At 42.0% G+C, this 111,110-nt stretch carries 117 protein-coding genes, 1 tRNA gene, 2 pseudogenes and 1 CRISPR repeat array (2 of these 121 cut by a window edge); of the genes and pseudogenes, 56 read left to right on the top strand and 64 right to left on the bottom strand.

Annotated elements, in window-relative coordinates:
* From ACMFNG_RS08930 to ACMFNG_RS08915, 4 genes are all read right to left on the bottom strand, one after another.
* Window positions 1-202, bottom strand: the beginning of a protein-coding gene (locus tag ACMFNG_RS08930) for an ABC transporter ATP-binding protein (RefSeq protein ID WP_011012353.1). The gene continues 767 nt to the left of window position 1, outside the view; 202 of the gene's 969 nt are visible here — the first part of the coding sequence; its start codon is at window positions 200-202; the stop codon falls past the left edge of the window.
* Between the two features lies 1 nt (window position 203).
* Window positions 204-1,136 carry an ABC transporter permease gene (locus ACMFNG_RS08925; RefSeq protein ID WP_011012352.1) on the bottom strand — a complete coding sequence of 311 codons (933 nt, stop codon included), beginning with the start codon at window positions 1,134-1,136 and terminating at the stop codon, window positions 204-206.
* A gap of 4 nt (window positions 1,137-1,140) precedes the next feature.
* Window positions 1,141-2,127: an ABC transporter permease gene (locus tag ACMFNG_RS08920; RefSeq protein WP_011012351.1), complete on the bottom strand. Its 987-nt coding sequence runs from the start codon at window positions 2,125-2,127 to the stop codon at window positions 1,141-1,143.
* A 70-nt stretch (window positions 2,128-2,197) separates the two neighbouring features.
* The gene (locus ACMFNG_RS08915; RefSeq protein WP_011012350.1) at window positions 2,198-4,066 is read right to left on the bottom strand and encodes an ABC transporter substrate-binding protein; all 1,869 of its coding nucleotides are present in this window, start codon (window positions 4,064-4,066) and stop codon (window positions 2,198-2,200) included.
* A 171-nt stretch (window positions 4,067-4,237) separates the two neighbouring features.
* On the opposite strand from ACMFNG_RS08915, the gene bgaS (ACMFNG_RS08910) reads away from it, so the two are divergent.
* From bgaS (ACMFNG_RS08910) to ACMFNG_RS08900, 3 genes are read left to right on the top strand one after another with little or no spacing between them, the layout of a single operon-like run.
* Window positions 4,238-5,770 carry a beta-galactosidase BgaS gene (gene bgaS / locus ACMFNG_RS08910; protein ID WP_011012349.1) on the top strand — a complete coding sequence of 511 codons (1,533 nt, stop codon included), beginning with the start codon at window positions 4,238-4,240 and terminating at the stop codon, window positions 5,768-5,770.
* Window positions 5,771-5,773: 3 nt separating this feature from the next.
* Window positions 5,774-6,004, top strand: a complete 231-nt coding sequence (locus ACMFNG_RS08905; RefSeq protein WP_011012348.1) for a DUF7557 family protein — start codon at window positions 5,774-5,776, stop codon at window positions 6,002-6,004.
* A complete protein-coding gene (locus ACMFNG_RS08900) occupies window positions 6,001-6,471 on the top strand; it encodes a type II toxin-antitoxin system VapC family toxin (RefSeq protein ID WP_011012347.1) in 471 nt (156 codons plus the stop codon). The genes ACMFNG_RS08905 and ACMFNG_RS08900 overlap by 4 nt, the downstream gene beginning before the upstream one ends.
* Here ACMFNG_RS08900 and ACMFNG_RS08895 read toward each other — a convergent pair.
* The 3 genes from ACMFNG_RS08895 to for all read right to left on the bottom strand — a co-directional run bounded on the left by ACMFNG_RS08895 (window position 6,468) and on the right by for (window position 10,231).
* A complete protein-coding gene (locus ACMFNG_RS08895; RefSeq protein ID WP_011012346.1) occupies window positions 6,468-6,935 on the bottom strand; it encodes a type II toxin-antitoxin system VapC family toxin in 468 nt (155 codons plus the stop codon). The genes ACMFNG_RS08900 and ACMFNG_RS08895 overlap by 4 nt on opposite strands.
* Window positions 6,932-8,299, bottom strand: coding sequence for a serine--tRNA ligase (gene serS / locus ACMFNG_RS08890; protein WP_011012345.1), 1,368 nt, complete (start codon window positions 8,297-8,299; stop codon window positions 6,932-6,934). Before serS ends, ACMFNG_RS08895 begins: the two co-directional genes overlap by 4 nt.
* 72 nt (window positions 8,300-8,371) lie before the next feature.
* On the bottom strand, window positions 8,372-10,231 hold the full coding sequence (for, locus tag ACMFNG_RS08885) for a tungsten-containing formaldehyde ferredoxin oxidoreductase (protein WP_014835355.1): 1,860 nt from the start codon (window positions 10,229-10,231) through the stop codon (window positions 8,372-8,374).
* Between the two features lie 175 nt (window positions 10,232-10,406).
* On the opposite strand from for, the gene ACMFNG_RS08880 reads away from it, so the two are divergent.
* The 3 genes from ACMFNG_RS08880 to ACMFNG_RS08870 all read left to right on the top strand — a co-directional run bounded on the left by ACMFNG_RS08880 (window position 10,407) and on the right by ACMFNG_RS08870 (window position 13,244).
* A complete protein-coding gene (locus ACMFNG_RS08880) occupies window positions 10,407-10,901 on the top strand; it encodes a DUF2118 family protein (protein ID WP_011012342.1) in 495 nt (164 codons plus the stop codon).
* Window positions 10,902-10,994: 93 nt separating this feature from the next.
* A complete protein-coding gene (locus ACMFNG_RS08875) occupies window positions 10,995-11,978 on the top strand; it encodes a sugar phosphate nucleotidyltransferase (RefSeq protein ID WP_430515170.1) in 984 nt (327 codons plus the stop codon).
* A gap of 33 nt (window positions 11,979-12,011) precedes the next feature.
* Window positions 12,012-13,244 carry a flippase gene (locus ACMFNG_RS08870; protein ID WP_430515169.1) on the top strand — a complete coding sequence of 411 codons (1,233 nt, stop codon included), beginning with the start codon at window positions 12,012-12,014 and terminating at the stop codon, window positions 13,242-13,244.
* A gap of 95 nt (window positions 13,245-13,339) precedes the next feature.
* Here the strand turns inward: ACMFNG_RS08870 and ACMFNG_RS08865 are convergent, their stop codons facing one another.
* From ACMFNG_RS08865 to ACMFNG_RS08850, 4 genes and pseudogenes are all read right to left on the bottom strand, one after another.
* The gene (locus ACMFNG_RS08865) at window positions 13,340-13,483 is read right to left on the bottom strand and encodes an FkbM family methyltransferase (RefSeq protein ID WP_430515267.1); all 144 of its coding nucleotides are present in this window, start codon (window positions 13,481-13,483) and stop codon (window positions 13,340-13,342) included.
* 1,201 nt (window positions 13,484-14,684) lie between these two features.
* Window positions 14,685-14,822: pseudogene (locus tag ACMFNG_RS08860) on the bottom strand (glycosyltransferase); the annotation flags it as partial.
* Window positions 14,823-14,968: 146 nt separating this feature from the next.
* A complete protein-coding gene (locus ACMFNG_RS08855; RefSeq protein ID WP_430515168.1) occupies window positions 14,969-15,631 on the bottom strand; it encodes a glycosyltransferase family 4 protein in 663 nt (220 codons plus the stop codon).
* A gap of 126 nt (window positions 15,632-15,757) precedes the next feature.
* Window positions 15,758-16,459, bottom strand: coding sequence for an IS6-like element ISPfu1 family transposase (locus ACMFNG_RS08850; protein ID WP_430515106.1), 702 nt, complete (start codon window positions 16,457-16,459; stop codon window positions 15,758-15,760).
* Between the two features lie 152 nt (window positions 16,460-16,611).
* On the opposite strand from ACMFNG_RS08850, the gene ACMFNG_RS08845 reads away from it, so the two are divergent.
* Window positions 16,612-16,812: a hypothetical protein gene (locus ACMFNG_RS08845; protein WP_430515167.1), complete on the top strand. Its 201-nt coding sequence runs from the start codon at window positions 16,612-16,614 to the stop codon at window positions 16,810-16,812.
* Here the strand turns inward: ACMFNG_RS08845 and bgaS (ACMFNG_RS08840) are convergent.
* The 6 genes from bgaS (ACMFNG_RS08840) to ACMFNG_RS08815 are packed head-to-tail and all read right to left on the bottom strand — an operon-like array spanning window position 16,796 to window position 24,049.
* A complete protein-coding gene (bgaS, locus tag ACMFNG_RS08840) occupies window positions 16,796-18,262 on the bottom strand; it encodes a beta-galactosidase BgaS (protein WP_430515166.1) in 1,467 nt (488 codons plus the stop codon). The two genes, ACMFNG_RS08845 and bgaS (ACMFNG_RS08840), sit on opposite strands and share 17 nt — an antisense overlap.
* Before the next feature lie 3 nt (window positions 18,263-18,265).
* On the bottom strand, window positions 18,266-19,084 hold the full coding sequence (locus tag ACMFNG_RS08835) for an ABC transporter ATP-binding protein (protein ID WP_430515165.1): 819 nt from the start codon (window positions 19,082-19,084) through the stop codon (window positions 18,266-18,268).
* Entirely contained in the window at window positions 19,077-20,093 is a 1,017-nt protein-coding gene (locus ACMFNG_RS08830) for an ABC transporter ATP-binding protein (protein WP_430515164.1), read from the bottom strand. Before ACMFNG_RS08830 ends, ACMFNG_RS08835 begins: the two co-directional genes overlap by 8 nt.
* A 10-nt stretch (window positions 20,094-20,103) precedes the next feature.
* Window positions 20,104-20,952: an ABC transporter permease gene (locus ACMFNG_RS08825; RefSeq protein WP_430515163.1), complete on the bottom strand. Its 849-nt coding sequence runs from the start codon at window positions 20,950-20,952 to the stop codon at window positions 20,104-20,106.
* A gap of 11 nt (window positions 20,953-20,963) precedes the next feature.
* Entirely contained in the window at window positions 20,964-21,971 is a 1,008-nt protein-coding gene (locus ACMFNG_RS08820; RefSeq protein WP_430515162.1) for an ABC transporter permease, read from the bottom strand.
* Window positions 21,972-21,994: 23 nt separating this feature from the next.
* Window positions 21,995-24,049 (bottom strand): ABC transporter substrate-binding protein, encoded by a 2,055-nt coding sequence (locus ACMFNG_RS08815; protein WP_430515161.1) that lies wholly within the window; start codon window positions 24,047-24,049, stop codon window positions 21,995-21,997.
* Window positions 24,050-24,180: 131 nt separating this feature from the next.
* Here ACMFNG_RS08815 and ACMFNG_RS08810 point away from each other — a divergent pair, with 131 nt between their 5' ends.
* The 9 genes from ACMFNG_RS08810 (at window position 24,181) to ACMFNG_RS08770 (ending at window position 37,442) form a co-directional block, all read left to right on the top strand.
* Window positions 24,181-27,486, top strand: coding sequence for a hypothetical protein (locus ACMFNG_RS08810; protein ID WP_430515160.1), 3,306 nt, complete (start codon window positions 24,181-24,183; stop codon window positions 27,484-27,486).
* Between the two features lie 110 nt (window positions 27,487-27,596).
* Entirely contained in the window at window positions 27,597-28,751 is a 1,155-nt protein-coding gene (locus tag ACMFNG_RS08805; protein WP_430515159.1) for a CGP-CTERM sorting domain-containing protein, read from the top strand.
* Between the two features lie 68 nt (window positions 28,752-28,819).
* Complete coding sequence (locus ACMFNG_RS08800; RefSeq protein WP_430515158.1) at window positions 28,820-30,283, top strand: beta-agarase; 1,464 nt, start codon at window positions 28,820-28,822, stop codon at window positions 30,281-30,283.
* Between the two features lie 13 nt (window positions 30,284-30,296).
* Window positions 30,297-31,835, top strand: coding sequence for a beta-galactosidase BgaS (gene bgaS, locus ACMFNG_RS08795; RefSeq protein ID WP_430515266.1), 1,539 nt, complete (start codon window positions 30,297-30,299; stop codon window positions 31,833-31,835).
* Window positions 31,832-32,047 carry a hypothetical protein gene (locus tag ACMFNG_RS08790; RefSeq protein WP_430515157.1) on the top strand — a complete coding sequence of 72 codons (216 nt, stop codon included), beginning with the start codon at window positions 31,832-31,834 and terminating at the stop codon, window positions 32,045-32,047. The genes bgaS (ACMFNG_RS08795) and ACMFNG_RS08790 overlap by 4 nt, the downstream gene beginning before the upstream one ends.
* Window positions 32,048-32,051: 4 nt before the next feature.
* Window positions 32,052-32,561, top strand: coding sequence for a VapC toxin family PIN domain ribonuclease (locus ACMFNG_RS08785; RefSeq protein ID WP_430515156.1), 510 nt, complete (start codon window positions 32,052-32,054; stop codon window positions 32,559-32,561).
* Window positions 32,554-33,516, top strand: coding sequence for a glycoside hydrolase family 16 protein (locus ACMFNG_RS08780; RefSeq protein ID WP_430515155.1), 963 nt, complete (start codon window positions 32,554-32,556; stop codon window positions 33,514-33,516). The genes ACMFNG_RS08785 and ACMFNG_RS08780 overlap by 8 nt, the downstream gene beginning before the upstream one ends.
* Before the next feature lie 21 nt (window positions 33,517-33,537).
* Complete coding sequence (locus ACMFNG_RS08775; RefSeq protein ID WP_430515154.1) at window positions 33,538-36,720, top strand: cellobiose phosphorylase; 3,183 nt, start codon at window positions 33,538-33,540, stop codon at window positions 36,718-36,720.
* A gap of 50 nt (window positions 36,721-36,770) precedes the next feature.
* Window positions 36,771-37,442: an SDR family oxidoreductase gene (locus ACMFNG_RS08770; RefSeq protein ID WP_430515153.1), complete on the top strand. Its 672-nt coding sequence runs from the start codon at window positions 36,771-36,773 to the stop codon at window positions 37,440-37,442.
* Between the two features lie 628 nt (window positions 37,443-38,070).
* Here the strand turns inward: ACMFNG_RS08770 and ACMFNG_RS08765 are convergent.
* The 11 genes and pseudogenes from ACMFNG_RS08765 to ACMFNG_RS08715 form a co-directional block, all read right to left on the bottom strand.
* On the bottom strand, window positions 38,071-40,527 hold the full coding sequence (locus ACMFNG_RS08765) for a 6-pyruvoyl-tetrahydropterin synthase-related protein (protein WP_430515152.1): 2,457 nt from the start codon (window positions 40,525-40,527) through the stop codon (window positions 38,071-38,073).
* Between the two features lie 4 nt (window positions 40,528-40,531).
* Window positions 40,532-40,912 carry a hypothetical protein gene (locus ACMFNG_RS08760; RefSeq protein WP_430515151.1) on the bottom strand — a complete coding sequence of 127 codons (381 nt, stop codon included), beginning with the start codon at window positions 40,910-40,912 and terminating at the stop codon, window positions 40,532-40,534.
* Complete coding sequence (locus ACMFNG_RS08755; RefSeq protein ID WP_430515150.1) at window positions 40,893-41,291, bottom strand: glycosyltransferase; 399 nt, start codon at window positions 41,289-41,291, stop codon at window positions 40,893-40,895. Before ACMFNG_RS08755 ends, ACMFNG_RS08760 begins: the two co-directional genes overlap by 20 nt.
* Complete coding sequence (locus tag ACMFNG_RS08750) at window positions 41,288-42,340, bottom strand: beta-galactosidase trimerization domain-containing protein (RefSeq protein WP_430515149.1); 1,053 nt, start codon at window positions 42,338-42,340, stop codon at window positions 41,288-41,290. The genes ACMFNG_RS08755 and ACMFNG_RS08750 overlap by 4 nt, the downstream gene beginning before the upstream one ends.
* A complete protein-coding gene (locus ACMFNG_RS08745; RefSeq protein ID WP_430515148.1) occupies window positions 42,319-42,606 on the bottom strand; it encodes a hypothetical protein in 288 nt (95 codons plus the stop codon). The genes ACMFNG_RS08750 and ACMFNG_RS08745 overlap by 22 nt, the downstream gene beginning before the upstream one ends.
* Window positions 42,607-42,787: 181 nt before the next feature.
* Window positions 42,788-43,141, bottom strand: coding sequence for a DUF302 domain-containing protein (locus tag ACMFNG_RS08740; protein ID WP_430515147.1), 354 nt, complete (start codon window positions 43,139-43,141; stop codon window positions 42,788-42,790).
* A 12-nt stretch (window positions 43,142-43,153) separates the two neighbouring features.
* Window positions 43,154-44,416, bottom strand: a complete 1,263-nt coding sequence (locus ACMFNG_RS08735) for a cytochrome c biogenesis protein CcdA (RefSeq protein WP_430515265.1) — start codon at window positions 44,414-44,416, stop codon at window positions 43,154-43,156.
* A 290-nt stretch (window positions 44,417-44,706) separates the two neighbouring features.
* Window positions 44,707-44,922, bottom strand: a complete 216-nt coding sequence (locus ACMFNG_RS08730; RefSeq protein WP_430515146.1) for a hypothetical protein — start codon at window positions 44,920-44,922, stop codon at window positions 44,707-44,709.
* A gap of 96 nt (window positions 44,923-45,018) precedes the next feature.
* On the bottom strand, window positions 45,019-45,987 hold the full coding sequence (locus ACMFNG_RS08725) for an MATE family efflux transporter (RefSeq protein WP_430515145.1): 969 nt from the start codon (window positions 45,985-45,987) through the stop codon (window positions 45,019-45,021).
* An 82-nt stretch (window positions 45,988-46,069) separates the two neighbouring features.
* Window positions 46,070-46,276 (bottom strand): annotated as a pseudogene (locus tag ACMFNG_RS08720) (MATE family efflux transporter); the annotation flags it as partial.
* A gap of 513 nt (window positions 46,277-46,789) precedes the next feature.
* Window positions 46,790-47,254, bottom strand: a complete 465-nt coding sequence (locus ACMFNG_RS08715) for a peroxiredoxin (RefSeq protein WP_430515264.1) — start codon at window positions 47,252-47,254, stop codon at window positions 46,790-46,792.
* Between the two features lie 100 nt (window positions 47,255-47,354).
* Here ACMFNG_RS08715 and ACMFNG_RS08710 point away from each other — a divergent pair, with 100 nt between their 5' ends.
* From ACMFNG_RS08710 to ACMFNG_RS08700, 3 genes are all read left to right on the top strand, one after another.
* Window positions 47,355-47,882, top strand: a complete 528-nt coding sequence (locus ACMFNG_RS08710; protein WP_430515144.1) for a GNAT family N-acetyltransferase — start codon at window positions 47,355-47,357, stop codon at window positions 47,880-47,882.
* Window positions 47,883-48,056: 174 nt separating this feature from the next.
* Window positions 48,057-48,254 (top strand): 4-oxalocrotonate tautomerase DmpI, encoded by a 198-nt coding sequence (gene dmpI, locus ACMFNG_RS08705; protein WP_430515263.1) that lies wholly within the window; start codon window positions 48,057-48,059, stop codon window positions 48,252-48,254.
* 15 nt (window positions 48,255-48,269) lie between these two features.
* On the top strand, window positions 48,270-48,737 hold the full coding sequence (locus tag ACMFNG_RS08700; protein ID WP_430515143.1) for a flavodoxin family protein: 468 nt from the start codon (window positions 48,270-48,272) through the stop codon (window positions 48,735-48,737).
* Here the strand turns inward: ACMFNG_RS08700 and ACMFNG_RS08695 are convergent.
* Entirely contained in the window at window positions 48,727-49,266 is a 540-nt protein-coding gene (locus ACMFNG_RS08695; RefSeq protein WP_430515262.1) for a nitroreductase family protein, read from the bottom strand. The genes ACMFNG_RS08700 and ACMFNG_RS08695 overlap by 11 nt on opposite strands.
* Window positions 49,267-49,338: 72 nt before the next feature.
* Here ACMFNG_RS08695 and ACMFNG_RS08690 point away from each other — a divergent pair, with 72 nt between their 5' ends.
* The gene (locus tag ACMFNG_RS08690; RefSeq protein WP_430515142.1) at window positions 49,339-50,175 is read left to right on the top strand and encodes an NAD(P)-dependent oxidoreductase; all 837 of its coding nucleotides are present in this window, start codon (window positions 49,339-49,341) and stop codon (window positions 50,173-50,175) included.
* Window positions 50,176-50,300: 125 nt separating this feature from the next.
* Window positions 50,301-50,825, top strand: a complete 525-nt coding sequence (locus tag ACMFNG_RS08685) for a ferritin (protein WP_430515141.1) — start codon at window positions 50,301-50,303, stop codon at window positions 50,823-50,825.
* 124 nt (window positions 50,826-50,949) lie between these two features.
* On the opposite strand, the gene snatA is transcribed toward ACMFNG_RS08685, so the two are convergent.
* Window positions 50,950-51,582 carry a neutral amino acid NAAT transporter SnatA gene (gene snatA, locus ACMFNG_RS08680; RefSeq protein WP_430515140.1) on the bottom strand — a complete coding sequence of 211 codons (633 nt, stop codon included), beginning with the start codon at window positions 51,580-51,582 and terminating at the stop codon, window positions 50,950-50,952.
* A 62-nt stretch (window positions 51,583-51,644) separates the two neighbouring features.
* Here snatA and ACMFNG_RS08675 point away from each other — a divergent pair, with 62 nt between their 5' ends.
* Window positions 51,645-52,454: a ZIP family metal transporter gene (locus tag ACMFNG_RS08675; protein WP_011011875.1), complete on the top strand. Its 810-nt coding sequence runs from the start codon at window positions 51,645-51,647 to the stop codon at window positions 52,452-52,454.
* Here the strand turns inward: ACMFNG_RS08675 and ACMFNG_RS08670 are convergent.
* Complete coding sequence (locus ACMFNG_RS08670; RefSeq protein WP_430515139.1) at window positions 52,446-53,522, bottom strand: M24 family metallopeptidase; 1,077 nt, start codon at window positions 53,520-53,522, stop codon at window positions 52,446-52,448. The two genes, ACMFNG_RS08675 and ACMFNG_RS08670, sit on opposite strands and share 9 nt — an antisense overlap.
* A gap of 770 nt (window positions 53,523-54,292) precedes the next feature.
* Here ACMFNG_RS08670 and ACMFNG_RS08665 point away from each other — a divergent pair.
* Window positions 54,293-54,880: a SagB/ThcOx family dehydrogenase gene (locus tag ACMFNG_RS08665; protein ID WP_011011879.1), complete on the top strand. Its 588-nt coding sequence runs from the start codon at window positions 54,293-54,295 to the stop codon at window positions 54,878-54,880.
* Here ACMFNG_RS08665 and ACMFNG_RS08660 read toward each other — a convergent pair.
* The 5 genes from ACMFNG_RS08660 to gapN are packed head-to-tail and all read right to left on the bottom strand — an operon-like array spanning window position 54,850 to window position 60,743.
* On the bottom strand, window positions 54,850-56,094 hold the full coding sequence (locus tag ACMFNG_RS08660) for an FprA family A-type flavoprotein (RefSeq protein ID WP_011011880.1): 1,245 nt from the start codon (window positions 56,092-56,094) through the stop codon (window positions 54,850-54,852). The genes ACMFNG_RS08665 and ACMFNG_RS08660 overlap by 31 nt on opposite strands.
* Window positions 56,095-56,142: 48 nt before the next feature.
* A complete protein-coding gene (locus ACMFNG_RS08655) occupies window positions 56,143-56,592 on the bottom strand; it encodes a peroxiredoxin (protein WP_011011881.1) in 450 nt (149 codons plus the stop codon).
* Between the two features lie 4 nt (window positions 56,593-56,596).
* Window positions 56,597-57,463, bottom strand: coding sequence for a thiamine pyrophosphate-dependent enzyme (locus ACMFNG_RS08650; protein ID WP_011011882.1), 867 nt, complete (start codon window positions 57,461-57,463; stop codon window positions 56,597-56,599).
* Window positions 57,460-59,172: a 2-oxoacid:acceptor oxidoreductase subunit alpha gene (locus tag ACMFNG_RS08645; protein WP_011011883.1), complete on the bottom strand. Its 1,713-nt coding sequence runs from the start codon at window positions 59,170-59,172 to the stop codon at window positions 57,460-57,462. Before ACMFNG_RS08645 ends, ACMFNG_RS08650 begins: the two co-directional genes overlap by 4 nt.
* A gap of 50 nt (window positions 59,173-59,222) precedes the next feature.
* Complete coding sequence (gene gapN, locus ACMFNG_RS08640; RefSeq protein WP_430515138.1) at window positions 59,223-60,743, bottom strand: NADP-dependent glyceraldehyde-3-phosphate dehydrogenase; 1,521 nt, start codon at window positions 60,741-60,743, stop codon at window positions 59,223-59,225.
* A gap of 130 nt (window positions 60,744-60,873) precedes the next feature.
* Between gapN and ACMFNG_RS08635 the strand changes: the two genes are divergently transcribed.
* Both ACMFNG_RS08635 and sfsA read left to right on the top strand, forming a co-directional pair.
* On the top strand, window positions 60,874-61,398 hold the full coding sequence (locus tag ACMFNG_RS08635; protein WP_011012340.1) for a ferritin-like domain-containing protein: 525 nt from the start codon (window positions 60,874-60,876) through the stop codon (window positions 61,396-61,398).
* Window positions 61,399-61,400: 2 nt separating this feature from the next.
* On the top strand, window positions 61,401-62,093 hold the full coding sequence (gene sfsA, locus ACMFNG_RS08630; protein WP_011012339.1) for a DNA/RNA nuclease SfsA: 693 nt from the start codon (window positions 61,401-61,403) through the stop codon (window positions 62,091-62,093).
* Here sfsA and ACMFNG_RS08625 read toward each other — a convergent pair.
* Both ACMFNG_RS08625 and ACMFNG_RS08620 read right to left on the bottom strand, forming a co-directional pair.
* Window positions 62,076-63,155 (bottom strand): NAD(P)/FAD-dependent oxidoreductase, encoded by a 1,080-nt coding sequence (locus ACMFNG_RS08625; RefSeq protein WP_011012338.1) that lies wholly within the window; start codon window positions 63,153-63,155, stop codon window positions 62,076-62,078. The two genes, sfsA and ACMFNG_RS08625, sit on opposite strands and share 18 nt — an antisense overlap.
* 4 nt (window positions 63,156-63,159) lie before the next feature.
* Window positions 63,160-63,714 (bottom strand): ferritin family protein, encoded by a 555-nt coding sequence (locus ACMFNG_RS08620; protein ID WP_011012337.1) that lies wholly within the window; start codon window positions 63,712-63,714, stop codon window positions 63,160-63,162.
* 95 nt (window positions 63,715-63,809) lie between these two features.
* Here ACMFNG_RS08620 and ACMFNG_RS08615 point away from each other — a divergent pair, with 95 nt between their 5' ends.
* A complete protein-coding gene (locus tag ACMFNG_RS08615) occupies window positions 63,810-64,289 on the top strand; it encodes a ferritin-like domain-containing protein (RefSeq protein ID WP_014835353.1) in 480 nt (159 codons plus the stop codon).
* Window positions 64,290-64,296: 7 nt separating this feature from the next.
* On the opposite strand, the gene ACMFNG_RS08610 is transcribed toward ACMFNG_RS08615, so the two are convergent.
* On the bottom strand, window positions 64,297-64,680 hold the full coding sequence (locus tag ACMFNG_RS08610; RefSeq protein WP_011012335.1) for a Fur family transcriptional regulator: 384 nt from the start codon (window positions 64,678-64,680) through the stop codon (window positions 64,297-64,299).
* A 105-nt stretch (window positions 64,681-64,785) separates the two neighbouring features.
* Between ACMFNG_RS08610 and dps the strand changes: the two genes are divergently transcribed.
* A complete protein-coding gene (gene dps / locus ACMFNG_RS08605; protein ID WP_011012334.1) occupies window positions 64,786-65,343 on the top strand; it encodes a DNA protection during starvation protein in 558 nt (185 codons plus the stop codon).
* Window positions 65,344-65,410: 67 nt separating this feature from the next.
* Window positions 65,411-66,460 carry an encapsulin gene (locus ACMFNG_RS08600; RefSeq protein ID WP_237718489.1) on the top strand — a complete coding sequence of 350 codons (1,050 nt, stop codon included), beginning with the start codon at window positions 65,411-65,413 and terminating at the stop codon, window positions 66,458-66,460.
* Window positions 66,461-66,463: 3 nt separating this feature from the next.
* Here the strand turns inward: ACMFNG_RS08600 and ACMFNG_RS08595 are convergent, their stop codons facing one another.
* Genes ACMFNG_RS08595 through pyk form a run of 3 tightly spaced genes read right to left on the bottom strand, consistent with a single transcriptional unit; the run spans window position 66,464 to window position 68,784 of the window.
* Complete coding sequence (locus ACMFNG_RS08595; RefSeq protein WP_011012331.1) at window positions 66,464-66,988, bottom strand: ferritin family protein; 525 nt, start codon at window positions 66,986-66,988, stop codon at window positions 66,464-66,466.
* A gap of 37 nt (window positions 66,989-67,025) precedes the next feature.
* Window positions 67,026-67,349: an iron-sulfur cluster assembly protein gene (locus tag ACMFNG_RS08590; RefSeq protein ID WP_011012330.1), complete on the bottom strand. Its 324-nt coding sequence runs from the start codon at window positions 67,347-67,349 to the stop codon at window positions 67,026-67,028.
* 10 nt (window positions 67,350-67,359) lie between these two features.
* Window positions 67,360-68,784, bottom strand: a complete 1,425-nt coding sequence (gene pyk / locus ACMFNG_RS08585) for a pyruvate kinase (RefSeq protein WP_014835351.1) — start codon at window positions 68,782-68,784, stop codon at window positions 67,360-67,362.
* Window positions 68,785-68,848: 64 nt separating this feature from the next.
* On the opposite strand from pyk, the gene ACMFNG_RS08580 reads away from it, so the two are divergent.
* Both ACMFNG_RS08580 and cdr read left to right on the top strand, forming a co-directional pair.
* Window positions 68,849-69,916, top strand: a complete 1,068-nt coding sequence (locus ACMFNG_RS08580) for a DUF1464 family protein (RefSeq protein WP_011012328.1) — start codon at window positions 68,849-68,851, stop codon at window positions 69,914-69,916.
* 58 nt (window positions 69,917-69,974) lie between these two features.
* Entirely contained in the window at window positions 69,975-71,303 is a 1,329-nt protein-coding gene (gene cdr, locus ACMFNG_RS08575; RefSeq protein ID WP_011012327.1) for a CoA-disulfide reductase, read from the top strand.
* On the opposite strand, the gene ACMFNG_RS08570 is transcribed toward cdr, so the two are convergent.
* Window positions 71,300-72,352, bottom strand: coding sequence for a M20/M25/M40 family metallo-hydrolase (locus ACMFNG_RS08570; RefSeq protein ID WP_011012326.1), 1,053 nt, complete (start codon window positions 72,350-72,352; stop codon window positions 71,300-71,302). The genes cdr and ACMFNG_RS08570 overlap by 4 nt on opposite strands.
* 159 nt (window positions 72,353-72,511) lie before the next feature.
* Here ACMFNG_RS08570 and ACMFNG_RS08565 point away from each other — a divergent pair, with 159 nt between their 5' ends.
* The 4 genes from ACMFNG_RS08565 (at window position 72,512) to ACMFNG_RS08550 (ending at window position 75,705) form a co-directional block, all read left to right on the top strand.
* Window positions 72,512-73,234, top strand: a complete 723-nt coding sequence (locus ACMFNG_RS08565) for a DUF72 domain-containing protein (protein ID WP_011012325.1) — start codon at window positions 72,512-72,514, stop codon at window positions 73,232-73,234.
* 30 nt (window positions 73,235-73,264) lie between these two features.
* Window positions 73,265-73,651, top strand: a complete 387-nt coding sequence (locus ACMFNG_RS08560) for a hypothetical protein (RefSeq protein WP_014835350.1) — start codon at window positions 73,265-73,267, stop codon at window positions 73,649-73,651.
* 42 nt (window positions 73,652-73,693) lie between these two features.
* On the top strand, window positions 73,694-74,203 hold the full coding sequence (locus ACMFNG_RS08555) for a thioredoxin family protein (protein ID WP_014835349.1): 510 nt from the start codon (window positions 73,694-73,696) through the stop codon (window positions 74,201-74,203).
* A gap of 167 nt (window positions 74,204-74,370) precedes the next feature.
* The gene (locus ACMFNG_RS08550) at window positions 74,371-75,705 is read left to right on the top strand and encodes a hypothetical protein (RefSeq protein WP_011012321.1); all 1,335 of its coding nucleotides are present in this window, start codon (window positions 74,371-74,373) and stop codon (window positions 75,703-75,705) included.
* A 2-nt stretch (window positions 75,706-75,707) separates the two neighbouring features.
* On the opposite strand, the gene thrC is transcribed toward ACMFNG_RS08550, so the two are convergent.
* The gene (thrC, locus tag ACMFNG_RS08545; RefSeq protein ID WP_011012320.1) at window positions 75,708-76,859 is read right to left on the bottom strand and encodes a threonine synthase; all 1,152 of its coding nucleotides are present in this window, start codon (window positions 76,857-76,859) and stop codon (window positions 75,708-75,710) included.
* 73 nt (window positions 76,860-76,932) lie between these two features.
* Between thrC and ACMFNG_RS08540 the strand changes: the two genes are divergently transcribed.
* Window positions 76,933-77,136: a helix-turn-helix transcriptional regulator gene (locus ACMFNG_RS08540; RefSeq protein WP_011012319.1), complete on the top strand. Its 204-nt coding sequence runs from the start codon at window positions 76,933-76,935 to the stop codon at window positions 77,134-77,136.
* A 62-nt stretch (window positions 77,137-77,198) separates the two neighbouring features.
* Window positions 77,199-78,140 (top strand): inorganic phosphate transporter, encoded by a 942-nt coding sequence (locus tag ACMFNG_RS08535; RefSeq protein WP_011012318.1) that lies wholly within the window; start codon window positions 77,199-77,201, stop codon window positions 78,138-78,140.
* On the opposite strand, the gene hflX is transcribed toward ACMFNG_RS08535, so the two are convergent.
* The 4 genes from hflX to ACMFNG_RS08515 are packed head-to-tail and all read right to left on the bottom strand — an operon-like array spanning window position 78,124 to window position 80,779.
* On the bottom strand, window positions 78,124-79,416 hold the full coding sequence (gene hflX, locus ACMFNG_RS08530) for a GTPase HflX (protein WP_014835348.1): 1,293 nt from the start codon (window positions 79,414-79,416) through the stop codon (window positions 78,124-78,126). The two genes, ACMFNG_RS08535 and hflX, sit on opposite strands and share 17 nt — an antisense overlap.
* A 23-nt stretch (window positions 79,417-79,439) precedes the next feature.
* A complete protein-coding gene (locus ACMFNG_RS08525; RefSeq protein ID WP_011012316.1) occupies window positions 79,440-79,733 on the bottom strand; it encodes a DUF3216 domain-containing protein in 294 nt (97 codons plus the stop codon).
* Window positions 79,734-80,369 (bottom strand): class I SAM-dependent methyltransferase, encoded by a 636-nt coding sequence (locus tag ACMFNG_RS08520; protein ID WP_223208970.1) that lies wholly within the window; start codon window positions 80,367-80,369, stop codon window positions 79,734-79,736. It abuts the gene before it with no gap.
* Window positions 80,366-80,779 carry a UPF0175 family protein gene (locus tag ACMFNG_RS08515; protein WP_011012314.1) on the bottom strand — a complete coding sequence of 138 codons (414 nt, stop codon included), beginning with the start codon at window positions 80,777-80,779 and terminating at the stop codon, window positions 80,366-80,368. The genes ACMFNG_RS08520 and ACMFNG_RS08515 overlap by 4 nt, the downstream gene beginning before the upstream one ends.
* 53 nt (window positions 80,780-80,832) lie before the next feature.
* Between ACMFNG_RS08515 and ACMFNG_RS08510 the strand changes: the two genes are divergently transcribed.
* On the top strand, window positions 80,833-81,225 hold the full coding sequence (locus tag ACMFNG_RS08510; protein ID WP_011012313.1) for a PaaI family thioesterase: 393 nt from the start codon (window positions 80,833-80,835) through the stop codon (window positions 81,223-81,225).
* Here the strand turns inward: ACMFNG_RS08510 and rlmD are convergent.
* The gene (gene rlmD / locus ACMFNG_RS08505) at window positions 81,208-82,443 is read right to left on the bottom strand and encodes a 23S rRNA (uracil(1939)-C(5))-methyltransferase RlmD (RefSeq protein ID WP_011012312.1); all 1,236 of its coding nucleotides are present in this window, start codon (window positions 82,441-82,443) and stop codon (window positions 81,208-81,210) included. The two genes, ACMFNG_RS08510 and rlmD, sit on opposite strands and share 18 nt — an antisense overlap.
* Window positions 82,444-82,464: 21 nt before the next feature.
* Window positions 82,465-82,542, bottom strand: a tRNA-Gly gene (locus ACMFNG_RS08500).
* Window positions 82,543-82,890: 348 nt separating this feature from the next.
* Between ACMFNG_RS08500 and ACMFNG_RS08495 the strand changes: the two genes are divergently transcribed.
* Together ACMFNG_RS08495 and ACMFNG_RS08490 are read left to right on the top strand one after the other, a co-directional pair.
* Entirely contained in the window at window positions 82,891-83,427 is a 537-nt protein-coding gene (locus tag ACMFNG_RS08495; RefSeq protein WP_430515137.1) for a nucleotidyltransferase, read from the top strand.
* Window positions 83,421-83,690: a hypothetical protein gene (locus ACMFNG_RS08490; protein WP_011012310.1), complete on the top strand. Its 270-nt coding sequence runs from the start codon at window positions 83,421-83,423 to the stop codon at window positions 83,688-83,690. The genes ACMFNG_RS08495 and ACMFNG_RS08490 overlap by 7 nt, the downstream gene beginning before the upstream one ends.
* A gap of 24 nt (window positions 83,691-83,714) precedes the next feature.
* Here the strand turns inward: ACMFNG_RS08490 and ACMFNG_RS08485 are convergent, their stop codons facing one another.
* The 7 genes from ACMFNG_RS08485 to ACMFNG_RS08455 are packed head-to-tail and all read right to left on the bottom strand — an operon-like array spanning window position 83,715 to window position 92,442.
* A complete protein-coding gene (locus ACMFNG_RS08485) occupies window positions 83,715-84,014 on the bottom strand; it encodes a DUF2103 domain-containing protein (protein WP_011012309.1) in 300 nt (99 codons plus the stop codon).
* Window positions 84,015-84,032: 18 nt separating this feature from the next.
* The gene (nurA, locus tag ACMFNG_RS08480) at window positions 84,033-85,388 is read right to left on the bottom strand and encodes a DNA double-strand break repair nuclease NurA (protein ID WP_014835346.1); all 1,356 of its coding nucleotides are present in this window, start codon (window positions 85,386-85,388) and stop codon (window positions 84,033-84,035) included.
* Entirely contained in the window at window positions 85,385-88,033 is a 2,649-nt protein-coding gene (gene rad50, locus ACMFNG_RS08475) for a DNA double-strand break repair ATPase Rad50 (protein ID WP_011012307.1), read from the bottom strand. Before rad50 ends, nurA begins: the two co-directional genes overlap by 4 nt.
* Entirely contained in the window at window positions 88,030-89,316 is a 1,287-nt protein-coding gene (gene mre11, locus ACMFNG_RS08470; protein WP_011012306.1) for a DNA double-strand break repair protein Mre11, read from the bottom strand. The genes rad50 and mre11 overlap by 4 nt, the downstream gene beginning before the upstream one ends.
* A gap of 15 nt (window positions 89,317-89,331) precedes the next feature.
* Complete coding sequence (herA, locus tag ACMFNG_RS08465; RefSeq protein ID WP_011012305.1) at window positions 89,332-90,987, bottom strand: DNA double-strand break repair helicase HerA; 1,656 nt, start codon at window positions 90,985-90,987, stop codon at window positions 89,332-89,334.
* Window positions 90,988-91,007: 20 nt separating this feature from the next.
* A complete protein-coding gene (locus ACMFNG_RS08460) occupies window positions 91,008-92,189 on the bottom strand; it encodes a cation:proton antiporter (protein ID WP_011012304.1) in 1,182 nt (393 codons plus the stop codon).
* 1 nt (window position 92,190) lies between these two features.
* Window positions 92,191-92,442 (bottom strand): TIGR00304 family membrane protein, encoded by a 252-nt coding sequence (locus ACMFNG_RS08455; protein ID WP_014835345.1) that lies wholly within the window; start codon window positions 92,440-92,442, stop codon window positions 92,191-92,193.
* A gap of 53 nt (window positions 92,443-92,495) precedes the next feature.
* Here ACMFNG_RS08455 and ACMFNG_RS08450 point away from each other — a divergent pair, with 53 nt between their 5' ends.
* Genes ACMFNG_RS08450 through ACMFNG_RS08435 form a run of 4 tightly spaced genes read left to right on the top strand, consistent with a single transcriptional unit; the run spans window position 92,496 to window position 95,743 of the window.
* Window positions 92,496-93,182: an HAD family hydrolase gene (locus ACMFNG_RS08450; protein WP_288072477.1), complete on the top strand. Its 687-nt coding sequence runs from the start codon at window positions 92,496-92,498 to the stop codon at window positions 93,180-93,182.
* Complete coding sequence (locus ACMFNG_RS08445) at window positions 93,166-93,774, top strand: diacylglycerol/polyprenol kinase family protein (RefSeq protein WP_011012300.1); 609 nt, start codon at window positions 93,166-93,168, stop codon at window positions 93,772-93,774. The genes ACMFNG_RS08450 and ACMFNG_RS08445 overlap by 17 nt, the downstream gene beginning before the upstream one ends.
* Window positions 93,774-94,922: a tyrosine decarboxylase MfnA gene (gene mfnA, locus ACMFNG_RS08440; RefSeq protein ID WP_014835343.1), complete on the top strand. Its 1,149-nt coding sequence runs from the start codon at window positions 93,774-93,776 to the stop codon at window positions 94,920-94,922. Before ACMFNG_RS08445 ends, mfnA begins: the two co-directional genes overlap by 1 nt.
* Window positions 94,919-95,743 carry a radical SAM protein gene (locus ACMFNG_RS08435; protein WP_011012298.1) on the top strand — a complete coding sequence of 275 codons (825 nt, stop codon included), beginning with the start codon at window positions 94,919-94,921 and terminating at the stop codon, window positions 95,741-95,743. Before mfnA ends, ACMFNG_RS08435 begins: the two co-directional genes overlap by 4 nt.
* Here the strand turns inward: ACMFNG_RS08435 and ACMFNG_RS08430 are convergent.
* A complete protein-coding gene (locus tag ACMFNG_RS08430) occupies window positions 95,736-96,902 on the bottom strand; it encodes a magnesium transporter (protein ID WP_011012297.1) in 1,167 nt (388 codons plus the stop codon). The genes ACMFNG_RS08435 and ACMFNG_RS08430 overlap by 8 nt on opposite strands.
* Window positions 96,903-97,005: 103 nt before the next feature.
* Between ACMFNG_RS08430 and rbcL the strand changes: the two genes are divergently transcribed.
* On the top strand, window positions 97,006-98,268 hold the full coding sequence (rbcL, locus tag ACMFNG_RS08425; RefSeq protein WP_011012296.1) for a type III ribulose-bisphosphate carboxylase: 1,263 nt from the start codon (window positions 97,006-97,008) through the stop codon (window positions 98,266-98,268).
* A gap of 1 nt (window position 98,269) precedes the next feature.
* Here the strand turns inward: rbcL and ACMFNG_RS08420 are convergent, their stop codons facing one another.
* Window positions 98,270-98,797, bottom strand: a complete 528-nt coding sequence (locus ACMFNG_RS08420; RefSeq protein ID WP_430515136.1) for a hypothetical protein — start codon at window positions 98,795-98,797, stop codon at window positions 98,270-98,272.
* Window positions 98,798-98,872: 75 nt separating this feature from the next.
* On the opposite strand from ACMFNG_RS08420, the gene cobB reads away from it, so the two are divergent.
* The 8 genes from cobB to ACMFNG_RS08380 are packed head-to-tail and all read left to right on the top strand — an operon-like array spanning window position 98,873 to window position 103,349.
* A complete protein-coding gene (gene cobB / locus ACMFNG_RS08415) occupies window positions 98,873-99,625 on the top strand; it encodes an NAD-dependent protein deacetylase (protein WP_011012294.1) in 753 nt (250 codons plus the stop codon).
* On the top strand, window positions 99,622-100,227 hold the full coding sequence (locus tag ACMFNG_RS08410) for a monovalent cation/H+ antiporter subunit E (protein WP_011012293.1): 606 nt from the start codon (window positions 99,622-99,624) through the stop codon (window positions 100,225-100,227). Before cobB ends, ACMFNG_RS08410 begins: the two co-directional genes overlap by 4 nt.
* Window positions 100,203-100,472, top strand: a complete 270-nt coding sequence (locus ACMFNG_RS08405; RefSeq protein ID WP_011012292.1) for a monovalent cation/H+ antiporter complex subunit F — start codon at window positions 100,203-100,205, stop codon at window positions 100,470-100,472. The genes ACMFNG_RS08410 and ACMFNG_RS08405 overlap by 25 nt, the downstream gene beginning before the upstream one ends.
* A complete protein-coding gene (mnhG, locus tag ACMFNG_RS08400) occupies window positions 100,469-100,783 on the top strand; it encodes a monovalent cation/H(+) antiporter subunit G (RefSeq protein WP_011012291.1) in 315 nt (104 codons plus the stop codon). Before ACMFNG_RS08405 ends, mnhG begins: the two co-directional genes overlap by 4 nt.
* The gene (locus ACMFNG_RS08395) at window positions 100,764-101,231 is read left to right on the top strand and encodes a hydrogenase subunit MbhD domain-containing protein (protein WP_011012290.1); all 468 of its coding nucleotides are present in this window, start codon (window positions 100,764-100,766) and stop codon (window positions 101,229-101,231) included. Before mnhG ends, ACMFNG_RS08395 begins: the two co-directional genes overlap by 20 nt.
* Window positions 101,231-101,614: a Na(+)/H(+) antiporter subunit B gene (locus ACMFNG_RS08390; protein ID WP_014835342.1), complete on the top strand. Its 384-nt coding sequence runs from the start codon at window positions 101,231-101,233 to the stop codon at window positions 101,612-101,614. The genes ACMFNG_RS08395 and ACMFNG_RS08390 overlap by 1 nt, the downstream gene beginning before the upstream one ends.
* Window positions 101,615-101,616: 2 nt before the next feature.
* A complete protein-coding gene (locus tag ACMFNG_RS08385; protein ID WP_014835341.1) occupies window positions 101,617-101,889 on the top strand; it encodes a cation:proton antiporter subunit C in 273 nt (90 codons plus the stop codon).
* A complete protein-coding gene (locus ACMFNG_RS08380; RefSeq protein ID WP_011012287.1) occupies window positions 101,886-103,349 on the top strand; it encodes a monovalent cation/H+ antiporter subunit D family protein in 1,464 nt (487 codons plus the stop codon). Before ACMFNG_RS08385 ends, ACMFNG_RS08380 begins: the two co-directional genes overlap by 4 nt.
* 8 nt (window positions 103,350-103,357) lie before the next feature.
* On the opposite strand, the gene ACMFNG_RS08375 is transcribed toward ACMFNG_RS08380, so the two are convergent.
* On the bottom strand, window positions 103,358-103,555 hold the full coding sequence (locus ACMFNG_RS08375; protein ID WP_011012286.1) for a PCNA-inhibitor: 198 nt from the start codon (window positions 103,553-103,555) through the stop codon (window positions 103,358-103,360).
* 127 nt (window positions 103,556-103,682) lie between these two features.
* Here ACMFNG_RS08375 and ACMFNG_RS08370 point away from each other — a divergent pair, with 127 nt between their 5' ends.
* Complete coding sequence (locus ACMFNG_RS08370; protein ID WP_011012285.1) at window positions 103,683-104,570, top strand: Mrp/NBP35 family ATP-binding protein; 888 nt, start codon at window positions 103,683-103,685, stop codon at window positions 104,568-104,570.
* The gene (locus ACMFNG_RS08365) at window positions 104,554-105,357 is read left to right on the top strand and encodes a DMT family transporter (protein ID WP_011012284.1); all 804 of its coding nucleotides are present in this window, start codon (window positions 104,554-104,556) and stop codon (window positions 105,355-105,357) included. Before ACMFNG_RS08370 ends, ACMFNG_RS08365 begins: the two co-directional genes overlap by 17 nt.
* On the opposite strand, the gene panB is transcribed toward ACMFNG_RS08365, so the two are convergent.
* The 4 genes from panB to ACMFNG_RS08345 are packed head-to-tail and all read right to left on the bottom strand — an operon-like array spanning window position 105,347 to window position 108,042.
* A complete protein-coding gene (gene panB / locus ACMFNG_RS08360) occupies window positions 105,347-106,198 on the bottom strand; it encodes a 3-methyl-2-oxobutanoate hydroxymethyltransferase (RefSeq protein ID WP_011012283.1) in 852 nt (283 codons plus the stop codon). The two genes, ACMFNG_RS08365 and panB, sit on opposite strands and share 11 nt — an antisense overlap.
* 28 nt (window positions 106,199-106,226) lie before the next feature.
* Window positions 106,227-107,030, bottom strand: coding sequence for a proteasome assembly chaperone family protein (locus ACMFNG_RS08355; protein WP_014835340.1), 804 nt, complete (start codon window positions 107,028-107,030; stop codon window positions 106,227-106,229).
* A complete protein-coding gene (locus ACMFNG_RS08350) occupies window positions 107,027-107,209 on the bottom strand; it encodes an RNA-protein complex protein Nop10 (protein WP_011012281.1) in 183 nt (60 codons plus the stop codon). Before ACMFNG_RS08350 ends, ACMFNG_RS08355 begins: the two co-directional genes overlap by 4 nt.
* A 5-nt stretch (window positions 107,210-107,214) precedes the next feature.
* Window positions 107,215-108,042, bottom strand: a complete 828-nt coding sequence (locus tag ACMFNG_RS08345; RefSeq protein WP_011012280.1) for a translation initiation factor IF-2 subunit alpha — start codon at window positions 108,040-108,042, stop codon at window positions 107,215-107,217.
* 65 nt (window positions 108,043-108,107) lie between these two features.
* On the opposite strand from ACMFNG_RS08345, the gene ACMFNG_RS08340 reads away from it, so the two are divergent.
* Both ACMFNG_RS08340 and ACMFNG_RS08335 read left to right on the top strand, forming a co-directional pair.
* Window positions 108,108-109,274, top strand: coding sequence for a tRNA pseudouridine(54/55) synthase Pus10 (locus ACMFNG_RS08340; RefSeq protein WP_011012279.1), 1,167 nt, complete (start codon window positions 108,108-108,110; stop codon window positions 109,272-109,274).
* Window positions 109,255-110,517 (top strand): UbiD family decarboxylase, encoded by a 1,263-nt coding sequence (locus tag ACMFNG_RS08335; protein WP_011012278.1) that lies wholly within the window; start codon window positions 109,255-109,257, stop codon window positions 110,515-110,517. The genes ACMFNG_RS08340 and ACMFNG_RS08335 overlap by 20 nt, the downstream gene beginning before the upstream one ends.
* Window positions 110,518-110,995: 478 nt before the next feature.
* Window positions 110,996-111,110: a CRISPR direct-repeat array (repeat unit 30 nt; unit sequence GTTCCAATAAGACTACAAAAGAATTGAAGA) (it continues 991 nt past the right edge of the window).

Here is a 111,110-nt window from a genome sequence, read left to right as displayed (position 1 = left end):
TGAAGATTGCTTTTCCGCCTTTGTGTGTCATTGGTGGTTTTCTGAGGATTAGGGAGTGGACGAGGGTTGATTTCCCACAACCGCTCTCTCCAGCAATTCCAAACACTTCCCCCTTCTTGACTTCGAAACTTACTCCATCAACTGCTTTTACAAATCCGATTGGGGTTGAATAGTAAATCTTGAGGTTCTCAACCTTAAGCATCTCACTCCCTCCTCAACCTCGGATTAAACACCTCCTCAAGACCAAGATTGATCATATATAGCCCGGTAATTAGGATGGCTATGACCAATCCTGGGGGAATTGCCCACCACCAGTAGCCGAGGTTTATTGCATTCCACAACACCGCCATCTGGAGCATTATTCCTAAGGACATTCCCTTAGTTGGTCCAAGGCCAAGGAAGTCAAGACCTACAGCAGCTAATATTGCTCCACTGAACTGAAGTATGAAGACCATGAAGACGTAAGACACCATGTTCGGAAGTATCTCTCCGAAGATTATCTGTAGATCACTTTGACCGCTTAGCTTTGATAGATCAACGAACTCTCTCCTTTTCAGCGACAAAGTTTGAGCTCTAACAGCTCTGGCAGTCCAAGGCCAGGCTGTTAGACCGATAATAACGCTCTCAATTCCTATACCTCTGTAGGGGAGGTAGGCTGCGATTATGATCAGTAGAGCCATTGTTGGGATTACAAGCATTATGTTCGTGATCATCATTAGTATCTCATCCACCAGCCCTCCCTTGTATCCCGCTATGAAACCTATTAGGAGACCGATTGCCGTAGCTATACTGCCCGCGAGCAGTCCTACTATTAGTGAAGACCTCAAACCATATGTCAGTTGAGCGTAGACGTCCCTTCCGAAGCTGTCAGTTCCCAGGTAGTGCTTAACCTCAACTGTTCCGTTTGGGGTGAAGACTTTGGATAAGCTCCCAGGGGGTAGGGCTGGTTCTGTTGGCTTTGGTATCACTCTATCCCCAACCTTTATTGGGTAATAGCCCATGTTGTCAAAGGGGACTAATAATGGGCCGATGATCGCGAATAGGGCAAAGAATATGACGATTCCAAGCCCAACTTTAAACTTTATGTTTTTTAGCGCGATTTTGAGGACTTCAAACTTTGATTTTCCAACTGGCATTTCTTCATCCCTCCACGTAGGCGGCCTTTATTCTTGGATCGATTAGGGCGTACATTATGTCTATTATGAAGTTGGCAGCTAGGACCGTTAGGATTATAACAAGGAAGCAGCCCTGGATTAGGAAGTAGTCCTGGTTGAGTATTCCTTGCATGAGGATATACCCTATTCCTGGGTATGAGAAAACAACTTGAACGGTGACGTTACCGGCAACTATCAGTCCGAGCTGGAGTGCTAATCCTGTTATCTGGGGTAGCATTGCGTTTTTGAATGCATGCCTCATGACTGTTCTTTCGCTCGATCCTAGAGCTTCTAGGTACCTCACATAGTCTGCCTCGAGCTCATAGATTATCATGTTTCTCATACCTATGGCCCATCCACCAAGTTGGACTAGGAATAGGCTGAGGAATGGCAGCACCCAGTGGTGTAGGTAGTCCTTTATGAATGCCCAGCTGAGTGAGGGGATTATTCCATAACTGTAGGCACCTGAGAGCGGGAACAATTCTAACTTAACTGAGAATATATAGGCTAAGAGGATTGCAAACCAGAAGTAAGGTGATGCTTGGAGGAAGAAGAATACGGGCATTAAATAAGAGTCGAGCTTCCTATTTTTACCAGCGTAAGCTCCCAACCAATTACCAACAATCCAGCTCGCAACTATTGAGGGGACAAGTAAGGCTAAATCATAAGGTAAAGCTTCCTTTATAATTTGAGCAACGGGTTTTGGGTAGAAATATATACTAATTCCTAAATCACCGTGAAGGACGGCCTTCCAAAATGTTATGTATTGTTCCCATAAAGGCTTATTTAATCCAAATGCCTCAATAAAATACCCATGAAGGTATTGAGTTGCTTGGGGCATTGTAGCGAATCTAGATAATAACACAGCTATTGGATCCCCAGGCATCAGCCTGGGAATTATAAAGTCTATTGTGACGGCAAATATGAATGTTAAAATGTATATCACTATCTTCCTCTTGAGGTAGTTCATCATTCCGCTGGCCAATTTTCTCCCTCCTTGACTTTTTCTTAAAATTCTGCAAAAAAATAAATAAATTAGAAGGTTAAGATCTTCTCCTCCTTAGGAGGAGTGGGACTACGGCTAAACCAACTAATATTGCTGGTCCACAGATTCCTCCTGTTTCTGTTGATGAAGTTGCCGTCTCTGTTGGAGTAACGGTAACAGTCTGAACTATCGTTTCAGTCTTCTCCTCTGTAGTTGTTGTTTCTGTAGCTGCCTTTACTGGCTTGATATTGAGTAGCACCTTCACTCCACCCATCTGCCAGTATCCGTTCCAGCTTATTGGGAATGCGTATGGGTTCTTTGCTGTAGGCCAGTTGGTCCAGTGCTCTGGGCTTGCCTCAAACCATGCACCGTTGTAGATTATTGGTATGTATGGCAAGTCTTTGAGGAATATCTCCTGTAGCTCGTAGTAGTATTGAAGCTTCTTGTTCTCATCCTTCTCAACGTTTATGAGCTCTAGGAGCTCTGCAACTCTCTCATTCTTGTATCTACCGAAGTTACCGTTGTAGAAGTTCTCTCCTATTGGAGTGACATCTTGGTTGAGGACCCAGTTGAACCATTGCCATGGTGTTGCAACTACGTTGCTTCCGAAGTTGTTTATGGCCATGTCGAAGTTACCCTTGGTTAGGTCATCCCAGTACTTTGAATAGTCTGGGAACTTGGGCTCGACGTTGATTCCAACAATTGCCAACTGCTCGCTTATTACTCTGATCATCTCCATCCAGTCGGTCCATCCGAATGGGACTATTATTGTTAACTTGAGTGGTTTTCCATCTGGGAACTCTCTGTAGCCATCACCATTTACATCCTTAAATCCTAGCTTGTCGAGTATCTCCATGGCCTTTTGTGGATCATACTTGAATCCGTACTTATCAACGGCCTCCTTGTTGTATATCTTCTTGAATGCTGGATACTGGATTAGTAATCCTGTGGGATCGGCTGGAGTTACCTGGTTTTGGGATGCTCTGGCAGCTATCTCCTCTGGGTTTATTGCATAGGCTATGGCCCTTCTGAACTCTGGGTTGTCAAGTGGTGGCTTTTGGGTGTTGAGGAATAGGAATGCCGTGTTTGCTGGTAGGTGGTATGGTGGTTCATCGTACCAGGTAACTATTCCATACTGAGCCTTGACATCTGGGACACCCGGGATGAAGAAGTTGCTCCAGTCGAGCTCACCCTTGACGAGCATTGATAATGCCAAGTTGTTGCTGTAGACTATAACGTAGACTATGTACTTTGGAGCGGGCTTGCCGAAGTACTTGATTCCCCACCAGTTGTCGTTCCTAACGAGAATGAACCTCATCTGGTCTGTCTTGTAGAGCTTGTAGGGACCAGAACCAACTGGGTTGTCAACGTTGGCGAATTCAACTGGGTTATCAATGTTCTGCCAGATGTGCTTCGGAACAATTGCTATTTGATAAAGTAGATACTTCCACTCTTCATAGTGGGGAGTGCTAAATACAAACTGGATTGTTCTGTCATCTATAACCTTAACCTCTTGGAGCCACTCCCACATCTGGTGATATGCTAGACCAGGATACTTCTTGTGGAGCTCGAAGGTGAACTTAACGTCCTCAGCTGTTAGTGGCTTTCCATCCTGCCAGGTTAATCCTTCCCTAAGTTTAACCTCATATACGTTGTCGCTAACCCATCTTCCACTCTCGGCAAGCCAGGGCTCTAGCTTATCGTTTAATGGGTCGTAGTTGAACAAGGTTTCGTAAATCAAGCCAATGGTTCCTGTAACGGCACTCCAGGGGATAAGGGGATTGAAGTTGTTTGGTTGGCTCCAGAGACCACCACCAACGTATAGTGTTTCTTCCCTTGGAAGTTCTTGTTCCTGGGCGGCCACTACTTGGCCGAAAACTCCAAATATTACAAACGCTCCAATTAGTACACCAACGAGTCTCTTCATACTATCACCCCGTAAGGATGCAACAAAGCACATTGTCAATTATAATGAAATCCTCAATGCTTATAAATCTTGCTGTATATTTATAATCATTGGGCCAAATTATAGAAATTTAGAAAGCCTTATAAGATATGATAACGATACTCACTATTGACAATATAAGGGGGGAGGATCATGTTCCCTGAAAAGTTCCTTTGGGGTGTGGCACAATCGGGTTTTCAGTTTGAAATGGGGGATAAACTCAGGAGGAATATTGACACTAACACTGATTGGTGGCACTGGGTAAGGGATAAGACAAATATAGAGAAAGGCCTCGTTAGTGGAGATCTTCCCGAGGAGGGGATTAACAATTACGAGCTTTATGAGAAGGACCATGAGATTGCAAGAAAGCTGGGTCTTAATGCTTACAGAATAGGCATAGAGTGGAGCAGAATATTCCCATGGCCAACGACATTTATTGATGTTGATTATAGCTATAATGAATCATATAACCTTATAGAAGATGTAAAGATCACCAAGGACACTTTGGAGGAGTTAGATGAGATCGCCAACAAGAGGGAGGTGGCCTACTATAGGTCAGTCATAAACAGCCTGAGGAGCAAGGGGTTTAAGGTTATAGTTAATCTAAATCACTTCACCCTTCCATATTGGTTGCATGATCCCATTGAGGCTAGGGAGAGGGCGTTAACTAATAAGAGGAACGGCTGGGTTAACCCAAGAACAGTTATAGAGTTTGCAAAGTATGCCGCTTACATAGCCTATAAGTTTGGAGATATAGTGGATATGTGGAGCACGTTTAATGAGCCTATGGTGGTTGTTGAGCTTGGCTACCTAGCCCCCTACTCTGGCTTCCCTCCAGGGGTTCTAAATCCAGAGGCCGCAAAGCTGGCGATACTTCACATGATAAATGCACATGCTTTAGCTTATAGGCAGATAAAGAAGTTTGACACTGAGAAAGCTGATAAGGATTCTAAAGAGCCTGCAGAAGTTGGTATAATTTACAACAACATTGGAGTTGCTTATCCCAAGGATCCGAACGATTCCAAGGATGTTAAGGCAGCAGAAAACGACAACTTCTTCCACTCAGGGCTGTTCTTCGAGGCCATACACAAAGGAAAACTTAATATAGAGTTTGACGGTGAAACGTTTATAGATGCCCCCTATCTAAAGGGCAATGACTGGATAGGGGTTAATTACTACACAAGGGAAGTAGTTACGTATCAGGAACCAATGTTTCCTTCAATCCCGCTGATCACCTTTAAGGGAGTTCAAGGATATGGCTATGCCTGCAGACCTGGAACTCTGTCAAAGGATGACAGACCCGTCAGCGACATAGGATGGGAACTCTATCCAGAGGGGATGTACGATTCAATAGTTGAAGCTCACAAGTACGGCGTTCCAGTTTACGTGACGGAGAACGGAATAGCGGATTCAAAGGACATCCTAAGACCTTACTACATAGCGAGCCACATAAAGATGATAGAGAAGGCCTTTGAGGATGGGTATGAAGTTAAGGGCTACTTCCACTGGGCATTAACTGACAACTTCGAGTGGGCTCTCGGGTTTAGAATGCGCTTTGGCCTCTACGAAGTCAACCTAATTACAAAGGAGAGAATTCCCAGGGAGAAGAGCGTGTCGATATTCAGAGAGATAGTAGCCAATAATGGTGTTACGAAAAAGATTGAAGAGGAATTGCTGAGGGGATGAAATATGAAGACAATAGCAGTTGATGAGGAAACATGGGAGGCAATTAAAAAGCTCAAGGCTAGGTTGGATGCAAAATCATACGATGAAGTCTTGAAAAAGCTAATACAAGCGTGGCATACCTTAGAATTGGAGACCAAGGCCGAAAGCATTTCACTGGAAGACGATGAGGCTGAACTAGTGCTTTCAGTTATTAGGGATAGAAGTAAGCTTGTTGAGGAGGGAAGCAGGAAATGAACCCAATGCCTCGAAAAATCAGCTTTGACCCCCCTTCTTTTATTCAACTTACGAGAAAGCAAAATAAAGAGCTTTTAGAGTTTGTTCTTGCAGAGTTCGAAATTTACCTTCCAATTACAACCGTTCACGCTTATCTCTTGGCAAAGGCCTTCAAGGGGAAGAATCCAAAAGAGGAAGTCCAAAAGCTGAGGGACATCGTTAAAATTGTGGACTTGACGGATGAACTGCTTGGAGAGATTGCCGAGATAGATGCATCTCTAATTAAAGATGGATACTTCTTTACCTTGGAGGATTTAATCACGGCCGTTTCAGCAATAACATCTAAGTCCCTTCTTGTTGTTAATGGCAATGCTGAAAAGTACTCCCCCTTAAGGAAGTATGGGCTAGATTGTGTCAATTACGAGAAATTTCTAGAGGAAGTTGAAGTTTTAGCTAGAGAGGAGGCAAAGAGGGAGAAAATAATCTAGCGCCTCCTGGGAATAAGCTTCACTCTACTCCCACAGTCTGGACATATTCCCCCAGGGGGAAGGGTCGAGAATTTTCTTCCACAACCTATACATACATACCTCCACTTCATTACCCTCGTGATTCCCTTCTTAAGGGTTCTAAACTTGAGTCCCAGGAGGGAGGCTATGTTCTGGACGTTGTAGTCATCTGTAAAGATGGTTGCCTTTAACTCATACGCCAAGGCTAAAACCTCTATATCGGCCTTACTTAGCTCCTCCAACTCTCCAGTCTCTCTAGCCGCTTGGATTATCTTCTCTATAGCCTCCTTTGAAGGTTCAATCACCCTTACCTTTCCTGCAGATATTAAAGATTCTAGGAATAACTTGGATTCTCTATCTTTAATCTCCTCAACAACACTTGGCGTTGTGTAACCTTCCACCTCAACACCCTGAATAAAAACAGAAGAGTCAAGGACAAGCTTCATGCCTTGCAGCACCCTTCCTTCTTCTCAACCGGGACTATCTCCTTGAATCCAGTGTACTTCCAGAGCGCCCTGGGTATCTTTACAGTTCCATCCTCCTGCTGGTGGTTCTCTAGAATTGCCACTATTGCTCTAGAAGTTGCTATTGCAGTGGAGTTTAAAGTGTGCACGTACCTGGGCTTTTCGTCAGTTCTATCTCTAAACCTAATGTTCAACCTCCTAGCCTGCCAGTCTGTACAGTTGCTTGCCGAAACAACTTCTCTAAACCTCCCCTGCCCAGGCATCCAAGCCTCTATGTCGTACTTCTTTGCGGCTACGTAACCCAGATCTCCAGTACAGATGTTAACTACTCTGTAGGGAATCTCAAGCTCTTGGAAGAGCTCTTCAGCGTTCCTAACTAGCCTTTCATGCCACTCCCAGCTCTCTTCAGGTCTAGAATAGACGAACTGCTCAACCTTGTGGAACTGGTGAACCCTAAAGATTCCCTTGGTATCCTTTCCGGCGGTCCCTGCCTCTTTTCTAAAGCACGGGCTGAAAGCTACATATAGTAAAGGTAAATCCTTTCCATCGAGAATCTCGTTTGCGTGCATGCCAGCCAATGGGTGCTCGGCCGTGGGGATTAAGTAGAGGTCTTCCCCTTCAACCTTGTATATAACATCTTCAAAGTCCTCGAATGTAGTCGACCCTTCTTCGACAAATCTTCTAACCATGTAGGGAGGGATAACTGGGGTGAAGCCCTTCTCTATTAGCCTATCCAAAGCAAACCTTATCAATGCCAAGTCAAGTATGACTATTTCGTTTAGGAGGTAATAGAATCTAGAACCGCTAACCTTTGCTGCTCTAGCAAAGTCAGCCCCACCGAGGATCTCCAAAAGGTCGACGTGAAGTTTTGGTCTCCACTCTAGAACTTCATACTCCATCTTTCCTTGGCTCTGCTCAAGGAAGCTCTCTAAGTGTCCTTTCCAAACCTTAGCCTTCCCCCAGAACCTTATGGGGACGTTGTCATTCTCATCCTTCCCAACGGGAACGCTTGGATGGGTTATGTTTGGAAGCCTCCATAGGTAGTAGTCTATTCTCTTTCTTAACTCCTCAACTTCCTTCTCTAATTCTTCTATCCTCTTAACTATCTCTTTGCTTTTTGCCAGAAGATCCTCTACTGGCTCTCCAGCCTTCTTCCTCTTCCCTATCTCTATTGCGATTTTATTTCTCTCGTGCCTAAGCCTGTTTATCTCTTTTAGCTTCTTCCTCCACTCTTCATCTAACCTAAGTATCTCGTCAATCCATGCAATTTTGTCTAGCTCTCCCCTCTTCTTAAGATCGTTCTTGACGAGCTCTGGATTATTTCTGATTAAATTTATGTCGAGCATTTTTACCCCTTACCCTAATGAAGCAAAACCATTAAAATATTTATTGTTCGAGGAAAAGAAGAGAAAAAGGAATCACTCAAGGTTTGTAACCTTCTCCAGCTCAGGAATTACGAAGTCGAGGTCAAGCTCTTTCAAAGTTTCCTTCTTTGGAATTCCTCTCTCGTCCCATCCCCTTATTCTGTAGTACTCTGAGAGCAACTCATCGTACTTCTTCTCATCGAGGTGCTCTCCCTTGTGCGGGCCACTCTTCAGTCCCTCTGTGAACCATCTCTTTGGTGGGTAATCCATCTTTCTATCCCACTTGCCGTTGAATTCTCTCACCCAATAAGCTCTTATGAGGGAATAAACCCTGTCAGCTGCCTTGTAAAGGTCATCCCAGGTGTAGGTGACTCCAGTTATTGCCTTGAGGAGCTTTGGATAGTAGTCTAGGCTTAGGCCAACCTCAACCCATGGTAGCCTACATGCCGTAAGCATCTCGAAGAGCCCACCTCTCAACCTCTGCAACTCAACAACTTTCTGGGCCTTTATTGGATCGTAACTTATCTTGTACTCCACCTTCTCGGCCTTCTCTCCTTCAATTGGGGCAGTACCGATTTCCCATGCAATAACCCATGCCTCCTTGTGGTGTGCACCGATTGCGCTCGTTCCATAAGCTAATGCCATTGCTGGGTAGATGTAACAGTTGTAACCACTAACCTCTAATCCCTTAACGTGCATTGCGAAATCATGAGTTCCAAGCTTCTCGGCCATAGCCTTAACTCCCTCTGCAGCTAAGTTGCCGAGCTCTCCTTTTCTGTAAGCTATATCCAAGGCCAATTGCTTAGCTCCCTTGAAGTCTCCAAATGTTGGCCCTTCCTTGAGGATTCCTCTCTCCACAGCCTCCATTACGTGGGCTATTGAAACACCGAGGCTTATCGTGTCCATACCCATCTCGTCAGCTATCCTGTTGAGAACTGAAACCTCGTTAAGCTTCCCTATTCCAAGGTTTGAACCCAGCAAGGCTACATTTTCATAGTCAAGCTCACTCTCTTGGCCCTCTGCATCAAGCACTACATTTCCACACGGCATGTTACAGTAGGGACAGCCCCTCTGCTGTACCTTCATCCCCTCCATTGTGTAACCATCTATTGAACGAGCGAATTCGAAGTAGCCATCGCTGAAGTTCCTTGTTGGGAGGGCATAGTTAGTATTACACCACTCTACAGCTGCCATGGTCCCCTGTCTCTTCCAGAATGGATACCCTGGAGAGTTTAGAATTTCATTATATGCCTCCTGGCTGAGCTTCTTTAACTCTTCCTTGTCTGCAACTGGTATCTCCTTGGTTCCCCTTATTACTACGGCCTTTAACTTCTTGCTTCCCATTACAGCACCCATTCCAGGTCTTCCAGCAGCTCTTCCCTCCTGGGAGATAACAACAGCATATTTAACTAAATTTTCTCCGGCTGGTCCGATGGTTAAAACGCCGACGTTCTTGCCATGGATTTCCTTTAATTCTCTCTCGGTCTCGAATGTTGTCTTACCCCATAGACCTTCAGCACTAAGGATGCTAACGTTGTCATCTTCGATATAAATGTAGACGGGCTTCTTTGCCTTACCTTCAACAACGAGAGCATCATAACCTGCCCTTCTCAAGTGAACAGAAGCCATTGTTCCTAGGTTGCCGTCACCATAACCTCCAGTTAGAGGACTCTTAGCCGCAACTACAAGCTTTCCACCGCTCGGGGTTGGAAGGCCATTGAAGGGACCAGCAGCAAAGATTAACTTGTTTTCTGGACTAAGGGGCTCAACACCTCTAGCTTCATTCCAAAGAATCCAGGCGGCTAATCCTCTACCTCCAATAAATTTCTTGGCAACTTCTTCGGGGTATTCCTGAACCTTAACTTCTCCAGTTGTTAGGTTTACCCTTAGAATCCTACCCCACCATCCATACATAGAATCCACCATCTTTACATTCATCAACAATTCTCATAAATATTTTTTGGTTGCACTCTTTTTCAATAACCTCAGAGAGTAAAAGAATAAGCATTTAACCCTAGCTTCAAAACCTGGGGGCGAAGATATTTATGTAATCAAACGTAGTGATGTTCAGAAAGAAGGGGGGATTGCAATGAGCAGAACACCTCAACTCTATGTTGAAGTTCCAAAAGAAGAATGCCTGGAAGGAAGGAGAGTAAAGCACGATTGTATAGTAATACAAGATAACATTGAGGTGAGACTCAGAGAGGGGGAAGAAGTCCCTGAGTTCATTCAAGTGGACAAGGCGAAATTCCTAGCTAAGGAAATCTATGACAGATTTCATTTCTACGTTGATCACTATGAGCACAGGATGAAGGTAGATGCAATAATAGTCTACCCAGATAGAAGAACAAAGATCTATCTAAAGAAGGGAGACGAGTTACTGCTATTACCAGTGGAAGGTTACGTAGTGACTCTGATAGCTGATGTTGGAAATAGGGTCAGGAAAGGGGATGCCTTTGCTGCTGTAACAACTAGAAAGGGAGAAGTACACTACCTGAAGCCTCCAAAGCCAGGAACTGTGGTTTATATAGATGAATTCACCAATAGGCCTCATTACATCTACTACATACTCCCCGAGTTTTGAAATTGATTCAAGGTTGTGAAGAGTCCTTCTAATTGCGCTCTATAATTTTATCCACCAAATAAATATTTAAACCTTAAAAGGTTAGGTGCTCTCATGAAGGCTTTAATAATGGCCGGTGGTTACGCGACGAGGCTCTGGCCGATAACCAAGGACAACCCAAAGGCCTTGTTACCCCTTGGGAACAAGACGATACTCGAGTACATACTTGAGAAGGTTAAAGATCTCGACATTGATGTGCACATCTCAACGAACAGGTACTTCGCAGATAAATTCAAGGGGTTTGACGTTGATCTCATAGTTGAAGATACAATCCACGAGGAGGAGAAACTCGGGACTATAGCAGCTTTAAAGAACGCTTATGAAGTTCTTGGAGAGGATGATTATCTGGTAATAGCTAGAGACAACGTGTTCTCCTTCTCACTTAGAGATTTCGTCGAGAGGTACAATGGGAAAACGCTAATAGCGGTTTACGACATTGGAGATTTTGAGCTGGCAAAGAGGTACGGAGTAGTTGTCTTGGAGGATAATAAAGTTTTGGACTTCGAGGAGAAACCAGCCAAGCCGAAGACGACGTTGATAAGCACTGGAGTTTACCTCTTCCCTAAGAGGGTTATGGATCTCCTCGATGATTACCTGAAGGAGGGGCACAAGGATTCACCCGGCTACTTCCTTCAGTGGCTACTTAAGAGGGGGGAGGAGATAGTAGCCTACAGGTTCGATGACTACTGGTACGACATAGGATCTGCCGATAGTTACCTCGAGGCGATGAAGACGCTCCTGAAGGAGAGCCACATAGAGGAGATACAGATAAGCCCCTACGCAAAGATAATTCCTCCAGTTGTTATCAAGAGGGGGACTAAGATACTGGGAAGGTCGATAATAGGGCCCTATGCTTACATCGGCGAGGAGTGCGTGATAGAGAACTCTGACATAAGCGATTCCATAATATTTCCGAGGACAGTTATAAGGAACTCGACGATATGGAGGTCGATAATAGATGAGAAGTGCGAGATAAGGAACCTCGAGCTCAGGAAGAGCCTAGTTGGAGGGCACGCTAAAATACAGAGGGGAGAGTAAGTTTTTAACTTCTCCCCTATATCGGGAATTGTTATGACAGAGAGCCTCAAGTGGAAGTTGATCAAAAACGCTGGCTGGCTCTTTGGGGCTGAAATAATTTCAAAGCTTTTGGCTTACGGTGTGATAGTTATACTTAGCCGAACTCTGGGGCCAGAGAGTCTTGGGCAGTATTCCTTTATATTCTACTATGTCGAGCTCCTGGGGGTGTTTTCTGATCTTGGGGTTAGTTATTATTTAATGCGAGAGGTTGCCAAGGATAAGGGTAAATTGAGAGAGCTTCTACCAGATGTCCTGGGATTCAAGATTTTTCTAGCTTTCTTGAACTTCCTGATAATCGTCGGAATAACGTTCTTTTTGCCAAAGCCCCGCTGGATGAAAGTCCTGATAGTGTTAGCTGGAGCTGAAGCCATGCTAACGTGGCTCTCTTATCTGTTTGTTAGAATAATGTACGCTCATGAAGTTACGAAGTATGAAGCGATGGCAAAAACTATAGAGAGACTCTGGGCTTTCATCGTTGGTGGGGCTGTGCTATTCTATACGAGAAGGCTTGCCTCCTTCATTTATACTCTCTTAATTGGCTACTCCATAAGGGAGTTTCTTAGGATAAAGTTTGGATTTAAGTTTATCAGTTTTGAAGTAGAGGTTAACTTCGATTATCGTTCGTGGATAAGCCTCCTAAGAAGATCTTATCCATTTTGGCTTATTGGTCTATTCACATTAATTTATTATCGAACTGACATGGTAATGCTGAGCCTGATGAAGGGTGATTATGAAACTGGAATATATAGAGCCGCTTACACCTTAATCGAGGCCTCACTTTTCATTCCTAACATCGTTGTTTCAACCACAATGCCCTCAATGACAAGACTATGGAAGAATGATAGAAAAACATTAAGTATTCTTTTTAAAAAGAGCGTTCAAATACTTCTAGGAATTGGCATCCTTGGAACATCAGGATATTATATTTTTGCCCGTCTTGGAATATACATGATCTTTGGAAGTAAATTCCTTCCAAGTGTTTCTGTTCTTAAAATTCTTGCTTTTGCACTACCTTTTATATTCCTAAACTCCCTTCTTGGAAGCTTTATGAACGCTATAGGGAAAGAATTAATGTTTACTAAGATAACTGGATTTACAGCTTTGCTAAATGTTGTGTTGAACTATTTTTTAATACCTCAATATGGAGCAATAGGAGCAACGTTAGCAACAGTAATTAGTCAAGGGATAATGACATTTTTATTGTTTGTTATGAAATTCTACTGTTAAAGCTGTACTGTACTCTCTTTTTATTGTTATCGAACCTTGTTGCTTTAGTGCCCTAAGTAGTTCCTTAAGAGAATGTCCCTCTACCTTATGTATTTCTAGCACCCTTTGATGTTTTGTATGTATTCAGATTCAATTAGGCGAGGAATAATGGAATATTCACACCCTTCGCAGTCTATTTTGATTATATCAGCAGGATGATTCTCTAAGAATTTAATTATATCAACAACAGGAACTTTAATTATTTTTTATGTTATTTTTCCCTGTAAATCCCAGAACGAGCATATGAAAACTCGTCAATAAAAAACTTTGCGTTTCCACTTATATTAGAAACTGCAAAATTATAGGATGATATAGTATTATCCAACTTGTTGATATGTATATTATTAATAATTTAAAATATATATGGGTTTGGCTCTATGGCATATACTCTCTTAGCCCTTTGCAAAGCAAAGTAAACGCTGCTATCTCCAATAAATGCCCCAATGTCTAAAACATATTTCCCCTTGATGTCAATTCCACAATACTTACAGTCTCTAAATATTTTCCACAACGTTCTAAATAAACTAAAAGATGGATCACACTAAAAATTAATTCTTTCCCATTATATGGGAAGGCTATGAATTTTTGTATAATTTAGTATAGGGCATTTCTGTGATTAATCATGTTAGGTTTAGTAATACATTCCGTTTTGATGGTAATTCAAATTCTATGTTATTAATTAGCACTTTTCCAAGGTTCAAGCCACTTCTACAGGCAACCTACATGTTTGATTTAGACCAAAATAATTTAAAAAGACATCCTTCGCCGTTCTTACGTGTCTTATTGTTTTCATGAGTATTTGCAGGTATTGAAGAGGTTTTCGTAAACATTTTCAGCTATACCCTTTTAATACTTTCAAAAAATTACTTAAAAGTTTTTGCGTCCCTACGAAAATGTATCAATGAGAAAAATAACCGCGTTTAGAGAATAATGATCAAAACTTACATTAAACTTACTCAGGTATTTCCAGTATCTAAGTACGAGACTAATTCTCTTTAATCTATTTTTGACCATTGCTATGTTTGGAATTAGCTTATCTCTCGGAAACTTCCGCTTGTAAAATGCTTCGAGTATCTTATCCCCATCTTTAAGATTTCTCGATCTGACATACGATTCAAAAAATCTTCGCAGCTAATATTGCCTGCTCTATTCGATGAACAGATAGTTGGGGAGATGTAGTTACAGAACCTTCTCGTATTGTTTTATAAAACATCGGCTCCTGAACAGAAACTACCTTTTGAGCATTAATAAGGTACATTAAGAAAACAACATATCTTCTCCGTAAAATAATGATTCCCTAGACGTTATACCAGCTTTTTACTATTTTAGATGATAAAAGTACATTTCCAGTTCAAATCCATGCCTTCTCATTAAGAAAGTCAAAAATAGCAGGAAATTTTACTAATTTCCATATTTCATTAATTTATAATAATCTGTAATACATGTATCTGCTAAGTATTCTTTCACAGCCCTAATACACGTCTCCAAAAATTTGGGATCCCAATAATCATCGGCGTCTATAAAAGAAATGTATTCCCCCTTTGATTTCGAATTCCAATGTTTCTTGTAGGTGAGGGACCTTTGGCTTTTCCCTGTTCTATTATTTTGACGAACTCATAGTTCTGGGCTATGTTCTCAATAAATTTAAGTGTTTTCTCATCTCCTGGGCTATATATGGGTAATCCCTATAGACGGGAATGATACTCAAAACTAGCCCTTTCCTCATCTTCCTTCCTAACAATTTCTAAATAAAATCTTATTAATTTTTCACCAACAATCTTTGGATGCCATCTACTAATTGCTTTTCTTCTTGCACGTCTCTTAAATTTTTTTTGAAGTGAGTAAGAAACAATAATTCTACTAATCTTTTCAGAGATATCATCTGGATCTTTGGGATTTATAAGAAAACCATCACGCTTATCATCAATTTTTTCTCTGAATGCAGGTATGTTCGACGCCACTACAGGTTTCCCTGCTGCCATTGCTTCGGGAACTACCATTCCAAAGCTTTCTTGTAAAGACGGGACAACAATAATATCGGCCTTAGTATAGTATTCTATCATGCTATCATATGGAACCCCAGGTATAATTTTAACACTATTTTCAAGTTTCTCTTGTTTAATAAATTTACGAAGCTCGAAATAATACTTCACATCCCTAATACTTCCAACAAGTTCCACATTTACATGAAATCCCTCTTTTCTTAATAATTTAACTGCCTGTAGAAGGGTCAGCTGGTTCTTTAATGGCCTTATAAGGGCTGGATATAAGATTGTAGGAGCATATGAAACCCCCTCTTTCTCAGGAATTTCGAAAAGGTTTATATTTACTGGATTTTCAAGGATCATTGTAGGAATATCCTCCTCATAAATACCTCTAAGCTTAAGATCCTCAATTATTGCCCTTGATATTGCAATAAACCCGCGAAGTCGTGGATATAAAATAAAAAACTTCCTTATATTATACCGATACTGTTAGGATAACTGGGGCATCACCTCCTGAAGCCATTCAGTAACATCACCAGGCGGATCACCAAAACTAGAATGAATTCTGACAAAATTATACCAGAAGGCAAACAGAAAAACAAACCTATGAACCCTCCTCCAGTCTTTACCCCTGAAATTATTCCAGAAACGCTTCGTCCTCTCCTTCAACGTCCTAAACCAGCGCTCAACACTGTTCCTCGGCCCGAAAGTCACATGCAGATAACCCAACCTCAAACTCTTAAAAGCAGACTTATACCAGCTCGCCCTGTCAACCAGAAAGACAGGCTGCCCTTCACACGACTTTAAAACAACTAGAATGAAGTCCCTGGCAATCCACCAGTTTCTAACAGTCGTAATCCAGACTGCTAAAACTTCCTTGCTCTCAACGTCAATTGCAGCCCAGAGGTATCTTTTCTTCCCGTTGATTTTTATTACTGTTTCGTCAACTGCGATGAAGTTTCGCTGTTTTTTGACTGCGAGGATTTTTGGCTTGTAAACTGCTTCTGCGAGTTTTTGGACTGCCTCCCAGACTGTTACGTGACTGATTTTGAGTATTCTGGCGGTTTGCCGGTAACTGAGGCCTCGCAGGTATAATTCTACTCCCCTGATTTTCTTTTCTGGTGGGATTTTGTTGCGACGAAAGGGTTTTAAGGCTGAAACCACCCAGTAAATAATGGTTTCAGACTTCATGTTCCCCCTTCTTTTTCTAAAGTACTGCCAGTAACTTAAACCTGACACCCCACAGCTTATCCTAACAGTATCATTTTGCAAATGGAAGAGGAATTAATAAATAATGCCGAAAGGTTAATATTTCCTCCCCCAAACTTCCTGTGGTGGAGTTCATGGATGAATTTGAGCGTTATAGGAGAATCCTCTTTTTCTTGGTGTGGTTTTTCCTGCTGAGCCTGTATGCTCTAGTCGTTTTGAGGAATGAAAGCAACACGATTACGTTCAAGGTAGCTCTTTTCCTCTCCCTGCTTACTCTCCTTGGAATAGTGGCTCTCGTGCTCAAAATAAAAAAGATAGTCAGTAATTTCTTGTAATAAATTCAAGGTTTGTGAGGTGTGTTAGTTCTTGGGGTATTGTTTTTTGGGTGGCTATTTCTCTGAACACGAGGGCGCTTGGTCTTAGGTAGCGTTTTTTTGTCTTGAAGTCCACGTGAACTAATCCGAACCTCATTTTGAATCCTTGAGCCCATTCATAATTATCCGTTAGGGACCAGTGGAGGTAACCCCTAACATCAACCCCCTCCTTCATAGCATTATAAACCGCCACCAAATGACTAACAAGATAATACGACCTATACCTATCCCCCACATCAGCAATACCATTCTCCGTTATGAGTATAGGAAGCTTATACCTCTCACCAAGCTCTTTCAAAAGTTTTTCAAGACCCTCAGGATAAATCTCCCATCCAAAGTCACTACATGGCCTCCCTGATTTTGCAAATCCCCCTCTTTCACCCATAAACCCATAGCCCGGAAGAGGTCTGACGTGCTCGCCCACCTTACCAAAGGCAAAGCGGGAATAGTAGTTCACTCCAAGCCAGTCAACTTTTCCCTTCAGGTCTTTCCGGATCGAGCCTTCGTAGTCCTTTCCCAAATAGACTGCATCAACGAAACTGTAGAGATTGTTTTCTCTTATTTTCTTTACTTCTTCTTCAATATCCTCACTCAAAGGTTCGAGCCACGTGTATGCGTAAATTATCCCCACTGGCTTCTTTGAAAACGTCTTAATGGCATCGTATGCTCTCGCGTGGGCTTGTATCATGTTCCATTTTGCTCTTTCTACAGCCTCAAAACTGAGGTAGCCCGGCGGAAAGCCCGAGGTCGGGCGGGAGTATCCGTTTTCATAGACTACGTTGGGTTCGTTCATTGTGCTCCACATGTCCACCAAATCGTCAAGGTGGTAAGTAACGAAGGCGGCGAATTTTACGAATTCTATTACTGTTCTTTCGTCCAACCATCCGCTTGGGGCTCTGTCTGGGCCGAGTTTTCTTACTTTTATTGGATCGTGAATCCATAGTGGGAGTGGCCAGTGGTAGAGGTTGAGGATGAATGTTTTACCCCTCTCCTTCCAGTCTGAGTAAATCTTGCGGTAATGCTTGAGGGCCTCCATGTTGGCAATCTTCTCCAACTCTTGTATCGCTCTCTCCGGAACATCAATGCTTACTATGTTCCCCTCCTCATCCCTCTCCACATCAACCTTAACGTTAAAAGTGGGTTTTGGGAAGATTCTGGCCCACTCTATGCCACCCCTTATGGCATCCATGCCAAGGCTTTCTGCAATGTCGTGATCCTGAGCGTAAAGGTGCCAGTAAGCAGGCCCGTTCTCAGGGAAGTCACCACTAACGAGGCCCGTAGCTATGTTCTCTCTATCGTGAACCCACACCCACCAGTCACTGTTGGGTACTTCGCTTCCTTCAAGCCCCATTTCAAACTGGAATCCGGACCAGGAATAGCCAAAAAGAAAATCTTTGGGGAACTTGTACATTTTTCACACCTCCAGAAAGTCCTCCCACTTTCTATAAACAGTTGGCACGCTGTCTACTAGTATCTTTGTGTACTCGTGCTTCGGGTTGTCAATAACTTCTTGCGGAGTCCCTTCTTCCACTATTTTCCCTTTGTACATTATTAAGACCCTGTCCGAGATAAAGTAGGACAGGCCTATGTCGTGGGATATGAAGATTATGGAGCTCCCGAGTTTATCTCTTAGATCCTTGAAGATCTCCACTATCTTGCCTCTTGTTGAGACATCAAGCATTGAAACCGCTTCGTCAGCTATTAAGAGTTTTGGCTTAAGGATCCAGCTCCTTGCTATCATCACTCTCTGCAGCTGGCCTCCCGAGAGCTGGTGGGGATACTTGCCTAGTATCTCCTCTGGGTTTAGATCAACGGCCCTTAGGGATTCTTCCTTCAGACTTTTCCCTTCCTCTGACTTTGGATCAACGCCTATTAGTTCTAAGGCTTGATCAAGAACCCTATCCACCTTGTAGAAGGCATTGAAGCTTCCCATCGGGTTCTGGAAGACCGCGTGGACCTGCCTCCAATACTCCTTTAGCTCTTCCTTCTTTTTTATGTCCTTCCATATGTCCTTGCCATAGAAAAGCACCCTTCCGGAAGTTGGAGGTATTAGTCTCAGAATTATTTTCCCGAGAGTTGTTTTACCCGATCCGCTCTGTCCTATCAGCGAGATTATTTCCCCTTCATTGACGGTAAAGGATACGTCATCAACTGCCTTGACCTCTATTTTCTTTAAGAAACCTGAAGTGAAGATCTTGGTGACATGATCACAGACGAGCATTTCTTTAGACATTTTCTCCTCCCTCCTGATACAGCCAGCAAGCTACTTGGGACTCACCAACCTTCAGAAGTTTTGGCTCCTCCTTTCTGCATATCTCCATTGCATATGGGCACCTCGGGTGGAACCTACATCCACTCGGAGGATCCATCAGGTTTGGTGGTTGTCCTGGAATATAAGAGAGTCCCTTTTCTCGCCCTTCTGGTTCTATTGAAGCTACGGAGTTAATAAGCCCCTGAGTGTATGGGTGGAGAGGCTCTCTTATTATTGACTCTGTTGGACCCACTTCTACGATCTTTCCTGCGTACATGACGGCTATGCGGTTTGCTATCTGTCTCACTGTTGATATGTCGTGGGTTATGAAGACGATGCTGTCAACGAATCCGAGCTTTCTAAGCTTGATTAAAGATTTTAGGACTATCTTTTGAGTCGTTACATCAAGTGCAGATGTCGGTTCATCAACTATGAGAATTTCGGGATTTAGGAGGGTTGCCATAGCCAGCACGGCTCTCTGCCTCATACCTCCGCTAAGCTGGAAGGGATAGAGCTCAACAACGTAATCTGGAAGATCCAGCTCAATGAGTCTCTCTTTTGCTATCTCCACAGCCTTCTGAAAGCTAATATTTTTATCATGAGACCTCAGGACATCGTAGGCTATTTTTTTGATCTTTATTGTGGGCATGAGGGCATTTAGTGCGTCCTGTGGAACATAGGCAATGTGTTTGCCCCATAGCTTTCTTTTAACCTCGTCTCTATTTTTGAATTGACTAATTTCGAAACTCTTTCCATCCCTGCTTATTATCTCAAGTCTGCCCCCCATGTACTGCAGGGGTGGAGTTAAATCCATCATCATGGTCTTTGCGAGGGTTGATTTTCCACAACCACTCTCACCGACCAGTCCGAGAATATCCCCTTCATAAATCTCAAGACTAACGCCATCAACCGCTTTTACGAAGTATTCTGTTGTGCCCTTTAGCTGGCGATAGTATGCCTTTAGATTCTCCAAAATCATTCTTTTCTCCATCCCTACCACCTTACATCTCTCTCAATCTTGGGTTAAACACCTGTTCTATTCCCGTAGCGATGAGGAGCAATGAAGTTGAGAGTGCTACAAGAAGGATTCCTGGAGGTATAAAGACCCACCAGTGTCCCAGGAAGTACGATTGAGTTACTGCAGCGAAATAGAGCATCTTTCCAAGGGTCATTATGTGTATCGGAGTTAGTCCCAGTATGCTCAGCCCTACTTCTGCGTTTATTCCTATGTTCATGAAGGTCACGAAGGACACTATGGTATAAGTGGTGACGTAGGGAAGAAGGTCATAGACTGCTATTTTGAGATCTCCATATCCTGCCATCCTTGAGAAGTACACGAATTCCCTTTCCCTGAGGCTTAGGAACTGTGCTCTTATTGCTCTAGCAAACCACGGCCATGCAGTTAAAGATATTATTATCGCCACCAGAGTTAGTCCTGCATTCTGAAGACCCAGGTAGGTGGCTATAATTATGGCAAGCAGTACGTTTGGTATGGTAATAACGATGTTGGTAAACGCCATTAAGCTCTCGTCTATGAGGCCACCTTTTATTCCCGCTACCACTCCTATCGTGAGCCCTATGAGAATGGAAAATATGCCCGTGAGTGCACCCACGTAAAGAGAATTCCTGATACCGACCACTACTTGAGCAAGGATGTCTCTGCCAAACTGGTCAGTCCCTAAAAGATACTGAGTGCTTGGAGGAGATGCAGGTGGTCCGGATGGATTAAATGGGTCAACTGGGTAAAGGTAAGCCCCGAACAGTGAGAGCAAAATCTCAAACATTAGTATACCAAAGCCTATCACGAACCTCCTGTTTCTAAAAAGTATGTAAAATGTTTCTTTATTCATTGGGTCTCACCTCACTCCCTAGCTCCAAGCCTTATTCTCGGATCTATGAGCACATAGATAAATTCCACTATAAAGTTCGCAAGCAGTAGTGTCCCTATGAGGATCAGGAAGATCCCCTGTATTAGGGGGTAATCTCTAGCTCCCAAGGCCCTAGCGAGGAGAATACCCATTCCTTGGTAATTGAAAAGCTGCTCCGTAATTATTTGTCCTGCCATGACGGTTCCTAGCTGAATTGCTATCCCCGTCACCTGCGGGAGCAGAGAATTTCTCAAGACGTATCTAAAGATTATCTTGTCATCGACATTGAGCATTTCAGAGAATTTAACATAAGTTGAACCCAGCTCCATCGCAGCGAGGACTCTCATACCTATTATCCATCCTCCCGTGCTCACGAGTGCTATTGACAGGAATGGAAGTATGTAGTGATGGAGGTAGCTTTTTATGAATTCCCAGGTGAGGGAAGGAGCTAAAGTTGGATCGTATGCCGAGCCGGAGGGGAACCACCCGAGTTTTATTGCAAATACGTATATGAGCACCATTGCCATCCAGTAATAGGGTATCTGAGAAAGCACTATGCCTGCCGATACAACGCTCTTTTCGAACAGCGTACCCCTCCTGTAAGCTGCTCTTGCACCGAGGTAGTTTCCAACAGTCCATGCAACCAAAGTTGCCGGCACAAGGAGAAGGAGAGTCCATGGGAGGTGCCATGCTATTAATTTTGTCACCGGCTGCCGGAAGGAGGATATTGAAGTTCCAAGGTCACCTGAAAATGCGTTTTTAAGAAACTCTAGATACTGGACATGGAGAGGTTTGTTGAGCCCAAATTCTTCAACGAGCCTTCTCTGGTACTGGTCGAGAAGCTCCGGGGATAGGGAACCCTGGGAAAGTCCGGCTATAATCTGCTGTACTGGGTTACCAGGGGCTATTCTTGGAAGAACGAATGCTATGGTTACCGCCACAAAGTAAGTAGCGATTAAAAAAGATAGTTTAATGAGAAGATATCTGTATATTGGTCTCATTGGGTATCACCCTGTCAGCGTTCTTACTTTGCCAATTTTCTCGCTCCAATTATGATGAGTATGACGACCACAACAATTCCTAAAAGACCTATAATAAATCTTGAACTGCTTACTGGTGCCTGTGGCTGTGTCTGAGTCAATGTCTCTGTTGTGGTTGAAGTTGGAGATGTTGTTGTGGTTGTAAATGGCTCTGTTGGTGTAATCTCTGGTACAAAAGCTCCTCTGAGCTGGGAAAGTACTTTACTGTTTGGTATTAATATTCCTCCTTCATCTATGGGTTTTGCCCATTCTGGTGTCTTGACCGGCTCTCCGCTCTTTGAAAGACCGAAGAGCAGCCATAGTGGAAGAGAGTACTCTCTGTATGGAGCTACCTCTGTCCACCAGGGATTATCCTCATTTGGCCATCCCTTCCAGTACTTTTCGCTATAAGTATACCACTGTACAGAATACGCTATAGGTATGGCTGGAATTTCCTCGTAGATAAGCCTTTGTATCTCGGTGTAGTACTTCATGAGCTCTTCGCTGTCCTTGGCCTGTGCAGCTTTTCTAAGGAGCTCTAAGGCTTGGGAGTTGTTGTAGAATCCCCAGTTGGCTGTGGGGGGAGTTAATCTCGGGTCGAGGACATATCTATAGGTGTCCCAGGGATGATAGAATGATGGAGAATTAGTCCATCCCAAAGCGAGTGTGTAACCTGCGCTGTTGATCATACCCCAATAGGCACCATAATCAACGGGATTTGCCACCACGTTTAGCCCGATTTTCTGGAGGCTGTTCGCTATTAGGTCAGCAGCTATCATCCAGTCTGTCCATCCGGTGGGTATTATTATGTTGAGCTCAATTTTTTCACCATTGGGAGTCTCCAAGAAACCATCTCCATCTACATCCTTGTATCCGGCCTGGGCGAGAATCTCCTTGGCTTTTTCTGGGTTGGGAATTATTTTTGCTTCGGGGTTACCCCAGTATTCCTGAGCTAATGTCGTGTTTAGCCACTGCCTGTAGTGGGGAAATACCGTGAACACTAGTGACATCGAGGGTTGTTCAGAGTATCCATAGAAAGCCTTCGTGAGGACTTCCTGATAGTCTATTGCATAGGCAATGGCTTTCCTCAGGTTGGGGTCCTGGAGAATTGGGTTTTTATGGTTGAAGTATAGCATAACGAATGCTCCTGGCCTGAAGTAAGGCTTGCTCTTGTAGAAAGTACCTATCTCCTTGAAGTTGCCGACGTTGGGAATAAATATACCAGACCAGTCAACATTTCCCTGTCTAAGATCTAAAAGTGCCTGTTCATTGCTCAGGTAGATTCTGTGAACCACGTATTTTGGACCAGGTAAACCAAAGATATCTTTACCCCACCAGTCATCTATCCTTTCGTAAACAATTCTGAGTTCATCAAAGTAGTAAAGTTTGTAGGGACCAGAGACCACTTGTGGGAGGTTTATGGTCACATCTCCACTCTCGGTAGATACTATGTCATCGCAGAGTCCTCCACAGTTTCTCCAGTTTATAATGTTGTTTCCAACTTTTTCATAAACTTGCTCGATTATGTGTTTTGGAGCCGGAGCAAACTGGAGGGCATAGAGGAGAAACATTGGAAGGTTTTTTTCCTCGCCAATTGTGAACTGAACTGTGTGATCATCAAGAGCCTTTACATCGCTTATATATGGTTCCGAACCGGCAGCGGGACCAGAACCAATTTCTCTTGAAAGCTTAAAAGTATATTCCACATCCTCTGCAGTTATTGGTTTTCCATCACTCCATTTTGCTTCTGGGCGTAGCTTAACAATTAGTGTTGTCTCGTTTACCAGTTCAAAGCTTTCACCTATAATGGGAACCCATGCGTTCAGACCTGCTATGTACTGGAATAGCGGAAGGTACATAAAACCGCCAGTTACGTAAGTCCCCCAGGTTTGAGATGGAGAGAATAGATTCCATGTAGATGCTGGACCCCATTGGGCTCCTGTAGCGAAAACAGTCTCATCTCTTGGAAGTGAGATCTGAGCACTTGTCATTGGAGAGGTTCCAATATACAGAATAATGCTCAAAAGCAGGGCAATACAAATCTTCTGCTTAGTCATCATTCATTCCTCCTTATCCAACTTTGTTCATTTGTCGGATTCTATACTTCAGCGTGGCATTTAGTTTTTGTGATTTATAAGCCTTTTTATAAATCAATGCACAGTTTATAAACAAAAAAAGTTTTATAGGGATAATGACTAATTCTATGCAGGGATGTCTTATGAAGGATTATAAGTACTTCTTTGGAGGTTTAATGATACTGCTTCTACTACTGGGAAGCTACGCCTCGGCGCTGACGCTTCCAGAAGCAAAGCAGATTGCCAGTACGCAGGAATCTGGAGATACAGTTCTTCAATGGAGCCCAAGCAATCCATGGCCGGGTGCTCTGATTACCAGAAGTGATGGTACTACCATTTGGATGGAGACAAACTTCTGGAACATTGCTGGAGGGGATGGAGAGAACTACATGAGATTCATAAAAGCAACCGACGAAGTAGTTTTCTACGTAAATATGACAAACGTGCAAACAAACTGGGGCGGAAATGCTTTTGCTACTCCAAACGTCATCATAGTCGGAAGAACTCCAGCCATTTGGTGGGGAGACAAGCCGGTAGTGGGAGGCTACGGGTGGTTTAGCCTTCCATTGAACGGTGCAAACATAGATTCCATCTCTAACGTGTGGACGAGGGTGAACTTTGAAATTGCTAAAGGTCAGGGCACCCTTGCAAGAACCGGAATTATAATGTGGTTTGAGCAACCAAATGGTAATCCTCTCGGTGAAGTTTACATTGCATTCTCCGATGACTACGGTGGAATAGTGAACACCCAGTATCCACCGACAAACATTGGAACACTTACAGAAAAAGTCTACGTTAATGGCCAAGTAATGGAGATAACTTTTACGATCCAGAGAACTTGGAACTGGGATCACTTTGTCCTTGAGTTTATCCCTGATCAGCCAATACCCGAAGGTGATGTAATTATAGACGTTAAGCCATTTGCAAAAGCCGCGGTGCAGGGAATTGTGGATGATCCATGGTCTGACTGGACCGCGGACCAGATAACCTGGACATCAATTGGTTTTGGAACTTACGTCGGGAGCAATGGAAATGCCTTTGAGATTGGTTGGATACTCCACGATGCAGAACTTCTTGAATCTATTTTCACACTAGAAAAAGCAAAACAGATTGCTTCTACAGCAAACCCAGGAGACACCGTTCTCCAATGGGCTCCCGGATGGTATTGGGCACCCCCCTATGACGACAATGGAGTCATAAGGCAGATTTGTACTTGGCCGGGTGTTTTGATTACCAGAAGTGATAATACTACTATCTGGATGGAACCAAACTTCTGGAACATTGTCAGTGGTGATGGAGAGAACTACATGAGGTTCATAAAAGCAACTGATGAAGTAGCTTTCTACGTAAATATGACAAACGTGCAAACACAATGGGGTGGCATAGCATGGGCAACTCCGGCTGTAGTTATTGCGGGTAGAGTTCCTCCAAGCCTTACCGGCACTGAACTCCCTGCTGCGGGAGGTTATAAGAACTTTTCATTGCCAATGCCAGCAGTTAATGTTTCAAACTATGAAAGCATCTGGGCCAAGGTTGACTTTGAACTCGTTAAAAGAGAAGACACCCTAATAAGAGCAGGCTTGGTTATGTGGTTTGAAGATACTAACGGAAAACAGCTGGCGGAGGTATACGTGCCTTTCTTTGATGATTACAATGGAATAGTAGGTGCCCAGTTCCCACCAATTGAAGTCGGAAGTGTAAGCACAACAGTTTATGTAAACGGGGTAGCCAGAAATGTTACTTTTACCGTTCAAAAGGCATGGAACTGGAATAACTTTGCATTTGAGTTCATACCTGAGGAACCGATAGCAAAGAGTTCCGGTGAAATTAGCATTGATCTTGGAGCAATTGTGGACAAGGTGATCCAAGAAATAGTTAACGATCCGAATTCTAACTACAATGAGGAAGATATTGTATGGAGCTCTCTTGCATTTGGTACTTACAGCGGAAGCCAAGGAAATAGTTTTGAATATGGTTGGATACTTCATGACGCAAGAGTTCTACCTCAAGAAGCTGTGAAAGAAGAAGAGATATCTCCAGAAGAGACCCCCTCTCATAAATTGTACGATGTAACATACATCTCCACTCTCAGCTATTTCTATTACTATCGCTATCATAAATTAATGAAAGCATATGAAGAAATCCTTGAAGAAAATATCACTGTAGCGGAAAATATCATAAATACAACAGAAATTCTTAGAAAACAGGCGGAGGAGAATTACCAAAAGGCCATTGAACTCTCATATGGTGGAATAAGAACATTCATATATTTAAGAAAAGCCTATGTCTACATTAAAAATGCAAAAGAGACCCTGGAGGGGGCATTACAATATCCTAAGCTGGTGCAAGAGTATGAAAAAGCTTTAGAACAAGCAAAGATGCAAAAAGTAAGTGAAAAAATACTTAATGATGTGGAAACTGCTAAAAGCATATCAGAAGATTATTACAATAAAGCTCTTTCCCTTCCAGCTGGAGATCCAAACATAGTCTTCTACATAAGTGAAGCATATAGACTCCTCAACTATGCAGTAAAAACTCTAAAAGATAATATACTCCCAACACCGCTCTTAGAAATACGTGATGTTGCAGCTAGTGTTGAGGAGGGGGATGTTCAGTTTACTTGGTGGGATCAGTGGTTGGAGGAGCCGATACAGTTGAGTGACGGAAGAACAGTGTGGATGCAGACGAACTTCTGGAATATCGTTGGTGGAGAAGGAGAAGTCTTCATGAGATTCATAAAGCAGACAGAAGACTTCGCCTTCTACGTTGACTTAAACAACGTACAAACACAATGGGGCGGCATAGCATGGGCAACACCCGAAGTAATATTCGCGGGTAGGGCTCCAAAGACCTGGTGGGGCAACAAGCCGGCAGTGGGAGGCTACGGGTTCTTCGACCTCCCGTTACCAGCATCAGATGTTTCGAATTATGACAGGATATGGGTCAAGGCAAACTATGAAGTTGTTAAGAAAGAGGGTTCATTAGTAAGATTTGGACTCCTGCTGTGGTTTGAAAATGCTGATGGATGGCCAGTTGCAGAAGTTTACATACCATTCTTCGATGACTTTGGAGGCCTAGTGGGGGTTGATGGCAAGATAACAATCGGGCAAGTTGATACAGTCGTAGTATTAAACGGAAATGTCTCCAGTGTGACTTTCAAAGGTGAAAGGGGCTGGAATCCAGGAGGATGGTGGAGCTTCGAGTTCCTGCCAGAGCAGGAGTTCCCAAGCTCAGGAGAAATCGTAATAGACATCAAACCAATAGTAGACAAAGTGCTAGCAGAATTAGGCACTCAAGACGTTACCTGGACTTCAATATCCTTAGGCTCTTACAGCGGAAGCAGAGAAGACAGTTTTAACTATGGGTGGATAATTAGAGATGTGAAACTTCTCTCACCAGAAGAGGCACCATTGTTAGATTAGCCCACCTTTTCTATATTTTTTTTACATTTTTATAAAACTCTTTGTAGAATATAACAATGAAAAGATTTATATAATGTGAATCAAGAAATTTCATGAAGAGGTGATATTTAATGAAGGCAATACAGAAAGCAAGCATGTTTGTTTTTGTTTTTGTCTTGATGGTTTCAACGTATGCGTCAGCAATGACCCTTCCAGAGATACGCCAGATTGCAGCTAGTGTTGAGGAGGGGGATGTTCAGTTTACTTGGTGGGATCAGTGGTTGGAGGAGCCGATACAGTTGAGTGACGGAAGAACAGTGTGGATGCAGACGAACTTCTGGAATATCGTTGGTGGAGAAGGAGAAGTCTTCATGAGATTCATAAAGCAGACAGAAGACTTCGCCTTCTACGTTGACTTAAACAACGTACAAACACAATGGGGCGGCATAGCATGGGCAACACCCGAAGTTATCATAGAAGGAAGAGCACCGGCCCAGTGGTGGGGAGACAAGGCTCCAGTGGGAGGACACGAATACTTGACTTTACCTATGCCCGCTGCTGAGATTTCTAACTATGACAGCATCTGGGTCAAGGTGAAATATGACGTGGCTAAAAGAGAAGACACCCTCGTGAGGTTTGGGATAAACCTCTGGTTTGAAGACCCTAGCACAGGGGCTCCTATCGGTGAACTTTACGTACCGTTCTTCGACGACTTTGGAGGAATAGTCGGAGACAGAACCGAAGTGGGAGAAGTAACCTCAACAGTAATTATAAATGGAGAAATGAAAAACATGAAGTTCACCATACAGAGGGCTATCTCTGGTGGCGGTTGGGGTGTTCTGTTGTTTATGCCGGAGGAACAGCTCCCACAGTCAGGGGAGGTTATAATTGACATAAAGCCCATGATGGACAAAGTGGTTGAGCAAATGAGAGACTTCTTTGGAATGCCTCTTGAGAACCAGCAGTGGACTTCAATATCCGTGGGCTCATACAGCGGTAGCGAGGGAACGGCCTTCAACTATGGCTGGATAATTTATGAAGCAAAGATACTCTCCCCAAGTGAAGCTCCTCAGGTTATTAAAACCGTGGTAACTGAAACTGTAACCATAACGAAAACTAAAACTGAGACCAAGACAGAGACTAAGACGGAAACTATAACCGAAACCAAGACTGAGACCAAGACAGAGACTGTAACCCAAACAGTAACCGAGACTCAAGGAATCTGTGGACCTGTTGCCTTCCTAGGATTAGCACTAATTCCATTAGTTTTAAGAAGAAAGAAGTGATTTGCTCCCTTTTACTATTTTACTTTTTGTTATTTGTTTTTTACATAATTTCAAAGAGGTGAAGCAATATGGAAAAAGTAATCCATGGTAAAATCATTGGTATTACGATGATTTTAGCTCTATTCCTTGGGTGTATTGGAGGTCCACAGCCAAATATAGAGAAAACTTCTCCCACTTCTACACTTGAGAATTCTCAAGTTCAGCCCACTTCAACTACCTCTCAAATAAGAGAAGAAATAATAAAACCTAAAGCCAAGTTCCCTGAAGGGTACTCTGATTTTGGAGGGTGGAAGGAGATAAGACTTGAGCCTTCTGGATACTTTAGAGTTGAAGTTGTAGATGGAAAATATTGGCTCGTTGATCCGGAGGGATATGTTTTTCTGTCAAAGGGCGTAAACGCGGTAAACTATCTGGGGGATCATTCGCCCAAACTGGGGTATGCTCCGTATTATGTTAACGTACTTCGGAAGTACGGGGATATAAACCTGTGGATCAACACCACCGTTAGTAGGATGGTCGAGTGGGGATTCAATACTGTGGGAGCTTGGTCTTCTCCTGAGCTGTATGAGTATTTCCCCCACACCGTTCTTCTAGATATTGCAGCAAAATATGGATTTAACTGGGAAAAAGGTACTATGCCAGACATTTTTAAGGACGATTTCGAGGAATACGTGAGGAAGGTTGTTTATTTCAATGTCGAACCACTGAAGAATAACCCCATGGTAATCGGATTCTTTACAGACAATGAGCTTCGCTGGGGTCCGGACTGGAGGTCGAGCAATCACCTTCTAGATGATTTCATGACTCTTCCCTCCGATGCTCCAGGAAAGAAAGTGGCTGTAGAAGTGCTCAAAGATGTTTTTGGCGGTAATATCTCTAAGCTAAACATGGAGCTTAAGACAAACTTTACGTCTTTTGATGAACTCCTTAACTATACCGGAAAGCTTCCCTCAACTGCTCTGTTCAATGAAGCTAGAAAGGAGTTCGTGAGGAGATATGCTGAGAGATATTTTAGTGTGGTAACGAAGGCAATAAGAGAAGTTGACCAGAATCACCTCATACTCGGGGTTAGGTTTGCGGTTTCTCCTTTCATAAGACCGCCCGATGAAGTTTTTGAGGTTGCAGGAAAATACGTTGATGTAATTTGCATAAACCTTTACAACTTTCCGGTAGCTCCAAAAGAATATCTCGATCATATACATGAGATCACAGGAAGGCCTATAATGATAACGGAGTTCTCCTTTAGAGCTATGGATTCAGGCCTTCCCAACACCAAAGGGGCAGGAATTACGGTAGAAACTCAAAAGGAAAGGGCGGAATACACCAGGCGTTTCATAGAGAGTTTCATAAAGCTTCCTTATGCAGTCGGCTACCACTGGTTTAAGTGGTCAGATCAGCCGAAGGAAGGCAGGTGGGACGGTGAGAACAGTAACTATGGTCTTGTGAACATTGAAGACGAGCCGTATGAGGAAATGGTTCAAATGTTTACTTCCCTCAACAGAGATCTTGAAAAGATTCACAAAGAAGGTTAATAAGGTGAGTGCCATGATGGACAGAGAGATTTTATGGGGAGTTTCACAGTCGGGCTTCCAATTTGAAATGGGTGATCGCTTCAACAGGAACTTAGACACAAGGAGCGATTGGTGGAAGTGGGTTAGAGATCCGGTTAATCTGAAAAAGGGGCTCGTGAGTGGTGACCTACCGGAGGAAGGTCCCAATAACTACGAGCTCTATCCTATAGATCATTCACTGGCAAAGGAGCTCGGGCTCAACGCCTACTCACTCAACGTGGAATGGAGTAGAATATTTCCATGCCCAACGTATGAAGTCGAGGTAGATTACGAGCTTGATGGCAACGGGCTTGTTAAGAAAGTAAAAATAACTAAGGATACCCTTAGAGAGCTAGATGACATTGCAAACAGTGCGGAGGTCTACCATTATATGAGGGTACTCACAAATCTGAAGAAGCTGGGCTTTGAAATAGTTCTTACTCTTGTCCACTACACTCACCCGATATGGCTCCACGATCCCATTGAGTCAAGGGATACAAACCTAAAGAATGAGAGGAATGGATGGGTAAACCAGAGATCAATAATCGAGTTCACCAAGTTTGCGGCATACCTTGCCTACAAGTTTGGGCATCTTGTAGACATGTGGGCCACATTCAACGAACCAATGGTGATGATCGAGCTAGGATATCTCGCTCCTTACTCTGGATTCCCACCAGGAGTCATCAATCCACAACTCGCAAAGAAGGCCATCATTAACATAATAAACGCTCATGCGAGGGCATACGATGCAATAAAGGAGTTCGATAAAGAGAAATCTGGAGGTAAATCTAGAGAACCAGCCCAAATTGGCATAATAGCTAATAACGTAGGTACTTCGTATCCAAAAGATCCAAATGACCCAAGGGACATTAAGGCCGCCGAAATGACAGACTTCTTCCACAGTGGACTTTTGTTACAGGCACTAACCAAAGGGAACCTGAACATCGAGTTCGACATGGAGACGATGCTAAAGGTAAACCACCTAAAAAGACTCGACTGGATAGGGATTACTTATTACTCGAGAGAAGTTGTTACTCATTCCGAGCCCAAGTTCCAGGAAATTCCGATAACAGCTTTCAAAGGTGTCCCTAGATATGGGTACTCATGTCCACCAAACGAACTTTCAGCAGATGGGCATCCGGTCAGTGATCTTGGATGGGAAGTGTATCCAGAGGGGATTTACAACAGCATAAAGGTTGCCTCCTCTTATGGAAAGCCTGTTTACATACTTGAAAACGGAATCGCTGATTCCAAAGATGTTCTCCGGCCGTACTTTATTGCTTCCCACATAGCATACATAGAAAGGGCCGTTGAGGCCGGTTTCAATGTTGACGGTTACTTCCACTGGGCACTGACAGATAATTACGAATGGGCAATGGGCTTTAGAATGAGATTTGGCCTGTACGCTGTTGACATGATTACCAAAGAGAGGATTCCAAGGGAAGAAAGTGTTAGGGTGTACCGAGAGATCGTGAAGAACAACGGTATAACGAATAAAATTAAAACGAAGTACCTAAGGGAGGAGAGCATATGAAAACAATAGCGGTTGATGAAGAGACTTGGAACGCAATAAAGAAGCTCAAAACAAAGCTCGATGCTAGATCCTATGATGAAGTTCTCCGGATTCTAATAGAGACATGGCATTCCACTAACTTAAACCGAAAACTCGATGAAATAAGCCTGGACGATGAAGAAGGTGAGACAGCCCTGAAAATATTAAAACAGCTAAAAGAAAAGGAGGACTAACAATATGAAAATGCCCAAAAGGATAATGTTTGATAGCTCTTCCCTCCTGATAATGCACATGAAAAGAAACAAATCACTGCTCGAGTTGACTCTTTTGAACTTCGAAGTCCTTGTGCCACAGATCAGTATATATGAATATCTTGTTACAAAGGCTTTTCTTGGAAAAAATCTAGATCATGAGATGGCATTATTGAAGGAAATTTATCAAATAATTCCTCTGGAAGATGAAGTACTTACTAAAAGTGCCGTAATTATGAAAAATCTCATGAAAAATAGAGAAAAAATTTCCACTATTGATGTTTTAGTTGGGGTTGCGGCCATAGTGAAGAATGCTCTGCTGATAACAGATGATCCCAGTCGCTACAAGCCACTCACGAAATACGGATTGGATGTAATAAGCATTGAGAAGTTTGCTGAAGAGTTGAACCTCCTTGCCATTAGACTCTCGAAGAAAGATTCTGTAGCTAAGGTGATAGAAAACCAAAAATCTGTGAGGGGGGATTCTAATGGATAAAAAAGTTATAGGTATTCTGGTGCTGGTGCTAATCCTTGGAGGCTTCATAAGTGGGTGTCTGGGAAAGGACACTCAAACTCCCTCGCCTTCTCCGAGCACAACTTCGCTCTCTCAGACTACATCTTCTGAGACTTCAACAACCCAAACGTCCACTTCGACCATGCAAGTACCCACAAGAATTGAAACGAACGGGAGAGTCTGGGAGCTAATATGGCACGATGAGTTTGATGGTGATAGGGTAAATGAAGAGTACTGGACATTTGAGATAGGGAACGGTCATGCGTATGGAATCCCTGGGTGGGGAAACAATGAACTTGAATATTACTCTCCAAACAACACGATAGTGGAAAATGGGATGCTCATAATAGAGGCCAGAAAAGAGTGGGCAACTGACGAGTATGGAACTTATATGTATACTTCCTCCAGACTCAAAACTGAAGGTAAAGTTGAGTTCAAGCCTCCTGTGAGAGTTGAGGCCAGGATGAAGCTACCGAAAGGCAAAGGACTTTGGCCAGCTTTCTGGATGCTGGGGTCTAACATAAGAGAAGTCGGCTGGCCCCAATGCGGTGAGATAGACATAATGGAGTTCCTGGGTCATGAGCCAAGAACTGTTCACGGCACGGTTCATGGTCCTGGATACTCAGGAGGACGAGGAATAACTGCAAGTTATACACTCCCTGAAGGAGTCCCCGACTTCACCGAAGATTTCCACGTCTTTGCCATTGAGTGGTTTCCAGATAGAATGGAGTGGTATGTGGACGGAGAACTCTATCATGTGGTTACAAGGGAGCAGGTTGAGAGCATGGGTTATGAGTGGGTCTTTGACAAGCCCTTTTACATAATCATAAATCTTGCAGTCGGTGGAAATTGGCCTGGAAGACCTGATGCAACTACAAAGTTTCCGGCTAGGATGTATGTGGACTACGTTAGGGTATACAAGCTGGTTGAGAGTTAAAATCCTTAGGGGGTGATGGAGATGAGAGAGAATTTCGATTCAAAGGGTCGCTTCATCATAGAGAACTACAACCGCTGGAAACCATTTGCGAGCTTTTTACCTGGAATAGCTGGAAAGAAAGGAATACCAATGTGGGTGTTCTATGTAAACCGGGGGCAATGCATAAGCTCCTTTGGAATACAAGACAAAGATCACCCAATAATGGAGTTCAACTCAGCGGTTAGAGCATATCAAAACATCAGAATCCTCGGTTTCAGAACCTTCATCAAGCTCTCTGAGGAGGGAGTGTTTTATGAGCCCTTTACTCTTCAAGATAGCGAGGAGATAAGACAAAGAATGTATGTCGGGAGAAACGAACTGGAGATAGAAGAGATACACGAAAGGTTAGGACTAAGTATAAATGTTCTCTACTACACCCTGCCTCAAGAGAAAATACCAGCCCTCATCAGGATTGTCACCATAAGAAACATCTCTTCTACCCCAAGAAAGCTGGAGATACTTGATGGAATGCCCATTATCATTCCCTACGGAGTCAACGATTACGTCATAAAGCACATGGCTACCCTCATCAAAGCATGGATTGAGGTCTTTAACCTTGAGAAGAAGATGCCCTTCTTTAAGTTGAAGTCTTCAACAGAGGATGTTCCCAAGGTCACAGAACTTACGGAGGGAACATTTTACATCTCATTTGTCAAGAGAAACGGCAAAAGTGAGCTCGTAAAGCCCATAGTTGATCCCGACGTGGTTTTCGGAGACGATACATCCATGATAACTCCTGAAAACTTCATTAAGACTCCTCTAAGAGAACTTCTCAACAGAAAGCAAGTCACATTCAACAAAATACCCTCCGCATTCTCTCCAGTTGAAGTGGAGCTAAAGGCTAACGAAGAAGTAAAAATCCACACTGTAATAGGTTATGTGCCTCACATATCCATTCTCGACCACTATGGGCCAAAATTCGCAGACGAGAAATACCTTTGGACAAAGTACGAGGAAGGTAACAACATAATCGAAGAAATCGTAAGTGACATCTGGACTAAAACCTCCTCCCAGCTCTTCGATGAGTATGTGAAGCAGTGCTACCTCGACAACGTCCTGAGAGGTGGTTATCCCATAGTTCTGAACGAGGAAAAGCCCTTCGTTTATTACCTGTACCTGAGGAAGCACGGCGACCAGGAGAGGGACTATAATTACTTTGTCCTAACCCCTGAGTATTATTCTACTGGAAACGGCAACTACAGGGACGTTAACCAGAACAGGCGAGAAAACGTCTTTTTCCATCCCGAAATTGGGAACTACGACATAAGATTCTTTATGAGTCTCATCCAGGCGGACGGGTACAATCCACTCGTCATAAACGGAGTAAAGTATCACCTTGTCTCAGAGGACACGTCCTTCCTTGAGGATCTCGTAGATAAGCCAGAGGTTCTATCTGAGGCCTTAAAGGAGCCATTCACTCCTGGGAGGCTTTTAATGTTCATGGAGGAGAACAACATAAAGCTCAAGGTTTCTGAAGAGGAGTTCTTAAGAACCCTACTGAAGCACTGCGAAGAGGAGATAGACGCTGTCCATGGCGAAGGCTACTGGTGCGATCATTGGACATATAATCTGGATCTAATAGAGAGCTATCTCGGCATATATCCTGATAAGAAGCGAGAACTGCTCTTTGAAGACCGTAGCTATACCTACTATGACAACACAATGATCGTGCTTCCGAGGTCTAAGAGATACGTGCTTGAAAACGGAAAGATCAGACAATACAATTCTCTCATAGAAGATAAAGAGAAGAAAGCCCTTATAGAGTCGAGGAAGAAATATAAACACGTCATGAGAGCAGAAAAGGGAAGAGGTGAGATATACAGGACGACTCTTGCAACAAAGCTTCTCAACTTAGCACTCGTCAAGTTCGCAACGCTCGATCCGGCTGGGGTTGGGATAGAGATGGAAGCCGGTAAACCTGGATGGTACGATGCTCTCAATGGGCTTCCGGGACTCTTTGGCTCCTCGGTGGGAGAAACCGCAGAGCTTTTGAGGCTCTTCAACTTCCTGATTGAAGCCTTTGAGGAGTTCCCTGAGGCCGAGCTTGATATCCCTGTAGAGGTTTGGAGGCTCTTCACAGAAGAAGTTAAGCTCGTTGAAGAATACAATAGTAGGGAAGATGAAAACAAAGATCACTGGCTTTGGGAGGCTCTTTCGGATCTTCGCGAGTGGTATAGGGAGGAAACGAAGCTTGGCTTTGATGGAAGAGAGGTTAAGGTCAAGGCCAGAGAACTTGTTGATAGTCTGAAGATTCTCCGCGAAAAGCTGAGAGTGAGTCTTGAAAAGGCGATAGAAGAAAACAACGGAATAATGCCAATGTACTTCTATTATGAACCTGTGGAATATGAGCTCAGCGAAAACGGAGAGATAAGAATACTAAAGTTTGAGCAAAGGAAGATGCCACTCTTCCTTGAGGGTGTTGTCAAGCAAATGAAAATAACCAAAGAAAAAGGTCTCCTAAAGGAACTCTACCAGAAAGTTAAGAAGAGCGAGCTTTATGACAAGAAGCTGAAGATGTACAAGCTTAACGCACCTCTAAAAGACTGTTCAATAGAGATAGGCAGGGCCAGAGCTTTCACCCCTGGGTGGTTGGAAAATGAATCTATATGGCTCCACATGGAGTACAAGTACATGCTTGAACTTATAAGAAATGGCCTCTACGAAGAGTTCTACGACGACTTTAGGAATGTAATAGTTGCTTTCCTTGATCCGACCATTTACGGAAGGAGTCCCCTTGAAAACTCATCCTTCATAGTCAGCAGTGCCTACCCCGACGAGTCCCTTCACGGAAGGGGCTTCGTGGCAAGGCTTACAGGGGCAAACGCTGAATTCCTGAGCATCTGGAAGAACATGTTTATAGGAGACAAGCCGTTTACCTTTGAAAACGGCGAGCTCAGGCTAACATTTGCACCGGCACTTCCGGGGTGGCTGTTTGACGAAGAGGGGAAGGTGAGCTTTAACTTCCTTGGAAAGTGCAGGGTCACCTACCACAATCCAGCTAAAAAAGACACTTGGAAACTCGACCTAAACAAGGCAAAAATAATCTTGCATCTTGAAGATGGAAGCAGAGTAGAGGTAAATGGAAATACGCTCAGGGGAGAGCATGCACTGATGGTTAGGGAGGGCAGGGTGAGAGAGATCAACATTTACCTGCCGGAGGAGTGAAAATAGTGTTGTTATCTTTTCCTTTTTAATATTCCCAAGAGGTGGTAAAGATGAAGGTTGCCGTTGTTACTGGTGCATCAAAGGGAATAGGGAGGGCCATTGCAAAGGCTCTAGCAAAAGAGGGCTATAAACTTGCACTTGGTGCGAGAAGCGTTGAAATGCTCGAAGAGCTTTCCAGAGAAATAGGAGGTGCTTTCTACTCCTACCTAGACGTTTCAAAGCCAGAAAGCGTTGCGGAGTTTGCGGAGAAGGTTCTTAAGGAGTTTGGTGGTGTTGACTTGCTTGTTGCAAATGCAGGAATACCAATGGGTGGAAGGTTGGATGAAGTTAGTGAAGAAGATATGAAGAGAGTTTTTGATGTCAATACCTTCGGCGTCTGGAGAACTATAAAAGCCTTCCTGCCGAGTTTGAAGGAGAGAAAAGGTACTGTAGTGGTTGTGACTTCATATATCTCAACAATGATTCTCCCAAATGCCGGACCCTATGTCGCCAGTAAGTGGGCAGCAAGGGCAATCACAAAGACCTTCCAATTGGAGAATCCGGAAGTGAAGTTCATAGAGCTTCGTCCTGGAAAAGTTGATACCTACTTCTACGGAAAACCCGGAAGAAAAATAGAAGAGGGATTTATGAAACCAGAAGACGTCGCAGAGCTCTTAATTTCCCTTCTAAAGCTCCCAGAGCATGTGCTCGTTGAAGACGTGCTTTTCAGATCAATTTACTAATTTGGCTCCTACCTTTTTGTTTTTCAGACTGCTCAGTCCTTTGAGGCTCACTTTTAGGCGGCACCATGAGCTTCATTCCAAGGAAGACCTCTATGTAAACCATGTTGAGGTAATCAGATGAACGGAGGCTAAGCCCTACAAGAATGGCGGAGAATCCTGTTGTGATACACTTCGCTCAGATGCTCAGGTCGGCAATAGGCTCCCAAGAGGATGATTCAAGATGATTTAAACCTCGTACTCTACTCCAGATATGAGGACTTTCTCAGAATAATACTTGCTCAGGGAGCATAGAAAAGGTCTTTTACCTCACGGGGAGACCTTTGGCCTGGCCAAAAAGCACTAGGGGCTCGTGATAGTAATGACCAACAAGTACTTCGTGGGCACGTGCAGCCAGATAATGAACATCAGACCGTGAGGTTCTTCAGGTCCTTTCCAGAGTTCTCTGATTTTTATCCAAACAAGGAATTCTCTCTAAAAGGGCTTAAATCAAAGCTAATCAAAAAGAGAAACTAGTTACTGAAGGGTTTACCCCTTTATACTTTGCCATCAGCTCGATGCTAACTTCCTATCATATCGAATGGATGAAGCAATGGTCTGAGTTATGTTAAGGGAGATGGATCAAAATTCTTCAGGTTCTATTTGATACTCTTCTTAGACTTGATGCTAGGACAAAGATTGCCAGAATAAAAGAGATAAGGCTCAGGTACCTGATGGGAGCGAAGGGATCTTTGAATTTCAGCTCAAGAACGTGACTTCCACCGGGAAGCGCGACTTCAATCAGGCCGAACTCCTTATTCCTCTTTATTTCGACCTCTTTTCCATCAACATAGGCTTTCCAGTGCGGGTAATAGTTCTCGCTTACAATGACTGTTGAGGCGTGGGAGAGATTGAACTTTAATTTGATATATCCATCTTTTATGTCAATAATATTGTAAGAAACTTTTGGTGGTTTAATGAAATTCGCTAGTAATTCTATTAGTATATCTCTTTCATACTTGTTGTCGTTGTATACTGCGTGGTAGGGAAGGTTCAGGCCGATGAAGTATATTCTACCGGAGCCGTAGTCTTTGTATCCAAGCACGGTGTAGTTTCCAAGCTTCATCAGGGGAATTAAATCGCCCTCGTAGGCTGTGGCGGTCCATGGCTGGCCTTCATAGGTAAAGTTCGAGAACGCCGAGACGTTGTAGATGGAAGAGCTCAGGTTTGCCCTTCCGAAGACCCTAACTATCACGGACTTAACTCCAAAGCGCGTGGCCTCCGCATCTGGACTGGGGAACGTGTTGAGCACGAGAATTCCGCCCTTTTTGACGTAATCCTCTAACTTCTTCCATACCAGTGGATCCCGGTACTTATAGGCATTGAGGATAACGAGGGAGTATTCGTTCAGGTTATCTGCATAATCATCTATGTATTCAGCCCTTTCGTAGGAAACGCCGAGACCAAATGGCCAGCTCCCCACGACGAGAACACTTGATTTTGGCTGGAGGAACGTGAAGTTCTTCCAGCGGTAAAGGTGGAATGAACCGGAAGAGTAAACCTCTTCAAAGCCGAGGTGCTTGAGGTTTCTGACTATGTCCTTGTAACCCTGGTAGTTCTCGTCCACTATAACGTACTTTACGGAGTAAGCCTTAAGGGCCTTCTCAGCGAATCCGGGGTCTTTTTCAATCGCGTAGTTTAGGTATGAGTGCTGTGGATACGCTGGATCCCCCTGCCTGTACCATCCTTCGAGGGCCGGTTTCCTCGCAAGGGCAGGCGCCCAGGACACCCTTGAACCCTGGGTTATCCAGAGGCCCGGCTGATAAAACCTCCAGCCGGTTGAGCCATCGTTTCCAATGTAGTTGAGAACCGCAAGATAATTCCCGGGGAAGGTCTCGGCCTTTAATGAACCCCTTTGAAACCTGACGTCAGAAAGGGAGAACACAATTAAAAAAGCAAGGAGAAGCCCAACCACGGCCTTCCTCCTTTCCGAACTGCTTCCAATTTTTTGGGGGATAATCTCAAAGAGGGTTTCAAAGAGAGCACCGATGCCAAGTGCTCCAACAAGAGAAAGACCATCGAGCCACCTGTATGGTGGAATCATGTCAAGGAGGGGAAGCCTGTTGAGGAACGGAACCGGACCGTAATAGCCAAGGGAGAGCAGGATGGCCATTAGGGACGCCCCAAGGAGACCCGCTCCGAGAGCTTTCTCCTCTTCCCTTCTCTTTAAGAGGACTGCAACTCCAATGAGCCCCAGGTAGAAGGCTATCCCCTGATAAAATGACCAAGGGGATGTAGGGAACAGTAAATCCCCCAGCTTAACGCTCTGGAACTTAAAGAGGTATTCAATGCTGTTCTCCTTTAGAAAGTGGGCGTTGCTCCTCTCCAACAAAAACGGGAGAACCCAAAAGGATGAAATCGAAAGGGCAGTAATGCCGGCTATGAGTGTGTTAAGGGCTATATCCCTAACACCCATTTTCCTCGTTATCCAAACATAGGGGACAAGAAACAGCACTATCAGCCCGAAACTCACGAAGAGGGTGTGGTGTGCGAGGCCCACAGTGGCCAAGAAGAGCCCTGAAAGCACGGAATAACGCCAGTCCCTCCTTGTTATATGGAGCAGGGCAAGGATTAGAAGGGGGGCGAGGTTCAGGGCAATGAACCTCGGAAAGTTTCCCTCTGGGGATAGAACTCTAAGATGATAGATCGAGAACGCGTAGACTACTCCAGATAGATACGAAGACGCATCGGAGAAGCCAAGCTCTTTTAGGAGGAGCCTCATGGAAACCGCTCCAGCCAGAATAGCGAACAAAACCGCGAGCTTGTAGCCTAAAATTGCCGATGAGGTGAGCTTCCCAAAGAAGGCACCGATGAAGTATGCCAGAGGAGGATAGAACCTCAGGAGGGGGTATCCGCCGTACCAGTCCTCAATCCATGGGGAATAACCTTCCATAAGCTTCCATATCTTGAAGAGGTGGCCGTAAGCGTCTCCTCCCCAAGAAGGGGAATAACCGCTTCCGAGGAAGTTCCTGAGTATTAGCAGGGACAGCAGAAAAACCGAAAGGAGAAAGAGAGCCTCACGGAGTTTAGCCCTCTCGATTCTAACCATTTCTTCACCCCGTGCCAATTATTGAAGAGAGGTAATTGAATAATGGCTTAAGGAATGGAAACTCTGGAACTTGACTACTGTAGGTAACCTCTGCTCCACTTTTACCATCGTTGGCACCTTTAAGCTCCCATGTAAAGAAATCATCTTGACCATCTTCAAAGTCCTCACTTACAGTTTTCCCATTGTTGAGATTACCCTTCCCGTAAGTATAAACAACGTTGTCTATAAACAAGTCAAACGTTTTCCCTCCGTCAAATATTCCTCCAGCTGCAATGTAGCTTATATCCCACGGAGTGTTCCAAGACTCTTCGTACACTAACTGGCCATCTATGTAATAATTTATCTTGCTTATCCATCCGAACGAATCATAAACTTCCGTCGTCAACGATTATAACCTCCACAAGGTCGTGAGGATAGTCCTGATACTCTATGCTCTCAATTAGTCTCTCTATGTTGAGGGCCTCATTATGAGCGGGCACAACAATTGATACTCTTGGATAGAACCGGGGAAGTTTGATACGTCCTTCATTCGAGCGATAATAGAGATAGAATATGAAATAGGCTGTATAAACAAGTATGATGAAAGCGCCCGTAAGATAGAACAGATAACGGACGAATGAATAAACGGAGTATCTATCAACCACCCCTCCAAAAATGATCAGGACAGCCCTCCAACTGGCCCACTGCAGGAAGGAATACTCCAGATAGACAACATACGCGGAGATTATAAATGCGGAGATGTACGAGAGAACCTTCCTCCTCATTCCTTAAGCCACCTCGACAGAGCCCTAGTAGGATAGACCTCGTAGTCAAAGGGCATTTTTCTTATCTCAACGACTCCATACCTTGACATCTCCCTGAGAAGTTGTAGGACTTCGTAGGGGGGCATGTTTGAAGAATGAGCTAGATCGAGGATTGTAACTCCCGGGTGATTGATAATCTTCTCCATTAAGCTAGGATATTTCTCAACTGCCCAAGCCCCGACGCCCTCCGCTTCGAGGCCATGAAGTGTTATTAGATAATCCTTCTCACCCAGACGAGATATGTCCAAGATACTAACCTTTCTTTTCAACTTTAGGATTGCTATGCAAAACTTTAGGCGCCGGACTTTCTCTCCCATCTCCTCTGAAAGTTCGGATATAGTAACTCCTCTCATGATTGAAACAGTCTCAAGGGTACTAATACACCTTTTTCTATGCTTGATAAGGCCCCAGAGCCGTACTAAGGGAGCCGCGAAGAAAATCGTAAGTCCTAAGGGCATTAAGCCAAAGTAAGCAAGGATTTCAAGGAGGATGAAAACGAGCAATCCTAATGTAAGAGGGTGCAAAGTAACCCTCTTCAGAATGATCAGGGCTTTTTCTGTATTGCTGATTGTGGGTGGGTTTTTTCTCTCTTTCAGAGCTTCGCTGGAAACCTCCAAATAGAGATCCAAAAAAGAGCGATCCCCCTCAACGTAGGCCTTTACCGGATTAAATGTTATTAAAACTGCAACTCCTGAGCCGTAATGGTTCAGAGTTATAGCAGGTTTCTCATTCTTGTAGGTTGAGATAACCTTTGCTCCCTCTGGTCTGACGATTACTTCTTGATAGGTGTCGTTGTAAGGGTAAACCCTGCCGTTGAACACTACATCCCACTCTTCAGTGTCATTTTTCGGCTTTTCCAGTCTGAGTAGCCTTACCCCAAAGACCTCGTCTAACTTTTTGCTCCAGCTCTGGACATAGGTGTTAAGGCCAATGATCAAGACTCCACCACTCTGAACGTACTCTGCTAATGTCTCTATCTCGCCTTCACTTAATCTTCCGCCTCTGTCCACTGGACGTTTAGATCAGGGATCCAGATTTCATCGTATCTTGAGAGATACAGAATATCAGAGAGGGTGGAACGGTCGTCCGGAAGATCTTTGCCAAGATAAATGATATCAACGTTATCACCAAAGGAATTTGCCAGAATAACATCTCCAAGATCACTACAGATAAACAGGATTCTGTGGTTTTGATTCTGCAGGGGGTCTGAGCTAACCAGGCCTGAAGAACTCAGCAGGATTATCATTATTAGCACTATTGAGGTTTTTAGATACAATTTCCTTCCCCTCAGAGATTTTATTTTGGAAGTTTAAGTTGTTACTTAGAAAGTGCAGGTTGAAGCTATTAGTACTTATTGGTTTCAGCCTTTAAAAATCTATCTTATAGTAACAATTCTTCTCACTGAAATAAAATGAAGTTCTGCGTGGAGAGAAACTTTATTAAAAAATTGTGAAAAATCAAAGAGATTCTATAACTGCTTTGATATCCTCAAGAGGTTCTTTAATGATATCCACAACGTCTTCAGCCGTGTTTATGGCAATGTAGACTTCTCCATCTCTCTCGTAAAGGAGAACTGGACATGGGGCGAAGGAACCAATTTCATACTCAACTTTAGTCATCTCATAGAACTTCTTTGGGTTACAGACATAAAGGATTCTATAAGGTTCCATCTCAACGCCAAGTTTGGCCTTCACAACGTCACTTGGCGTGAACTCCAAAACCACTTTGTAGCCCTTCTCCTCAAGCTTTGCCTTAAACTTCTCCTCAGCCTCTTTTAGGGGCATTTCAACCTTTCTTCTATACCTAAACATTTCATCACCTCCTTAAAGTTTTGAAAGCGACTCGAAGATCTTACTCCAGAGTTTAAATGGCGTGATTTCCGTTAACATCAAAAATCCAAGAATTATAAGGAGAGTGCCAAGGATAACCTCCCATTTGGCTTTCTTTGACCTCTCAAGCGAAAACTTATTCGAGAGGAATTTTCTGTTCACCCACTCGGCGAGGTCCTTCGAGGAAGTGAGGAGGTAAATAGTAAGACCCATCCCAAGACCGTAAGTGCCCATGACGATGATTCCGCTTAAGGTATCTCCACTAAGGGCTGCGGTGATGACAGCAAAACCCACGTAAGGTGCTATACAGCCAAGCCAAGTCGCTCCGAGTGCTGAACCGAGAGCAAAGTCGTATACAAGGCCATTCTTTTTGGAAATTCTGTCGGAGAGAGAAGAACTCAAGAAGTGCTCAAGTCTTGTTCTGAAGTCCTCACTAATGAAACTTAGCCCAATGGCTATGAAACCAGCTCCCCCTATTAGGTAGAGCACTCCTTGTACTTGAGAAGCGTACTTCCCGAGACTCCCAACGAGTGCACCCAAGAGGGCAAAGGAAGTAATCATTCCGACCACTATTACCTCCGCACTTCTTCTGGCGAAGGTAAGGGAGAGTGTACCAACTATTATCGGGAGAACGCAGGGAGAAAATACGCTGACAATTCCGGCAGAAAATATAGGTAGGAGAACGGCGAGACTTAGGTTCGTGCCAGTCGTCTTGCTTTGAGTTTCGGTTTGAGGACTTTTCACTTCGTCCCCAATAGCTGTCTTTACGAAGAATTCAAGGCCATCCGGGTTTAGTGCTCCAACGGCTACCCCTTTCAAAACTTTTGTTCCATTAACAACCTTAAATATAACCATCGTCGGTGTCCCAGGAACCCCAACGCTAATCTCTTCTCCAAACTTTTTGGGTGTGTAATAACCAAAGTTATCAGGCTGGAGTACGATAACCCTATCTTCCACACGATAACGAAGCGTTGTAATCTCTCTTCCCCGGTAAACATCAATAGAAACTAGATTTAAGTCTTTTAGACTCTCTTTGGCTTTTTCCGTTGGAAAGACGCTCATCTTCATGTACTGGCAGGCGGGACAGCTCTCAGAATGGTAGAATATGAAGAAATACTCCACCTCGTGGGCAGATATGAGGGAATCAAGCTCTTCCTTACTTGAGATATCGTAAAACTTAAGTCCACCGTAAGAGACTTCTTCTGCAGCCACGAACACGAAGTCAATGAAAATCAGGAAAGTGATAGATATTAAAATGGCTTTATTCACTTCACTCACCTGAAATGCCTTCCTCTAGGGCTTAAAAAGACTTTTCTTGAAGGATTTTTCATTAAAATGTCTCTTTTTTTCTAAATGCTCTGCTATAATTTTTCCCGCTTATTTTCCTTTTGTGTATTCCTGTAGGAAAGCTTCAAAGCCTTCAATCTTTGCTATTCCCTTGTAAAAGTGGAAGCTTTCCAAGTCCTATTTCTCAATCTAGGGGATAAAACACTCATATTCTCTCTCCACTGATCTCTCTATTGGGCCAAGAAGAATTACCAATGTTTTTACCATCCCTCTTCATCCAAGGCTTTGATGAACTCCTCAAAGCTTTTCACGGATATCTCCCTCTCACCAACTATGACATTGATGTTTCCACATGAATATTTTGCGCAAAGTCCTATACACTCCTCAACACTCACAGAATACCCTCTCTCTTCTAGGGCTCTCACGACATCCTTAAGCCTCTCTCCAGCACAGAACTTGCAGACCTTTGCCTCCATTTGGATCACCGTTTTTACCTTTTCAAGAGGTTTTATGGAGTTTATTTTTTACAGAGTGAAAAACTAAAGAGAAAGTTCCTTTCCAAAACATAAAATCTAAGAAGTGCCGAAGGCCTCTTTCAGGTGCCTTATTCTGACCCTTTCCCAGCTGAAGCCTATTATTGCTGCAGTCATATTCCCGAGCACAATGCCAATCCACACTCCCCTGAGGCCAAAATCCATGTAGAGGGCAAAGAAGTAGGCAAACCCAACCTGCATGATAACCGTTCTGAGTATTGTGAGGACGAGGGACTTCTCCCCCTCCCCTATCCCCTGGAACATCGCTGAGGTCATCATGCCGAACGGTGTGAGAACGAGGAATATTGGTAGAGTCCTGAAGGCCTTTATCAGCTCTTCCTTTATTACTAAAGCAGATTCTGAATACGTGAAGAGATACGAAACCTGTGGGGCAAAGAGCATTATAAACGCCACCACGCCGAGCTCTATTGCAAAGGCGAGCTTTATGGCGTATAAATAAGCGGTCTCAAGCTTCTGGATGTTTCTCTCTCCATAAGCGGCTCCGGTAACGGCCGTGGTTGCTGACGCCATCCCGAGTATGGGCACTATTCCGAGCATCGTAACCCGCCATGCGCTTGTGAAGACCGCAACTCCGTTCTCACCGCCGGCCATTATGGCCACCCTGTTGAGGAAGAACATCGCTATGGACATTGTAAGCTGTGCGAGAGAAGCCGGTACCCCAACGCGGAGGATGTCCTTTAAAATTTCCCTGCTCGGGAAGAAGTCATTGAAGGTTATCTCCACGTAGGTGTCCCGTTTTATGAAGAGCCAGTAAGCCATGAAGAGCGATGTTATTATCATTGATAGCAGTGTGGCATACGCCGCTCCAACAACACCAAAGCCCAGGGTGTAGATGAACACGGGGTCGAGAACTATGTTGAGGCCCGAACCGAGGATCATGGCATACATTGCCCTGTTGGCGTCCCCCTCTCCCCTCAAAATACCGTTGCCCACGTTGTTGAAGACAATCACAATGGCTCCAGCTAAAAGAACGCGTGAATACTCCAATGCCAGCTCTATTGCTTTCCCCCCTTGCTCCCATTGCCATGAGAAGAGTCTCAATCGTGGGGAAAGTTAGGAGAGTTATTCCAACACCAACAATCAGCGTCAGGATTAGGGAATGGACGGCAACGTTGTCGGCTCCCCTCTTGTCCCTTGCCCCTATTCTTCTCGCTATTGCAGAGCTTGCACCTATTCCAAGGCCCGCTGAGAGGGATATTATTCCCCATGAATATCGGGAAGAAAAGTCCCACCGCCGCCAGAGCCTCTGGTCCCAGGCCTGAGACCCATATCCCATCGGCCAAGTTGTAGATCGTCTGAACTAACATTCCTATCATCATGGGAATTGAAAGCTTTACAAGCGCTTTTTTCGGGGTCTCCCCTTAAAATCTGAACACCTTTCGTTGATTTTTCACTCATTTAAACTCCTCCATGATCTTTATGGCTTTTTGAGCAGGTTAATGAACAGATACTTTCTTTTTAATTCACTTTTGAGACCATAATTTCCTCCACTTTCTTCCCTTCTTTTCCAATCTCCTCTTCCTTTCCTTTCTTAGTGAGCTCAGCTGTATAGCTTTATCACGCTTTAACTTATATCATCTTTGTCAACGAAATTTTGTAAAATTTTCTTTCTCATCCTCTTCTCTTGTCCAATAACGCGTTTTGTCTTGTCCAAGAGAGGAAGAGCTTTGTAACACTTAAATACTTTTAAGTTCCAAATTTATGAAGTACAAAAAGATGAAAAAATTGGTTTCCTTTCTGGAATCTTAGTTCACACTGGAAAAGTCAAAACGGAAAACATGGAAGATAATTACTTCACATTCCCTATTAGCTTTTTGAGCTCTTCCAGAACTTTCGCCGCATGTCCCTTTGCCCTCACGTTTATTTTCTTCCAAACAATTTCCCCATAAGGGTTCAGGATGAAGGTGCTCCTTATCGCTCCTTCATACTCCCTTCCATATCGCTTTTTCTTTCCCCATGCTCCAAGAGCTTTATGCAGCTCAGCGTTCGGGTCGCTCAGGAGCTTGACTTTAAGGTTGTTCTTTTCCTTGAACTTCCTGTGGCTCTCTGGAAAGTCTCTTGAAACTCCAATTACCTGAACTCCCAGCTTTTCAAACTCCTCAATTAGCTCCGTAAACTCCTTTGCCTCTGTTGTACAACCGGGTGTGTTGTCTTTCGGGTAGAAGTAGAGAACTGTCCACCTTCCAAGCACGAAGTCCTTTAGGGATCTTTCTTCACCTTTTTCATCGAGCACTTTTACCTCTAAATAGTTCATAATCACCACCAAAACGGTTAAGTTTTCTCAATATTTAAGCTTTCCTATCGAACCAAAAGGTTCTTTTAAAGCGCCGCTGATGAATTTTAGGGAAAGCAAGATGAAGATCGAAAGGGTCAAGAACCCACTTATACTAAAGGGGGAACTTCTCGGCTTTGTCTTCCGCGTTTACCAGAGCACTGGCGGAGCTTACCCGGCTCTTGAGTGGGTGGAGGAAAAGCCTTCAACTGACGACTTTGAGGGCTTCAAAAAGGTCTACGAGCCCTTCCTCGAGTTCAGGCTTAGGGATGAGTTCGACGAGCTCTATGTACTCAGACGTGATGGGAAGATAATTGGCACTGTGGCACTCGTCTACAACCTTAAGGGCAAGGATATTTGGTGGGTGCCGGAGGAGATAAAAAACGAGAAAACTGGCCTCATTGAGTTCTTCATGGTTGATCCCGAGTACAAGGGCAAAGGTTATGGCTCAAAACTCCTTGAATTTGCAGTTGAAAGGCTTAAAGAGCTCGGAAAAGAGGCATATGTGATAACTTTTCCAAAGCTTGAGGCTTATTCATACTACCTCAGAAAGGGTTTCAAGAAGCTCATGGACTACAAAGAGTTCGTCGTGCTGAAAAAGGAAAGTTAGAGAACAATTATCTTCTGAGCAAAGGGTAAACAAAGGGTCTCACTCGTTGAAAGAACGCTCTCAATAGTGTAAACAGTATAGAGTTGGCTGGTAACCTTTGAGATTTCAAATTAATCTTTAACGGTCAAAAATCTTTTTAGCTATTAAGCTTAAAATTGTCTAAAGGTGATTCACATGCCAGTTATAATAGTTGAAGGTCCTAAAGCGGATGAAGAAACCAAGAGAAAGCTCGTGAAAAAGATCACAGAAGTCGTTAGGGAAGTTTACGGAGTCCATCACGTCAGCGTGGTCATCCATGAGAACGAGACAGAAAATGTCGGTGTTGATGGGGAGCTCCTTTCCGACGTGCTGAGGAGAAGGACTCAACGCTAATTTAAGGTGAAAATGATGAAGGTTCTTGTGGCTTTTTATTCGCGTGACAGCCATACTCGGGAAGTTGCAAGAAAAGTTGCGGAAGCTCTCAATGCTGAGATTGACGAGATAATTGACAAAAAGAACCGAAAGGGAATAATTGGCTTTCTTATAGCGGGCTATGAAGCCACGAGGGGGAAGACTACGCAGATAAGCTTTGAGAAGGATCCCTCTGACTACGATCTCGTGATCCTCGGCGGGCCGACATGGAACAGCCGGGTGACGCCTGCAATAAGAACCTACCTGCTCCAGAACAGGGGGAAAATAAAGGAAGCGGTGTTCTTCACTACCTGCGCCGGGAGCTCAAAGAAGTGCCTCGCCCAAATGGAAGAGCTATATGGGAAAAAAGCGCTCTTTAAGAAGGTTATTGTGAATAAAAAGCTTGATGAGGAGACAGAAGAGTTTATAAAAGAACTGAAGGATCTGATAGGTTCTAATCTTTAAATCTCTTTCCAAACTCGTTGTAGCTCACTTTTTCCCACTCAAAGACTTCATCACCGTAGGGCGGCTTGTTCTCCGCTGGGTAGCCTACTCCAATGATGCAAAGCACGCGGTAGTTTTTTGGAATACTCAAAAGTTCCCTCACGTACTCCTCGGCCGTTTTGTCCTCACTGTGCATTCTGTTCCTTATCTGCACCCAGAAGGAAGCAAGACCCAAAGCGTAGGAAGCGAGGTGAATATGCTCTGCTGCAATACTTGCATCTTCAACCCACACATCGCTTCTGCTTTCATCAGCTGTGATAACTATCGCCAGCGGTGCTGTTGCTAAACCTGAAGCTCCAAGCTTGGCCTTTGAGAGGGCTTCAAGCTTTTCTTTATCATCAACCACTATGAAGTGCCAGGGCCTCTTGTTGTAGGAGCTCGGCGAGAGGAATGCCGCTTCCAGGAGCTTTTCCACAAGCTCTCTCGGGACGGGTTTATCTTGAAAGCGCCTTATACTTCGCCTCTTTTTGAGCACTTCAAAGAACTCCATCCTAACCACCATTGAGATTTCTGACATAACGATTATAAGAATTTTGAAAAACAAATCTTTTAGGGATTATCCATGATCGGGTGGATTGGCCTTGGTCACATAGGAAGAGCTATGGCAGAGAGATTATCGGAGGAGTACGAGCTCCTAGTTTGGAACAGAACAATGGAAAAGGCCAAAGGTTTCAAGAACATAGCAAAAACTCTAGAAGAAGTTGCTGAGAAATGCGATGTGATTTTCCTCTCGCTCTACGACAGCGAAGCGGTGAGACAGGTCTCGGAGAGGCTTCTGAAGATAGATCTCAGCGGAAAGATAATAGTCGACACTACCACCAATCACTACGAGAAAGTCTTGGAGTTCCACGAGCTTTACAGATATAATGGGGCCTTTTATCTTGAAAGCCCTGTCATTGGAAGCGTTGTTCCAGCGAGGAACGGTCAGCTGACGATTCTCGTGAGTGGAGAGAAGGAAGCCTTTGAGAAAGTACTTTCATACCTTGAGAAGCTCGGGAAGAAGATATTCTACTTCGAGGAGCCTGGAAAGGCCACAAAGCTCAAGCTGATAAACAACTTTGTGCTCGGAGCCTTCATGGCAGTTCTCGGTGAAGCCATAGCGCTCGGTGAGAAGGCTGGAATTTCAAAGGAAGAGCTTATAGAAGTGCTTGAGAACGGCGCTGGTAACTCTGTAGTGTTGAAGGCAAAGAAAGAGAAGCTTCTCAACGAAGATTACTCAACTCACTTCTCCGTGAAGAACCTTGTTAAGGATCTCTCCTATGCTTACGATCTAGCTGTTGCATCAAGAAAGACAATTCTACTCAACCCTATTGTGAGAGAACTTTACAGACTCGCCTTTGAAAGGAACATGGAAGAGCTTGACTTTTCAGTGATTTACAAACTCCTCAAGGAGCTTTGAATGCTCGTGTTTAAATGTCATTTTGAATTGTTGGCGCTGGAGCAGTATAGGAAGTATTGCCACAAGTTGCAATATAGGACCAAACATTAAAATACATGAAAAGGAAAAAGAAAAGGTGATGTACAATGATGAGTGAAAAAATGCTTAAGGCTTTAAACGAGCAACTAAATAGAGAGCTTTATTCTGCATACCTCTACTTTGCTATGGCAGCCTACTTTGAAGACTTGGGTCTTGAAGGCTTTGCCAACTGGATGAAAGCCCAGGCTGAAGAAGAGATTGGGCATGCATTGAGATTCTACAATTATATCTACGATCGCAATGGTAGAGTTGAGCTCGAAGAAATCCAAAAGCCTCCAAAGGAGTGGGAGAGCCCATTAAAAGCTTTTGAAGCTGCTTATGAGCACGAAAAGTTCATAAGTAAGTGTATACATGAATTAGCAGCTTTGGCAGAAGAGGAAAAAGATTACTCAACTAGGGCATTCCTAGAGTGGTTCATCAACGAGCAAGTTGAGGAGGAAGCCAGTGTAAAGAAAATACTGGACAAGTTAAAGTTTGCTAAGGACAGTCCCCAGGTATTGTTCATGCTTGATAAAGAGTTGAGTACAAGGGGTCCAAAGCTTCCAGGGCTCTTGATGCAGGGGGGAGAATGAACTTTTCTGTTTTTACTATTGGTGTTTCTCCTTTTTTATAGTTTTATATGGAGTTCTGGGGGTTTCTTTGAATTGTTAGACTTGCGTGGTTAAGGATCTCAAAAAGATGTTATACAGAAAAAGCTTAAATATTGAAAGCTCCCTTAACTCCGTTTATTACCATTTGAACTGCCATTGATGCTAAAATTAGACCCATCATTCTTGTTATCACTTTAATCCCAATGGTTCCCAACTTTTGATGTATTTTATTAGCGGCTGAAAGAACTATCCAGACTGTAATCCCTATTGCAACTATAACTAGTAGGACTATAGATTTCTCAGCCATTGTAGGGCTTTTGGCCATGTAGAGCATTGTGGTAGTTATGGCACCTGGGCCTGAAAGTAAAGGAATTGCGAGTGGAATTATAGCTATCTCCTCAAGTGTTACAGCTTCTTCGCTGAGATGTTCTTCTTCACTTATTTTTATAGAAGAAATCTTCCCAGAGAGCATCTCGAGAGACATTCTAAAGAGAATTATCCCTCCAGCTATTGAAAAAGCATCTGTAGATGCTCCGAAGAACTTGAAAATCCACTCTCCTACTAGGGCAAAAACTAGTAGAGTAAGTGTAACTGTAGTGGTAGTTTTCCTTGCTATTTCCTTTCTCTTCTCTGGACTTAAATTTCTAGTTACAGCTATAAACACTGGAACAGCCCCTATTGGATTAGTTATCGCGAAAAGACCTCCATAAAAGAGTAAAAAGTCTTTTAGAACTTCCATGAGTATCACCCTTTTCAGTAACCTTTTAAGTTTAAAATTCTTTTTTCTCCTGGGGATGACAGATGTTTGAAAACTTTATCTCAAATCTTGCCTCATACATTCTGAGTATTTCAGGAGGGAACATAATAGTAGTTTCCATATATGCTGGACTATTTGTTGCTCTTATGACAACTTTAGGAGCTTTGGTAGCTATAATCGCTCACAAACTTCCTGAGTGGAGCGTTGATATTAGCCTTTCTTTTGCGGCAGGAGTAATGATTGTAGCTAGTTTTACAAGCCTAATTATCCCAGGAATAGAGCTTTCAGGTAGATTCCTGCCCGTGGGGGTGGGTATTTTTCTTGGAGTGCTCCTTATATACGCGATTGACAACTTACTTCCCCATGAACATTTGGTTAAGGGATATGAGGGCCCTAGAGAACTTAAAGAAAGATTAAGAACAGTGTGGTTAATTGTGTTTGCTGTTATAATTCATAATTTGCCCGAGGGTTTAGCCATAGGAACGTCTCTTGTGTACAATCTTAAGAGTGGTCTTGTTACTGCAATAGCAATTGGAATACAGGATTTCCCTGAAGGAACAGTTGTTTCTCTCCCCCTGGCTTCTATTCAAAAGAAGCGTCTAACTCCTATAGCAATGGGAGCTTTGAGCGGTATAGCTGAGATGATAATGGTGGTCTTGGGGGCATTGCTTTTCTCTTTCTTCCATGGCCTTCTTCCCTATGGGTTAGGATTGGCTGGAGGGGCAATGCTTTATGTTACCGTGAAGGAGATGATTCCAGAAATATACAAGAGAGAGGAAAATGAAAAACTCGTGACATTAGGATTTTTCTTAGGGTTTTACGTAATGCTCTTCTTAGATTCAATGTTAGGTTAGCTTTTCTAACTCATCTTTTTTGACGAGATATGTATCTTCGTGCTTAATTGCCCCTTCTGGAATCATGAGAGGTGTGTGAATTATGCTCAGAACCATATTTTCTGCAACTTTTGTTGCTCTCGTTGGAACTACAATAGTGGGCATTGGTGGTTCTTCTATGAGCAAGCCGACACCGTGGGTGTAACCAGCGAGGTAGGAATCTTCGAATCCGTTCTCCTTAAAGAACTGGAAGAGCTTTCTTTCAACTGAGTTTAGTGGGACGCCTACTTTTGTTTCTTCTAGGGCAATTTCTAAAGCTTTTTCCTTTACCTCTATTGCCTTCTTTACTCTTTCGTTAGGCTCCCCTACTACAAAAGTTCTTGCCATATTCGCGTAATAATGATTCCAGTCGGTTCCTATAACAACCGTCACCACACTATTTTCTTTTACCTTTAGATCTCGGAAGGGTTCGGCGTGTGCTCTTGGAGTAGTTGAGACATAAACCTTTGGATCCTCACTTCCATTTAACATAAGCTCTCTGTATATTTCTGCCGCTATTTCGAGTTCACTGAGTCCTGGCTTGATTATCTCCTCGGCAACCTTCATTCCTTTATTAGCTATTTTGGCGGCTTTTCTGATATTTTCTATTTCCCACTCGTCTTTTATCATTCTCATACCCATAGTTATGTCAAGGATGTCCACTACTTCGACAGTTGGATTAAGCCTTTGGAACATTTTGAAAAATAGCAAGTATGCGTCTCTTTCCACACCAAACTCAAGCCCTACCCTTCTAGCTCCACTACTTTGAATTAGCTTAACTACTCTAGCCATTAGATCTTCAACTTTTTGGAATTCAACTACATTCTCTATCCAGCTCCTTCTCTTGAATTCTTCCGCTTCTCCTTTAACAACGAATACAGTTGGCTCTCCCTCTGCGGGGACGAAAAGGCTTGGACGGAGCCACTTAGTCCCTGTTAAGTAAATAAAGGTTGATAGAGTTCTTATAACTGCTGCATCTATGTCTTTTTCTTTTAAAGCTTCCTGAAATCTCTCCATTCTTTTTCTAAAAATTTTTTGATTTCCTCTCATTGGTTAACCCCTATATCATTATAGATAGCTTTCCTTAATAGATTTTATTAAGGATAAACAACACTACATCCCAAGGACAGTATGGAGATAAAAAAAGATTCTGAAAGGCATTAACCTTACGATAAATTCGGGAAATTTCACATAATCATTGTTCTAACGGATCTGGGAAGTTTATACTAGAACTTGAGCTTCTCATACTAGATGAGCCCGATAGTGGTGTTAACCCAGGTGAGAAAAATATCACAAATCCAATAAACGAAAATGAATACGTGGAGTTGAATGGCATTATTTTCGGCCAAAAATATTGGTACATTGATTTGGGAGGAGAACTGTACTTTAAGGAAAAGGATGCTGGTATAAACGCTTCAAAAGCCATTATAATGAATGAAAACAAAGTGATCACAAGGGATTGTAGCTGAGGCTCTTGGGGTAGGGGACGTATTAGCTATGATGCCCTCTTAATGAGTAACAAGATAACAGTAGTTATCCTGAGATGGTAAGTAAAGTTGAAGATGCTGGGCTAAGCCAAGAAGCTGTAATAGGCAAGATAAAAGAGGAGAGTTGTTTTACCCAATGAATCGTGGACTAAATGAGGAAAAAGGCAACTTACCTCGTAGTTAGGAGCTTCTTAGAGCTAATGTTGAAGGGCATTCCTTTGGTAGAGATAAGAAAAATAATTGAGCTTGCTGTTAGCGGTGGAATGTGAGTTTTTCATTTTTAAGACCTAAAGTTTAAGTTAAAGTAATTTCAATAATTCTATGGTGGTCATCATGAAGATTGAACTCCCCCAACCCAGGCTAAAGAGTGATGTTTGTTTGGAGGAGGCGATTTTCAAGAGGAAGAGCATTAGAAGGTACAAGAATGAACCTTTAACCCTTGGGGAGCTTTCTCAGCTCTTATGGGCAGCAGCAGGAAAGAACGCTTGGGGAAAGAAGAACTACCCAAGTGCTGGCGCATGCTATCCTTTGGAAGTCTATGCTGTGGTCTCAAATGTTGAGAACCTTCCACCTGGGTTATACCACTACAATGGAGAGGAGCACACTCTTGAACTTATCAGAAAAGGAGATCTAAGAGAAGAGCTTGCTGAGGCCTGTTTGGGCCAAAGGTGCGTTGCTACGGCACCAGTGAATATAGTGATAGTCGCTCACTTCGAAAGAACGACCTCTAGATATGGGGAGAGGGGCATTAGGTATGTATATATGGATACGGGACACATGGGACAGAACATCTATCTCCAAGCTACTGCCTTAGGTCTAGGAACTGTGGCTGTTGGGGCGTTTTATGATGAAAAAGTAAAAGAAGTGCTTGGAGTGGAAGGACATCCAGTTTATGTATTTCCTGTTGGTAGGCTCCTCTGAATTAATTCCCTTACAGCATCTCTTATCTTTTCCTCATCCTCTGCAGAGGGAGCTCCCTTGCTTTCAACGGTCATTACGTGGTCGAATTTGCTCCTTGTTATCATGCTCTCTATTTTCTTCCCTGCTCCTCCTCCCCAGCCAAAGGCTCCCACTATCAACACTGGCTTTTCGTAGTTTGCCTTGTCTATAATTTCGTAGAGGAGATATCTTATCCTGGGGTGTATATCGGCTTCATACGTTGAGACTCCAATAACTATTGCCTCAGCACTTGGAACCTCGCCAAGGATATCGCTTACAGCAGGAGCTACCTTGTCCGTGTACTTGTAGATTACGGGCTTCATTCCGTGCTTCTTCAGCTCGTCTATAACAATGTCCATTCTCTTCTCCACAAACCCATACATTGAATCGTAAACTACAAGCACTTTTCCTTTTTCTGCTCTACCAGCTCCCACTTCTTCATAGTGTCTAAATATTCTAATGGGGTCTCTCCTCCATATTAAACCGTGGCCAGGAAGAATCATTTTTACATCTTTTACTATGCCAAGCTCTTTTAGTTTTCTTATGTTCTCCACAATGTACTTGTGGTAGTGACCTATTACGGTGACAATGTACTTTGTGACATAGGGTAGGTATTTCTCTACCACTTCCTCACTGCTATCGTCTATGGTCTCTGGGATTGAGTACCCCCCACCAGCGTCGCAAGAGAATATTATCTTATCCTCAACCAAGTAAGTTATCATTGTGTCTGGCCAATGAAGCCAAGGAACTGTTATAAACCGGAATGTCTTTCCTCCTATTTTCATTTCTTCTCCGTCTTTTATTACCTTAAAGTTCTCTACGACCTTTTTTCCGTAAAAGCCTTCGAGCAAGTTCCTTGCAAACTGAGTTCCTATTACCATAGCTTTATACTCGTTCTCCTCGAGAACCCTGGGAAGAGCTCCACTGTGATCTGGTTCGGTGTGGTGAACTATTATATGGGTTATTTCCTTTGGATCAACTAGCTTCTTTAGTGCATCCATGAATAAATCTTCATAATCTTTCTTTACTGTGTCAAACAAAACAACAGCATCATTAAGCTTTAGAAGGTAGGAGTTGTACGTTATCCCCTCTGGAATGTCCCAGGCTGCTTCAAAGTACTTTATCTGGTCGTCATCAACTCTTATTAGATAAAGTTCCATATCTTCCGTTAACTTCTCAATCCAAACTTTTGGCATTTCTTCTTCACCCCAACATGGTTTGAAAATTAAAGTATAAAAGTTTTTTCATATTTTCAGGATGTCAAATATTTCATTTAGATCTGGAAGTTCTCTAATTGGGTAAACCTTGTAGAAGATAATCTTCATCTCTTCATCTATTAGTATGTTAGCTCTTTCTGAAAATCCATCCTTTTCTCTGAACACTCCGTATAGCTTTGCAACCTCACCATGCGGCCAGAAGTCGCTTAGAATTCTTAGCTTTTTAAGGCCCATGTGCTCTGCCCATGCCTTCTTTGAGGGGATAGGATCAACGCTTATTCCAACTGGAATTACGTTTAAGGATTCAAATTTTTCATAGTTTTCTTCCAGTGCTTTCATCTGCTTTTCACATATTTTTGTCCAAGCTAGGGGATGGAAAGAGAGCAAAATCTTCTTTCCTCTAAAGTCACTTAGTTTGAATTCCTTTCCATGCTGGTCTTTTAAAACAAAGTCTGGAGCTTTATCTCCAATCTTCATTTTTTCACCTCTTGCTCTCAAAGAACTTTTTAACTAATTCAATCTTGGGATCACGCATCCACAATGGCCTCTTATCCCTCTTATATGCTGGAACTTGCTCCTCGAATGTAGGCTTTTCGTTGATGTAGAATATTCCCAGGGGGAGAGGGTCTGTTTCTATTGCTCTCTTAAAGGCTTCAATTCTATCGTGGGGATCATGATCTTTCATCCAGTAAGTATGTTCTTTGTACCAGGAGTATGTGTTGAGTTTGTTAAAAGATACACATGGCTGGAATATATCGACTATTGCCAATCCTTTATGCTTTATTGCCTGCTTAATTATTTCAACGCTCTCTTTAAAATATCCAACGAAAGTCCTCGCAACGAAAGAAGCTCCTAAGGCAATTGCTAGGGCTATTGGATTTAAAGGCTCTTCAAAAACCCCCCAGGGTTGTGTAGGAGTTTTCATTCCAATAGGGGTTGTAGGCGAGGCTTGTCCTTTTGTCAAACCATAAATTTGGTTGTTATGGATCAAAACTGTTATGTCGGGATTCCTTCTAATGGCGTGAAGGAGATGGTTGCCGCCTTCTGCATACATATCACCGTCTCCACCTTCGGCAATAACTGTTAGGGAAGGATTTGCCGCTTTTACGGCTGTGGCAATTGGGATTGCTCTCCCGTGAAGGGTGTGATACCCATTTACGTTAATGTAATGGGGCATTTTAGCCGCCTGTCCTATTCCACTAATTATCACAACCTCAGTGGGCTTTAAGTTTAGTTCGGAAAATGCTTCTATTAGGATATTTCTAATACCAAAATTACCACACCCAGGGCACCAGGCTACATCTTTACTTCCAGGTCTGTTAGATTCGAAAATTTCTTTAGGGGTCATTCAATCACCCCCTTAAGAGCTTCATAAACCTCCTCAACGGCAAAAGGACGGCCATCATACTTTAATATCTTATGATCAACTCTTATATCAAGCTCTTTCTTCAGAAGATCAGCGAATTGTCCTGTGACGTTGTTTTCTACTGCAATCAATGTTTTTCCAGCTAGAATATCTTTTATCTTTGGATTTAATGGGTATAGCCAGCTAAAGTGTACGTGTGCAACATCGTCTCTCTTGAGTAATTCTAAAGCTTCTTCCACTATGTGGAAAGTAGAGCCCCAAGATATTACGTAGAATTTAGCGTCTTCCCTTCCGATTATCTTTGGAAGTGGAGCGTTTCTTTTTATGGTCTCTAATTTTTTGATAGCCCTCTTTTCTTGCATTTTCCTTGTTATCTCAGCATCTTCAGTTATATCTCCCCATTCATCGTGCTCATTTCCATTCGCCACAACAACATCCTCTCCATATCCTGGGATAGCTCTCGGAGAAATTCCGTCTTCAGTTAACTTGTATCTCTTATACCCCTTCTCTGCCTTCACTATATATTTCTCGACTTTTACCTTTGAAACGTCAGGTTCTGGGAGATTGTAGTATGAGTCCACAAAATACTGATCGGTGAGTATTATAACTGGAACTTGATATTTATCTGCAAGGTTGAATGCCTCTGCAGTTAAATAAAAGGCCTCTTCTAAAGTCCCAGGAGCTAGAATGATTCTAGGAAAGTCTCCATGACCAGCGTACAGAACTAAGTTTAGGTCACCTTGCATTGTTCTTGTTGGAAGACCAGTAGCTGGGCCTGGTCTTTGGGCTAAATGAATCACCACAGGATTCTCAGCCATTCCAGCTAAACTCAAGGCTTCACACATGAGGGCAAATCCTCCTCCAGAAGTGCTTACCATTGCTCTAGCTCCTGCGAACCAAGCTCCGATTGCCATGTTTATTGCGGCAATCTCATCCTCAGTTTGCTCTACTATGATTTCAAACTCCTCAGCATGTTGAGCAGCAAACGTTGATACTCCTGTGGATGGACTCATTGGGTAGAATGATAAGAAGTTCATTCCACCAGCTAGAGCTCCAATTCCAACGGCTTCAGTTCCACTTAGAAGTATTTCTTCCTTCACTTTTTCATCAGGTTTGATGTCCACTACAATTTTTCCTTCCTCTGCAATGCTCCTCCCAATGTTGTACCCTTCTCTCACTGCTTCGACATTCTTCTCTACAATTTTTTCACTTTTTCCCTTGAAGTGATTTCTTACCTCCGATTCAATAATTTCCACGGGGGCTCCAAAGAGTCCAAAGATTAAACCTGCTGCTATGGTGTTTAAGTAAAGTTGACTTCCAACTTTTAAAGCGGTTTTAGTTAGGGGAACTTCTACAAGGTTTATCTTTTCTAAAAATTCCTCCTCTATGTTCTCTTTTTCACCGAGTACTATCGTGTTATCGCTAATCCTGTCCTTTACCCAGGTTAGGGTGCCTTTCTTGAAGGGGACTAGTAGGTCAATTCTTTTTACAAATGCCCTAACACGTCTAGAGGCGACTCTTATTTCTGTTGTGTTTATTCCGCCTCTAATCCTTGACATGTATTCTTTAGTTCCAAAAACGTGGTATCCTGCTCTCTTCAGGGCATGTGTTAACAGAACTTCTACGGTTTGAATTCCTTGTCCTGCAGCTCCACCAAGAACTATGGAAATGTCATCTCTTACAACTTTCATAATACCCCCTCAATTTTTAGTTTTTTCAATCACTATTAATTAATTTTTGGCTAGATATATTCCCAAACTCCTTGTCCCCTAAAGTTGTGCACTATTGTTTTTGTTGTAGTTAACATTTCGAGAGAATACCCAATTCCCTCTCTTCCTATTCCACTGTCCTTCATTCCTCCAAATGGATAATAACCGATTCCATGCCTAGGATATTCATTAATAAACACGCTTCCAACCTCAAGTTTCCTTGCAACTTTTCTTGCTCTCTTTTCGCAGGTTGTAAATACTGCAGCATCAAGACCAAACCTAGAGGAGTTCGCTATTTCAATTGCCTCATCTTCATCTTTAACCTTTATTAACAAGGCCAATGGACCAAAGACATCTTCGTTAAATGCCCTGAGAGTAGGCAAGATCTCATTGTTCACTTCAAGTACTATAGGCCACACATAGTTTCCTCTCCTTCTAAATTCGAGCAGTGGCCTTGCTCCTTTTTCTATGGCATCCTTATATATCTCTTCAATGTAATTAGCGGAATCTTCATCAATTAGTGGTCCCATTATTGCATTTTTATCTTCCAGTGGATTTTTAGGCTCTATTTTTGAAAGCTGAGCAACTAGACTTTCTCTAAATTGTTCATATATATCTTCCTCGACAAGTATTAGCCTTATTGCATCACATCTTTGACCAGAATAAGTAACAATTCCCTTTACAATTTTTTCAACACTCTCCTCTATGTTTGCATCATTGAGAACAATCGCGGGATCCTTTCCACCAAGCTCCAAATGGTAGGCCTTTATTCCTCCCGTTCTTATTATGTGTTCCCCAACTTCAGTACTTCCTGTAAATGTAATAGCTCTAATTCTCTTATCCCTGACAATATCATCCATGAATCCCCCTGGGACCGTTAACAACGAAAAGCTTTCTTTGGGTAGACCAGAAAGTTCTAGAACTCTTGTAAAGAGTATTGGGGCCAGTGGATCGGCTGAAGCGGGTTTTAGTAAGACCGCATTTCCGCTTAATAGTGCAGGAATAACTTTAGTCGCTGAGATGAACAAGGGATAGTTAAAGGGACTTATCGCTAAGATTAACCCATAAGGTTCCCTTTTTACAATTGCCTCACTTTCGAGAGTTTCTTCACTCCAATCTCCTGGGATGTAGTCTCCTATAAGCCTTCCAAATTCAAAAGTAGTTTTTTCTAGTCTCTCTATTGTTGCCTTTACCTCGCCCATAGCATTACTCTTCGGCTTTCCAGCGTCGAGAATTAATATCCTTACAAAGTCATCAAAAGCTTCTTTCATCATCTCAGCAGCTTTTAGAAAGCTACTAATCCTTTTTTCTCCCGGATAATCTCTTATTTTCTCTCTTCCTATTTCGTAAGTAGTGGATATAGCTTCCTCTATTTGTTCCCTGCTTAAAATGGAGACTCGGGCAATGACTTCCCCGTTTATTGGACTTTTGATATCTTTGAATTTCTCCCCATATATCCATTTTCCAGCAATGTACGTTTTGAATTCAGGTACACCGTCTTCCCCAATCTCATAAATTTCATCAAATATTTTGTGGTGTATAAATTTGGACATTTTTACACACCACAATATAATATAGCTCATATCTTATAAGATTTACTCATTTTTTAATTCTGACTGACCATAACTGTCAAGAAAGAAAAACATTTTAATGGGGAAATAATTAGGTATTATGGTGATTTCCATGGAAGTTACTGAGAAAGAGATTTTTGAAATTGCTATAAACTCCGAAATTAAGGCCAAAGAAGCTTATGAGAAGTTGGCTTCTATGACCAAGAGTGATATAATTAGGGATGAACTCCTATTTTTGGCGAATGAAGAGGAGAAACACAGGCAGATCATCGAAAAAATTGCCAAAAAATACGAGGCTCCTGAAGGGGGAGGCAAAAAAGTAAAGCTGGAAGTTCTTGGAGAATTCAAGGTAATAGCAGAGAAGATGAGTGAAATAATAAAGAAGCCAGATGTGAATATCGACGAGATATATGAGGTTGCTATGGAAGCTGAACTGGTAAGTGAAAAGCTATACAAAGAATTATCAAAATACGCTGCAACTGAGAGTGCAAAAACTCTTCTTGAAATGTTGGCCGACATGGAAAGGAACCACTACAATATTTTGAAGAAGCAATATGAATACATAATTCGCTATCCAGACATATACAAAGAAGAATTCTACGATCAGCTTATGAAAGATATAAACTTCAATTTCTGAAGATGAAACTTATGGAAGTTTCTCCCCTTTTTCCTTGTATATTTTTAAGAAGAGTTAACCGATTTGTGGGATTGGTGAGAATTAAGGAAAGAATTGAAAGAGCTCTTATCACAAATACTGGTAGACTAAATGAGTTCATGATCCCAGGGAGAATAGGCTATTGTACTCCAAAAGCGGGCGGTAAAACAAGGTACATTCTTCTTGGATTTGAAGATCATGGAAAGATAGCAATCATTGATACTAGACTTCAGGGAAAAGCATTTGAGAAAATAATTGAGAAGGAACTTCTTCCTGAACTGGAAGGTTGTAGAATAATAAAGAGAGAGCCAAGGGTTGGAGAATCCAGACTAGACTATTTGCTTGAATGTTCGAAAGGAGAGATATTCGTAGAAACTAAGAGTGCAGTTTTGAGGGAAGGGGAATATGCTATGTATCCAGATTGTCCATCAGTTAGAGGTCAAAGGCATATAAAAGAGCTAATAAAGTTGGCGAGAGATGGAAAAAGGGCCATGATTGTGTTTATAGGGGCCCTACCAAATGTAAGCAAATTTAAACCCTACAAGAAGGGAGATCCGAAAATTGCTGAATTGTTAAAGGAAGCTCTTGAGGCTGGAGTAGAAATTCGGGCGTTGGGACTTCACATGGAGCTTAGTGGAGAAATAATATACAGAGGAGAGTTAGGAGTAGAAATCTAAGATCTCTTTTTCCAATTTTGTGGCCTTTCTGATGTCATTAAATACTACTGCCCCAATTATCTTGCCGTTTTCATAGAAAACTTTTGTGTTATCCTCAATCCATTTCCCTTCTCCCTTTGTATTTCCTATTATGGCAATTTGAAGTTTTCCAAACTTGAATACCGTTGATCTGAACTTAAAATTATATCTCCTGGGTTCCCCTTTAAGTATGTCTGCTAGAACTCTTGCCTGCTCCATGGCAGCTTTTGCAGTTCCAGCTATGATCCCAGAATACTCTGCACAATCTCCTATTGCATAAACGTCCTTTGCTGATGTTCTAAAGTTATCATCTATAAGTATTCCTCTTCCCGTATGTATTCCGCTTCTCCTGGCAAGATCAACATTTGGGACTATTCCAATAGCGCATATTTTTACCTTTCCTTCAATAAAGCCTGAATTTGTGAGAACTCCTTCCTCATTTGCTTCAAGCAACTCTGAATTTAGGAAAAACTTTACACCGGTCTCTTCAAGCATGTCTTTTATCATGTTGCTAAGCTCTTCATCTAATCCCAAGAACATTGCTCCCCTATGAATAAGCTTTACATGATATCCAGCCTCAGCTAAATTTCCAGCCAGTTCAAGCCCTATAAATCCCCCTCCAATAATTATTGCCTCTCCGCTATTTTCTATGCTTTCTTTTATTCTGTCAGCATCGAAAATAGTTCTTAAAGTTAGCAGGTATTCCTTCCCTTTAATTTGGGGCTCCCTTGCTCTAGCCCCCGTGGCTAGAACTAGGGTATCATAGGGCACTTCTCCCTTCTCCGTAATTACAACTTTTCTTCCTCTGTCAATGAGCTTGGCTTCTTCTGCCAGTCTAATTTCAATTCCTCTTTTTCTGTACCAATCTAAAGAATAAGGAAAGAGCCTGTTCCTGGGAATAAATCCTGCTATATAGTGGCTTAACATTGGTTTGGAGTAGTAAGGGACTGGCTCTTTATCGATAACTGTAACTTCGTAAGTTTGGGATAGTTGCTTCGCTAGCTCAAATCCCCCTGGACCGTTTCCAACAATAACTACCTTCATTTCATCACCGTGCTCCTCTATATTCTGGCCCAAATGGTATCTCTAGTTGGGAGCTGATGTAAGTGGGTGGGGCCTCTATATACTCGGGTTTGCTTTCCACTGTATCCTCTAAGAACTCCTTGTGAGCTCTCAACGACTCATAGTGGCTCCTTTCTTGGGTTGCAAGGAACTTAAAAATTTCCCTGTGTTCTGGCATTTTTTCAGCGAGATATTTGTATACTCTTTCTGCAGTTTTTTCGTTGGTTAGAGCTATTTTCATGGCCTCAATTAAGTTTCTAACGGTTTCAACTTTTATTGTGGTTTCTGCAAATGGTATTCCCTCGGGAACGGGATAGTTTTCATCTCCAAACTTACTCTTGTATATCCTTAGGAGAATTTCTTTATGGCCTCTTTCAGCTGTAGAAAGCTGGGTAAAGAACTCCTTTAATAGTCCTCCAAGCTTTGTGGCCAATTCGGAATAGAACTTTTCTGCATCCTCCTCAGAAGCTATTGCATATCCGAGAATTTCCTTTATCGAAAGATTTTCTAACTTTTTTACAATTTCTTCTTCAATGTTCATTGTGTATCCCCTTAATAATATGGCTAACTTGGCTATATTTATCTTACGGAAAAATATTTGTATTCTCTGAAACACCAGTTATTATGGTGATTAATATGAATGAACTGGAAGCTTTAGCATTGGCATTGGAAGTTGAGAAAAGAGAGCTGAACCTCTATCTAAAGTTGGCGAAAAAAGCTAGTGATGAAAGGGCTAAGAGAATGTTCTTGTTCTTGGCCCAGGAGGAAGCTGGGCACTGGGACATTTTTGAGAAGAAATTTTTGGAAGAAGTTGTCAAAAAGTGTGAACTTCCAAAGGTAAATGAAGAGCTCGTGAAAAAACTAATCGTAGAGGCTGATGAAGAAAGATTAAGTGAGGTTGATGCTGTAAAGATAGGAATGGAGCAGGAAAAGCTTACATGGGAGTTCTATGAAAAAGCAGCCCAAGATAGTAAAGATGAGAAAATTAAGAAAATATTTGAAGATTTAGCGAAGGTGGAAAAGGCTCACTACGAGCTCTTAAAGGCTCAATATGATTCAGTTATGAAAACTGGAATATGGATGGACTATCAAGATTTTAGCTTGGAGGTTGAGTAAAGACAACTCACTCATTTTCAACCAAAACGTTTACGAACTTTACCTTCTTCTTTAATTTCTCTTCGATGATCTTAATGATTTCTGGATCTATTATATCCACTATTTTTGCGTCTTCAATTAAATTCATGTGGGGCTTTGTGTTAATCTCAATCCGTGTCTCGTCATTAATTGGGAGGGTTTCTATGAGTCCAAGCTCTTTTAGAGTCATTACATTGGAATATAACGTTGAGAAACTTAGGGTGGGGAACTCTTCTTTGAGCCTTTTGAAAACCTCATTGAGGGAAGGATGAGATGGGCCTAGCTCTTCAATTACTTCTAGCATTTTAAGTCTCTGGGGAGTAAGTTTGTATCCCTTCTCCTTCAGTACTCTAACGGCTTTTTCCTTCCACATGATTCTTAGGTTTTCCTTTTACTTTATAAGGCTTTTTAGTTAGAAGTTATTTCTAAACAGAAAAGTTTATTAAATAGAAATGTCTACTAAAATTTGTGATACCTTATGCCAGAGCATAATAGGAGATTAGTTGAAAGGACAGGAATAGATGTAGAGAAGCTGTTGGAACTTCTCATTAAAGCGGCTGCAGCAGAGTTCACAACGTATTATTACTACACTATACTTAGAAACCATGCAACAGGTCTGGAAGGAGAAGCAATTAAGGAGATTATCGAAGATGCTAGACTTGAGGACAGAAACCATTTTGAAGCCCTCGTGCCAAGAATATACGAGCTTGGAGGAGAATTACCAAGGGATATTCGGGAATTTGCAGATCTAGCTTCTTGTAGAGATGCCTACCTACCAGAAGAGCCCACTATAGAGAACATTCTAAAAGTCCTACTCGAAGCTGAGAGATGTGCAGTTGGAGTCTATACAGAAATATGCAACTACACTTTTGGAAAGGATCCAAGGACTTATGATTTGGCCCTTGCCATATTACATGAAGAGATAGAGCATGAAGCATGGTTTGAAGAGCTCTTGACTGGAAAGCCGAGTGGTCACTTTAGAAGAGGAAAGCCTGGGGAAAGTCCATATGTCTCAAAGTTTTTGAAAACTAGATAGGTTTGCAATTTGCACCTTTTAATATTTTTTTACGAAACTTTTATAATCCTCACAAAGAAGAATTAAAGTGGTGATCTACATGCTCTCAATAAATCCAACCCTTATAAATAGGGATAAGCCATACACCAAAGAAGAATTAATGGAAATTCTGAGATTAGCAATAATAGCTGAGCTTGATGCAATAAATCTATATGAGCAGATGGCAAGATATTCCGAAGATGAAAACGTAAGAAAGATTCTCCTTGATGTTGCAAGGGAGGAGAAGGCTCACGTTGGAGAATTCATGGCACTCCTTCTAAATTTGGATCCAGAACAAGTAACTGAGCTGAAGGGTGGATTTGAGGAAGTCAAGGAGCTAACTGGAATTGAGGCTCACATAAATGATAACAAGAAGGAGGAATCTAACGTGGAATATTTTGAGAAGTTGAGAAGTGCTCTTTTGGATGGGGTAAATAAGGGAAGATCTTTACTAAAGCACTTGCCAGTAACGAGAATAGAAGGACAATCATTCAGGGTTGACATCATTAAATTTGAAGATGGTGTTAGGGTAGTAAAGCAAGAGTACAAGCCAATTCCATTATTGAAGAAGAAATTCTATGTGGGAATAAGAGAACTCAACGATGGGACTTACGATGTATCTATAGCAACTAAAGCTGGGGAACTCCTAGTTAAAGACGAAGAGTCGCTAGTAATAAGAGAAATTCTATCCACAGAGGGAATTAAGAAAATGAAACTTTCCTCCTGGGACAATCCAGAAGAAGCACTTAATGATTTAATGAACGCACTGCAGGAAGCCTCAAATGCGTCAGCTGGACCATTTGGGCTGATAATTAACCCAAAAAGATATGCAAAGTTGCTAAAAATTTACGAGAAGAGTGGAAAGATGCTAGTTGAAGTGCTAAAAGAGATATTCAGGGGAGGAATCATTGTTACTCTAAACATTGATGAGAATAAGGTAATAATATTTGCCAATACACCAGCTGTTCTTGACGTTGTAGTTGGCCAAGATGTGACTCTACAAGAGCTAGGACCTGAAGGAGACGACGTTGCATTCTTGGTTAGTGAAGCTATAGGAATAAGAATAAAGAACCCAGAGGCAATAGTAGTCTTAGAGTGAAGTTCACGGCCCTATGTGCATCATTTGGCTGTACATTTCCCAATTGAGCAATAGCTCGTACTCGGCCCTTAAGGTGTAGTAGTGCCCTCTTTCCATATCAGCTAGATATCTCATGAGCCTTTTCTTTTCTTCTTCCTTTACCATTTCTTCGAGCTTTAGGTAAAACTCTGCCGCAATTTCTTCAGCCTTCATTGCCCAACGAATTAGGTCTATTATATCCTGCACTTTTTCAAGCTCTCTGGCAACGGGCTGGAGCTCTGGACCAATATGTTCTTTTGGAAAGACAACTTCTTTTCCTGGAAACATTTGAGAATATAATTTCCTTAGCAAGGCTTCATGTTTCTTCTCTTCTTCAGCAAGCCAATTAATTTTTTCTTTTAGAGCTTCAATCTTTATCTTCTCAGCTAAACTTTTATAAAATTCCCTAGCTCCAATTTCGGCCTTTATAGCCATTCCCAAAAGCTCTTCAAGGGAAAAATCTGCCATTTTTTCTATTGGGAGGCCTTCCCTAACTTCTTGGATTGTCATGTAATATCACCACAACTTAATATTTCACACTAATATATCACTTTTTCTTTTCAAAAACTCCAACTATGTTATTTCTGAGGTCATAGACGTAGACATTGTCAAACATCACAAGTGCAAACTTCTCCATTATGTCTCCAACTATTTTTGAATAGGCCATCGCCGCCCCGCCGAGAATATTATATTCAGCCTGGCTTTCGAATCTAAGCCAAACTTTTAGGGTTCTATCTTTCACTTCTAATCCTGCAACAACACCTGAGTCTAGAATATTATCCCCAGTAACTGGATCAATTATTTCTTTCATCTTTTCCAAAACTCTTTTGTATTCCTCAGGCCACTCTCTCCCTGGGTAATAAACCTTCATTTTTCTCACCTCAAGCTATTTGGAATATCTTAATTGAGTTAGTTCCAACTGTTTTTTCAATTGGCTTTCCTTCCGTCATTAAAACCATATCATCGCTTTCCACAAGGCCCAGTCCTTTTATCAACCTAACTATATCGTTCTCATCGAATCCCTCTTCTAGGCAGAAGGGATAAACTCCATAGCTGAACATGAGATTGTTGCACACCCTTTCATTTGTTGAGAAGGCTAAAATCCACTGCTTGGGCTTAAATCTTGAGATTAGCCTAGCAGTTCTTCCCGTTCTGGTGGGTGTTAGTATAAACTTAATGTCTATTGTGCATATTGCGTCAATTATACTTCTAGTGATAGCCTCTTTTATTGTTCCCTTTTTGATCTCCATAAACTCCCTTATTCTGCTTAACCCAAAACTTTCCCTATATTCTTCAGTGACCTTAGCTATCTTTCCCATCATCTCTACGGTCTCAATGGGGAATTTTCCTATGGCCGTTTCTTCTGATAGCATAACTGCATCCGTTCCATCAAGAATTGCGTTTGCAACGTCCGTAACTTCGGCCCTTGTTGGCACTTTTTCCGTTGTCATTGACACAAGCATTTGTGTTGCCGTAATCACTGGTTTCCCTTCCATATTGGCTTTCCTGATCAATTTCTTCTGAAGAATTGGTAGCTGCTCTATCGGCATCTCTACCCCTAAATCTCCTCTAGCAATCATAATTCCATCAGCGGCATTAAGAATCTCGTCAAAATTCCTCACGGCGTCAGGTCTTTCGATCTTTGCAATTACAAATACATCCTCGGCATTATTTTTCTCAAGGAAACTCTTGGCCTTTAGAACATCATAAACGCTCCCAACGAAGCTCAATCCTATTGCATCCACCCCATGCTCAATTGCAAATTTCATAATTTCAAAGTCTTTTGGAGTTATGGCTTCGACTGGGAGGTAGGCCTTGGGTATATTGACGCCCTTTCTCGAGAAGAGCTTTCCTCCTGAAAGAACAACTGCTTCAACTTCGTTCTCCCTAACGTTCTCCACCTTTAAGACTATGTATCCGTCATTAAGGTATATGATGTCTCCCTTCGATACCAAATTTGGAAAGCCTTTATAATCCACTGGTATCGTAGTTTCATCACCCTCAACATCCTTTGTTGTTAATATTACCTTTTCTCCTCTCTTTAGCTCTACGTAACCCCCTTTTATCTCACCGACTCTTATTTTCAATCCAGGTAGATCTGCAAGTATTGCAACTCTCCTGTCTAATTTTTGTGCCTCCTCTCTTATTATTTCTATGACTCTTGCATGCTCTTCAAAACTTCCATGGGAGAAGTTTATTCTTGCAACATTCATCCCCGCCTTAATGAGTTGTTTTATCATTTTTCTCGAATTAGTCGCTGGCCCTATTGTAGCTACAATTTTTGTCTTGTGAGATGGGAGCTTCACCCTTCTCACCTTGCCCTAATTTTTCTTCGAAAACAATAAAAAATATTCGCCAGAAGACTCAACCATGAGGGCCGTTGGAGTTGATCCAGGAACTAAGAGTTTTGATGTGATTGGGCTTGAAAATGGAAAAGTTAAGCTGGATCTGAGCTTTCCAAGCGAGGTTGTTGCAGAAGCTCCAGAGAAAATAGTTGAGGAGATAGAGAAATTTAGTCCAGATATAGTCATAGGACCGAGTGGATATGGAATTCCACTCAAGCACATTTCTGAGCTCACTGAAAGAGATAGATTTGAAATGACACTTGTAAGAGAGGAAGAGATGAAGAAAATTCCCGTTCTTATAGGCCTCCAAAAAATGGTTGATATCATGGCTGAGAAGAAGTTAAACGTTTGGTTCATACCTGGGGTAATCCACCTTCCCACGGTTCCGGAGTGGAGGAAGTACAATAAGATTGACATGGGAACTGCAGATAAGATGGCAATCACCGTTTTGGGAATTTATGATCAAGCAAGGAGATTGGGAATTGAGTACTCTGAGGTTTCCTTTGTCCTTCTGGAGGTTGGCTTTGGATATAACTATGCGGGAGCCGTTAAAGGTGGAAAAATCGTTGATGGTATTGGAGGAACTATTTTCCCGGGGCCGGCATATGTCAACAGCGGTGCCCTTGATGGGGAAGTTGCATACCTAATGGGAAGAGTGGAGAAGGTTCATTTGTTCTGGGGTGGAGCTTCGGTAATAGCAGGTGGAGATATACTCCCTCCAGAGGAGTTTGCCAAGAGGCTTGATGAGGAACCCTTTGCAAAAGCCTGGGAAGCTATGAAAGATGGCTTTTTGAAGGCCGTAGCTTCGGAGCTTGCGATCGTTGAAGATGCTAAGGAAATAATTCTCTCTGGGAGGCTAATGAGAATTGAAAAGCTGAGAAAGGATGTAACGGACTTGTTTGAGGATAAATTCAAGCTTCCCGTTGTTAAGCTTAAGGGCTTGGAAGGAAAAGCAAAGGAAGCTGCTCAGGGGAGTGCAATAATTGGAGATGGCTTAATGGGAGGGGAGTTTAAGGATTTAGTTGAGTGGGTTGAGATAAAGGGAAGCAGGGGAAGCGTTCTAGATTGGGTAAGACTTCCCCTAAATGTTTGAATTTCTTCCCCACTAAAATTTTTTAACTAAAGGTTTTAAACCTGGGATGGGTGAGATTATGGAAAAGAAAAAGGTAGTCATAATTGGTGGTGGAGCAGCAGGAATGAGTGCCGCTTCTAGAGTAAAAAGATTGAGGCCTGAATGGGACGTTAAAGTTTTCGAGGCAACGGAGTGGGTGAGCCATGCTCCTTGTGGTATCCCGTATGTAGTTGAAGGTATCGCACCAAAAGAAAAGCTCATGCACTATCCTCCAGAAGTGTTCATTAAGAAGAGAGGAATTGACCTTCACTTAAAAGCTGAAGTTATTGAGGTCGAGACGGGATACGTGAGAGTTAGGGAGAATGGAGAAGAAAAGAGCTATGAGTGGGATTATCTGGTGTTCGCCAATGGAGCTTCTCCCCAGATTCCTGAAATAGAAGGAGTGGACTTACCAGGGGTATTTACAGCTGATTTACCTCCGGATGCCGTAGCTATAACAGAATATATGGAGAAGAATAAGGTTGAAGATGTTGTGATTATAGGAACTGGTTACATAGCCTTAGAGATGGCCGAGGCCTTTGTTACTAGAGGGAAGAATGTAACTCTAATCGGGAGAAGCGAGAGAGTTCTTAGAAAGACCTTTGACAAGGAAATAACAGATATCGTGGAGGAAAAGCTTAGACAGCATTTAAACTTGAGGTTACATGAGAAAACCCTTAGCATAGAGGGAAGGGAGAGAGTAGAAAAAGTGATTACAGATGGGGGAGAATACAAGGCCGACTTAGTAATAATAGCTACGGGGATAAAGCCCAACGTTGAATTAGCAAAGCAATTGGGGGTAAAGATAGGAGAGACAGGTGCAATATGGACTAACGAAAAAATGCAGACTAGCGTTGAGAATGTATATGCCGCAGGGGATGTTGCCGAAACAAAACATGTAATTACTGGGAAGAGAGTGTGGATCCCCTTAGCTCCTGCAGGTAATAAAATGGGGTACGTTGCTGGAAGCAACATAGCTGGAAAGGAGATAGAATTCCCAGGAGTCCTGGGAACTAGTATTACCAAGTTCATGGACTTGGAAATCGGAAAAACGGGGTTAACCGAAAATGAGGCTGTAAAAGAAGGATATGATGTTAGGACAGCATTCATTAAGGCAAATACTAAGCCTCACTATTACCCAGGAGGAAGGGAGATATGGCTAAAGGGAGTTGTGGATAATGAAACCAACAGGCTCTTAGGAGTGCAGGCAGTTGGAGCTGAAATTCTTCCCAGGATCGACAGTGCTGCAGCAATGATTACAGCTGGCTTCACAACTAAGGATGTCTTCTTCACAGACCTAGCCTATGCACCACCCTTTGCCCCGGTTTGGGATCCCTTGATAGTCCTCGCCAGGGTTTTGAAGTTCTAGCTCTTTCCATATATTTCATTTACATACATTAGGAATTCACTTGCCTTTACTACATCCCTCACATCAATTCTTTCGTTCTTTGTGTGTGAGATGTCAAGGTTCCCTGGGCCAAATACTATCGTCTTTGTTCCGTTGTACATGAAGTTTATTGCATCTGTCCAGCTCCTCATTCCACCAAATTCGTTGAGGCCCGTTGCCTCCATTGCTTTCTTTGCAATCTGAACAATTTCCTCATCCTCACTTAGCTCATACCCGTCCCAAATTTCAGTGTATTCATGCCTAATGGTATATTCATCTAAGATTGGATCAATCAAGTCTAGTACATCCTCTACTTCCTGCTCTGGTAGTAACCTTGCCTCTAATCGTCCCTTACAAAGCCCTGGAATTAAGTAGAATGGGTTTTCACATATTAGCTCCTGTATTCCTATGTGTGGGTCAAAGTACTTCCCTTTTACTTTGAAAGGTTCGAGTTCCTTCAGCTTTTGCAACATTTCGAAGGTCTGCTCTATTGCATTTATTCCACTCTCCGGACATGCTCCATGCGCTTCCTTTCCATCAACTTCGAAATAGGCTTCAATATTTCCAGCGTGTGCTATATGCACTTCTAAATCAGTTGGCTCAAGAACTATGGCCATCTTGGGCCTGTACCTCTCCATGAAGAGGGCACTACCCCTTCCACCTTTCTCTTCATCGCTTACAAAAACTATCCCAACATTCAAGTCTTTGTTCTCTTTTCTTAGTTGCTCAAGCATTAGCAGAATCGCTGCAATGCCTCCCTTTATGTCGCTAGCTCCCGTTCCGTAAACTATGTTCCCCCTTACGAAGGGTTCTGCCCTTGGCTCTATTGTGTCCATGTGAACTTCATAGAATAGTTCGGCCTCTGGATTAACTACTAGATCTATTATCTCTCCATCACTCTCAATATGAACGTCATAGTCAAGCCTGTGCAGGAAATCCATTATGTAAAGTGCTATTCTGTCCTCTCTCCCAGAGGGAGATGGAATTCTCAAAAGCTGAACTAATATCTCTTTTGCTCTCTCGGTTTTCATTAAGCTCACCTAATTATCTAAAGGAAAAGGAGATTATAAATATATTTGGGCCTCTGTCTCCTCGCCCCTTACCTCACCAATCGGCGAGTGCCCACCATCATCATCGGCCCGCTATCTTTAATTTCTCTTTGCGAAATTTAATTTTTAGGGTGAGGGAAAATGATACATGTTGGAACATGCGGATTTTGTGAAAAGCAGGATAAATACTTTCAAGACTTCTCGACAGTGGAAATACAGCAAACTTTTTACAAAATACTCCAAGAGAGCACCTTGAAAAAGTGGAGAGAAAAAGCTCCAGAAGGGTTTGTATTTTCAATAAAGGCCTTTCAAGGAGTAACTCATCCTCCAAATAGCCCTACATGGAGAAGAAGTAACGTAAAGCCAAGTAAGAATGTTGGACTGTTAAGGCCAACTAATGAAGTTATTCATTATTGGAAAATAACACTGAATGAGGCAAAAATACTGAATGCAAGGTTTATCTTGATTCAACTCCCTAGGAGTTTCAAGGAGAGTGAAGAAAGCTTTAGTAATGCCGAGAGGTTTTTCTCCATTATAGATAGGGGAGAATTCGAGATTGCCGTTGAGCTTAGAGGATGGAGCGAGAGAGGAATAAAGAAGTTTGTAAGGGAATTTGACGTCATTGACGTTGTAGATCCAATGGTTAGAGTTCCGCTTCATGGAGGAGGGGTAAACTATTACAGGCTACATGGTAAATATGAGAATGGGAGGATAATTTATTCCTACAAGTACAGCGATGAAGAATTGCTAAAAATTAGGGAAAGAGTGCTTTCCTTCCACGTGGAAGAAAGTTATGTTTACTTCAATAACTCCAATATGTGTGAAGATGCACAAAGGTTCAAGCAATTGATAATGAAATTTTAAAAGCAGAGCCAAAAAGTAGTGGGAGTTACTATGATAGAGAAAATTAGGATTAGGGAGGAAATCCCACAGGATAAGTACGAGAGTATTATAAGGACTCTTGAAAAGCTAAAGAGGAAGTTCCCAGGAGCTTTAGTCAGAAAGACGAAGACGGGCGAAAAAGTGAGCTTTATCGACGTAGATCTTTGTGGAGGAATAAACTTCGATGTAATTGTTGGAGTTAAAAACGGAAACCCATTTGTTGCCGTTGAAATGGAAGGGAAAAAGGCATCAATGGCCTTTGGGATAATGAAGTTTCTCCTAGAAGAGGCTGGAATTGAATACTCCCAGGAGTGCGATGGTAGTGAGGCTTATTTAGAGCTCAAGAAGAGAATGAAAGCCAAGAACCTTTTGGACTTCCTGGGACTTTCAAAAGGTTAAGCTTATTTACTCTTATCTACACCTTTTAAGGAGGTCAGACAAATGAGGGGTGGAAAGATAATCTTTGCACTCTTAATGATAATGGTAGTAATCTCCGCTGGATGTACAGAAAAGTCGACCCCCACTACAACTCCTGGAGGATTAGATAAGAGTAAGTTTCACTTCTACATCTATGGAGTTCCAACTTGTCCCCATTGTCAAAAGATGAAAGAGGTTCTTCCTGAGTATTATGGAGAGGGAAGTACGACATTTTATGACATCGGAGCTAGCCAGCACAACTACAACATCTACATGAACTTTTCCAAGTTGCTCGGCGTTAGAGGTGTTCCCCTAATTGGGATATTCTACAATAATACGCTATACGGAGTTGTTGAGGGGGAATTTCCTCCTGAGGCTGCTCAGGAGATCGTTGAGAAGGCTATAGAAAACAATGGAGTAATAATTTTGATATCCAGCGGAACATACCTGTTACCCAGAAATGAAACTAAGGCTATTGAGGCAATTGAAAATATGACCAAATGGTTTCTAAACGGAGAGGTTGTGGGTCAGTAGATGTCTAATTTGGCGAACTCTACTTTCTTTTCTCCCTTAATGGGAGACCTCAACTTCTTATGGATGCTCTGTTTTTATGTGTCATAAATATTAACTTACATTGGTATTTTACTTGGCAACAATAATCTTAATAAATTTATTATTCATCTGGTATTTTGGTAGTTTATATGAACAAGTGGATTGGTAGATTTCTCATTTTTATAGTGATAACATCGCTAGTTTGGAGTTCAGTGTCTGCACAGTGGATGTTGTCCGACGATGGAATAACCTTGGTCTTAACTAATGAGGAGGGAGAATTACTTAAAGGGTTTTCTAGAGATTATGAGATTCAAGTCCAAGTTGATGCAGCAACGCCTGAAGGTATTAAAACTCTTGGACATTATCGGATTAAGCGCTCTGGTTTTTGGATTCTCGATACTACTAGAAGTGTTATTAAACTTGGGAAGTTAAATATGAGCATTGACAAAGAAAAGAGGTATGGACTCAGAATTTCTATCTGGATTATCGATAGAAAAAATAAAATCCTTTACAGAGGGTTTGGTTCAACTCTAATCTCCCAAAATGACTTAAATGGTGCCAGCAAGAGAATTCCAATAAAAATTGTGGAAGAGGACGTCCTCCCAAAGCATGAAGGATGGTACACCTATAAGTGGGAGACAATAGAATCTTGGGAAGCTAGAGACTATATGAAAGTTCCCATCTTGATCATAGATAACAGAAAGGGAAAAGGAAGACTTCAAAGTTCCATAGCGTTGGAAGCTAACTATAAAACTCAATTCTCTGCTACCCTGGTTTATGGGGTTGACCTAAGTGTAAAGTTTAAGAATAGTAATGATCCTGTTAATGTTCTCTCGACATCGGTAAAAATTTATGGAAAGGAGTGGATACCGATAGAAGGAAGTTACTATTTTTACAGGGCAGTGGACGTCCCTGCTGGAAGTATTGGTTACATTTACATTTTGGGAAAGCCCTACTATAGACATGAAAAGGAGTACCTTTGCGCTTGGGGAATGGGATCTTATAGTTGCACTCCAACAGGGAAAGAGAGAATAGATGTTGGAATTTATGATGTGAAAGCAAAAAAAGGAACGAATGGATACCTTCTTGAAGGTGGATATGAGATAGCACCCCCAAGACTTGATTCGATATTTTATGAGTTCACAGAAGAGGGATTTCACTACTATTTGACAAGTGGCGAGGGAGTTAGCTTGAAATATTTGCTTAGAGAAACAAGTGGAGAATGTGGAATACAGTTTGGTGTTGGCATTCCAGTAGGTGCAATTGCTGTTCTGTTTGGTGCTCCGGCACCGGTAGCGGGATTAGTGGCGTCGCTTCAATATGAAAAAGCAGGAAAAGTAAGCATAGATGGAGGGGTTCAGAATTTTGGATCTTCAGTAAATATCCATGCCTTCAGGAGCTCTCAACCTTACACCTTCAAGGCAGGATTGTTCAACTCATGTTCAGTCCAAGTGCCAACGGGATTATATATAAAGGCTGAGTGATTTTATCCAATGCACTCTTCTAATCTTTGTAAAGAGCATTCCTCGACTTTTGGTTGCTTAATGTACCTCAATGTCTTTAATCCAGAGCCCGTAAGAATGCTAACTACAATTGCTCCTTCTTTGATAATTCCTTTTCGCCTTAGCTTTTTTACTGCGGCTATTCCTGTTGCAGATGCGAGTTGAACAAAAATTCCTTCTCTTCCCAGGATTTTCTGGGCCTCTAGAATCTCTTCATCTGTAACCGTGGTACAAATGCCATTCAATTTCTTCAGCAATCTTAGGACTGCATTTCCACTTGGAGGATATGGATTTTCTATTGCATGGGCGATTGTATGGGGATTTTCAAATCTCTCTATCTTTTCTTTTCCAGCGTTGAATGCTTTACATATTGGAGAACAGCCCTCAGCCTGTACCACAAAAAATCTAGGGAGCTTTTCTATTAGTCCACTATTCTTGGCTTCCAGAAACCCCTTCACAATACCTCTAAATAGGCCTCCAGATGACGTAGGGACTATTACGTAGTCTGGAGTTATCTCCTCACTTATCTCGAAGCTTATGCTCTTATACCCTTCAACTCTAAAGGGATCATCCGAGTTTATGAAATATATTCCCTTTTTCTGCCCTATTTCTAGGGCCCTATAATAGAGTTCCCCATAGTCCCCATGAACCTTTACAATCTTTGCTCCATAGGGAGCTAAGGCCTTAATCTTTTCCTCTGGTATTGTTGAGGAAACCAAAATGTAAACTTCGAGCTCAGAATGAGCTCCATATGCGGCAACACTTGCCGCCATATTTCCCGTTGATACCGTCCCAATCCTTCTAAAGTCAAGTTGTATCGCCCTATGAATTCCCAGGTAGGTTCCCCTATCTTTAAAACTCCACGTGGGATTTATAGTCTCGTTTTTTAAATATAGCTCAATTCCAAGTTCTTTCGAAAGCTTCTTTGCTCTTGTTAATGGAGTATCTCCTTCTCCCAAGCTTAACTCTGGATCTAGTTCGAGAGGAAAGAACTCAGAAAACCTTTCCCATACCCTCTTTCCTTTCTTTTTATACATCCCATTGAAAAGCTCAAGTTCCAAAGGCTCTCCACATTCGCACCTTTGATATGGGCTGTCAAATGAATACATTCTTCCACATGAAGTGCACCTAAGCATATAAATCACCTGAACATTTTTGTCCAGAAAGATTAATTAATATCCAAGCTGTAGTTAGTATGGTGTCTTTTCCATGACCTCTAAGGAGTTTGTATATAAGGTTTTAGCTACCAAGAAGAGGGTTGTTTCTCTAAAGAGCTTAAGTTCTGAGCTTGAGACTTCAATGCCAACACTCCTTCAAACCCTAAAACAATTGGAGCACGATGGTCTAGTTGAAATCAAGTATGAGGGAGATATTAAAGTCAGGGCAAAGACGATAGCGGATTATACAGGTTGACTTTTCTTTCTTCTTCCAAAATTCTTTAAAATTGTAAGTAGAACAAGCCTAGGGAGAGCAATGTGCTCACTGTAGAGTTAGTTTTAGTTGGAGTATCATTTTATCTCTTATGGAATATTGGGGCCAATAGCTCTGCCAATGCCCTAGGAGCCGCTGTAGGCTCGGGAATTTTAAACTTTCGTCAAGCTGTTTTTATAACCTCTCTTCTTTCCTTTCTTGGAGCTTATCTTCGGGGAGAGGCCGTTATGAAAACTGTGGGAGATAAGTTGGTTTCTGGACTTTCGACGGAGGCTTTGATAATAGTTCTACTCTCTTCGGGTCTAGTTATTACTCTTGCTACTGTTAAAGGTCTACCACTTCCGGCAACCCAGGGAATAGTTGGATCACTTTTAGGTGTAGGACTTGCTTTTGGAGCTTCAATTGACTGGAAGACTTTTTACCTCATCGTTTTAGCATGGGTTGCCTCTCCTTTTATATCAATGCTATTCTCGATCTTCCTATACAGATATTATTCCATTTTTGTCAGAAGAATTAAGAGCATTAAGAGGCTTGAAATTTTATACAAGTGGATGGCCATAGTTTCTGGTTCTTACATTGCTTTCACCCTTGGAACAAATGATATAGCTAATGCAGTCGCTCCCCTCGTAGGGGCTGAAACATTTACTCCTCAAGAGGCATCAATCTTCGGTGCATTGTGCCTTTCTCTGGGGGCTTATACCCTTAGCTATCCAATTATGCATATCATCGGAAAGAAAATGGTTGAGTTAGACCCTTTATCTGCCTTTTCTGCACAAATGGGAGCAGCATTTTCGATAAGTATTGCAAATTATTTTGGATTTCCTGTCAGCTCTGGTCAGGCAGTTGTAGGTGGGATTGTTGGAATATCCCTTTCAACTGGAGAGAGAATTAAGAAGAAGACAGTGCAACATATTGCACTTGGATGGGTAGTTGCTCCATTGTTCTCTATGAGCCTTTCCTATGTTTTAGTTAAGCTTCTTCTCTGATTTGTAGTCTCTTTATCTCTACACCCAGCTTTGTTAACTCTCTTATCATTCCGCTCTGCATATATGCCTTAATTGTGGTCTCTTCCCCTCCATTATAGGTGACCTCGAGGACATCTCCTACGGAGTAAACTAGAGAGAGAATCTTTCCAACTTGGGTGGGGTCCTTCACAACTATCTCAAAGAATTGGAACTTAGGTAGCTTTAGGAGAGCCTTCTCTAAAGCGGTGTACAACTCTTCAAGAATTCCGTTCTTTGCGGAGATCTTTACAACTTCAACCAAGTTTACTCTTCCGTCAGCTATCTCCTTTAGAAGCATTTTCTTTGTTTCGGCATCCTCGGGAGTCACTTTATCGATCTTGTTAAGGGCTATTATCATTGGCCTTTCTAATGCCTTCAACTCTCTGAGGACATTGAGAGATGCAAAGAACTTCCTCCTTATTTCAGGCCAAGCTTCACTTGAATCTAAGACTAGAACTATTATGTCGGCCTTTACTATCTCCTCTAGGGTTGAGTGGAATGCCTCAACGATGAAAGGGGGTAAATTGTCGATAAAACCGACAGTGTCGGTAATGAGGAGTAGCTTCCCTCCAAGCTTGAATCTCCTTGTTGTCGTATCTAGTGTTGTGAACATCTGATTTTTTGCTTCGACGTTTTCTCCAGTCAAAGCGTTTAGGAGTGTAGATTTTCCTGCATTTGTATATCCAGCAAGGGCAACTAGAACAAATCCGTCCTCTTCTCTCTTCTTCCTTCTTATATCTCTCTCTGCCTTTATCTTCTCCAGCTCTTCTCTGATTTTTCCCATTCTATATCTTATGTGCTTAAAGTATTGGTGAACCTGGTACTCACCCATACCCTTGAATCCAGCTCTATCACCCATTTTTATTCTTCGTATTGCTTCCTTAACGAGAGGTAATTCATACTGAAGGTTAGCTAGCTCAACTTGGAGCTTTGCCTCTTTGGAATGAGCTCTCTTTTCAAATATTTCGAGGACAAGTTGCCACTTATCAATTATATCAACCCTTAGCTCTTTCCAAAGATTGTAAGCTTGAGAAGGAGTCAATTTATTGGCAAAAACAACCTTATCTGGTTTGAGTTCCTTGACGAGACTTTTAAGCTCTTCAACCTTCCCGGGTCCTATATTATATCTGGGATGTTCCTCTCTAACCTGCTCAACTATTGCAAGAATCTCATAACCTGCACTCCTTAAAAGGTCTTCAAACTCTTCCCTACTAATTCTCTCCTGTCGAGATTTTCTAATAACACCAATTGCTCTCATCATTACATCTTTATATTTTTGGTTTATAAATCATTGTCAACTAAGAGCGGGGGCCTTGGCTTTCTTAAAAGAGCTTCTGTCTCTTCTCTTGCAGTTTTAACTTCATTTAGAAGAGTTTCAATTTTCTCATTTGAGTACTTCATTTTGAGTGTTGTGAGGATTCCTTCTAGAAACCCATAAATGCTAGCTTTTGCAAATGCTTCCCCTCTTGTCTTTTCGATTCCATGGGTTAGAGTTATGAATCTCTCAATTGCTTTTGCTAAGTTTTCTTCTTCCAATTCTAAGCAAAGCTCCTTTACTTTTTCAACTAGATCCATCTAAACCACCTTCTTGGCTCTTATAACGACGAAGCTTCCCCTTCCATACCCTTCTTCTACTGGTTCAACATCGCGAATCTCATCTAATTTTTTGAACAAAGTTTGGACAACTCCATCAATTTTGAATCCATTGCGTTCTAAAAGTTCCATAATTTCCCTTGCAGAGAAAAATCTTGCGTCTCTGTAGAAAACACTTTTGTCCTTTCTCTTTTCATACTCCCTTCCTATTAAACTCTCCTTATCCACAAAGCCAATTACTATGTAACCTCCCGGTTTGAGGACTCTGTACGCTTCTTTTATAGCTTTCTCTGGATCGTCCACAAAGCATATTGTTGTCACCATAAGGATACAATCTAACGAGTTGTCTTCAAAGGGAAGATTTTCTGCGACACCTTCTATAACCCTTATCCCTCTTTTCCTAGCTATTTCAGCCATCTTTTTAGAAGGTTCTACCCCCATCTTAATTCCCAGGGGAGCCGCAAACCTTCCACTACCTATTCCCACTTCAACACATTCTCTGGTAGGAAGAAGAGATTTCAGGGCATTAAGCTCACTGAGGTATGCAAATTTATTTCTTTCAAACCACTCCTCGTATCTCTCAGTGTACTTTTCAAAAGGTTCTATTTTGGGCATCATTCATCCTCCAAGTATTCTTTGAATTTCTCCATGTTAACTCCTTTTGATAGTCCGAATAAGTAAGCAAGAATTTTTTTATCCAAATTTCCGTACCTCTCTTTCATTTTTTCTATCTCTTCAAGAACTTCTATCTCGCTAAGCTCAAGTTCTCTCGCTAAGTACTCCACCATTTCCCCGAATATATCCCTTTTGCTTTCCTTTTCAGTTATGGCATCCTCATGAACTATGAGACCTTCGGGAGTTTCCTCAATGATTCCCTCCTTTATGGCCTCCTCTATGAGTTCTTTTGCCTCACCAACTGTTAATATTCCCAAATTAAAGGCTAGAATACCAACTAACTCACTCTTACTTGAAAAAACATTATCTCCCTTAACTTTTATTGCTTGGAGGAGTGGCCTATAGTCTTTCATCACTCCTCCCTTAGCTTTTAAATTTCAAAAACCTTATTCTTTTCGGTGGTGGTATGGAGCAGAAAACGCACAATCTGACATCTGAGAGACTTGTAGGAAAACCCAGGGTAATAAGAGAGGGGTATGCTGAAGTGGAACTGAAAACCATTGACGAGATGAAGGTTGATGAGAAGGGGCTAGTTCACGGGGGCTTTACATTTGGTTTAGCTGATTACGCCGCAATGCTTGCTGTAAATGAGCCTACTGTAGTTCTTGGAAAGGCAGAGGTACGCTTTACAAAGCCGGTGAAAGTTGGAGACGTGCTTTTAGCAAAAGCTCAGGTGGTGGAGGATCAAGGGAGAAAGAAGATAGTTGATGTGAAAGTTTACAGAGGAGAAGAAGTTGTACTAGAAGGAAAGTTTTACTGCTATGTTCTAGACAAGCACGTCCTAGACAAGTCTCCTTAGCTTTCCTACCAATTCTATGTGGGGAGTGTGGGGGAACATGTCAAGTGCAATTAATTCTTCAATTATGTAATTATTTAATTGTTCAATATTTACCTTAAACGTCTTTGGATTGCATGAAACGTAAACGATAGTTTCGGGGCCATGGTCATTCAGTCTCTTCACGAGCTTTGGATGCAACCCTGCCCTGGGAGGATCTACTATCACAGTATCAAAGCCCTTGATGTCTACCTCTCTATCACTTGCAACAAAGAACTCGGCCTCAACGTTGTTTATTTCAGCATTTTTGTTTGCCATTTCAATTGCAAAAGCGTTGGAATCAAATCCAACAACTTTCATTCCTTTTTTAGCAAGGTAAACTCCAAAAGTTCCAACTCCTGAATACATATCAACAACTTTTTCACCTTCCACGAATTTCTCAACTGTTTTAACTAGGTTAACTGCCTGATAGCTATTCGTTTGGAAAAAGGAGTTTGGGTGTATTAGGTACTTTACGCCGTCTAATTCCTCCATTATAAATTCCTTTCCCCAATACTTCTCGATGTCGCCGTAGGAGACATCACTCTTGCTCCTATTAATGCTCCAATAAATTGAATCAGCAAAGTCAAAATAACTTGTAGGATCTGGTAGTTCTCCCTCTTTTGTAACAAAGTTCACCATAATCTCTCCTGTGAATTTACCTTCTCTGAGAACCATGTACCTTAGGAACCCAGAATCTTCCCTAATTTTCCATGTTGAAACTTTTTCCTCTTCTATGTATTCCCTGAGTCTTTCTATTGCCTTTTTTGAAGTTTTCCCAAAAACGGGGCATTCTTCAACATCTACAACACTCCACCACTTTCCTTTTTCTCTAAATCCTATTGCATTAACTGTAACTGCAAGATCTATCCTGTTCCTATGACCAAATATCCGAGGAGAAGGGATTATCTCAACCTCTCTTCCCAGGATTTTTCTTAGCTTTTCTTTTTTAAACTCTAGTTGGGAGTTGTAATTAATATGTTGAAGAATGCACCCTCCACATTTTCCGAAAACCTTGCATCTTGCTCCCACCCTTATGGGAGAAGAACGAAGTAACCTCCACTCAGTTGCTATTTTTGCTCTTTTTTGTTTCTCTGTCTTTAGAACCTCAACCTCGTCTCCTGGGGCTGAAAAGGGTACTAAGATTTTGTTATAAAGAATGCCAAAACCGTCATCATTGAGTCTTTTTATTATCCCTCTCATGGTCATCACGTAGAAAAATGTTGGTGCGGTGGCCGGGATTTGAACCCGGGTCGCCGGCTTGGGAGGCCGGCGTCCTAGACCAGGCTAGACTACCACCGCACTTAAATCCGTAGTTATAAAAAGAGAGTGGACTTTAAAAGCTTTACCCTCCGATTAAGCCCTTTCTTTTCGGAGGTTGCTTAAAAACAGAGTTACAACATTCTCTTAGCAGCTTTATATACATGGAAAATAGGAGATAGGAAAGTCTTCAATACTCGATTGTTAAACGCTCATGTTGCTAAATGAAGACTAAAGTTACGAGCGTCATATAAGAAAACTAATCCCTTGTCGATCTTTCAGAATTTCAACATTCTCCAGAGGTCATGGCTAACTTTCCTTGTAAGACTATACTACTCCCCACTCTCCTCGATGTCCTTAACCGTTATATACCAAAGCCACAAAATGAAAATGGTGAATCTAATGGAAATTCCAGAGGAGCTCAAAGAAGTTCTCAACGTGCTTAGGTCAATGAATGCCAAGGCATACCTCATCGGGGCAAGAGCTCTTCTCATGCATGGAGCCATCGCGAGGACTACGAAGGACATTGACCTCATGATAACGATCGAAAACTTAAGTATCCTTAGAGAAAATCTCACAAATGAACTAAGAAAGAGAGGTTTCACAGTTCAGTGGCGCTCTTGGGGGCTTCTTGTAAAAACTAAAAGTGGAATTGAAATTGACATAAATACTCCAATGCTCTTGCTCGACAAGGAATTTGAAAGTAGAGCCACTAAAATTGCTGAAAATCTTTACCTCCCATCTCTTGAAGACTTAATAGTGACAAAACTTATGTCCCTTGAGAGAAAAGACTACTCCGATATTAAGGAAGTTTTCAAGTTGGCAGGCAAAATTGACTTTGACTATCTTTGTAAGAGGATTAAGGAGGCAAATCTTGAAAAGGAGTTTAATAAAATCGCTAAGAGAATAGGGGTGAAAAAATGCTAAAGCTCACTGACATTTTCCCCTTAGAAGTTCTAAAAATACTCTCAAAGCACAACTTTCGCCTCGTTGGACCTTGGAGAGAATACTACATCTTAAAGGGCAACGCTCTCATGATCCGTGAACTCCCTCTAAAGGTGACGTTTGTAGGAAAGAATAAAAGAATCGTGGAAGAACTAAAGCCATATGTTAAAAGAATTGTTTACGGAAAAAACAAGGCTTCACTCCTGATCGGAAGGCATTGGCTCGTTCTCGAATTTGAGGAGTAAAATCAAAAATAATTAAAGGATGTTTTAACGCTTTTCCCATTCCATAGCTAACTTCTCTATTTCTTTCCAGACTCTTTCTCTGTCAGCTCTATCGACTACCAGAAAAATCTCCTGCACAGAGCCGTCGCTTTTAGCTATGAGCTTTAATCCAGCCTTAGTTTCTCTTGTAACCTTAATTTCGAAGCCTCGAGAGTCGCTGGCGTAAATTCTTCCGGGAATAACCTTTTTAACCCCTGGGATACTTGCTATTTCTTCGAGAGGTCTCTCTAACCCTTTGAGAAAATGGTGCTCTCTTTTTACTCCTTTTTTGAAGTATTTAGGCATTTACATCCTCTCCAACAGCTATTCTAGAGGGGATCTTCCGTACTTAACGAAAATCTTAAGTGCTGGATCCCTATTTCTTAGTGCATTTATCAAGGCCTCTAGGGTGTGTCTAGCCTCTTTATAAGAGATTTTTACTCCATGGTGAGCGAGCTGGAGAGGCCTTAAGTAACCTCCAGCCTTATGATGGAGGATCAATGGGAGGATTTTCTCAATGTTTGTTGTTGATTGGAGCATGTAAATTACGTCACCCTGCTCGAATCTTACATAAGCTAAGTGAATACCCTTGTCAATTAACTTTTCTATGTTTCTAAACTTTGAAAGCAAGAAGTCGGGGAAACTCCACTTTGGAGGAACAACTGCGTGCTCAATCTCCAAATATCCCTCCTTTTCATGGCCAATGAGAGTTCTTATAACTGCATCTAGAAGGGCAGTGTCTACAATCTCTACTCCCAGGGTTCTTGCAAGGGTTTTTGTGTAAAAGCTCTTAGCTATGTATGCCAAATTTTTGACCTCTAGGAGTTTATCAATTGAGTATAGGTACTCAATATATGAGAGGGTCATGTGAAGGGCATCATAAATGTCATCTTTGCCTAAGTATAGCTCAACTTTTTCCTCATCAAGTTCTTGGAGTAACTCATCCACAGACTTCCCCCTTGAGCTTTCAAGGACCTCAATTGGAATAACTCTTGGAGAGTACCCCAAAGCTTTCCTGGGAATCTTTACTTTTACCTTACCACTACCATAGGCGATAACCTTTGTGTCTATGTATTTCTTCCTAAGCTTTTCAACGACGTTGTCCGTTAATATTGGGCTGTCATAATTACCGTTTTTCTCTAGATGTTCTTCAACTTTTCTATAGTGGTCTCTTAATTTTTCTAAGAATTCGTTTAGGAGATTTTCAAAGTCACTTTCTCCAATCAGCGCCCTCATCACGTTTAGACTTCTAATGTCTTCTGGATATACGGGAGGACGAACCAAGGAACCAGTTAAAGTTCCATCCATAAGGATTGCCCTTTTTTCTCCTTCGAGCTTTCTGTAAGCTAAATATCCAAGCATGTTTTCTAGTGTTTCCATCTGCATTCTCACTATCTGATCTGAAGTTCCATAGTTGTACTTTATGGCATTTGCATAGCTTAGTCTTAACTGCTTTCCGCTTCCAACTGCCAAAGCTGAAAGAAAATAAATTACAGTTCCACTTAACCTTGAGACGCTCCTACTTCCATCCACTGCATAGATGGAAGATTTTTCTGGGGAGGGAAGAGGTTTCCAGGAGTTAATTATGTTCCTAATTTGCTCATTCTCCCTAACGTTCTCGAGCTCATCGAGGAGAATTTTTGTTATTCTCTCTATGCTCTGTTTGGAGAGAAGCCTCAAGAGACCACCTCCACCTTGGAGGATCCATTTTCAAGGCTTATCCTAATCACGTGATCTGCGGCATCCTTGAGTTCTTCATCGTGAGAGACGAGGATTACTTGTGGAATCTTCTTTAAGTACCTCTCCATGATCGTGATGAGCTTTCTTCTTCTCTCCTCATCTAAATAAGGCGTTGGCTCATCTAAAATCAGGAGGCTTATCTCTCCCGCTAGGTATAGGGACATTGCCAACCTAAATGCCAATCCAAGGGCTATCCTTTCCCCTCCGCTGAGAAACGTTAGTGGCCTTTCTTTTCCTTCCCACACAACAAATAACCTTACCTTATTCTCTTCGGCCCTCACTACAACTTCCGAATACTTACCCTCAGTAAATTCTGCGAATATTTCACTGGCAAGTTCTCCAATCTTGCTGAGAGCGGCCTCCCTTGCCAAGGCCTTGTACTTCTTAACTTTCTCAATCAACTCTTCTGTGAAATCTTTAGCTTTTTCTAGGTCTTTAATTTCTTTCTTTACTCTTTCTCTGTTTTCTTTTTCAGCTTTTAGCTTTTCCAGCGTAGATTTTATTGTGTCTCTCCTCTTTTCTAACTCTTTCTTTTGAGCTTCAAGTCTAGCCAGCTCTTTTTCTAGTTCCTCCTTTTCTTCTCTCTTCTTCTTGTATTCCTCTTCGTTGTATTTCTGTTTTAGCTGGCTAAGTTTCTTTTCTATCCTTTCAATGTCCGCCTCTACTTCAGCAAGTTCTTCGAAGCTCATCTCCAAAGTTTCCTTAGCTTTGGCGATTTCCCTTTGGGTTATTTCGAGTTCTTTCTTTGAATTTAACAGGGTAAGATACCTTTTGTAGATCTCCTCTAATTCTCTTAGTTTAGAGTCAAGATCTTCAACTGATTTGAATCCAAAAGACTCTAGCTTAGTGTTAAGCTCTTTCAATTCTTTTTCTAGTTCTTGCTTTTTATGGATAAGAGCGGCCAGCTTCTTCTCTAGGGGAGCTAGCTTTTTCAGGTCTTCTGCAAGGCCCCTAATTCTACCCTCTAGGGTGCGCAACTCTTCTAAAAGCTTTTCATACTCCGTGGCATTTTTCTCTATTTTCTCGAGGTTCACTACATTCAATTCTTCTTCAATAGATCGTATTTGTTCAGCTACTGTTAGAAGAGGCGTTAATCGCTTTATTTCCATATCTATTCTTCGAAGTTCTCTTTCGAGCTCGCTTTTTCTATCGATTAGTTTGGCTAAAGTATTTTTGCTATTGTTAAGATCGAGGTGATATTTAGATAGTAGCTCTTCTCTATGCTCATCCGTTAACTCTCTTCCACATACTGGACACTTTCCTTTAGCTTTTTTGAGCTCTTCTATTGCCGTTTTTAGATCCCCTATTTTGTTTTTAAGTTCTCCAATCCTCTGGGTTATTTCATTTCTCTCCTCTTCTATTGTTGTTTTCTTAGTCTCTAGTTCCTCTAGTAATTTCTTAATGTCTTCAGGAGACTTGTCTCCAAGCTTTTCTTTTAATTGCCTTAAATTTTCTTTCTTTGCTTTTATCTCTTCATACAATTGGTGATCTTTTTCGAGAATAGCTAGCTTGTTTAGTATTTCTTTTTTCTCGTTTTCGAGCTTCTCCTTTTCTGATTCCTTCTCATTGAGTTCCTCGATTCTCTTCTGAATCTCATTAATTAGCTCTTCTACTCTAGTCAGCTCTTTTTCTATCTTATATTTTTTATCCAGGTACTCATTTTTGAACTCTTTTAGGGCCAGATATGCATCAACATCTTTCTTTATGCTGGTGATTTCTTTAACTTGCTCTTCAAGCTCCTTTTCTTTTTCTTTTAACTTCTCTAAGTATTCCTCAGTGTTTTTTATTCTCTCTTCAAGAGTTCTCTTATCTCCTCTTCTTTTTTCTAGCAAACGCTCACTGTTTTCTATCTCCACCTTTGTTTCCTCAAGTCTTAGGACTTCTTTCCTAAGCATATCAACCTTTGACCTTTTACTGGGAAGCACTTCCTCTATCTTTGATATCTCTTGGAGAACTTGAATAAGCTCTTGTTCATTTTCTTTTATCAGCTCCTCTATGTTTTCTGTCCTTGCAAGGATATCTCTGTACTCCTTTATTCTATTGTTGATAGTTTTCTTTAGTTCGGAAAGCTTCTTGTATGCAGTCTCAAACTTGTCTAGATTTAAAACTTCTCTGACAACCTTCTCTCTAGCCTCATCGCTCTCAAGTATGGCATCAATTTGTCCCTGCCTGATGTAGATGGCATTCAGGAATATGTTGTACGGGATAAGTTTTTCCATAAAAGCGGATATGGCCTTTGAGCTTGGCTCCGTTACATGCTTCCATTCATTTCCTACAAGCCTTTTCATAGCATGAATTTCTCCTGAGGAGTAACCTTTCAAAAATCTTCGGGTTATCCTGTATTTAGTACCATCTTTCTCAAAAATTAAGTCAATGTATGTGTCCCTTGCTCCAACCTTTGTGAACTCGTCTTTTTTGATATCTTTAATTCTCAGAGGCCAGTAAAGGCCGACAAGGATTGCATCTAGAAGGGAACTCTTTCCGGATCCATTTTGACCAATTATTAAGTTAATGCCCTCCTTAAATTCTACAACAGTATCGCTATGAGACCTAAAGTTTTTCACAGTCACTCTCTCCAACTTCATCTCGCACCACCAAGCCAGCTATCAAGCGTTCCCCTCTTTTTCTTTGGAATACTCTCAATTTTTTGTCTCACAGTCTTTCCTTTCTCCTCACTTACTTTTTTAACAGCCTCTTCTAATGGGCCTTCTTCTTCCACTTTCCCTTCTGTTATGAGCTTTATTATGTAATCGAAGTCATCAAAATCTTTTTCTCCAAGGATGTCTATTATTTTCAGCTCGAATTCAGTAAAGAAATCAGATGGCAATCCTATTTTTCCACTTTCTTCGTCTGTTCTTTCTTTTATTCTCCATGTGTCTATCTTTAGGTATTCGACATTTAGCAACTCTTTTATTTCGGTAAGGTCAAAAGGCTTTCTCCAACCGATGTTTAGCCTTACATAAGCGTTCTTGGGAATTAAGGGAATCAATCTCTTTATGGCCTTTCTTATTTCCTCTTCGCTACCCTTTATTTTTACATCAATAAAAGGTCTAACCTTTATTTCAACGAATCTCGGCTTAAAATCCTCCACTATATAGAAGCCCTTGTTGACTCCGTATCTCTCCTTAAACTTTATTCCGTCCCATTCGTATCTAACTTCATAGTCTCCAAAGTCCCACCTCTCTAGTGAACCCGGGTATACTACGGGAGAGCCGGAATAACTTGTCTCGTATCTTTTGTGAATATGGCCTAAGGCGTAGTAGAGATATCCCTCAGGTAAATCTCCCAGTCCTATTTCGAAGTAGTCTTCTCCTCTAGCTTCGCTTACTTCACGAACTCCCTGATGAAGCATTAGAATTGCATTGTCTGTAGGCCTAAATAATCTCTTAAGAATCTCTTTATTTGCTTCAAACCAAGCAGAACTCATGTATTTCATCCCATGAATTTCAAGGTCTTTGTAAACCCCCTTAACTAAATATTCCCCGTTTCCTAGTCTTTCACTCGTTAAGTATTCATTCTCAACTTTTTCTTTTCTCATTCCTATTACATAAACTAATCCAAAATCCTCGAGTAAATTTAACACTGAAGGGCCTCTCTGTGTTCTGTCATGATTCCCTTCTATAGCGAAGACTGGAATCGAGTGTTCTTTTGGTATTTGAAGTAATGCTATTGCCTTCTTTAATGTTCCAGGAGATGGCCTGCTTGAATGAAACAGATCTCCTGCTATTAGAATAAAGTCTACATTTTCCTGTACTGCTATCTCTAGAGCATTTTTGAAGGCTTCTGCAAATTCTTCTTCTCTCTGAGGCTTGTGAAACTGTTCGTAGCCAAGATGAATATCGGCTAAGTGAGCAAACTTAATTCCCACGTTTTTCACCTCATCTCAAAAGTCAATATCAATGTCTAGCGAATTCACCATATTTCTCTTCATCTTATTCCATCTATCAAGGATCCCTATATCTTCTCCTCCATATTGACCTGTTCCAGCTTTTCCTCTTAACTCTTTGAAGTTATAAATCCTAACAAGTGCTGGTAGCTTAATGGCTTGTCCCACAATAACGGCCTCGCCCTTCCCTAAACCTGCTATATCATCCATTAGATCTTTGCTTAGTTGCTCACTAGCCTTGAGAACGTAATCTTGATCCCTGGGATTGACTATTCTAAGGATTATCTTTGTGTTCATCTGACTTAGTATGTCCTCATTAAGCTTACTTGGCCTCTGGGAAACTACACCTAAACCCACGCCAAACTTTCTTCCTTCTCTTGCAATCCTTCCCATAATCCTCATCGCATCGTTTTCCTCTCCTTGGGGAGCAAAGATGTGGGCTTCTTCAACTATTACAAGAATTGGATAAGCTAAAGCAGGATACTTGCTTTCTATTTCTGTCATGATTTCTTCGTACTCATCTCTTTTTTTCTTACTTGTTTCTTTTTCAAACCTTTTTCTGGCCATTTCATATTCAACTCTCTTCTCAAAGACTGCTTCAAGGAACTTTCCGACAACAACCTTCATCTGGTTTTCATCAAGGGGACTCAAATCAATAACATTGACCATTCCAGGTTTTATTGCTGCGACAAGATTTTCACTGGTCACGATGTTTCCATAATTTCTTAGAAACCTTCTAATCCTAAATATTATCCCTCTAATAGTTTCAATTCTTTCGCTCTTTAAGTCTTCACTTTTCATTCTTCCTTCTTTTTCACTCCAATACTTTATCGTTTTCCTGCTTATCCATTCGTTTAATAAGTCCAAGAGGGCCTCAAGAAGTGACTCCCCTCCGAGGCTTTGATTTTTATGTTTAACAGTTTCCCAAGCCAAAGACAAGAAGTGTCTTTGAATTTGGGCTGAGGAAGAGATTCCAATTAAATCTGCAAGCTCTTCTGGATCTAGATCCTCAATTCTAATCTTTCCATCAATGATATTTACCAAATCTATTCCTGTCTCGGGAAGTCTTAGGTTCACATAGTCCCCATGAGGGTCTAAAACTACAACAGTCCCTCCGACATCCTCCACTATTCCCTTTATAATGACGGCAACTGCATTGCTCTTTCCAGCACCTGTAACAGCTAAAACTGCAAAATGTCTGGAAACGAGTTCGTTAACATCAAGTTTTATTCTAACATTCGGCCTTAAGAGTAAAGTTCCAATCTCTATTCCATCATTCCCGTAAATCATTTGAAGGAGATCATCTGAAGCCTTATAGACGTATTCCCCATTTCTTATTGGAACTCTATTTGGAACAAGCTCATTTCCCTCGATCTTTCCTAAAATTCTAACAGTTGCTACAACCTCTTCGTTCTCTCCTAAACTTTCTCCATATTCCTCTATATCTAATGCAAGAGAGTTAAAATTGCTTTTTACAGATGACAATAACCAGTTAACATTTTTTACATGCCTTACGGTACCTAGAACTAGATCACCATCTCTATTTTTAGTGACTACAAACTCTCCAAATGAAACGTTTGCGGAGGGATTTATTGAAAACTCATAACTTGTGAAGCTCGCTTCCCCCCTTACAATTCCAACGAATTCCTCCATACTTATCCCCGGTAATTATATCATTCTTCGCTTAATTTTTTTACGGTCTTCCTAAAGAATATTGGAGTGGATAGTGCAGTTAACATGGAAACTATGACTGTTGTTGCAAATAAATCCTCCCCAATCATTCCACTCTCAAGTCCAAACTTCAATAGTGCCAAGTCGAGACTGCCCCTCCCTCCCATTCCTATACCTACAATGACTGCATCTTTCCATGATCCTTTGAACACTTTAACTCCAAGGCCACAGCCTATAAGCTTTCCAAGAATTGCCGAAGCATAAAGCAAAGCAATTAGCAGAAGATTTATCTCTGAAGTGTCTGGGTCAAACATTAATCCTACATATATAAAAAACAATGGAATGAAGAATTCTGTAAGTACAACTTGCAACTCATTTATCAACTCATTCAGCTTTATTCTGCTAATAATTAATGGATCTTTTCTTTCTCTCAGCCTGCTTATTGTTAAACCCGCTAAATATGCTCCAATTATCCTATTAAGCCCTATTCCTTCCGCAATTACAGCGAGAGAGAATGTTAAGATTATTGTAAACGTAAAGAATACATTCAGATCTTTTATCACTAAATTATAAATGAGGCTAGATTTTTTGAAGACAAATTCAGAAAATATCAGTACACTAAGAATAAATGCTACTATCTTTATCGTGAGGATAGCCAGGGAAAGTAAGGAGGTCTGTCCTTTGATCATACCTGTTAGTATTCCTATAAGATAGACAGCAATAATATCGTCAGCAAAAGCCGCTCCCATTAAAACCGAAGAAATTTCTCTCTTGATTCTCTCCTTCATTATAACCCCACTTGTAACTTCTATTGCTGTATTTCCTAATGTTATACCAACGAAAAGAGCAGCTGAAATTCCTTTCCCAAATAGATATACTGTCGTGAATCCTAAGATGAAAGAGAATGCCACACCTAAAGAAGCAACAACAATTGCCTTTACTTTATTTTGAGCTATTGCGGAAAAGTTGCTGGTTAATCCCATGTATAGCATCATCATAATTAGTCCGAACTCACTTAGAACCTTTAGCTCTTCATTTGGATAAATTATCCCCAGGAGAAATGGTCCCAGGATTATGCCGGTTAATATGTGGGCAATTATTGGATGAATGTCCTTCTTCTCAAATAACCACTCAAGTAACTTGGCAACGACTAACAAAATTGAAAGATGTAGGATATAGTTCATTTCACATCCTCCTTTGGAGTAGGGCAAGTATTATCCACGATATCATCAAAACTAAAGCTAGTATCATGGCTATGGTAACTCCTCTCTTGGTTCCAAACGCTATCGGAATTGGACCAATCATTATAACTCCCCCAGCTTCTACATCAGTCTCTCCTTCACCAGAAAAGGCCGAGAGAAGGCTACCCAAAAATACAAGCATAAACCCAACCAAGATGAGAACTATGCCAGATATTATTAGAAGCTCACCTCTCATGTTTGAGGGTAAGAACAGAGGGTTTAAAATACTTTATCCCCTCCTTTTGTTTGATGCTAATAATCCTCGATTTAGATGATACTCTCTGCAACACTTGGGAGGCAATAAGAATTGCAGCCATTAGGTTAATCCCAACGCTATTAAGGTTAAGGAAGTTTAGAATGTTTGCCTATATTCTGACTAAAAGATATAGGGAACTTGAGGAGATAAGAGAGCTTCATATCCTGGGATTTGAAGAAATTCTGGATAGGATAATAAACAAAATCTACAAAAATTTGGAGAATGAAGAGGTGCAAGAGATAGCAAACCTCTTTGATAGGACGTTTTTTGCTAATTTGAGGCTTTATCCTGATGTAATTCCATTTTTGGAAAAAGTAAGAGAAATGGGAGCTAAAATTGTTTTAGTAACTGATTCTTCATCCTCTTGGCAGAGAAGAAAGCTTGAGGTTCTTGGAATTAAAGATTACTTTGATGCGATTATAGTGAGTGGAGATACAGGTCACTCCAAGTTTGAACCCTATAACTTCCATTTAGCGAGAAAAAAGTTCCCTAGGGAGAAGAAGGTGTATGTGATAGGGGATAGGGATGATACAGACATGAAGGGAGGGAAGGCTATTCACGCAACTACGATTCTTGTAAAGAGGGGCTACTTTAAAGGAAGGAGGGCAAAGTATGCAGATTATGTTGTGAATAACCTATATGAGGCCTTAGAGGTGATAGAACGTGACATTAAAAATTGAAATTAAAAGAAAAGCTCTTCACATGACTGGGCTCACTGTTCCAGCTGTCTATTTATTGTTTGGAAAAGAGGTAACGGTTCTATTTGTTTCCTTGGCATTGACAGTTTTTCTGATCCTAGAACCATTTAGGACTGTTGAAGAGCTTAGAGAAAGAATAAAGAAAAAACTCGGCATCCCTGAAGAAATTGCGAACAAAATAGAAAAGGAAATAGAAAGTATCGCAAGAGAACACGAAAAAAGAGGTATTGGGGCTCACATATATTTTGCTGCGGCGTCCCTTATTATAGTCCTTTTATTTCCGAGGGAGGTTGCAATAGGAAGTATAGCTGTGGCAACTTTAGGTGATGCTGTAGCAGCTATTGTTGGAAAATCTTTTGGAAATCATAGGTTTAAAAACGGAAAGAGCATAGAAGGAAGTCTTTCCCACTTCATTGTAGGTTTACTAATTCTTTTCCCCCTGGTAGGATTTAAAATAGCCATAATCGGAGCATTTGTTGGAACGTTAGCAGAATTCTATGAAGTTCCTCCTGATGACAATTTTTCCTCTCAGCTTATAATAGCAATAACCCTATATCTCCTGGGGGTGAGATAGTGAAGTTCCCAAGAAAAGGTATCCCACAAGAGGAAGTTATGAGAGAATTAGAAAAATACACTTCCAAAGACTTATCATTTTCATCTGGCAAGATCCTAGGTTCCATGTGCACTCTCCCGCACGAGTTGGCCAAAGAAGTGTTCTGTATGTACATGGATAGAAATTTGGGCGATCCTGGGCTTCACCCAGGGACAAAGAAAATAGAAGAAGAAGTAATAGAAATGCTTTCAGATCTCTTACATTTAGAGAGAGGATATGGACATATTGTCTCAGGTGGGACTGAGGCAAATATCTTGGCTGTCAGAGCGTTTAGAAATCTGGCAGATGTTGAAAATCCAGAGTTAATTTTGCCTAAGAGTGCACACTTCTCCTTCATAAAGGCTGGAGAAATGTTGGGAGTTAAGTTGATTTGGGCTGACTTAAATCCAGACTATACTGTGGATGTAAAAGATGTTGAGGCAAAGATAAGTGAGAATACCATTGGCATAGTTGGAATAGCCGGAACTACAGGGCTTGGTGTCGTTGACGATATTCCAGCTTTGAGTGATCTAGCTAGGGACTATGGAATCCCTCTTCACGTTGACGCAGCATTTGGAGGATTTGTAATACCATTTGCTAAAGAACTCGGATATGACTTACCAGACTTTGACTTCAAGCTTAAAGGAGTTCAAAGTATAACAATAGATCCCCACAAGATGGGAATGGCCCCAATTCCGGCAGGGGGAATAGTTTTTAGACATAAAAAATATCTAAGGGCAATAAGCGTTTTAGCTCCATATTTAGCTGGAGGGAAGATATGGCAGGCGACAATAACGGGAACTAGACCAGGAGCTAGTGTGTTGGCTGTATGGGCTCTAATTAAGCATTTAGGATTTGAAGGGTACATGGAGATTGTAGATAGGGCCATGAAGCTTTCTAGGTGGTTTGCTGAGGAGATAAAGAAAACTCCAGGAGCTTGGCTGGTGAGAGAGCCCATGCTAAACATAGTCTCCTTTAAGACCAAGAACCTAAGGAGAGTTGAAAGGGAATTAAAATCAAGGGGATGGGGAATTAGTGCCCATAGGGGGTATATAAGAATAGTTTTCATGCCTCATGTGACGGAGGCCATGATTAGGGAATTCTTGAAAGACTTGAGGGAGGTTATATGAAAACACTAAAAGTCTATATCCCAGGAATAAAATTCCCATCGATTTCAGTCACTGGAAATTACTGTGCCTTGAACTGTGCTCACTGCGGAAGACATTACCTTGAGGGAATGAAGAAGATAACAAGGCTGAATCTCGTGGATAAATGCGTTGAGATGGAAAAAGAAGGCTATGTTGGATGCTTATTGAGTGGTGGGATGGATAGTAGACTAAAGGTCCCCCTTGATAAGTTTAAAGATGAAATAAGAGAAATCAAGGAAAAAACAAGATTAAAAATTAATGCACACGTGGGGTTTATCGACGAGGATGATTTAGAGTGGTTGAAGTATATTGATGTTGTCTCCTTAGACTTTGTTGGAGACAATGAAGTAATAAAAAGGGTTTACAAGATAGATAAGACCGTAAATGACTATCTCAAAATTCTTGATATCTTAACTAAAGAGAGAATCAAGGTTGCCCCTCACATAACGATTGGCCTTGATTTTGGAAGAATTCACTGGGAGTACGAAGCTATAGATCTTCTCTCCGAGTATCCCATAGATGTCCTAGTATTAAACATCTTAATTCCAACACCTGGGACAGAAATGGAGAATGTAAAAGTTTCCATGGAGGAAGCATTAAACGTTGTTAGATATGCGCGAGAAGAATTCAAGGGAGAGTTAAGCATTGGGTGCATGAGGCCATTTGGTAGGTGGAGAGAAGAGTTTGACAAAAGAGCAATCTTAATAGGTGTGGACAGAATAACTAATCCTCCCAGGAAAGTCATTGAATGGGCCAAGCAGTTTAGGAAAGTGGAAATTCACTTTGAGTGTTGCGTCATATGATCAGCTTTATTATGAAAACAACGAAGAGCGTCGAAAACACATCTGCTAGAGTTGTTATTGTGGGAACGGTAACGTTGTCAGGGTCAAGTCTCATTTTTTCTGCGAATATTGCAATGAAGTATGCAAACCACATAACCAAGTGTGCCAGGATTGGATACAGAAGTACAAATTCTGGAATTATCCCCATTGTCTTGTTGAGCAAAAATCTTCCAACTAGGACAGCTATTCCATTACTCAACAAGGCAAGTGGGTAAGCGAGGATAGTGTAAACTCCTATCTCAAATGCAATATCCTTGTTTAGTGTTTTCTCAATTTCTCCAAGATGAATTTTTGTTGAAGTTTTTGCTCCGATTATGGACCCAAGATTTCCAGTTGTATCTAGGATTGCTGGGTACATAATACTGAAAATTATCACTCTCTCTAGGAGCTCGCTGTAGCTCTCCAAGATAGAACCAGTTATGCTAGATATCATGGCTAGAAACATTATTACACTTGTTATCTCCTTGAAAGTTACTATGTCTTCTTTTCCGAACTTTGAGTACCTCCAGAGAAAGAAGAATACGAGCAGTGCCAATGCTGTTATCGCTAGAAACGTTTTGTGGTCTGAGAAAAGAAGTATAAACCCGACTAAAAGGGGAACAGTAACTAAGTCTGCCAGCGAAGTTATTACGGGAGCAGCAATTGCGTCGGGATCAATCCCTTTCTTAAAGGGTAGTATTGATACAAAGGCAGTGGAATACCCCAGGAATAAACTTGTATAAATTGTAGAAGTTAATATAATCAAGAGAACTGCAATTGCAATATCGACATCTCTAATTTTCAAAGATCCCACTAGCCAAAGAAACAATACTGGAAGCAAAGAAAGTACTATGCTCATGAAGATATTTTTTGTAACCATTTTGTCTCTTAAAGAAGGCTTCATTTCACCTAAGTAAAGCATTGTAGAAAATCTTGATGCCAAAGATCCAAATATGTTTCCCCTAAGACCCATTAGACCTGGGAGTATAACAAGTATTATGGGGTAATTCTCTCTTATAAGAGTAAAAAATTTTCCTAGGAATGTTCCAGCAAAGAAATCGAGAAATACACATGCAACTAACGCAGGAAATGATGTAAGGACAGCCGTTTTCACTATTTGAATATACCTCTTGCTGACCATAACATTCCCCACTCTTTGAAGGTTAGTCTTGCTTACTTTATAAAGATAAACGTAAAGATAAACGTTATGAGGAACAAAAACAGAGTATGTATTGGTGTTTTTTATGAAGGTTGAGTGGTATTTAGACTTCGTTGACTTGGACTACACTCCAGGTAGAGATGAGTTAATTGTGGAGTATTACTTTGAACCAAACGGGGTTTCTCCAGAAGAAGCAGCCGGAAGGATAGCTAGTGAAAGCTCTATAGGAACGTGGACAACTCTCTGGAAAATGCCCGAAATGGCTAAGAGGAGTATGGCTAAGGTATTTTATCTAGAAAAAAGTGGGGAGGGATATATTGCTAAGATTGCATACCCATTAACGCTTTTCGAAGAAGGAAGCATAGTTCAACTTTTGAGTGCGATAGCTGGGAACATCTTCGGAATGAAAGCGTTAAAGAATTTGAGGCTTCTGGACTTCCATCCCCCTTATGAGTATCTGAGACATTTCAAAGGGCCACAGTATGGTGTAAAGGGAATTAGAGAATTCATGGGGGTTAAAGAGAGACCTTTGACTGCTACCGTTCCGAAGCCTAAGATGGGATGGAGTGTTGATGAATACGCGGAGATAGCATATGAACTCTGGAGTGGAGGGATCGATCTGTTAAAAGACGATGAAAACTTCACTAGCTTTCCATTCAACAGATTTGAAGAGAGAGTGAAAAAATTATATAGGATTAGGGATATCGTGGAGGCTGAAACTGAGGAAAGAAAAGAGTACCTAATCAACATTACTGGATCCGTTGATGTTATGGAGAAAAGAGCCGAACTAGTGGCGAATGAGGGAGGGCAGTACGTTATGATAGACATAATAGTCACTGGATGGAGCGCACTCCAGTACATGAGAGAGGTAACTGAGGATCTTGGATTGGCTATACATGCCCACAGAGCCATGCATGCCGCGTTCACTAGAAATCCCAAGCACGGGATAACGATGTATGCAATAGCCAAGCTTGCCAGAATGATTGGCGTTGATCAAATTCACACGGGGACTGCAGTTGGAAAGATGGCAGGTGATTATGAGGAGGTTAAAAGGATAAACGACTTCCTACTTAGTAAATGGGAGCACATAAGAGAAGTTTTCCCAGTAGCAAGTGGGGGACTTCACCCTGGATTGATGCCAGAGCTTATACGTCTCTTCGGGAAAGATCTCGTTATTCAAGCGGGTGGAGGAGTTATGGGGCACCCAGATGGGCCCAGGGCTGGAGCTAAAGCCTTGAGAGATGCAATAGATGCGGCTTTAGAAGGGGTTGATTTAGAGGAGAAGGCAAAGTCGAGTCCAGAGCTGAAAAAGGCATTAGACAAGTGGGGCTACCTAAAGCCTAAATGAGCTAGATGTATTCAAACTCTCTCGTCATTAAATCTTCAAGGAGGGCTTTGACCCAGGGGCGCCGAGTGCGGAGTGAGAGATGAATAATTCCCTCCACGTGTATTCCATACTTTTCTTTCAATTCTTCTTTTGTGACAGGCTCTTTGAAAAGGAATGGTTTCTCAATTATGAATGCATAACCATACTCGTTTACATAGTTCTTAAGCCACCTTTTTCCCTCATGTTCGCCATGAACAAAAGTTAGTCCGCTTGTGTCTTTGGTTAACTCCCACAGAGTTTCAAAGTCTGCTTTAATGACTTCTCCCACTTCAAATCCTCCAGCTATTGTCCCTCTCTTTGTTATTGTCTGTTCTTCAGTTAATCCCAGTTTTCTAAGCGTTTTCTTTAGCGTATAGAGATCTCCTCTTGCTATGTAAAGAAAAACAATATCTCCTTCCTCAAAAACCCTACTACGTCTGATTTCATGCCATTTCAACCCTCTAAATATGAGCTCACCGTAAACTTGGTGCAAGGCAATTACATGTTGCATGTTCTATCATTAAAGGGTGAATATAAAAATATTAGCCCAAAAGAAATTTTAAGGTATCCTTCTACTAATTCTCTGATGCTAGGTGAAGTGAGCAAAATCTTAGCAAAATCTTCTATGGCAATAGCATTTACTGGAGCGGGCATTAGTGCTGAGAGTGGTATCCCCACTTTTAGGGGAAAAGATGGACTATGGAGAAAGTATAGGGCTGAGGAGCTAGCTACTCCTGAAGCTTTTAAGAGAGATCCAAAGCTTGTATGGGAGTTCTACAAGTGGAGAATCAAGAAGATTTTGGAAGCGAAGCCAAATCCTGCTCACATAGCTTTGGCAGAGCTGGAGAAGATGGGAATAATAAAGGCCGTGATTACCCAAAACGTTGATGATCTTCACAGGGAAGCAGGGAGCAAGAATGTTATAGAGTTGCACGGAAATATATTTCGAGTTAAATGCACGAGTTGCTCATATAGAGAATACTTGAAGGAAAGTGACAGAATTGGGTGGCTACTTTCCCAAGAACTACCTAGGTGTCCCAAGTGTGGCTCTCTTCTAAGGCCCGATGTAGTTTGGTTTGGCGAGGCTTTGCCCGAAAAAGAGCTAACAACAGCGTTTTCACTAGCTAAAAAAGCTGATGTTGTTCTCGTTGTAGGAACTAGTGGCGTCGTATACCCTGCCGCATACATACCATATATAGTTAAGGAGAGCGGGGGTATTGTCGTTGAGATAAACATTGAACCCTCTGCAATCACTCCGATAGCGGACTTCTTCCTTAGGGGCAAAGCTGGAGAAGTTTTGCCAAAGTTGGTTGAGGAGATCAGGAGGATTTCTAAATGAGCAGAATGCCCCTCTATTTAAAACATCGAGTTGAGAAGGTAAAGGAAAGGTATCTCTATGAAATTTATGAGAGCAAAAAACTTCCCCCCTGGGAGAGATTCTTGCTTACTTGGGCGATACTTCTGGGATTTTGGGTAATTATAACTGGCGATTTGACCATTAGAGGGCTATCTCTAGGCATTGCAACTACTGGGATTATAGCCTACTACATGAGGGATCTTCTCACAGAGGACATAAGGCATTCCAAGCATTTGGTCTGGAAAATTCTCTACTTTCTCCTGATATACCTTCCACAGTATTTAATTATCATGGCCTTTAGGCTACTTGAGAGTAATATAAAAGTTGCAAGGCATGTAATATTCATGGACATAAATCCGGCAATAGTGAAGATTAAGAGCGACCTTCACTCCAACACTGGAATTACTCTACTGGCAAACTCAATAACTCTCACCCCTGGGACTTTAACCCTCGACGTCGTGAGGAGGCTAGATGGTACTTACCTCTACGTTCATTGGATAGATGCAGAAACTCTCAACCCTGAAAAGGCGGGAGAAGTAATTAAGGGGGATATCGAAAAATGGTTAAAGAAGATGTTTTGGTAGCGGGTATTTGGATACTTCTGGCAACGGCAATAATAGCATCCTATAGGGTAATCTTCGGCCCAAGCTTAGCTGACAGGGTAGTTGGTCTGAACACAATAACAACGAAGATAGTTGGAGCTATAGCTATACTTTCCGTTTTATGGAGGGAGTGGTACCTCCTAGATATTGCCATAGTCCTTCTCATGGTCAATTCAGTTGGTGGGCTTATAATTGCCAAGTATATGGAGAGGAGGGGGAGGAAGTGATTTATCTACTATTTCTGGTCTTTGGGTACTCTATAATGGTCTTTGGGGCTCTTGGTCTGGTTAGATTTCCCGACTTATATACAAGGCTTCATGCAGCTACAAAATGTGACACTGGAGGAATGATTGGAATAATACTTGGGCTAGTATTCCTCACTGATGCCTCTCTGTTTATTAAAGCTAAGATGTTCCTCCTATTATTCCTAATAGCAATGATAAATCCTATGGTAAGCCATGCAATTGCGAGGGGAGCATATAAGATGGGAATAAAGCCCCAGGTGAAGGTGGATATGTATGGATGGGACAATCCTTGAAATCATAACCGGAATAATTGCTGTTACGTTGGCCCTTATAACCGTGCTTCACAAGAAGTTCCTAGCTTCATTGATATCCTATTCTCTGGCTAGCCTATTGCTTGCCCTCCTAGCAATGACTTTTCGAGCTCCAGACGTGGCCCTCTCCCTAATAGTGGTAGGAGCTCTCGTTATAGGACTATTTATATTTGCCCATGAAGAGACCAGAGAAGAGATAAAGATAGATTTAAAACCTGGAATTGCTGTTATTCCACTTCTACTACTCTTACTGAAGACTAGGATAACTCCAAATTCCCTAACGTACGAAGCATATCTAAGTGTCTGGAATCTTGGAAACTTAGTTACTGAGATTTTAGCTGGATGGAGATTTTACGACAGCGTTGGTGAGGCACTAATCCTGTTTTCTGCAGCAGTGGGATTTAGCATAGTGGTTAGGAGGGTAAAGTGATGAAGATGAGTATTGTGGCAAGAACAACCACGAAATTGGTTGCTCCTTTCCTTACAACGTATGCAGCTTATTTGATGATTTACACAACTCAATCCCCAGGAGGTGGATTTCAGGCAGGTGTAATTCTTGCGGTAGCACTAATCCTCTTGATAACATCTCACGGATATAAATCAGTGAGAAAGTATTTCAGAAAAAGAGTGGCCAGCTCATTAGAGAGTGTTGGAGGATTAGCGACAATTACAATTTTCTTTCTAACGGTTCTCCTATTCCTAAGACCATCGGAAGTTTATGTTGTTCCAGCCAACGTTTTCATAGGCCTAAAAGTTGGAGCTGCATTTACGCTCATGTTTTATGCTTTGATATCAGTCCTAGAGAGGGATTGAAAATGATCTATGTGTTGCTTATAATCATAGGCCTCTTTGGAATAATAGTGAATAAGGGGAAACTCAAGCAACTTCTCTCCCTCAACATATTGGCTCTAGGAGTTGTGGTATTCTTCGTAAACAAGGGCTCCCATTTGGGAACTGCTCCCCCGCTTAAGGGGTTTTCGAATCCAGTTGATCCCCTTCCAACAGTTTTAATGTTGACAACAATAGTCGTTGATGTAGCCGTGACAGGTCTTGCTTTGGCCCTTGTAATGGGGGGGAGGAAGGAATGAACGCCTCAATACTCGCACTTCTTCCAGCCATATTCTCACTATTAATTTATCTATTTGGGAGCCTTAAGATAGAGGGAAGTATAAGGGCAAGGTTCAAACTCCCCCTAACCCTTGAGGTAAAAGTCCTCTACTTACTTGGAGTCTTTCTCCCTGTAATACTATTACCCTTTTCCCAGGGGGGAGTTGTTGGAGGTTATTCTAGACTTTTAGGGATTGAAGTCGATCTAGACTCGATAACCTTCCTCTTCTTAATTGCAGAGCTGACCGTATTTTCCATGAGCTCCCTCTATGTTGTAACCTATGCGACTGAATGGAGAAAGCTTTCCCTTCTCCTTTTAATGCATTCTGGATTAATAGGGGCTTTCATATCGAAGGACCTCTTCAACTTCTACGTGTTTATGGAACTCTCGGCAATTTCATCTTTTGCACTAATAGCCTCCTCAAAGGAGAAAGGTAGCTATAAGGCCGCCTACAACTATCTCCTCCTTTCTATGACTGCCTCCTATCTCCTAGTTCTCTCGCTAGGCATGATTTACTTTTCCACCGGTACTCTAAATGTTAAGCTGGCTCAGGGGAGAGAAGTTCCCAGGATTGCAGTTCTGATTGCTTCTCTCGCCCTTTCATTGAAGAGTGGGATATTTCCCCTGCACATTTGGCTGCCTGATGCCCACTCGAAGGCCGACACATACTTAAGTGCAATTCTCTCTGGAATTGCAGTTAAAGCCCCAGTATACGGGCTTGTTCTTCTCTCCTATCTTGCTGATCTGAGCTTTCTGAGACCGTTAGCTATGATGTCAATGATTTTTGGTGTAGTTTTAGCGATGGTGCAAGTGAACGCAAAGAGAGTTCTCGCCTATCATACCGTTAGTCAAATGGGCTATGTTCTTTTGGCCATTTCCTATAATAATCCCTATGCAGCGGCAATTTACTCTTTCGCTCACGCAATCTTTAAATCTGGCCTCTTTCTCTCGATTGGAGCCCTAGTTGATGCGAGAAAGAGAAAAGAGCTAAATTATTTGGGTTGTAGAAACTGCTACATTCTTTTAATCACAGTAGCAATACTTAGCTTGTCGATAGCTGGATTTGGCATTACGGTGGGAGGTGTTGCAAAGGAAATCCTTTCTAAAGCTACCAAAGAAGAGGCACTTATCTACGGAGTCTCCCTGGGAACCGCATTTTCATTCGCAAAGCTCAACTATTATCTGTGGAAAGGCTATGGGCACAAACCTTCAGTAAAGAGAGTCATTCCTTCCCTTGTCTTGAGTTTAATCGCCCTAGGCATGGGAATCATGTGGAATGGGACTCCCTCATATAAAGATGTTTTGATTCCCCTTGGATTTGTTTTATTCCTGCTGGCAAAAGATTACGTTCCGAAAAGAGATTATATAATTAGAGTTGAGCCTAACTATGGGGTCGCTCTCTTGGTTCTGCTAATTTCACTTTTTTCAATAATTACATAATTAAATAATTAAAGCTCTTCAATCTTCTTCCTAGCTATCTTTTTTGAACCTATTCTAAGGTTCTTAAAGAAGTTTATGTGATCTTCAGGCAAAAACTCGTCTAAATTAGTTGCTCTCAACCTCTGCTTCTTTTTTACCTTTTGATTTTCCTCCTTGGTTGCCGGTGGATCATTAGAACCAAGAAATTCATCAAGCTTCCTGTTCATAGTTAAGAGTTCCTTTGCTCGATTAATAAGATTATTGGCCTTCGGACGTTACACACATTTGTTCCATAAGATACAAATTGTAGCAAAGCTTTTTAACTCTCCTCCTTACCTATGATGGGTGAAGTAAGTGACGATAAAGGCCCCAACTTTGAACGTCCCTGGTCTTGGCGTTGATCCTCTGACTCAAAGAATCAAGGAGAAGGAGAAGAAGTGGAAGTACAAAATAGCTGTTCTCAGTGGAAAGGGTGGAGTTGGAAAGAGCACGGTTGCAGTGAATCTAACTGCAGCTTTAGCTAAGATGGGATACTTTGTTGGAATCTTGGATGCAGATATTCACGGCCCAAACGTTGCAAAGATGTTCGGAATTGGAAACACCGATATCTATGCCGAGAAGTTTGAGGACGGACACTTCGAAATGATTCCTCCAACGGTGGACTTCATGGGCCAAGTTACTCCAATAAAGGTTATGAGCATGGGCATGATGGTTCCCGAGGATCAACCCATAATATGGCGTGGCTCCCTAGTTACAAAGGCCATAAAGCAGCTTTTGGGAGACGTTATGTGGGGAGAACTTGACTTCATGATCATCGACTTCCCCCCTGGGACAGGAGATGAGATTCTAACTGTAGTTCAATCCATCCAGCTTGACGCCGCAATAGTAGTAACAACCCCGCAAGAGGTGGCCCTCCTCGATACTGGAAAAGCAGTTAATATGATGAAGAAGATGGAAGTTCCTTACATAGCAGTGATTGAAAACATGAGCTATCTAATTTGCCCACACTGTGGAAATAAAATCGACATATTTGGGGAAGGAGGGGGAGAGAAGCTCGCAGAAAAGGAAGGTGTTGACTTCTTAGGCAAAGTTCCAATAGACCTAAAAGCGAGAGAGGCTAGCGACCTGGGAATTCCAATAGTTCTGTATGGAGACACTCCAGCTGCCAAGGCATTCATGGAGATAGCCGAAAAGCTTGTTAATAAGCTCAAGGAAATAAAGGGCGATGGAAGAGAGAAGTAAGGGAGTTGCTTTGGCTTTAGTGGGAATGATACTTTACGGCCTTGAACCCGTGATAATAAGCTACAACCCAGTTAATCCCATAAGTTTTGCCTTTTTCTCAGCTCTTTTTGCTTCACTTTTGCTACTCCCCTTTGCAAACTTTGGGGAGGTAAGGGCTGAGTGGGAAAGGGGAGCACTTATTGGATTCTTTGGGACTTTTTTAGCTTACCTCTCATATTCCTTTGGAGCAAGGATGTCAACTTCGATAAATGCAGCCTTAATAACTAGAGCGGAAGTCGTGTTTTCCTTTTTGCTATCCTATATAGTCCTTAAAGAAGCAATAACAAAGAGAAGAGTTGGATACTCGGCCTTAGTTGTTGTGGGAGTTGTTCTTGTAATAACCCAAGGGAAGAGAGTTTCACTGAACCCAGGAGATGGTCTTCTATTATTGGTTCCCCTATTCTGGCAGTTAGGGCATGTTATAGCAAAAAGAACAAAGGGTAGCCCACAGACAATAGCTTTCCTTAGAAATTCGTTCGGGGCCCTATTCTTATTCATCCCTACTCTACTCACTGAGATGTCCTTCACCTTTTATTCTGTAGTGGAGGGAATGATCATAGCCTTTGGCCAGCTCATATGGTACTCAGCAATAAAGAGAATAGACCTTTCCCTCGCGACTGCCATAATAACCCCAGCCCCAGCAGTTGCCATAGGAATAGCTCTACTTACCGGAACGCCTGTAACTCTCTGGCATGTTGCTGGGTTTGTCCTAATAACTTTAGGAACCTTGGGCCTAACTAAAGCCTAAGCTTTCTCATGACGTTCTCTTTAATCCTATTAAATGTTTCTTTATCTTGGTATTCCCAGTAGTGCTCCTTTCCTGGGAATTTTCCTTCTTTAACCTCTTTTCTAAACTCCGATATTGCCCTCAGTATTTCTTCTCTAAGGTTCGCATACCTCTTGGCGAAGGGGGGTGAACTTTCATATAGCCCCAAAACATCGTGCCAAACCAAAACTTGGCCATCAACGTAGGGTCCAGAGCCAATTCCTATGGTGGGGATTGAGACCTCTTCAGTAACTAGCTTTGCCACGTCGGCTAGGACAAATTCCAGAACGACGGCAAAGGCCCCAGCTTTTTCCAAAGCTTTTGCATCCCTCAATATTTCCTCAACTTCCTCTTCATTCTCTCCCATTATTCTGTAACCACCGAGCCTTAGGTATCTCTGGGGAGTAAGCCCTGTGTGGCCCATAACTGGGATTCCCATCCTTACCAGCTTTTTGACAAGTTTTCTATGGTCATAGCCCCCCTCTATCTTAACTGCATCTGCTCCGGCCTGAATTAGCTTTATGGCGTTCTTCACTCCCTCTTCAACAGAAACTTCATAGCTGCCGAAGGGCATGTCTGCCAAAACCAATGCCCTCTTCACGGCTTTGGCAACTGCCCTAGTATGGAAAATCATCTGATCCATTGTAACGTTGAGGGTGTTTTGCTCTCCATAGACAACCATTCCAAGGGAGTCACCGACAAAGACTATGTCAAAACCTGCCTTATCTGCAAGAAGTGCTGAGGGATAATCATAGGCTGTTATCATAGTGATCTTTTCTTTTCCCTTCATTTCCATAATTCTCTTGGGGGTGATTTCTCTCATCTCCAACACCTAGAAAAAAAGAGAAAATTTAGAGGTATCCCCTGTCTTCCTCTTCATGAGGCAACTTTGGAGTGACTTGCTCCATCATTGCCCTCTGCATTTCTTCAACTTTTCTCAAGATCTCCTCAGTCTCCTTAGCCCTCTCATCTAAAGCGGTCATGTCTATCTCCAGTCCGAGTATCTTTGTGACTGCAGAAAGGACAGCCTTCGCGGCCTTTGCATCAACTATATATCCAAGGCTCTCTCCGAGCAAGCTTATGCCGAACATTCCTCTAAGCTTACCAATTCCCAGGAGGAGCCCTGCTGCACCTACTATAGCCCCTCCCTCATCTTCTCTCCAAATTACCTCAACTGAACAGCCCTCCAGCTTGCTCTTGTAGTACTCTATTAAGTCCTCATGGGTCACAGCTGCAAGAACCCTCGGCTCTCCTTGGATTTCAGGAACTTGATAGCCTCCCATCGTTATTATTTCTCTAGTCCCAAACTCTTGAACGAAGTCAAGCATCTTCCCAGCAACCTCAAAGTGTCCGTAGCTGTCCGTTGGAGGAACTTGAGTATCTCCAGTCACTATTATCAAATCTCTATGCTCATCGTCAGGGCTTTTCCAGTAGTAGAATTCGTTTTTCATTAGCTCTACGACTGAGTTCTTTCTAATTAAGACCTGGTGCATGAAGTGAGGAGAGTAAAGCTCGGCAAACTTTTTGGCCTTTAGCTCTTGAATTAAGTGTTCAGCTGCAAGCTTTCCAACTAATCCAATCCCAGGAAGGCCCTCAATAAATATTGGGTCATAAATATCGGGCCTTTCATATACAACAATTGTGGTTTCCTTCATTTTTCCTTCCTCCCTATTCCGAGTACCTCCCTCTTCCACCTTCTCCTATATTCCCCATATGGGTCCTCAGGGGAAAACCTTGGTGGATGAGCTACTTTAGTCTTTTCCCCACACACAGGGCAGACTTCCTTGAGGGTGTATCTCCCACACTTGGGACACTTCCTTATCCTAAACCTCATAACCCTCACTTCTTCCTCTTCTTAACCTTCCTAATTCTCTTCTCCTTTCTCAGAAGTGTGGCCTCGCCACCAGCCTCCTTTATTACTCTAAGAATTTCTTCTGCTATATCCTCCAGGACTTCTTCGGCCTTGTAGTAGTCTGGGGCCGTAATGTCTATCCTGTACCTTGGAGCCCCCAGGTAGGTGAACTTAACTTCGATGTCTTTCTCTTGGTTTGCTCTGTCCCTTGCCTTTATTAAAGCCTCCTTAATTATCTCAATTCCATTTGGCTTTGGCACAGTGATTTCAAACTCGGCATCTATTGTTACAGTAGGAACCTCTACATAGCTGTCAATTATCTCCTTGAGAACTGGAAGCCACTCATCTGGAACGTAGCCTTTGAGAACTTCTATTCCATTCCTCGCTGCATCTTCGAAGGCAGCATAAACCTCGCCCCACTCGTTCTCCAGTGGCACCCATACCTCTCTCCAAGCCTCTTCAAAGTCTTTTCCTAATTTCTCCGCGGCAAGCTTTAGTAAGTTTTCAGCTTTCTGAGCCCTCTTGAACTCTTGAAGCTTTGCTTTTCTCTGTTGCTGGGTTACCCTCCTTAGGCTGAGGTCTATATGACCCTTCTTTGGGTCAACCCTTATAACCTTGGCCACTACCTTTTGACCTTCCCTTAGGTAATCTCTAATGTTCTTTACCCAGGTTGAGGCCACCTCACTAATGTGCATAAACCCTTCTTTCCCCGGATACTCGTCAAGGTCAAGAAATGCTCCATAATTGTGAACCCTCTTAACTGTAGCAACCACAAGCTCTCCCTCTTCGGGATACTCCCTTGCTCTCCTGGGCATGCTTCCACCTCCAAGAAGGCTCTTTAATACTCATCCTTTTAAAGTTGCCCCTTTAAATAATTGCGATGATACTTGAAAAAGCCAGAGAGATATTGGAGGAGCATCAACTCTGCAACCACTGCTTGGGTAGGTTATTTGGAAAACTCGGGAAGGGAACGAACGAAGAAAGGGGTAGAGCCATTAGGCTTCTTCTTTCAATGGAAACTGGAAAGGAGTATAAGGAGCCTGAAAAATGTGAGCTTTGTGGAGGTGTTTTTAATAACCTCGATAAGTTTGCTGAACTCTGCATAAAAGCTGCTGAAGGAATAGAATTTGAAACCTTCTGGGTGGGTTCGAGGTTCCCAGAAGAAATTGAAAAAAAGGAGGAGGAAATTTGGAGGAAATTCAGAGTAGTGAGTGGAGAAAAGATTACAAAAGAGTTCAACAGGGAGCTTGGGAAAGTTATTGCAGTTAGATATGGAAAGACACCAGTAAAAGAGAGGCCCGACGTTGTCTTCATAGTTGAGCCCTTCTCGGAAAAGGTTGAACTTCAGGTAAATCCAATATATGTAGCTGGGAGGTATAGAAAGCTCATTAGAGGAATACCCCAAACTCCAGCCCCTGGGTTTAAGGAGAGCATAGCAACGATAATCTGCAGAGCTTTTAAGAAGCACTTCCATGGAAAGTGCATATTCAAAGGAGCTGGGAGAGAAGACGTCGACGTTAGAATGCTGGGCAATGGAAGGCCCTTCGTAGTTGAGATAAAGAGACCCAGGAAGAGAAAAGTAAATCTAAAGGACATTGAAGAAGAGATAAACCAAAGTGGAAAGGTGGAGGTTCTTAATTTAAGGTTCATAACGCCAGAGGAAGCCGAGAGAATTTTAACCACAAGACATAGAAAAGTGTACGAGGCCATTGTTTACGTTAAGGATGGAATAACAAAGGAAGAAGTTGAAAAGGTAGTTAAGTCCTTAAAGAATGCGGAAATTAAACAGAGAACCCCCAGGAGAGTGCTCAATAGTAGAGCTGATTTAGTTAGAGTTAGAAAGGTTTACGATGTGAAGGGAGAGTTAATTGATGACAAGCACTTCAAACTCAGGTTAGTCACCGATGGAGGTTTATACATAAAAGAGCTGATATCTGGGGATAGGGGAAGGACCACCCCTTCAGTGTCTGAAATTTTGGGAAAGGAAGCTTGGTGTGAAATCTTAGATGTTTTAGAGGTGTTGGACGATGTTGAGGGAGATAATTGAGAAGTTTGATGATACCGTAATAGTTGATAAGCCCGTGAAAAAGGAATACGAGATAACTAAATACCTGCTTAAGTATAAGGACAGGCCCGTCTTATTCAAAGACGTTGAGGGCTGGGAAGTTGCTGGGAACATTTGGTCAACAAGAGATAGGATTGCAAAATTCCTAAATACCGACAAGAAGGGACTCCTCGAGCTCTTAGCCTATTCCATGGAAAATCCATCGAAGTATGAAATCGTAGATGATGCGGAGTTTTTAAGGAACGAGAATGAGGTAAACCTACTGGATCTCCCAGTTCCCAAGTTCTACCCCAAGGATGGGGGAAGATACTTTACCTCAGCAATCGTTGTGGCAAAGAGAGGGGACTTTGTTAACCTCTCTTTCCACAGAATGATGATTCTGGATGAGAATAAAGCAGCCATTAGAATAGTTCCCAGGCACCTATACGCCATGTGGAAGGAGAGTGTTGAAAGTGGGGAGGAGTTAGAGGTTAGGATAATAGTTGGAAACCCAATCCACGTTTTATTGGCTGGGGCGACCAGCGTAGCTTATGGAATAAGTGAGCTTGAGATTGCATCTACAATTAGTAGGAGAGCCTTTGGAAGGCCGTTAGAGGTAGTTGATGTCAACGGAATTCCCGTCCCTGTCGAGAGTGAGTTCGTCTTTGAGGCTAAGATAACCGATGAGATGGTTGATGAAGGACCATTCGTTGATATAACTGGGACTTACGATATAGTTAGGAAGCAACCCGTTGTTGTTTTTGAGAAAATGTACCATGTAGACAATCCAATATTCCACGCTTTACTTCCTGGAGGTTATGAGCACTATATGCTCATGGGCCTTCCAAAGGAGCCGCAAATATATACTAGTGTGAAAAGAGTAGTCCCAAAGGTTCATGGAGTTAGACTGACAGAAGGAGGCTGCATGTGGTTGCACGCTGTGGTTTCAATAACGAAGCAACATGAGGGGGACGGAAAGAATGCAATTCTGGCAGCATTTGCTGGCCATCCAAGCCTTAAGAGGGTAATAGTTGTGGATGAGGATATAGACATATACGATGACAGGGAAGTTGAGTGGGCGGTGGCAACGAGGTTCCAGCCAGATAAAGATCTTGTAATCATCCCAAACGCTAGAGGGAGCTCATTAGATCCATCTGGGAAAGATGGACTAACAGCTAAGTGGGGTATAGATGCTACGAAGAGTTTGGATAGGAAAGAAGAGTTTGAAAAGGCTAGGTTAGAGTGAAGTTTTTGAAATTTTTTCGGTACACGTTGATCGGGTTTCTTTTTTGGTTTTTTAGTTTTCTAAGGGCGTAATTTTTGAATTGGAGGTTTTGGAGAAGCTAGGGTTTAATTTAGTCACTTGAAGTTATTATTTGCTTTGTGTTACACTTTCATTGTTAAATTGTAACGAAATTTTTTCGATGAGTTTTTATTAAAGTGTTAGAGGATTGTTTTTTGAATTTGCTTGAGGTTTTTTGTTGGATTCTTGTAAAAAGGCAGGAATTAGCTCAATTCAATCATTGAAGCTTGTTCGTTGAATAGGGTTTGGTAAGGGGTATTTGTAATCGGCTAGTTTTTTGGTTTGTTTTTGGTTTAAAGGGTTGTAATGGTTTGTTTTGTTTATAAATGGGGGGTTGTGGGGGAAGGTGGATGTCCCGTAAGGCTTATAAATTCGAGTGATATAATTACCCCAATGGGGAATTGGGGCAAAAAAGCCCCCTGTTCCAATAAGACTACAAAAGAATTGAAGAGGAAGAAATGCAGACGACGTGATAAACTACGTGAAAAGTTCCAATAAGACTACAAAAGAATTGAAGAGTCCACTTCTTGTGAACA

The sequence above is a fragment of the Pyrococcus woesei genome, assembly GCF_050496105.1.
Taxonomy (GTDB): domain Archaea; phylum Methanobacteriota_B; class Thermococci; order Thermococcales; family Thermococcaceae; genus Pyrococcus; species Pyrococcus furiosus.
Note: the sequence above shows the minus strand (reverse complement) of the source record. Positions and strands in the feature narration are given on the sequence as shown.

Excerpts from the sequence above, each read along its gene's own strand:
- ACMFNG_RS08925 (WP_011012352.1), bottom strand. The coding sequence starts at position 1,136 with ATGCCAGTTGGAAAATCAAAGTTTGAAGTCCTCAAAATCGCGCTAAAA.
- ACMFNG_RS08920 (WP_011012351.1), bottom strand. The coding sequence starts at position 2,127 with ATGATGAACTACCTCAAGAGGAAGATAGTGATATACATTTTAACATTC.
- ACMFNG_RS08915 (WP_011012350.1), bottom strand. The coding sequence starts at position 4,066 with ATGAAGAGACTCGTTGGTGTACTAATTGGAGCGTTTGTAATATTTGGA.
- bgaS (WP_011012349.1), top strand. The coding sequence starts at position 4,238 with ATGTTCCCTGAAAAGTTCCTTTGGGGTGTGGCACAATCGGGTTTTCAG.
- ACMFNG_RS08905 (WP_011012348.1), top strand. The coding sequence starts at position 5,774 with ATGAAGACAATAGCAGTTGATGAGGAAACATGGGAGGCAATTAAAAAG.
- ACMFNG_RS08900 (WP_011012347.1), top strand. The coding sequence starts at position 6,001 with ATGAACCCAATGCCTCGAAAAATCAGCTTTGACCCCCCTTCTTTTATT.
- ACMFNG_RS08895 (WP_011012346.1), bottom strand. The coding sequence starts at position 6,935 with ATGAAGCTTGTCCTTGACTCTTCTGTTTTTATTCAGGGTGTTGAGGTG.
- serS (WP_011012345.1), bottom strand. The coding sequence starts at position 8,299 with ATGCTCGACATAAATTTAATCAGAAATAATCCAGAGCTCGTCAAGAAC.
- for (WP_014835355.1), bottom strand. The coding sequence starts at position 10,231 with ATGTATGGATGGTGGGGTAGGATTCTAAGGGTAAACCTAACAACTGGA.
- ACMFNG_RS08880 (WP_011012342.1), top strand. The coding sequence starts at position 10,407 with ATGAGCAGAACACCTCAACTCTATGTTGAAGTTCCAAAAGAAGAATGC.
- ACMFNG_RS08875 (WP_430515170.1), top strand. The coding sequence starts at position 10,995 with ATGAAGGCTTTAATAATGGCCGGTGGTTACGCGACGAGGCTCTGGCCG.
- ACMFNG_RS08870 (WP_430515169.1), top strand. The coding sequence starts at position 12,012 with ATGACAGAGAGCCTCAAGTGGAAGTTGATCAAAAACGCTGGCTGGCTC.
- ACMFNG_RS08855 (WP_430515168.1), bottom strand. The coding sequence starts at position 15,631 with ATGATCCTTGAAAATCCAGTAAATATAAACCTTTTCGAAATTCCTGAG.
- ACMFNG_RS08850 (WP_430515106.1), bottom strand. The coding sequence starts at position 16,459 with ATGAAGTCTGAAACCATTATTTACTGGGTGGTTTCAGCCTTAAAACCC.
- ACMFNG_RS08845 (WP_430515167.1), top strand. The coding sequence starts at position 16,612 with ATGGATGAATTTGAGCGTTATAGGAGAATCCTCTTTTTCTTGGTGTGG.
- bgaS (WP_430515166.1), bottom strand. The coding sequence starts at position 18,262 with ATGTACAAGTTCCCCAAAGATTTTCTTTTTGGCTATTCCTGGTCCGGA.
- ACMFNG_RS08835 (WP_430515165.1), bottom strand. The coding sequence starts at position 19,084 with ATGTCTAAAGAAATGCTCGTCTGTGATCATGTCACCAAGATCTTCACT.
- ACMFNG_RS08830 (WP_430515164.1), bottom strand. The coding sequence starts at position 20,093 with ATGGAGAAAAGAATGATTTTGGAGAATCTAAAGGCATACTATCGCCAG.
- ACMFNG_RS08825 (WP_430515163.1), bottom strand. The coding sequence starts at position 20,952 with ATGAATAAAGAAACATTTTACATACTTTTTAGAAACAGGAGGTTCGTG.
- ACMFNG_RS08820 (WP_430515162.1), bottom strand. The coding sequence starts at position 21,971 with ATGAGACCAATATACAGATATCTTCTCATTAAACTATCTTTTTTAATC.
- ACMFNG_RS08815 (WP_430515161.1), bottom strand. The coding sequence starts at position 24,049 with ATGATGACTAAGCAGAAGATTTGTATTGCCCTGCTTTTGAGCATTATT.
- ACMFNG_RS08810 (WP_430515160.1), top strand. The coding sequence starts at position 24,181 with ATGACTAATTCTATGCAGGGATGTCTTATGAAGGATTATAAGTACTTC.
- ACMFNG_RS08805 (WP_430515159.1), top strand. The coding sequence starts at position 27,597 with ATGAAGGCAATACAGAAAGCAAGCATGTTTGTTTTTGTTTTTGTCTTG.
- ACMFNG_RS08800 (WP_430515158.1), top strand. The coding sequence starts at position 28,820 with ATGGAAAAAGTAATCCATGGTAAAATCATTGGTATTACGATGATTTTA.
- bgaS (WP_430515266.1), top strand. The coding sequence starts at position 30,297 with ATGATGGACAGAGAGATTTTATGGGGAGTTTCACAGTCGGGCTTCCAA.
- ACMFNG_RS08790 (WP_430515157.1), top strand. The coding sequence starts at position 31,832 with ATGAAAACAATAGCGGTTGATGAAGAGACTTGGAACGCAATAAAGAAG.
- ACMFNG_RS08785 (WP_430515156.1), top strand. The coding sequence starts at position 32,052 with ATGAAAATGCCCAAAAGGATAATGTTTGATAGCTCTTCCCTCCTGATA.
- ACMFNG_RS08780 (WP_430515155.1), top strand. The coding sequence starts at position 32,554 with ATGGATAAAAAAGTTATAGGTATTCTGGTGCTGGTGCTAATCCTTGGA.
- ACMFNG_RS08775 (WP_430515154.1), top strand. The coding sequence starts at position 33,538 with ATGAGAGAGAATTTCGATTCAAAGGGTCGCTTCATCATAGAGAACTAC.
- ACMFNG_RS08770 (WP_430515153.1), top strand. The coding sequence starts at position 36,771 with ATGAAGGTTGCCGTTGTTACTGGTGCATCAAAGGGAATAGGGAGGGCC.
- ACMFNG_RS08765 (WP_430515152.1), bottom strand. The coding sequence starts at position 40,527 with ATGGTTAGAATCGAGAGGGCTAAACTCCGTGAGGCTCTCTTTCTCCTT.
- ACMFNG_RS08755 (WP_430515150.1), bottom strand. The coding sequence starts at position 41,291 with ATGAGGAGGAAGGTTCTCTCGTACATCTCCGCATTTATAATCTCCGCG.
- ACMFNG_RS08740 (WP_430515147.1), bottom strand. The coding sequence starts at position 43,141 with ATGTTTAGGTATAGAAGAAAGGTTGAAATGCCCCTAAAAGAGGCTGAG.
- ACMFNG_RS08730 (WP_430515146.1), bottom strand. The coding sequence starts at position 44,922 with ATGGAGGCAAAGGTCTGCAAGTTCTGTGCTGGAGAGAGGCTTAAGGAT.
- ACMFNG_RS08715 (WP_430515264.1), bottom strand. The coding sequence starts at position 47,254 with ATGAACTATTTAGAGGTAAAAGTGCTCGATGAAAAAGGTGAAGAAAGA.
- ACMFNG_RS08710 (WP_430515144.1), top strand. The coding sequence starts at position 47,355 with ATGAAGATCGAAAGGGTCAAGAACCCACTTATACTAAAGGGGGAACTT.
- dmpI (WP_430515263.1), top strand. The coding sequence starts at position 48,057 with ATGCCAGTTATAATAGTTGAAGGTCCTAAAGCGGATGAAGAAACCAAG.
- ACMFNG_RS08700 (WP_430515143.1), top strand. The coding sequence starts at position 48,270 with ATGAAGGTTCTTGTGGCTTTTTATTCGCGTGACAGCCATACTCGGGAA.
- ACMFNG_RS08695 (WP_430515262.1), bottom strand. The coding sequence starts at position 49,266 with ATGGAGTTCTTTGAAGTGCTCAAAAAGAGGCGAAGTATAAGGCGCTTT.
- ACMFNG_RS08690 (WP_430515142.1), top strand. The coding sequence starts at position 49,339 with ATGATCGGGTGGATTGGCCTTGGTCACATAGGAAGAGCTATGGCAGAG.
- ACMFNG_RS08685 (WP_430515141.1), top strand. The coding sequence starts at position 50,301 with ATGATGAGTGAAAAAATGCTTAAGGCTTTAAACGAGCAACTAAATAGA.
- snatA (WP_430515140.1), bottom strand. The coding sequence starts at position 51,582 with ATGGAAGTTCTAAAAGACTTTTTACTCTTTTATGGAGGTCTTTTCGCG.
- ACMFNG_RS08675 (WP_011011875.1), top strand. The coding sequence starts at position 51,645 with ATGTTTGAAAACTTTATCTCAAATCTTGCCTCATACATTCTGAGTATT.
- ACMFNG_RS08670 (WP_430515139.1), bottom strand. The coding sequence starts at position 53,522 with ATGAGAGGAAATCAAAAAATTTTTAGAAAAAGAATGGAGAGATTTCAG.
- ACMFNG_RS08665 (WP_011011879.1), top strand. The coding sequence starts at position 54,293 with ATGAAGATTGAACTCCCCCAACCCAGGCTAAAGAGTGATGTTTGTTTG.
- ACMFNG_RS08660 (WP_011011880.1), bottom strand. The coding sequence starts at position 56,094 with ATGCCAAAAGTTTGGATTGAGAAGTTAACGGAAGATATGGAACTTTAT.
- ACMFNG_RS08655 (WP_011011881.1), bottom strand. The coding sequence starts at position 56,592 with ATGAAGATTGGAGATAAAGCTCCAGACTTTGTTTTAAAAGACCAGCAT.
- ACMFNG_RS08650 (WP_011011882.1), bottom strand. The coding sequence starts at position 57,463 with ATGACCCCTAAAGAAATTTTCGAATCTAACAGACCTGGAAGTAAAGAT.
- ACMFNG_RS08645 (WP_011011883.1), bottom strand. The coding sequence starts at position 59,172 with ATGAAAGTTGTAAGAGATGACATTTCCATAGTTCTTGGTGGAGCTGCA.
- gapN (WP_430515138.1), bottom strand. The coding sequence starts at position 60,743 with ATGTCCAAATTTATACACCACAAAATATTTGATGAAATTTATGAGATT.
- ACMFNG_RS08635 (WP_011012340.1), top strand. The coding sequence starts at position 60,874 with ATGGAAGTTACTGAGAAAGAGATTTTTGAAATTGCTATAAACTCCGAA.
- sfsA (WP_011012339.1), top strand. The coding sequence starts at position 61,401 with ATGAAACTTATGGAAGTTTCTCCCCTTTTTCCTTGTATATTTTTAAGA.
- ACMFNG_RS08625 (WP_011012338.1), bottom strand. The coding sequence starts at position 63,155 with ATGAAGGTAGTTATTGTTGGAAACGGTCCAGGGGGATTTGAGCTAGCG.
- ACMFNG_RS08620 (WP_011012337.1), bottom strand. The coding sequence starts at position 63,714 with ATGAACATTGAAGAAGAAATTGTAAAAAAGTTAGAAAATCTTTCGATA.
- ACMFNG_RS08615 (WP_014835353.1), top strand. The coding sequence starts at position 63,810 with ATGAATGAACTGGAAGCTTTAGCATTGGCATTGGAAGTTGAGAAAAGA.
- ACMFNG_RS08610 (WP_011012335.1), bottom strand. The coding sequence starts at position 64,680 with ATGTGGAAGGAAAAAGCCGTTAGAGTACTGAAGGAGAAGGGATACAAA.
- dps (WP_011012334.1), top strand. The coding sequence starts at position 64,786 with ATGCCAGAGCATAATAGGAGATTAGTTGAAAGGACAGGAATAGATGTA.
- ACMFNG_RS08595 (WP_011012331.1), bottom strand. The coding sequence starts at position 66,988 with ATGACAATCCAAGAAGTTAGGGAAGGCCTCCCAATAGAAAAAATGGCA.
- ACMFNG_RS08590 (WP_011012330.1), bottom strand. The coding sequence starts at position 67,349 with ATGAAGGTTTATTACCCAGGGAGAGAGTGGCCTGAGGAATACAAAAGA.
- ACMFNG_RS08580 (WP_011012328.1), top strand. The coding sequence starts at position 68,849 with ATGAGGGCCGTTGGAGTTGATCCAGGAACTAAGAGTTTTGATGTGATT.
- cdr (WP_011012327.1), top strand. The coding sequence starts at position 69,975 with ATGGAAAAGAAAAAGGTAGTCATAATTGGTGGTGGAGCAGCAGGAATG.
- ACMFNG_RS08570 (WP_011012326.1), bottom strand. The coding sequence starts at position 72,352 with ATGAAAACCGAGAGAGCAAAAGAGATATTAGTTCAGCTTTTGAGAATT.
- ACMFNG_RS08565 (WP_011012325.1), top strand. The coding sequence starts at position 72,512 with ATGATACATGTTGGAACATGCGGATTTTGTGAAAAGCAGGATAAATAC.
- ACMFNG_RS08560 (WP_014835350.1), top strand. The coding sequence starts at position 73,265 with ATGATAGAGAAAATTAGGATTAGGGAGGAAATCCCACAGGATAAGTAC.
- ACMFNG_RS08555 (WP_014835349.1), top strand. The coding sequence starts at position 73,694 with ATGAGGGGTGGAAAGATAATCTTTGCACTCTTAATGATAATGGTAGTA.
- ACMFNG_RS08550 (WP_011012321.1), top strand. The coding sequence starts at position 74,371 with ATGAACAAGTGGATTGGTAGATTTCTCATTTTTATAGTGATAACATCG.
- thrC (WP_011012320.1), bottom strand. The coding sequence starts at position 76,859 with ATGCTTAGGTGCACTTCATGTGGAAGAATGTATTCATTTGACAGCCCA.
- ACMFNG_RS08540 (WP_011012319.1), top strand. The coding sequence starts at position 76,933 with ATGACCTCTAAGGAGTTTGTATATAAGGTTTTAGCTACCAAGAAGAGG.
- hflX (WP_014835348.1), bottom strand. The coding sequence starts at position 79,416 with ATGAGAGCAATTGGTGTTATTAGAAAATCTCGACAGGAGAGAATTAGT.
- ACMFNG_RS08525 (WP_011012316.1), bottom strand. The coding sequence starts at position 79,733 with ATGGATCTAGTTGAAAAAGTAAAGGAGCTTTGCTTAGAATTGGAAGAA.
- ACMFNG_RS08520 (WP_223208970.1), bottom strand. The coding sequence starts at position 80,369 with ATGATGCCCAAAATAGAACCTTTTGAAAAGTACACTGAGAGATACGAG.
- ACMFNG_RS08515 (WP_011012314.1), bottom strand. The coding sequence starts at position 80,779 with ATGAAAGACTATAGGCCACTCCTCCAAGCAATAAAAGTTAAGGGAGAT.
- ACMFNG_RS08510 (WP_011012313.1), top strand. The coding sequence starts at position 80,833 with ATGGAGCAGAAAACGCACAATCTGACATCTGAGAGACTTGTAGGAAAA.
- rlmD (WP_011012312.1), bottom strand. The coding sequence starts at position 82,443 with ATGAGAGGGATAATAAAAAGACTCAATGATGACGGTTTTGGCATTCTT.
- ACMFNG_RS08495 (WP_430515137.1), top strand. The coding sequence starts at position 82,891 with ATGGTGAATCTAATGGAAATTCCAGAGGAGCTCAAAGAAGTTCTCAAC.
- ACMFNG_RS08490 (WP_011012310.1), top strand. The coding sequence starts at position 83,421 with ATGCTAAAGCTCACTGACATTTTCCCCTTAGAAGTTCTAAAAATACTC.
- ACMFNG_RS08485 (WP_011012309.1), bottom strand. The coding sequence starts at position 84,014 with ATGCCTAAATACTTCAAAAAAGGAGTAAAAAGAGAGCACCATTTTCTC.
- rad50 (WP_011012307.1), bottom strand. The coding sequence starts at position 88,033 with ATGAAGTTGGAGAGAGTGACTGTGAAAAACTTTAGGTCTCATAGCGAT.
- herA (WP_011012305.1), bottom strand. The coding sequence starts at position 90,987 with ATGGAGGAATTCGTTGGAATTGTAAGGGGGGAAGCGAGCTTCACAAGT.
- ACMFNG_RS08460 (WP_011012304.1), bottom strand. The coding sequence starts at position 92,189 with ATGAACTATATCCTACATCTTTCAATTTTGTTAGTCGTTGCCAAGTTA.
- ACMFNG_RS08455 (WP_014835345.1), bottom strand. The coding sequence starts at position 92,442 with ATGAGAGGTGAGCTTCTAATAATATCTGGCATAGTTCTCATCTTGGTT.
- ACMFNG_RS08450 (WP_288072477.1), top strand. The coding sequence starts at position 92,496 with ATGCTAATAATCCTCGATTTAGATGATACTCTCTGCAACACTTGGGAG.
- ACMFNG_RS08435 (WP_011012298.1), top strand. The coding sequence starts at position 94,919 with ATGAAAACACTAAAAGTCTATATCCCAGGAATAAAATTCCCATCGATT.
- ACMFNG_RS08430 (WP_011012297.1), bottom strand. The coding sequence starts at position 96,902 with ATGGTCAGCAAGAGGTATATTCAAATAGTGAAAACGGCTGTCCTTACA.
- rbcL (WP_011012296.1), top strand. The coding sequence starts at position 97,006 with ATGAAGGTTGAGTGGTATTTAGACTTCGTTGACTTGGACTACACTCCA.
- ACMFNG_RS08420 (WP_430515136.1), bottom strand. The coding sequence starts at position 98,797 with ATGCAACATGTAATTGCCTTGCACCAAGTTTACGGTGAGCTCATATTT.
- cobB (WP_011012294.1), top strand. The coding sequence starts at position 98,873 with ATGCTAGGTGAAGTGAGCAAAATCTTAGCAAAATCTTCTATGGCAATA.
- ACMFNG_RS08410 (WP_011012293.1), top strand. The coding sequence starts at position 99,622 with ATGAGCAGAATGCCCCTCTATTTAAAACATCGAGTTGAGAAGGTAAAG.
- ACMFNG_RS08405 (WP_011012292.1), top strand. The coding sequence starts at position 100,203 with ATGGTTAAAGAAGATGTTTTGGTAGCGGGTATTTGGATACTTCTGGCA.
- ACMFNG_RS08395 (WP_011012290.1), top strand. The coding sequence starts at position 100,764 with ATGGATGGGACAATCCTTGAAATCATAACCGGAATAATTGCTGTTACG.
- ACMFNG_RS08390 (WP_014835342.1), top strand. The coding sequence starts at position 101,231 with ATGAAGATGAGTATTGTGGCAAGAACAACCACGAAATTGGTTGCTCCT.
- ACMFNG_RS08385 (WP_014835341.1), top strand. The coding sequence starts at position 101,617 with ATGATCTATGTGTTGCTTATAATCATAGGCCTCTTTGGAATAATAGTG.
- ACMFNG_RS08380 (WP_011012287.1), top strand. The coding sequence starts at position 101,886 with ATGAACGCCTCAATACTCGCACTTCTTCCAGCCATATTCTCACTATTA.
- ACMFNG_RS08375 (WP_011012286.1), bottom strand. The coding sequence starts at position 103,555 with ATGAACAGGAAGCTTGATGAATTTCTTGGTTCTAATGATCCACCGGCA.
- ACMFNG_RS08365 (WP_011012284.1), top strand. The coding sequence starts at position 104,554 with ATGGAAGAGAGAAGTAAGGGAGTTGCTTTGGCTTTAGTGGGAATGATA.
- panB (WP_011012283.1), bottom strand. The coding sequence starts at position 106,198 with ATGAGAGAAATCACCCCCAAGAGAATTATGGAAATGAAGGGAAAAGAA.
- ACMFNG_RS08355 (WP_014835340.1), bottom strand. The coding sequence starts at position 107,030 with ATGAAGGAAACCACAATTGTTGTATATGAAAGGCCCGATATTTATGAC.
- ACMFNG_RS08350 (WP_011012281.1), bottom strand. The coding sequence starts at position 107,209 with ATGAGGTTTAGGATAAGGAAGTGTCCCAAGTGTGGGAGATACACCCTC.
- ACMFNG_RS08345 (WP_011012280.1), bottom strand. The coding sequence starts at position 108,042 with ATGCCCAGGAGAGCAAGGGAGTATCCCGAAGAGGGAGAGCTTGTGGTT.
- ACMFNG_RS08340 (WP_011012279.1), top strand. The coding sequence starts at position 108,108 with ATGATACTTGAAAAAGCCAGAGAGATATTGGAGGAGCATCAACTCTGC.
- ACMFNG_RS08335 (WP_011012278.1), top strand. The coding sequence starts at position 109,255 with ATGTTGAGGGAGATAATTGAGAAGTTTGATGATACCGTAATAGTTGAT.